A 112,586-nucleotide genomic window follows, 5' to 3' on the forward strand; every position below is an offset into this window, starting at 1 on the left:
GCGCACATCACGGTGAACAAGAACGCGATCCCGAACGATCCGGAAAAGCCGTTCGTGACGAGCGGCATCCGCCTGGGTTCGCCGGCGATGACGACGCGCGGTTTTGGCGCGGCGGAAGCCGAACAGGTCGGCAACCTGATTGCCGACGTGCTGGAAGCGCCGGAAGATGCGGCGACGATCGAGCGCGTGCGCGCGCAAGTGGCCGAGCTGACCAAGCGTTTCCCGGTCTATCGCTGATCCAGCATGCGCTGCCCGTTCTGCCGGCATGAAGACACGCAGGTCGTCGACTCGCGCGTGTCCGAAGATGGCGCCGCGATTCGTCGGCGCCGTCGCTGCTCGGCTTGCGACAAGCGCTTCACGACGTACGAGCGGGTCGAGCTGAATCTGCCGGCCGTCGTGAAGAAGGACGGCAGCCGCACGGAATTCGACCGCCGCAAGATCGTCGCCAGCATGCAACTCGCGCTGCGCAAGCGCCCGGTTGCGGCTGACGCGATCGACGCGGCGGTCGCCCGCATCGAATATCAACTGCTCGCGACCGGCGAGCGTGAAGTGCGTAGCGAGAAGCTCGGCGAACTCGTGATGAACGAGTTGCGCGGTCTCGATACGATTGCCTATGTCCGTTTCGCATCGGTTTACCGCCGGTTCGAGGACGTTTCCGAATTTGCCGACGTGATCGAAGAGTTCCGTCGCGCGTCCCCCTCCAAGCCTCCGCGTAAGCGCTGACGCGCTGCGTTCGTTCATCGTCTTCTCCGTGGGTTCGGTTCGTGCCGATTGTGTCGGCCGCGATCGCATGTCGCCAGTCGGCCGTCCGGCCAATGGCGCGTGTTCGCTCGCGTCGCTACAGTCGTCGCATCACGTTGACGGAGGGCGATGGCGATGGGACTGCACCGGCAGGCCGTTGAAAAAAGCATGCGATGCTGCGGCGGCTTCACGCTCGTCGAGTTGATGGTGGCGATCGCGCTGGCGGCCGCGATCGGACTTTACGCAGCCCCTGCATTCGATCAGTGGCGCATGCGCGAACGCGTGGATGCCCGCTCTCGCGCGCTGCTCGGTGCGCTGTCGTTCGCGCGCACCGAGGCGGCGCGTCTCGGCGTGCGCGTCACGCTGTGCAGGGCCGGGCGCGACGGCGACTGCGTGCGTTCCGGCGAGCGGTGCGACCCGGCGGAATGGTCGTGCGGCTGGATCGTCAGCGGGCAGTTCGACGGGCGGTCGCGCGTGCTGCGGCGCTATCCGAGCGATGTCGACATCGCTGTCGCGGGCGCCGCGCACGATCTGGCGTTCGCGCCGCCGGCGGGCCAGGTGATCGGCGGGATCAGGCGTTTCGAATTGCGTCCGCAGCGCGCGTTGTCCGGCGACGACGCACGCGTGTCGCGTTGCGTCCGGATCGCGGCGGGCGGCCGGGCGCGCGTCGTCGCCGGTCGTTGCGACGCGGCATGAAGCGCGCGCGCAGGTTGATGCACGGCACGTCGCTGCTCGAAGCGGTGCTGGCCCTCGCGCTGCTCGCGGCCGTGATGCTGGCCGTGGCCGGCAGCCAACTCGCGATGACGCGCGCGCAGCGGGCGACGATCTGGCGTGAACGTGCGCTGTGGCTGGCCGACGCACGCATCGAGCGCCGGCACGCCGGCGCAGACGCTGGCGATGGCATCGCGGCGCTCGCGGCCGCGTCGTTGCCCGGCGGCACGATGACGCTCGACGGCGGGCCGGGCGGTATCCGCTACGTGATGGTCGGCTGGCGCGACGCCGACGCGGCGGCGTCGACGCGATGCGAAGGCGCCGCGGTAACGTTGAAGCCGCCGTCGTGCGTGCGGATTCCGTTTCAGGAGGCCGAGGCCAATGCCAATACCGATGACCGCTGATCGCCGCATCCGCGCGCATACGCTGCTCGAAGTGCTGATCGCGATGACCGTCGGTCTGCTCGTGCTTGCCGCCGCCGGTGCGCTGTATCACGCCCAGCGCGTCGCGCAGCGGCGCGCGGAAGACGGGTTCCGGATGCGCGACGCGGCCGCGACCGCATTGATGCTGATCGGCCAGCAGATCCAGATGGCCGGGTTTCGCCCGCTCGATGTCGAAGGTGCGTCGTCGTTGCCGCCGGTGTTCGGCTGTTCCGCGGGGCGCGTGCGAGGCGATGGCACACAGGTGCGCTGCGAAGCCGTGCGCGCAGCATCGGATGCGGTGCTGGTCCGGTATGTCGGCGACGCCGTGTCGACGTGGCCGACGATCAGCGCCCAGGTGTCGGATTGTCTCGGGCAGGGTGTCGGCCCCCCCGGTGAGCGGCCGCTCGTGGAAAACCGGTTCGACGCGCATGTCAGTCCGTCGACGGGCGAGCCCGAGCTGTACTGCGAGGGAAGCGGGCGCCCCGGTACGCCGCAACCCGTCGTGTCCGGGATCGACCAGTTGCGCGTGCGTTATCTGCGTCGTGCAGGCACGCAGTTCGTCGACGCGCACGCGATGGAGGCCGACGACTGGCGCGATGTCGTCGCCGTACATGTGTGCGTGCGAGCCCGCGGCGAACCGATGCATGAGCCAGCGCGTCATGTCGATTGTGATGGTCGCACCGCCGTTGCGCGGGACGGTCGCGCGCATCTGGTGCTGCATCGAATCGTCGCGTTGCGAAACGCCGAGCCTGCAACTGTCGATCCCGTTCGCGATGCGGCGAACGTCCGTGAGGCGTTCCGATGATCCACGCAAACCGGCGCTTCGTTGCGCCCACGATGCGAATCGCGGCAGGACGTGCGCGGCGGCGTGCCGTGGCGTCTCGCGGCACGCAGCGCTCGGCGGGGGCATCATGCCGAGCCGCGGAGTAACGTGTTTTCCATCGGCCAGCCGCGGCTGGCGTCGCGACGCCGGCCTTGCACTGCCTGCGGTGATCGCCGTCGGTGCGGCGGTCGCGGCGCTGACCGGCACATGGTTCGAATCCGCCCTGACGGAATCGCGCCGCACGCGTGCGTTGTCGGACCGGCTGATTGCATTCCACGCGGCCGATGCGGCACTGGCGGCCTGCACCGGACGACTGCTTCGCGGCGGGGCGCCGTACGTGGACGAATCCGCATCGCCCGCCGAACCGGATGCATGGCGACGTACGCCTGCGCTGGGCGCCGCCGAGGCATTCGCGCCGTTCGCCTCGTGGCCGATGGCGGCGCAGCCGCCCCGTTGCCTGATCGAGGCGTGGCGAGGCGTCGGTCCGCAAGGTAGTCGTGCTTACCTCGTCACCGCGCGTGGCGTCGGCGGCCATGCGTCGAGCGTGGTCTGGCTGCAGAGCCAGGTCGCGCTGCGCGACGGACGCATCGTTGCGCAGCGCTGGCGTCGCGTCGCGGCGGTGCATCGATGAACGGGCCTGTACTGATGCATCGATCGGCGGCGTTCACGTTGCTCGAGCTGATGATCGTACTCGCGATCGTCGCCGTACTGGCCGGGTGGGGCATCCCGTCGTATCGCGAGCATGTCGCCCGCATGCATCGCACGTCCGCGGTTGCCGCGCTGTATCGCGCTGCCCAGTATCTCGAAATGCTCGACGGCCCGCTGCCGCGGACGTTGCCGGACGCCTATGCGCGGGCGCCGCCGGACGGGCCGGCCGTCTATCGCGTGGCGCTGCAGCGATCGGTTGGCGACGATGCGCCGGTCGTCTATGAACTCGTTGCGAGCCCGCTCGATGCAGGGCCGATGCGCGACGACGCATGCGGCGCATTCACGCTGCGTTCGGACGGGACGAAGGGCAATGCGGGATCGCGTGACGGAGAGACCGATGCACGGGAGCGGACATGCTGGGCCGCGCGTTGATCACGCCGGCAACGCACGGAAAGCCCACGAAAAACGCGCAACGGCCCGGGGCCGTGCGCGTCTGTCATCACGTGTCAGTCGTCGTTCGCGGCAGTTTCGCGCTCGTCGCGCGACTGTTTCCAGATCCGGTAGACCTCCCATGCGGCGAAGCCGACGGTGCCCCACTTCAGCGCGGGGCCCGCGCTCGCGCGCAGCAGCGAGCGAACGGGTTTCGCCAGCACGAGCGACGCGAGCGAACTCAACATCGGATACTGGTTGACGAGTTGGCCGAGGCTCGCGTTCAGGTTCCTGGCGGACTGGCTGAACTTGCTGCCCGACAGGCCGGGGATGAACACCTTGAGCCAACTGAAGCGCGTGACCGCGTGGCGCATTTCGGCGGCGGCTTCGGCAAGCTCGAGCCGCTCGACCTCGGATCGCAGGATCAGCAATTCCTTGCGGAGCGCGCGATGCTGCGATGCGCTCCAGTTCGATCGCGACGGATGGGGGCGGGGTGAATTGCCCGTGACGTTCTGGCTCATGGCGCGTCGGCGAAGTAGGTGAGAGGGGCGAACGCGACTGCGTTCACGACTTGCCGCGGAAAATTTCGCGGTCTTTCTCGAGCTCGGCGAGCGTGGTCTCGAACACGGTCGGCGCTTCGCGCAGGCCCGAGCGCGCCTTCAGCGCGCATACGATGCCGGCGATCGCGTACAGCGCGGTGATGGCCGCGAGCGACTGCCAGCGATAGGTGTCCCAGAACGCGATCGCGACGAGCACGGTCAGGCTGATCAGCGCCATCGTCGCGAGCATCATGGCCGCGAGCCCGAGGAACAGCACGCCCATCAGGCGTTCCTTCTCCTCGGCGAGTTCGATGCCGACGAGTTCGAGGCGCGTCTGCAGGAGGCCGATCGCGGAGCCGACGAGGCGGCGCAGCGGTCCCTGGCCGGACGGCTGCGGGTGGGTGTCTGTCGTCATGGATGAGGCGCTTGCGCGCGCAGTGAGCGGCTAGGTCGAAGCCGGCCGGCGGCGAACCGCCGGCCGGCTTCGGCACCCATGCGCCGCACCGGGCGGCACATGGGGAGGAACGGCGCCGAGCGCGTTACTTGCGGTTGACCAGCAGGCCGATCAGCACGCCGACGCCGGCGGCGACGCCGATCGACGTCCACGGATGCTCGTGCACGTAGTCGTCGGTCGCGCGCGCGGCCTTCTTGCCTTTCTCGACCACCACGACCTGGACGTCGGTTGCCTTTTCCTTGGCCTGCTTCAGGCGCGACATGGCTTTCTCGCGCAACTCGGCCGCACGGTCGCCCGTGCTGCTCGCCGCTTGCTTGAGCAGATCCTCGGCGTCCGCGAGAACGGTTTTGATATCCGACATCAGTTTCTCCTTGTTGATTTCCGACATTGCAACTCCCTTCATGCTGTCATGCTGCAGGTTCACATCGTAGCGAAACCCCTGCCTGCTGGCGAGCCGGGACGACACACGGCGGCGGCGCAAGATCGCATGGTAAACGACTCGTAATCGACTCGTAATCATCAACAGAGCCGCAAACCGTGCGAAAAGTTTCCACCGTGGCCGTCCGTCCTGCCCCGACACCGGGTAAAAATGACAAAAAAGTATGAATATCAAACGGAATAATCGTTCGCACGGCCCATTGCTTCCCGTAAGCTGATGGACTTTCCCGCGCCACCCAGCGCGCGGTTTCAACCAGCATCGTTCGAGGAGGGAACATCATGAGTCTGCGTCTTGGCGACATCGCACCGGATTTCGAGCAGGAATCGAGCCTGGGCCCCATCAAGTTTCACGAGTGGCTGGGCGACAGCTGGGGTGTCCTGTTTTCGCACCCGGCCGACTACACGCCGGTGTGCACGACCGAGCTCGGGCTGACCTCGAAGCTGAAGGGCGAGTTCGAGAAACGCAACGTGAAGGTGATCGCGCTGTCGGTCGACGGCGTCGAATCGCACCAGGGCTGGATCAACGACATCAACGAAACGCAGTCGACGGTCGTCGGTTTCCCGATCATCGCCGACGCGGACCGCAAGGTTTCGCAACTGTATGACATGATCCACCCGAACGCGAACGAAACGCTGACGGTCCGCTCGCTGTTCGTGATCGACCCGAACAAGAAGGTGCGGCTCACCATCACCTATCCGGCCAGCACCGGGCGCAACTTCGACGAAGTGCTGCGCGTGATCGACTCGCTGCAACTGACCGACAACTACAAGGTCGCGACGCCCGGCAACTGGAAGGACGGCGACGACGTCGTGATCGTGCCGTCGCTGCAGGATCCGGAAGAACTGAAGAAGCGCTTCCCGAAGGGCTTCAACGCGGTGCGTCCGTACCTGCGCCTCACGCCGCAGCCGAACAAGTAAGCAGCGGCTGACGCATCGGCGGCGCGTGACGAACGCGCGCGCCGATGAAAAACGGCCCGCCCGGCAGCGATGCCGGGCGGGCCGTGTCGTTTCGGCGGCGACGATGCGACGCGAAGCGCGCCACGTATCGCACGCGAATGATCAGAAGAATGCCTGGATGCCCGTCTGTGCGCGGCCGAGGATCAGCGCGTGGATGTCGTGCGTGCCTTCGTAGGTGTTGACCACTTCGAGGTTCACGAGGTGGCGCGCGACGCCGAATTCGTCCGAGATGCCGTTGCCGCCGAGCATGTCGCGCGCGAGCCGCGCGATATCGAGCGCCTTGCCGCACGAGTTGCGTTTCATGATCGACGTGATCTCGACGGCCGCCGTGCCTTCGTCCTTCATCCGGCCGAGACGCAGCACGCCCTGCAGGCCGAGCGTGATCTCGGTCTGCATGTCGGCGAGCTTCTTCTGGATCAGCTGGTTCGCGGCGAGCGGGCGGCCGAACTGCTTGCGATCGAGCACGTACTGGCGCGCGGTGTGCCAGCAGGACTCGGCCGCGCCCAGCGCGCCCCAGGCGATCCCGTAGCGCGCCGAGTTCAGGCACGTGAACGGGCCGCGCAGGCCGCTCACGTTCGGCATCAGGTTCTCTTCGGGCACGAACACCTCGTCGAGGACGATCTCGCCGGTGATCGACGCGCGCAGCCCGACCTTGCCGTGGATCGCGGGCGCCGACAGGCCCTTCCAGCCTTTCTCGAGGATGAAGCCGCGGATCGCGTCCTGGCCGTTTTCTTCCAGCTTCGCCCACACGACGAACACGTCGGCGATCGGCGAGTTCGTGATCCACATCTTCGCGCCGGACAGCGAATAGCCGCCGGGTACCTTCTTCGCGCGCGTGACCATGCTGCCCGGGTCGGAGCCGTGGTTCGGCTCGGTCAGCCCGAAGCAGCCGATCCATTCGCCGGTTGCGAGCTTCGGCAGGTATTTCTGCTTCTGCGCATCGGAGCCGAATTCGAAGATCGGCACCATCACGAGCGACGACTGCACGGACATCATCGAGCGGTAGCCGGAGTCGACGCGCTCGACCTCGCGCGCAATCAGGCCGTAGTTCACGTAACTGAGGCCGGGGCCGCCGTATTCTTCCGGAATCGTCGGGCCGAGCAGTCCGACTTCACCCATCTCGCGGAAGATCTCGGCGTCGGTGCGTTCATGGCGGAACGCCTCGGTGACGCGCGGCGCGAGCTTGTCCTGCGCGTATGCGTGCGCGGCATCGCGCACCATCCGCTCTTCTTCGGTCAGTTGCTGGTCGAGCAGCAGCGGATCGTCCCAATGAAAAGTTGCGGCGCCCATCGTGTCATCTCCTGTCTGTCGAGTCCCGTGCCGGCGGCTTCGTCGCCTGGGCCGATGTCTAAAGTTCGCTTGACTGAAGTTCCGCTGTGCGGAACAATGTTTTGCAAATCGAACCCAGTGTAGCATCAGATGACGCTTTCAACCATCGACGAAACCACGATCGACGAACGCAAGTTCGTCGTTGCGCTCGCGCGCGGGCTCGACCTGCTGCGCGCATTCCGGCCCGGCGAGACGATGCTCGGCAATCGCGACTTCGCGGAGCGCACCGGGCTGCCGAAGGCGACGGTGAACCGGCTCGCCTATACGCTGACCGTGCTCGGCTACCTGCGCTACGACGAGACGCTCGGAAAGTATGCGCTCGACGCCGGCGTGCTGTCGCTCGGCTACGCGCTGCTGTCCGGCTCGGGGACGCTCGACCTCGCGCGGCCGCACATGCAGGCGCTCGCGCGCGAGATCGGCGCGGCTGTGTCGCTCGGCTGCCGCGACGGGCTCGACATGATCTACCTGGAGACGATCCGCAGCGAAACCGCGCTGACGCTCGGGCTCGCGCCCGGCTCGCGGCTGTCGATGCTGACGAGCTCGATGGGGCGCGCGTACCTGGCCGTGCAGCCGGAGGACGTGCGCCGCGCGCTCTATGCGGATCTGCACCGGGCGGCGGGCGGCGCGGCCGATGCGGATGCGCTCGTCGCGGCCGCGCAGGATGCGGTGGCCGAATTCTCCGCGGGCGGATGCTGCTATTCGTTCCGCGCATGGCACATGGACGTGAACGCGGCGGCCGTGCCGTTTCGCGAGCCGCGCGAGGGGCGCTGGCTGATCCTGAGCTGCAGCGGGCCTGCGTCGTCGATGGACGAGCAGGTGTTCCGCACGCAGGTCGGGCCGAAGCTGAAGGCGCTCGCGCAGCGGCTCGGGCAGACGGTCTGAGACGGACGCCGCGAGCACGCGCGTCGCCGGTTCTCCGGAACGGGGAAAGCGCGCGGCCGCCGGTTGCACCGCGCGCGAACCGCGCTCATCATCGTTGCCCGGCTTCCCGACATGACGAGGTTCGCGATGCCACACCCGGAAACGATGGAAGGCGGTTGCGCATGCGGTTCGATCCGCTACCGGATCGCCGGCATTCCGGCTGACGCAGGCTTTTGCCATTGCCGGCTCTGCCAGCGCACGACGGGCGCGGCGGTGGTCGCGTCGGCATCGGTGCCGATCGACGCATTCGAGTACCTGCAGGGCGAGCCGACGGTCTATGCGTCGAGCGCATGGGGCGAGCGGCGCTTCTGCGGCCGCTGCGGCGCGCAGCTCGAGTACCGGCTGGCCGATGCGCCGACGACCGTGGAAATCAACTATGCGACGCTTGACGAGCCGTCGCGGCTGCGTGCCGCGTGGCACGTCTGGTACGGGGCCCGTTTCCCGGGCATCGAGATCGACGACGATCTGCCGAAATACGACGACGGTGGACGAGCGTAGGCGGCCGTCGGCGTCGATGCGCCGCCAGCGAATCCGCGAGCAGGCGCGTTCGATCTTGCCGCGCGAGCGGACCAGGAACCGGCCGGCATCGGGTGACGAGGCACGCTGACACCCGATTCCTGCAGCAATACGACATCGCAATCCGCCGTCCGGCGCGCCTGTCAGTCACGCGCCCGGCTCAGGCCGTGACGACCTTCGCGAACACCGGCCCCTGCATGAACCGCACGTCGTGCTGGCGCAGCAGCTCGCACTGCGTCTCGTCGACGACGCCGTCGAAAATCAGCGGAATCCTCACGCGCTGCGCATACGCGACCAGCGCCTTCACCATCCCGTCGCGCAGCGCGATGCCCGCATCGATCTTGATGTAGTCGGGCCGCGCCATCTCCGATTCGACCGCGAGGATCCGGCCCGGGTCGGGCAGCTTGTCCGCGACCTTGAAGCCGTGATGCTGGTAGCTGCGCGTCAGGTAGCCGAGGAAGGTCTTGTGCGCGACCGCGACCGCCGGCAGCTCGATCACGATCCGCTCGGTCGGCAGCCCGAAACGCTGCAGCACCGACGAGAAATGCTTCCCGTGGTCGTACTTCACGCTCTTGAGCAGCCGCTCGTGCACGCGCAGGAACAGCAGCCCGTGGCGTTGCGCGCCGAAGAAGTTGATCGCGTGCAGCGCGCGCGACAGCCGGTCGATCGCGACGAGCGCCTGGTCGTCGACGGCCGAGTCGACCGGGTCGTGCGGGGCGCCCGTGACCAGCGTGACGGCCTGGAAGCCGAGCTCGTCGCCGTAGCGCTCGATCGCATCCGCGAACGACGTCGACTGCGGTGCGCCGGGCATCGTCACGTCGTAGATGGGTTCGTAGGCGCTCGCGAGCGTGCGCTCCGGCAGATGTGCGCACGCGGTGCCGCCCTCGGCGAGCGCAAGGTGTTCCCGCAGATACGGCAGTTGCCCGGCACGGACGACCAGCTCGGGAATGTTGGGCGGAATCATCGGCGTGGGAAGGAAAAATGGCGGCCGAAAGGGCCGCCTCATGTCTCGATATTAGCAGCGCGCGCCCGGCTCGGCTTGGCGTTTCGCTCATATGGTTATCCCATCCCCGAGACGATGGCTAGGGTTTACGTTGATTTCACTATTCGTAATTGGTTTTACTATTCGTAAATCTAAGGATGTGTCGCCGATCAAGAAAAGCGGCGTTCGGGCGCCCGGAGCGGCGTCGTGTCCCGAATCGAATCAACAGGAAGCAAGGAGCGAGACGTGGCGGGTGACAGGAAGTGGGCTGAGCAGGGCGGGCCGCGACAGCGGCGGGCAACGGGCGTGGGCGGAACGACGGGTCGCGCGCCGGCGTGCGCGCGGCAGGGCTGAGGAGCGGATGGCGACCATGAGCATCGATTACCAGACGCTGAAGTTCGACTACCGGCCGCGCGCGGCGCGCGCCGCCGAAGACGACACGGCCATCCGCCCGGTGATCGTCGTCGGCGCGGGCCCGGTGGGCCTGTCGGCCGCGATCGACCTGGCGCAGCAAGGCGTGCCGGTCATGCTGCTCGACGACGACGACACGCTGTCGACGGGCTCGCGTGCGATCTGCTTCGCGAAGCGCACGCTCGAGATCTTCGACCGGCTCGGCTGCGGCGAGCGCTTCGTCGACAAGGGGGTGAGCTGGCACGTCGGCAAGGTGTTCCTGCAGGACGAACAGCTGTACGCGTTCGACCTGCTGCCGGAGGAAGGGCATGCGCGCCCCGCGTTCATCAACCTGCAGCAGTACTACGTCGAAGGCTATCTGGCCGAGCGCGCGTTCGAGCTGCCGAATCTGGAGATTCGCTGGAAGCACAAGGTGACGGGCGTCGCGCAGTCGGCGGACCACGCGGCGCTGACCGTCGAGACGCCGGAAGGCATCGAGACGCTGCGCGCGCAGTACGTGATCGCGGCCGACGGCTCGCGCAGCCCGATGCGCGCGGCGATGGGCCTCGAGAGCCGCGGCCGCACGTTCAAGGACCGCTTCCTGATCGCCGACGTGAAGATGAAGGCGGAATTCCCGACCGAGCGCTGGTTCTGGTTCGATCCGCCGTTTCACCGCAACCAGTCGGTGCTGCTGCACCGCCAGCCCGACAACGTGTGGCGGATCGACTTCCAGCTTGGCTGGGACGCCGATCCGGTCGCCGAGAAGCAGCCGGAGCGCGTGATCCCGCGCGTACGCGCGCTGCTCGGGGCGGACGTCGAGTTCGAACTGGAATGGGTGAGCGTCTATACGTTCCGCTGCCAGCGGATGGATACGTTCCGGCACGGCCGCGTGCTGTTCGCCGGCGATTCCGCGCACGGCGTGTCGCCGTTCGGCGCGCGCGGCGCGAACAGCGGCGTGCAGGACGCGGACAACCTCGCGTGGAAGCTGAAGCTCGTGCTCGACGGCCGCGCGGACGACCGCCTGCTCGACACCTATGCGAGCGAGCGCGAGTTCGCGGCCGACGAGAACATCCGCAATTCGACGCGCTCGACCGACTTCATCACGCCGAAGAGCGCGGTGTCGCGCGTGTTCCGCGACGCGACGCTGAAGCTCGCGCGCGACTGCGAGTTCGCGCGCAAGCTCGTGAACAGCGGCCGCCTGTCGGTGCCGGCCGTGCTGGCCGATTCGCCGCTGAACACGCCGGACCGCAACGGCGACGCGTTCGCGTGCGCGATGCGCGCGGGTGCCGCGGCAGCCGATGCGCCGGTGCGCGCGCAGGGCGCGTCGGGCTGGCTGCTGCGGCATCTGGGCGACGGCTTCGCGGGCGTGCTGTTCGGGCTGCCGGGAGACGCGGCCGCGCTCGTGCAGGCGCTCGACGGCCTCGCGCTGCCGGTGCGGCCCGTGCTGGTCGTGCCGGCCGGGCAGGCGCAACCGGTGGCCGGTGTCGACGTCGTGGAGGACGTCGACGGTTTCGCCGCGCAGCGCTACGACGCGAAGCCCGGCACGTTCTACCTGCTGCGCCCCGACCAGCACGTGTGCGCACGGATGCGCACGCTCGATCGCCAGGCGATCGCCGACGCACTGGCGCGCGCGACCTGCGCACGCTGACCATCGCATTGGACACGACAACGACACCGGAGACACCCGTCATGCCCCGACTCGACACCCGCCCGCGCCTGGCCGACCCGGACGCGTTCTACGAAGCGCTGATCGACATGCATCGCGACCTGTCGGACGCCGACAGCCAGCTCGTCAACGCGAAGCTGATCCTGCTGCTCGCGAACCAGATCGGCGACGCCGACGTGCTGCGCGAAGCGATGGCGCTCGCGCGCCAGGGCGTGAGCCCGCCCGTGCATCCGGCCGCCGAGGTTGCGCAATGAGCGCGGCGCCGGCCGACGCGCGCGTGCTCGAAGTCGAGCGCGTGATCGACGAGACCCATCGCCCGGCCTTTCACTGGATGCTGCTCGTGCTGTGCGGGCTGTGCCTCGTGATCGACGGCTTCGACGCGCAGGCGATGGGTTATGTCGCGCCCAGCGTGATCGCCGAATGGGGCGTGCCGAAGCAGGCGCTTGGGCCCGTGTTCAGCGCGAGCCTGTTCGGGATGCTGCTTGGCGCGCTCGGGCTGTCGGTGCTGGCCGACCGGATCGGGCGGCGCCCGGTGCTGATCGGCGCGACGCTGTTTTTCGCGGTGACGATGCTCGCGACCCCGTTCGCGGGCTCGATCCCGGTGCTGATGGCGCTGCGCTTCGTCACGGGCCTGGGCCTCGGCTGCATCATGCCGAACGCGATGGCGCTGGTCGGCGAGTTCAGCCCGGCCGTGCATCGCGTGAAGCGGATGATGATCGTGTCGTGCGGCTTCACGCTCGGCGCCGCGATCGGCGGCTTCATCAGCGCCGCGCTGATTCCGGCGCTCGGCTGGCGCTCGGTGTTCTTCGTCGGCGGCGCGGTGCCGCTGGTGCTGACGCTCGCGATGTTCGCGCGCCTGCCCGAGTCGCTGCAGTTCCTGGTGCTGAAAGGGCGCGACGCGCAGGCACGCGCGTGGCTCGCGCGCTTCGCGCCGCAGGCCGGCATCGATGCGAGCACGCGCGTCGTCGTGCGCGAGCGCGCGGCGAGCGGCGCGCCGGTCGCCGAGCTGTTCCGCGATGGCCGCCGGCCGGTCACGCTGCTGCTGTGGGCCATCAGCTTCATGAACCTGATCGATCTGTACTTCCTGTCGAACTGGCTGCCGACCGTGATGCGCGATGCGGGTTATGCGCCGGGCACGGCAGTGATCGTCGGCACGGTGCTGCAGACGGGCGGCGTGGTCGGCACGCTGTCGCTCGGCTGGTTCATCGAACGCCACGGCTTCGTGCGTGTGCTGTTCGCGTGCTTCGCCTGCGCGGCCGTCTCGGTCGGACTGATCGGCTCGGTCGCGCATGCGCTGCCGTGGCTGCTGCTCGTCGTGTTCGCGGGCGGCTTCTGCGTGGTCGGCGGGCAGCCGGCCGTGAACGCGCTCGCGGGCCAGTATTACCCGACGTCGCTGCGCTCGACCGGCATCGGCTGGAGCCTCGGCATCGGCCGGATCGGCTCGGTGCTCGGGCCGCTCGTCGGCGGACAACTGATTGCGCTCAACTGGACCAACGGCGCGCTGTTCCATGCGGCCGCGGTGCCGGTGCTGTGCTCGGCGCTGTTCGTGCTGGGACTGGCCGGCGTCACGCGGCGCAACGGCGCGCAGGCGCCGAACGCCGCCATGAATTGATGGAGAAAGGAAACGATGACGCTTGACCTGTCGAAACCGGCGAGAGCCGGCTACCTGAGCGGTTTCGCGAACGAATTCGCGACCGAGGCGCTGCCCGGCGCGCTGCCGCACGGCCGCAACTCGCCGCAGCGCGCACCCTACGGGCTGTATGCGGAGCAGCTGTCGGGCACCGCGTTTACCGCGCCGCGCAGCCACAACCGCCGCTCGTGGCTGTACCGGATCCGGCCGGCGGCCGTGCACCGGCCGTTCGAGCCGTTCACGGGCCCGCAGCGGCTCGTGTCGGAATTCGGCGACTCGGCCGACGTGCCGCCGACGCCGCCGAACCAGCTGCGCTGGGATCCGCTGCCGATGCCGGTCGAGCCGACCGATTTCGTCGAAGGGCTCGTGACGATGGCCGGCAACGGCTCGGCGGCCGCGATGAACGGCTGCGCGATCCACCTGTATGCGGCGAACCGCTCGATGCAGGACCGCTTCTTCTACAGCGCCGACGGCGAACTGCTGATCGTGCCGCAGCAGGGACGGCTCTTCATCGCGACTGAATTCGGCCGGCTCGACGTCGAGCCGTTCGAGATCGCGGTGATCCCGCGCGGCGTGCGTTTCTCCGTCGCGCTGCCGGACGGCGACGCGCGCGGCTACATCTGCGAGAACTTCGGCGCGCTGCTGCGCCTGCCGGACCTCGGCCCGATCGGCTCGAACGGGCTCGCGAACCCGCGCGACTTCCTCACGCCGCAGGCCGCGTACGAGGATCGCGAAGGCGCGTTCGAGCTGGTCGCGAAGCTGAACGGGCGCCTCTGGCGCGCGGACATCGGCCATTCGCCGTTCGACGTCGTCGCGTGGCACGGCAACTACGCGCCGGTCAAATACGACCTGCGCCTGTTCAACACCATCGGCTCGATCAGCTATGACCATCCCGATCCGTCGATCTTCCTCGTGCTGCAGTCGCCCAGCGACACGCCGGGCGTCGACTCGATCGACTTCGTGATCTTCCCGCCGCGCTGGCTCGCGGCCGAGGATACGTTCCGCCCGCCCTGGTTCCACCGCAACGTCGCGAGCGAATTCATGGGGCTGGTGCACGGCGCGTACGACGCAAAGGCCGAGGGCTTCGTGCCGGGCGGCGCGAGCCTGCACAACTGCATGTCGGGCCACGGGCCCGACGCGGACACCTTCGAGAAGGCGTCCGCGAGCGACACGACGAAGCCGCACAAGGTCGACGCGACGATGGCGTTCATGTTCGAAACCCGCACGCTGATCCGGCCGACGCGCTACGCGCTCGACACCGCGCAGCTGCAGGCCGACTACTTCGAATGCTGGCAAGGCATCAAGAAACACTTCAATCCGGAGCAGCGATGAGCGACACCCAAGACTGGCGCGCGACGCTCGACCCGGCTCGCAAGAGCTGGGTCGAGACGGCGAACGATCCCGCCTGCGATTTCCCGATCCAGAACCTGCCGTTCGGGATCTTCAGCGACGCGAAGCAGGCGGCGCGCCGTGCGGGCGTCGCGCTCGGCGACCAGGTCGTCGACCTCGCCGCGCTTGCGCGCGCGGGCCTCGTGACGCTGCCGGCCGGCGCCGACGTGTTCGCCGTGCCGACGCTCAACGCGTTCATCGCGCTCGGCCGCGACGCATGGCGCAGCGTGCGCGTGCAGCTGTCCGACCTGTTCTCGCGCGACCACGCGCGGCTGCGCGATGATGCCGCGCTGCGCGCGCAGGTGCTCGTCGCGCAGCGCGACGCGACGCTGCATCTGCCGGTCGACATTCCCGGCTACACCGATTTTTATTCGTCGAAGGAACACGCGACCAACGTCGGCTCGATGTTCCGCGATCCGAAGAATGCGCTCCTGCCGAACTGGTCGGAGATGCCGATCGGCTACAACGGCCGCGCGTCGTCGGTGGTCGTGAGCGGCACGCCGGTGCGGCGCCCGAACGGGCAACTGAAGCTGCCCGACCAGGAGCGTCCGGTGTTCGGTGCGTGCCGCAAGCTCGACATCGAGCTGGAGACGGGTTTCATCGTCGGCCGCGGCAACGCGCTTGGCGAACCGATCGCGTGCGAGGACGCCGAAGCGCACATCTTCGGGATGGTGCTGCTGAACGACTGGAGCGCGCGCGACATCCAGCAGTGGGAATACGTGCCGCTCGGCCCGTTCAACGCGAAGACCTTCGCGACGACGATCTCGCCGTGGATCGTCACGCTCGACGCGCTCGAACCGTTCCGCGTCGCGCAGCCCGAGCAGTCGCCGCAGCCGCTCGCATATCTGCGGCACGCGGGCAGGCACGCGTTCGACATCGCGCTCGAAGTGACGCTGCGCGTGGAGGGGGCCGCCGAAGCGACGTCGATCTGCCGGACCAACTTCAGGCACATGTACTGGACGATGGCGCAGCAGCTTGCGCATCACACGGTCGCGGGCTGCAACACGCGCGTCGGCGACCTGATGGGTTCGGGGACGATCAGCGGGCCGACCCGGGATGCGTTCGGCAGCCTGCTCGAGCTGACGTGGAACGGCAAGGAGCCGCTCGCGCTGAACGGTGGCGGCAGCCGCGCGTTCATCGAGGACGGCGACGAACTCACGCTCGCGGGCTGGTGCCAGGGCGATGGCTATCGCGTCGGCTTCGGCGCGTGTGCAGGCAAGATCCTGCCGGCGCGCAGCGCGTAATACGTAACACGCAACGTGTGATCCGTAAGGACAGGGCGGCCCGCATTGCGCGGGCCGCTTTCGTTTTGCCGGCGAGCGGCGGTGCGTGTGCGCTTGTGCGTACCGATGCGTGGCGCCGCGCGCCGGCATCGGCGTCAGACCGCGCGCTGCAACGCGGCGCGTCGTTCCCATAGTGCGGCCGCAACGAACGCGGTGACGCAGACGACCAGCACGCCGATCAGTGCATTGCTGCCCAGCTGCTCCATCAATGCGCCCGCAACCAGCGGGCCGCCGAAGCTCGCGGCGCTCCACGATGCCGACACGAGCGAGCTCGCGGTGACGAGCGCCGCGCCGCGGAAGCGTTCGCCGCACGCGACGAGCGACAGCGTGTAGATGCTGCCGGCCGCCGCGCCGAGCGCGAACAGCAGCGGCCAGCACAGCCACGGATTCGCGATGACGAACGGCAGCAGCGGCAGGCCCGCGAGCACGATCCAGCCCGCGCCGAGGTGCACGCGTTCGCGACCGAGCTTGTCCGCGAGCCAGCCGATCGGGAACTGCATCGCGGTGTCGCCGAGCAGCATGATCGATGCGAGCAGCACGGCGGTCGCGCTCGCGACGCCATGATCCATCGCATAGAGCGGCAGCAGCGACAGCGCGAGCGTGTCGAACAGCGCAAAGAAGCCGGTGCCGATGATCAGCGCGGGCATGCGCGGCAGCACCGCGAGCCAGTGGTCGTGTTGTTCGTGATGCGCGTCGTCGCCGGCGAGCGGCGCGCGCCGGATCGTCGCGAGCGTCGGCAGCGCGAGCAGGAACAGCGCGCCGCACAGCGCGAAGCGGATGCTCGTCGCGCCGGCGATCTGGCTGACGAGCACGGGGCCCGCCATCTGGAACAGCGTGAAATTGGTCGCGTAGATCGCGACCACGCGGCCGCGTGTCGAATCGTCGGCGAGCTGGTTGACCCACGCTTCGCCGATCGTGAACAGCAGCATCAGCGCCGCGCCGCACAGCACGCGCAGCACGCCCCACAGGACCAGGTCCGACGTGAACTGCATCAGCGCGGTGGCCGCGGCGAGCAGCACGACCGACACGACGATCGCGCGGCGCGAGCCGATGTGTCGCGCGAGCGCGGTGACGAACGGGACGACCGCGAGGCCGCCCAGGGCCTGCGCGGCTGTCAGCATGCCGACGACGTTGGTGCCGTGTCCGGCTTCGGTCAGTGCGAGCGCGGTGAGCGGCAGCGTGGCGCCGGTGCCGAGGCCGACGACCGCGACGCTCAGGATCAGCGCGAGGAAATCGCGATTGAGAATGGCTTTCATCGGCGGGGATGCTACACCGGGGGCCTTGAAAGGTCCATGAAGGCCGTCAGGTTCGAATGGCGTTGCGTGCGCAACGAATGAATGGCCGTTGCGTTACACGTAGCCGGCCGGCCCGCTCACCGGGCGGCGTTCGAGCGATGCCGACCAGAGCGTGAGCGCGAGCGCCGCGACGGCCATCGCGGCACCGACCCACGGCAGGTTCACGAGCGACACGCCGGAGCCGATCGCCATCCCGCCGAGCCACGCGCCCGTCGCGTTGCCGAGGTTGAATGCGCCCTGGTTCAGCGTCGACGCGAGGTTCGGCGCATCGCTCGCGCGATCGACGATCAGGATCTGCAGCGGCGGCACGATCGCGAACGCGAGGATGCCCCACACGAAGATCGTCGCGAGCGCGGCGAACGGCAGGTGCATCGTGCCGGCGAACAGCGCGAGGACGATGCCGATCAGCGCGAGCGTCGCGATCAGCGACGGCATCCGGCGCCAGTCGGCGAGCTTGCCGCCGAGCGTGCCGCCGACGGTCAGGCCGAGGCCGAACAGCAGCAGCACGTAGGTGACCTGGCGCGGCGAGAAGCCCGTCACGTCCTCGAGGATCGGCGTGATGTACGTGAACACGCTGAACAGGCTCGCGGACGCGAGCACGCTGATGCCGAGCACCATCAGCACCTGCGGGTGCTTCAGCACGCTGAATTCGCGCGTGATGCTGGTGTCGGGCATCGCGAGATGCTTCGGCAGGCATACCGCGAGCGCGGCGGCCGCGGCGATGCCGATGCCGGTGACGGCCCAGAACGTCGCGCGCCAGCCGTAGGCCTGGCCGAGCGCGGTGCCGAGCGGCACGCCGAGCACGTTCGCGAGCGTGAGGCCGGTGAACATCAGCGCGATCGCCTGCGCGCGGCGGTTCGGCGCGACGAGGTTGCTCGCGACCACCGAGCCGATTCCGAAGAAGGCGCCGTGGCAGAACGCGGTGACGACGCGCGCGGCCATCAGCACCGCATAGCCGGGCGCGATCGCGCAGAACAGGTTGCCGGCGATGAACAGTCCGATCAGGCCCATCAGCGCGCGCTTGCGCGGCATCTTCGAGGTGACGATCGCGAGGATCGGCGCGCCGATCGTCACGCCGAGCGCGTAGCCGGACACGAGCATCCCGGCGGCCGGGATCGACACGCCGAGGTCGCGGGCGACGTTGGGCAGCAGCCCCATGATCACGAACTCGGTGGTACCGATTCCAAATGCGGCGACGGCAAGGGCGAAAAGAGGCAAGGGCATCGCGGTGGGCTACGGAAAAGACCGCGGCCCGAAGCCGGCGCGGGATGCGCGGGACGGGCGGGGCGGGGAGGCGTCAGCCGCGATTCTACTTCAGTGAAAACCCCTATGCTCGGGGTCAAAACGGATGTTGCCGGCGTGCGACGCGGTACGGGTGCGGTCGCGCCACAGTGTGGGATCTGGCGGTGTGTTCGACGGCGGCGGCGTGGCGAAATATCGGGTCGGAGCGAGGCTGGCGGCGCGTCCATGCCACGCGCCGTGCGCACGGTTACCGGTCGGGAAGCGTCCCGGCTGGTGCCGGGCCGGAGCCGCCGTCCGCTGCGCAAACCTCGGGCGACGGCGCCGACCCGGCGGTCGCCGCGCGATCGGCGGCCTGCGTCGCCGGCGCGTCCCAGCCGTTTTCGAACAGGCAGGCTTCGATCGGCATCCGTGCGGCCCAGCGCTCCTCCTCGAGCATCGGTTTCGCATAGAACGCGTCGACATGTCCGACGCACAGCACCGCGATCGGCTTCGCGCCGGCCGGCATGCCGAGCAGCGTGCGCAGCGCGTCGACGTCGAACAGCGACACCCAGCCCATCCCGAGCCCTTCGGCGCGCGCGGCGAGCCACATGTTCTGGATCGCGCAGGCGGCGGACGCGAGGTCCATCTCCGGCAGCGTGCGGCGGCCGAACACGTGGCGCTCGCGATCGTCGGTCAGCGCGACGACCAGCAACTCGCCGCATTCGCGCACGCCTTCGACCTTCAGCCGCATGAATTCGTCCTGCCGCTCGCCGAGCGCGTCGGCGGTCGCGCGGCGCTCGGCCTCGACCAGTGCATGGATCGCGGTGCGCAACGCGGCGTCGGTGATGCGGATGAAGCGCCACGGCTGCATGAAGCCGACGCTCGGCGCGTGGTGCGCGGCGCGCAGCAACCGCGCGAGCGTGGCCGGATCGACGGGCGCCGGCGTGAAGTGGCGCATGTCGCGCCGTTCGAAGATGGCGCGGTAGACCGCGGCAAGGGCGGAGTCGTCGAAACGCATGAGTGGCCGAAGCAGGGGGAGGTCGGCGCAACGATAGCAGACGCCGCGCGTGCGGCGTTACATCAGTCGAAACAAAATGGCGCATCGTTGACGGATCGCGTGCGCCGAACGCGGAATGCCGTGGATCAGCGTCCGGTCGTGACGACGTTGGTCGGCGTGCCGGCGTGCCACGCCTCGATGTTCAGCAGCGTCGTGTGCGCGATCTCGGCGAGCGCCTCGCGCGTGAAGAACGCCTGGTGCGACGTGACGATCACGTTCGGGAACGTCAGCAGGCGCGCGAGCACGTCGTCCTGCAGCGGCAGGTCGGAATGATCCTCGAAGAAGAGGCCGCTTTCCTCCTCGTACACGTCGAGCCCGAGATGGCCGAGCTGGCCGCTCTTGAGCGCGTCGACCAGCGCCTGCGCGTCGACGAGGCCGCCGCGGCCGGTATTGATCAGCATCGCGCCGTGCTTCATCCGCGCGAGCGTCTGCGCATTGATCAGATGATGCGTCGACGGCAGCAGCGGGCAGTGCAGGCTGACGATGTCGGCATGGTGCAGCAGTTCGTCGAGCTCGACGTAGCGCGCGCCGAACGCGATCAGTTCGTCGTCGTGCGGCGGCATCGAGTGCGCGAGCACGTGCATGCCGAAGCCCATCATGATCTTCGCGAACACGCGGCCGATCAGGCCGGTGCCGATCACGCCGACGGTCTTGCCGTGCAGGTCGAAGCCGAGCAGCCCGTTCAGCGAGAAGTCGCCTTCGCGCGTGCGCGCGACCGCGCGCGGCAGCCGGCGGTTGAGCGCGAGGATCAGCGCGACCGCGTGCTCGGCGACCGCATGCGGCGAATACGCGGGCACGCGCACGACCGCGATGCCGAGCCGCTCGGCGGCCGCCAGGTCGACATGGTTGAAGCCGGCCGAGCGCAGTGCGATGAGGCGCGTGCCGCCGTCGGCGAGCCGTTCGAGCACGGCCGCGTCGACGGTGTCGTTGACGAACGGACAGACGACCTCATAACCGTGCGCGAGGATCGCGGTTTCCGCGTCGAGATGCGACGGCTGGAAGTGCAGCCGATAGCCGAACTGCCGGTTGGCGGCAGTAAACGATTCGTCGTCGTACTGCCGGCTGCTGAACAGGATCACGCGCACGCTGCACCTCCGATGGCTGTCGCGTGCAGTTTACTGCAGGCCCGTCTGCCGGCCCGTGACGACATCGACGCGATCGGTCGTGCGCAGGAAGCCATAGCCGGTCCGCTCGCGGGCCGCCTGCACGCCGAAATGCTCGAGCGCGTGCTCGACGAAGCTGCGGGTGCGGGCCGGCACGTACTGGCGGTTCGGGTAGACGAGCGACAGCTGCGCGTCCGGGTCGTCGATCCGGTAGGCGGACAGCAGCCGCACCAGCGTGCCGGCGGCGAGCGCGTCGGCGACGCTCGGCTCGGGCAGCACTGCGATGCCGGACCCGGCGACGGCCGCCGCCTGCACGAGCGCCAGCTGGTTGACCGTGCAGGTCGGGCGCACGGTGATCGAATGCGTGACGCCGTCGTGGCCGACCAGCCGCCACGCGGGCGCATGCTGGTGCGGTGCGAGTGCGACCCAGTCGTGGCCAGGCAGGTCGTCGGGCGCGCGCGGCTCGCCGCGACGTTCGAGATAGGCGGGCGCCGCGCAGGCGACGAACGGGTTCGGCGCGAGTGCGTGGCCGATCAGTGTCGGGTTGCCGTCGAGCCGGTTGCCGGTCACGATGCCGACGTCGTAGCCCGAATCCAGCACGTCGAGCGGCCCTTCGGCGACGGTGAGCTGCACGCGCAGCTCGGGATAGCGGTGCCGGAAACTGCTGACGAGCGGCGTCAGCGCGAGCGGCGACAGCAGGCCCGACGCGACGACCCGCAGCGTGCCGGCCGGCTCGCGCACTGCATGCGCGACGGATGCCTCGAGATGATCGAATTCCTCGAGCAGCGCGCGACAGCCGTCGAGGTAGCGCAGGCCTGCCTCGGTCAGCGACAGGTTGCGCGTGGTGCGGTGGATCAACCGCGTGTTCAGGTGAGACTCGAGCATCGCGATCGAACGCGTGACGAGCGCATTGGATACGCCTAGATGGTGCGCCGCGCGCCGGAAGCTCTGCTGCTCGGCGACGCAGACGAACACACGCATGGTCTGAATCTGGTTCATGGCTCGCGGATTTCTGGCCCGGTTGATTGATTCTGGTGGTGATTTTTCGTGGCACGACCTGGAAACCGTCGCGCAACCCGCGGTTCTGGTCCGTATCGAAAAATCGGTTTTCGATTCTGCAGACGATTGTTGATTACAGAAGCGATATCCGTCAACCTGAGAAAAGGGGCGGGTTGCGGAAAATCGAAATCACGGGTATCGCTTTAACGAGGTGGGGTCGCAAGCGTGCGCCGGGGATAGTCGGTGGCGCATTGAAGTCGGCTGCCGGGTATTTGAATATTTCGTATGTTAATCAATGCCTTGTGTTTGATTCGGTGCGGCTGGATGCGGTAATGGGTGAAGTCGCTCACCAATTGATGTCGAGATTGTGGAGTTTTGAATAGGTTCGGTTTTCGCCGCCCGATTTCGCCTTCGCGATTTTTGCCGTGATGGCCAGTATTCCAGTCGATGCGTGGACCGTACTGAACGTCCGCATCGGGAAATCGTCGCAATATTGCCGGAGAAAATCGCGGGGGATCGAACCGCGAATGGAACCGTTTCGCATGCGGCCGGCAATGCCGCGACAATACGAAACCCGATCGTGCGACGTGTGCGCGGCCGGCTGGCCCGGTCCGTCGACCGGGCCAGCATCACGCTGTCCGGCCGCGCGTGCCTCTTGCGCGCGGCCGCGGAACGCGGAATCATCGATCAGTTCGCCATGCCGTGCGGCGGATGACGTCCGTGCGTTTTCTTCCTTCCTCTTTTGCCAGCCATGTCCATCGATTACTCGCCGATTCCCTGTCCCGTCGTCGTGCCGCTCGACGCGATCCTGCCCGAAGAACCGCTGCTGATGATGGGGGCCGGCCCGGTCCCGATCCCGGCCGCCGTCGCGAAGGCGAACACGATCGTGATCAACCACCTCGGCGCGACGATGGCGAAGATCATCGAGCAGGTGAAGGAGATGGCGCGCTACGTGTTCCAGACCCGCACGAAATGGGTGCTCGGCGTCGCCGGCCCCGGCTCCGCCGCGATGGAAATGGCGATCTCGAACCTCGCGTGGCGCGGCACGCGCGTGCTGTCGATCCGCAATGGCTTCTTCAGCGCGCGGATGGCCGAGATGGCGACGCGCGTCGGCGCCGACGTCGCGACGCTCGAAGTGGCCGACCGCTCGGTCGCGAGCCTCGACGAGATCGCGGACGCGATCGCGCGCGAGCGGCCCGAGATCGTGACGATCGTGCAGGGCGAGACGTCGAACACCGTGTGGAACCGCGACCTGCGCGACATCGCGGCACTCGCGAAGGCGGCCGGCGCGCTGGTTGTCGTCGACGCGGTGTGCACGCTGTCGACGATGCCGCTCGAGATGGACGCGTGGGGCATCGACGCGGTGATCACCGGCGGCCAGAAGGGGCTGTCGTCGATCCCCGGCGTGTCGCTGATCGCATTCTCCGACGCCGCGTGGGAGCGGATGAAGCAGCGTCCGGAACCGAACGCGCACTGGTGCCTCGACATGGCGCTCGCGGAGAACTTCTGGCACAACGCGGGCTATCACTACACGGCGCCGGTGTCGGGCGTGCTCGCGCTGCACGAGGCGCTGCGCCTCGTCTGTGCGGAGACGCTCGAAAGCCGCTTCGCGCGCCACCTGCGCTGCTCGCTCGCGCTGCAGGCGGGCGTCGAGGCGATGGGGCTCACGCTTTATGCGCCGAAGGACTGCCGGCTCAATTCGGTGGTCGGGATCGAGACGCCCGAAGGGCTCACGCCCGGCATGGTGTGCGGCCATATCTCGAAGCAGTACCAGGTCGAGATATCGGGCTCGTTCGGGCTGCCGATCGTGCGGATCGGACAGATGGGCGAGCAGTGCCGCGAACACAACCTGTTCCGCACGCTGCATGCGTTCGGCCGCACGATGGTCGATCTGAAGGTACCGGTCGACCTGCCGGCCGGCGTGGCCGCGCTCGAGCAGGAACTGTCGCAGCGAGGCGTGTAAGCCACGGGGAACCCGCGCGGGGGGCGCGCTTGCGGCGCTTCCGGCCCGGCGGTCGGCAACTGCCCCCGGTATGGCGAACGACGGTCGGCCGGCCTGGCCGCCTTTCGTCAACCGTGCTCAGCCGCCCTGCATCGCGCGCCGGTATGCATTCGGCGTCGTGCCGTGTGCGTCGCGAAAGCGGTGGCTGAAGTGGCCGGCGTTCGCGTAGCCGCATTCGGCGGCGACCTGCGCGAGCGGCAGCGCCGTCGTGCGCAGCAGCAGGCGCGCCCGCGCGAGTCGCTGCTCGGCGACCCACGCATGTGGCGCGCGGCCGAACGACAGCCGGAACATCCGCGAGAAGTGGTATTCGGACAGCGCGGCGACGTCCGCCAGTTCGCCGAGCGTCAGCGGCTGCGACAGGTAGCTGTCGATATAGTCGCGCACGCGGCGCCGCACGGCCGGCGCGAGCCCGCCGCGGAACGGCACGTCGGTGCGCGTCGTGCTCTGGCCGCGCAGCAGCAGGCTCAGCACGTCGTGCGCGGCCTCATTCACGCGTAGCCGCCCGTCGGCATCGTCCCAGCGCTCCAGCGCGAGCGACCGGAACTGCGCGGCGACGCGCGCATCCTCGAAATAGGTGCGGTCGGCGAGCTTCAGTTCGCGCGGCTCGCGATCGAGCTCGCGGATCGCGCGCTGCGTGAAGTGCTCGGGCAGGAAGTACAGGTGGATGAAGTGCATCTCGCCGCGCACCCACCAGCGTGATTCATGGTCGCCCGGCAACGCGCACAGCAGGCTCGGCGCGCCGTAGCGCGGCACGCGTTCGCGCTCCGTCCGGTAGCCGCCGTCGAGATAGCACGACAGCGTGTGGTGGCCGGGCTGTTCGTAGATCGTCTCGCTTTCGTCGGTGATGCGCGTCCATTCGGCGATCGCGAGATGGTCGCCGAGCCACGTGAAACGCTCGAGCGTCGCGTTCGCGTCGGCGAGCGTGCGGCACACCGACTGCAGGCCGAACGGCAGCGCACCGCCGGCAAGGGCGGCCGCATGATCGACGGGCGGGGCGTACAGGGGCGAACTCATGGTGCGACGAGTATAAGCGCGCGTGATGCGCGCCGTGCGGCGGCGAGAAAAAGAGCGCAATTCCGGACAATCCGCGCGGGCGGGGCGCCGGCATAGTCGGAGTCCGTTTCACTCGTTCCGCATCGTTGCCGCCATGAACCTGTCGCTTTATTTCGTCACCGTGCTGATCTGGGGCACCACCTGGATCGCGATCAAGTGGCAGCTGGGCGCCGTGCCGCCGCCCGTGTCGATCGCGTGGCGCTTCTGGCTCGCCGCCGCCGTGCTGTTCGCGCTGCTGCGCGTGATGCGCCGGCCGGTCCGCCCGCCGCGCGAGGCGTGGCGCTACCTGGTCGCGCAGGGCGTCGCGCTGTTCTGCCTGAATTTCCTGTGCTTCTACTATTCGGAGCAGGTCGTGCCGAGCGGCCTCGTCGCGGTGATCTTCTCGACCGCGCCGCTGCTGAATTCGATCAACGGCCGGCTGTTCATGGGCCGCCCGCTGCGGCCGTCCGCGATCGCCGGCGCGCTGCTCGGGCTGACCGGCATCGCGTGCCTGTTCTGGCAGCAGATGGCCGGACACCTCGACGATCATGCGACGTGGACGGGCCTCGCGATCGCGTTCGCGGGCACGATGTGCTTCTCGGCCGGCAACCTGCTGTCGAGCCGGATGCAGTCGATGGGGCTGCACCCGCTCGTGACCAACGGCTGGGCGATGCTGATCGGCGCTGCGATTCTGACGGTCGGCAGCGCGCTGGCAGGATTGCCGTTCATGATCGATACGAGCCCGCGCTATCTCGGCGCGCTCGTCTATCTCGCGGTGCCGGGCTCTGTGATCGGGTTCACCGCGTACCTGACCCTCGTCGGCCGGATCGGGCCGGAGCGCGCCGCGTACTGCACGGTGCTGTTCCCGATCGTTGCCCTGGCCGTGTCGACGGTCTTCGAAGGTTACCAGTGGTCGCCGCTCGCGGTGATCGGGCTGCTGCTCGTGCTGGCCGGCAATCTTGTCGCGTTCGATCTGACGCGCAGGTTGTTTCTGCGCACGGCGTGACTGGCGTGCCATATGGCACGGCTTGGCCCGGTCCGGGTATCGCGCGAATTGGTTGACTTGGTTGACTTGGTTTTGATTTAGGGCTAGGCTTGATCCTCCGGTTGCATCAGGAGGTGATGATGGTCACGCACGCTCATGCGCTTGAAGGTGCCGCTACGATTCTCGATGTCGAGACCGAGGAGGCACTGCGCAGTGCCGTCGGCGCGGCGACCATGCTCGGGCCGGATCGCGCCCGTGCGCTGCTCAGGCTGTCGGATGAGCAACTAGGGCACCTGTTCAAGGTGGGCATCGCGCAGGTCATCGATCTGGCCGGCACGATCACGTTCGGTATCGCGGCCGCCGCGACGCGCGACAGGAAGCCATCGGGCCGGAAGAAGGGGGCGGCGGATACGCGCACCGGTGTCGCCGTCGCTGATCTGGAGCGGCGTGCGCAGGCTCAGCGACACGCGCTGGTTGCCGACGGCAAGCTGTTGCCGGCCGCGCAGCTCTGGACCGGGCTCGGCATGACGCGGCAGGCGCTTAGCAAGGCGGTGGCGTCGGGGCGAATCTTCACGGTCGATGTCGGAGCCGCGCAGTACTACCCGGCGTTCTATCTGGCAGGCGACGTCGATCGCAAGACACTGGGGAGGGTGACCCAACGTCTCGGCGGCTTGCCGGGATGGAGCAAATGGCAGTTCTTCACGACACCCAAGGCATCCCTGGGCAACGTCACGCCGCTAGTTGCGCTGTCGCGCGGGAAGCTTGACGAGGTCGAGCGTGCCGCCACAGCGTTTGCGGAACGCTAGGAGGCGCATGTGTTGACGGCGCCGGGGAAACATTTCGGGAGCGCGACGCTCACGACCCGCGAGGTGGCGCCCGCGGCGCTGGTTCGCATCTCGCGATACGCGACCGGCGAGCCGCACTTCGGCAAGTCGGGCGGCAATCGCTTCGACGATCCGCGCCCGAGGCGGCGGTACGGCACCAGCTATTTCGGTTTCGATTTGCATTGCGCATTCGCCGAGACGGTGCTGCACGACGAAGTCGCCGATCTGGTGCTGGGCGGCTCTTTCCGCTCGTGACGACCGAACTCGATCGCTACGTGCTTGCATTTGACGGCACGCCGTTGACCGTGGCCGTCCTGCACGGCTTGCCGCTGAAGAACCTGGGCGGTGATGGCGCGTTGTCGACCATCGTGCCGTATGACGTTCCGCAGCAGTGGTCGCTTGCCGTCCACCGGCATCATCGGCGGGTCGACGGCTTTCTATACATGTCCCGCCATCTCAACACGTCGGAAGCGCTCGTGCTCTTCGATCGTGCCGAACCCAAGCTCTCGCTCACGAACGCCGTTCCGTTCCGGCGCCACCCTCAAGCCGTCCGCGTATTGCGGGACTTCAACGTGTTGCCGCGTTGAACGGCGCTGCACGTGCCGCAACACGGCTCAAGCCGCCGCGCCACTCCCCGCGACCCGCGCCTGCCGCTGGTACAGCACCATCGACAGCGCGACGCCCGCCGCGGCGGCCACCGCCGCGAACAGGAACACCTGCGGATAGCCGAATGCACCGGCCACATAGCCGGCGAGCGGGCCGGTGATGCCGAGCGACAGGTCGAGGAACACCGAATACGCGGACAATGCCGCGCCGCGGCTCGCCGGCGGCACGAGCGCGACGGCCTCGACGCCGAGCGCCGGGAAGATCAGCGCGAAGCCGAAGCCGGTCAGCGCGGCGCCGACGAGCGCGACGTGCGGCACGGGCGCGAGCCACAGCAGCACGAGGCCCGAGCATTCGAACGCGAACGACACGATCGCGACGCGGAAGCCGCCGTAGGTCTTGATCGTATTCGCGAACAGCAGGCGCGCGCCGATGAACAGCGTGCCGAACACGGTCAGCGACAGCGCGGCATTCGGCCAGTGGCGCGCCGCGTAGTACAGCGTGACGAAGGTCGCGATCGAGCCGAAGCCGGCCGAGCCGAGCGCGAGGCCGAGGCCGTGCGGCAGCACGCGGGTGAACACGCTCGCATACGACATCCGCTCGCCGTGCACGAGCGGCACGGAATCGATCAGGCGCGCGAGGTAGAAGCCGAGCGCCGCAAGCGCGATCACGATCACGCCGATCAGCGCCGGATTCAGCGTATGCGCGATGGCGACGCCGACCGGTGCGCCGAGCGCAAGCGCGCCGTAGGTCGCGATGCCGTTCCACGAGATTACCTTCGCGTTGTGCGCGACGCCGACCCGGCCGATGCCCCACAGGATCGCGCCGGTGCCGCACAGGCTTTCGCCGACGCCGAGCACGAGCCGGCTCGCGACCAGCAGCACGAGGCTCGCGACCGGCCAGTGAGCCAGCAGCAGCGCGACGAGCAGCAGCACGCCCGACACGCCGCAGCCGATCAGCCCGCGCAGCACCGTCTGCTTCGGCCCGAGCGTATCGGCGAAACGCCCGGCGAGCGGGCGTGACGCGAGCGTCGCGAAATACTGGACGCTGATCGCGCCGCCCGCGACGATCGCGGAAAAGCCGAGATCGTCGTGGACGAAGCCCGGCAGCACGGCGAGCGGCAGGCCGATGGTCAGGTAGCAGATGAACGTGAAGCAGACGACGGACACGATTTGCAGCGTGACGGCGAACCCGCTGCGCGGCGGTATGGCGGAATCGGTTGACATGGGGTCGGATCGAATGAGCGAAACGAAACGGAAGGCGGCAAAAAACGGAATCGGGATTTTCCCATGGAACCGGTTTTCACGCAGGTACCATTTAGTTAATCGCGACCCGTTTCCGGTGCGGAAGGATCGATGACGGACCGGTGCTGGCAGGCGCGGAACCCAGGCGGGACAACGCGCACGACGCGCGTCGCGCGGCCCCGGCGCTCATATCGCGGCAGTTATATGGGCCCCATGCGTGATGGGCTATGGGTTGCGGAATTTGATGGTGATAGCGTGCAAACTGTCAGAGAAACGTCGGTCGAGCGCCCCGCGCAGGCCGCCTTGCCCCCACTTGAAGAACGACAGAGACATGAGTGAGCCGATTCGCTTCTACCATCGTCACGCGGTCCGCGAAGTCAGCGGCGCGGACGTCACCCGCACCGTGCTGCAATACCTGCGCGAGGATGCGCACTGCACCGGCACCAAGGAAGGCTGCGCGGAAGGCGACTGCGGCGCGTGCACGGTCGTCGTCGGCGAGCTGACCGACGCGGGCACGGTTGCGTTCAAGGCCGTCAACGCCTGCATCCAGTTCCTGCCGACCCTCGACGGCCGTGCGCTGCTGACGGTGGAAGACCTGCGCCAGCCGGACGGTTCGCTGCACCCGGTGCAGCAGGCGATGGTCGATTGCCACGGCTCGCAATGCGGGTTCTGCACGCCCGGCTTCGTGATGTCGATGTGGGCGCTGTACGAGAAGCACGGCCACGAAGGCTGCGGCAGCGCGTGCGCGAAAGAGAAGGACGTGCCGACGCGCACCGAGATCGCCGATGCGCTGACCGGCAACCTGTGCCGCTGCACCGGTTACCGGCCGATCGTCGACGCGGCGGTCCGGATGTTTGATGCACCCGCGCCGGCGGCCCCGGTCGACACGGCCGCGCTGGCCCGCACGCTCGCATCGCTCAAGCGTGACGACACGTTCGACTACACGACGCTCGACGGCGCGCGCTTCGCGGCGCCGCGCACGCTCGACGCGCTGGCTGCGCTGAAGATCGAGCGTCCCGCCGCGCGGATCCTCGCCGGCAGCACCGACATGGGCCTGTGGGTCACCAAGCAGATGCGCCGGCTCGACGACCTGATCTACATCGGCCAGATCGCCGAACTGCAGAACGTCGTGCACGGCGACGACTGGATCGAGATCGGTGCGGGCGTGACCGTCGAAAACGCGTATGCGGCGCTCGCCGGCACATATCCGGAACTGACCGAAATGTGGAAGCGCTTCGCGTCGGTGCCGATCCGCAACGCGGGGACGATGGGCGGCAACGTCGCGAACGGCTCGCCGATCGGCGACTCGATGCCGGGCCTGATCGCGCTCGGCGCGCGGGTCGTGCTGCGCGGCGGCGACACGGTGCGCGAACTGCCGCTCGAGGCGCTCTACACCGGTTATCAGCAAAAGGACATGGCGCTGCACGAATTCGTCGTCGGCCTGAAGGTGCCGACCCGCACCGGCGCGCGCGCGAAGCTGCAGTTCCGTACCTACAAGCTGTCGAAGCGGTTCGACTCCGACATTTCTGCGGTGTGCGCGGCGTTCGCGTTCATCGCGGACGGCGAGCTGATCCGCGAGCCGCGCATCGCGTTCGGCGGGATGGCCGCGACGCCGAAGCGCGCGACGCACACGGAAGCCGTGCTCGACGGCGCGCAGTGGCACGAAGCCACCGCGCAGGCCGCGATGCAGGCGCTCGAGCGTGACTACCAGCCCCTGTCGGACATGCGTGCGACGAGCACGTATCGCCTCGATACCGCGAAGAACCTGATGTATCGATTCTGGCTGGAGACGCGTCCGCACGATCCGCTGCCGCCGCAAGCCCTGAATGTGCGTGAAGTGGCCGCCGAAGCCGGCGCCGAAGCTGCCGATGTCCAGGCGCGCGTCTGAAGACGGAGAACACCGAACATGAACCAGCAAGCAGAACCGTTCCTGAGCACCCTCGACCCGCAAGCCGACGCCGCGCAGGTCCACGTCTCGCGCCCGCACGAATCCGCCCACCTGCACGTGAGCGGGCGCGCGACCTACACCGACGACATTCCAATCGTCGCCGGCACGCTGCACGCGGCGCTCGGGTTGTCCGCGAAGCCGCACGCGAAGATCGTGTCGATGAACTTCGACGCGGTGCGCGCGACGCCCGGCGTGGTCGCCGTGTTCACGGCCGACGATATCCCCGGCGTCAACGATTGCGGCCCGATCATCCACGACGACCCGGTGCTCGCGAAAGGCATCGTGCAGTTCGTCGGCCAGCCGATGTTCATCGTCGTCGCGACGTCGCATGAAATCGCGCGGCTCGCGGCGCGCCGCGCGCAGGTCGACTACGAGGAACTGCCCGCGATCCTGACCGCGCAGGACGCGCGCAAGGCCGAAACCTACGTGATCCCGCCGTTGAAGCTCGCGCGCGGCGACGCGGCCGCGCGGCTCGCCGCCGCGCCGCATCGCGAGTCGGGCGAGATGCTGCTCGGCGGCCAGGAGCAATTCTACCTGGAAGGGCAGATCGCGTACGCGGTGCCGAAGGACGACGACGGGATGCACGTGTACTGCTCGACGCAGCACCCGAGCGAGATGCAGCACCTCGTCGCGCACGTGCTCGGTGTCGCGTCGCACAACGTGCTGGTCGAATGCCGCCGGATGGGCGGCGGGTTCGGCGGCAAGGAGTCGCAGTCGGGCCTGTTCGCGTGCTGCGCGGCGCTCGCCGCGTGGAAGCTGCTGTGTCCGGTGAAGCTGCGTCCGGACCGCGACGACGACATGATGATCACCGGCAAGCGGCACGACTTCCATTACCGCTTCGACGTCGGCTACGACGACGACGGCCGCCTCGACGGCGTCGCGCTCGACATGACGTCGCGCTGCGGCTTCTCGGCCGACCTGTCGGGCCCGGTGATGACGCGCGCGGTGTGCCACTTCGACAACGCGTACTGGCTCGGCGACGTCGACATCGCCGGCTACTGCGGCAAGACCAACACGCAGTCGAACACCGCGTTCCGCGGCTTCGGCGGCCCGCAGGGCGCGTTCGCGATCGAGTACATCCTCGACGACGTCGCGCGTGCGCTCGGCCGCGATCCGCTCGACGTGCGCTACGCGAACCTGTACGGCAAGACCGAGCGCAACGTGACGCCTTACGGGCAGACGGTCGAGGACAACGTGCTGCACGAGTTGCTCGGCGAACTCGAGACGACGAGCGACTACCGCGCGCGCCGCGCGGGCGTGCGCGAATTCAACGCACGCAACCCGGTGCTGAAGAAGGGCATCGCGCTCACGCCGGTGAAGTTCGGCATCGCGTTCAACGTCACGCACTTCAACCAGGCCGGCGCGCTGGTGCACATCTACACCGACGGCTCGGTGCTGGTGAACCACGGCGGCACGGAGATGGGGCAGGGGCTCAACACGAAGGTCGCGCAGGTCGTCGCGCACGAGCTCGGCATCCGCTTCGGCCGGATCCGCGTGACGGCGACCGACACGAGCAAGGTCGCGAACACGTCCGCGACGGCCGCGTCGACGGGCTCCGACCTGAACGGCAAGGCCGCGCAGGATGCGGCGCGCCAGCTGCGCGAGCGGCTCGCGGCGTTCGCGGCGAAGCAGTTCGGCGACGGCAAGGTCGATGCGGCCGACGTGAAGTTCGGCAACGACTTCGTGTGGGTCGGCGGCGCGAGCGTGCCGTTCGGCGAGGTGATCGCGAAGGCGTATCTCGCGCGCGTGCAGCTGTGGTCCGACGGCTTCTACGCGACGCCGAAGCTGTACTGGGATCAGTCGAAGCTGCAGGGCCGGCCGTTCTACTACTACTCGTACGGCGCGGCCGTATCGGAGGTCGTGATCGATACGCTGACGGGCGAGATGCGCACGCTGCGCGTCGATGCGCTGCACGACGTCGGCGCATCGCTGAACCCGGCGCTCGACATCGGCCAGGTCGAAGGCGCGTTCATCCAGGGGATGGGCTGGCTCACGACCGAGGAGCTGTGGTGGAACGCGGGCGGCAAGCTGATGACGCATGCGCCGTCCACGTACAAGATCCCGACCGTCAACGACACGCCGCCGGAGTTCAACGTGCGGCTGTTCCAGAACCGCAACGTGGAGGACAGCATCCATCGTTCGAAGGCCGTCGGCGAGCCGCCGCTGCTGCTGCCGTTCTCGGTGTTCTTCGCGGTGCGCGACGCCATTGCCGCGGTCGGCGACTACCGGGTGAATCCGCCGCTCGACGCGCCGGCCACCGGCGAGTCGATCCTGCGTGCCGTGCATGCGGTGCGTGCGGCGAGCGCCGCGCGGGCAGGCTGAGATGAGAATGACCCCCACGCTCACTTCGTTCGCTGCCCCCCGCGGGGGTGGTCAGCCTCCTTGGGGCGGCCCGGCGGAGGCTGACATGAAACGACCCCCACGCTCACTTCGTTCGCTGCCCCCCGAGGGGGCGGTCAGCCTCCTTGGGGCGGCCCGGCGGAGACTGACATGAACGGGCCCGCTCGTTCGCTGCGTGCCGCTTCGCACGGGCCCGCCGCCGGGTGTGACGGCGCATGCGGCACCGCACCGGCGCAGACGTTCGCGCCCGGCACCGGCCGGCGCAACCGCGCGACCGCCGCGCCGCCGCCGATGCACATCGTGCTGTTCGGCGCAGGGCACGTCGGTCACGCGCTCGTCACGCTGCTCGGCGCGTTGCCGTGCGTCGTGCAGTGGGTCGACACGCGCGACGAACTGTTCCCGGACGAATGTCCGCCGAACGTGCAGCCGGAGCCGACCGACACGCCGGAGGCCGTCGTCGACGCGGCGCCGCCCGGCGCGTATTTCCTCGTGATGACGCACAACCACGCGCTGGACTTCTCGCTCGCCGCGCAGATCATGCGGCGGCGCGACTTCGCGTATTTCGGGATGATCGGCTCGCGCACCAAGCGCGTGAAGTTCGAGCGCCGGCTCGCCGCGCGCGGCGTCGATCCGTCGCGGCTCGCGGAGATGGTGTGCCCGATCGGCATCGCGGGCATCGTCGACAAGGCGCCCGGCGCGATCGCGGTGGCGGTGTGCGCGGAACTGCTGCAGGCCCGCTCGGGCATGCCGGTGGCCGATGCGAAGGCGGCCGCGGCCGGGCGCGTGCGCGACGACGTGAGCTGCGCGCGGTAACGACGAGGGCCGAGACGCCCGACGCACGTCCGCGCGTTTTTGCCTACACTGCACGGATCGCGCGGCATCGGGCCGCGCGTCATGCGTGCAGGTGCCATGTCCGATCATCAGGTCTATCTCGACGCGCTCGATGCGAGCCTCGTCGCCATCGAGCGCTGGCTGTCCGGCGCCGATACCGCACCCGCGGCGCTCGCTGCGCTGCTCGTGCCTTTCTCCACCGATTTCACGATGATCATGACCGACGGCCGCGTGTTCGACCATGACGGCACGCGCGCGCTGTTCGCGAAGCTCGGCGGCGCGAAGCCGGGGCTGCGCATCGCGCTGTCGGACATCCGCGTGCTGGCGGCCGACGCGTCGCATGCGGTGCTCACCTATCTCGAAGCGCAGCACGCAGCGTCGGGCGAATTGCCCGCGCGTCGCGCGACTGCCGTGTTCGCGCGCGATGCGGCAGGCGTCGTGCGCTGGACCCATCTGCAGGAAACCTTCTGCACGGCCTGAGCGGCCGCGCCGCGTGATCCCGCGCGGGCCATCCCGTGCGGGGTCAGCGCCGGTTCAGCGCTTGCGGCTGCGCGCGGCCGTCAACTCGTCGGACACGCTCTGCATCAGCGCGCACAGCCACGCGATGTCGGTCGGGCGATCCGGTTGCGGGTGCGTGAGCAAGTAGCTCTTGATGCGCGGGAACGGCACGGGCGGCGTGACGACGACGAGCGGCAGCAACTGCGCATAGTGCGTCGCGAAGCGGCGCGTCGTCGTGAAGATCAGGTCCGACTGCAGCAGCACCTGCGGCACGATCCCGAAGTACGGCAGCGTTGTCACGATCCGCCGCGTGAGGCCCGCGCGTGCAAGGCCGATCTCGATCGCGTTGCGCTTGTCGCCGGTGTACGGCGTCGGCGCGACGTGCGCGGCCGACGCATACGCCTCTCGCGTGAGCGGTTCGCGCGCGAGCGGATGCGCGTCGCGCATCAGGCATACGATCGTGTCGGAGAACAGGTCCTGGCGCGCGAAGTGCGGGTCGGGCTTCGGCCAGTTGCCGATCACGAGATCGAGCGCACCCGATTCGAGTGCCTCCGCGTGATCGAGCGCGGGATTCAGCGAGTCGATTTCCAGATGCGCATGCGGCGCCGCGTCGCGAAAGCGCTCGATCAGCGTCGGCATGAAGAAATCGTTCAGGTAGTCGGGCGCGGCGACGCGGAACGTGCGCCGCGCGGACGACGGGTCGAAGTCGCCGTGCGGCGTCGCGATGAAGTCGACCTCGCGCAGCGCGCGCGATGCCGCACCGAGCAGCGACGCGCCATATTCGGTCGGCACCATCCCCGACTTGCCGCGCACGAGAATCGGGTCGTTCAGCGTCTCGCGCAGCTTGCGCAGCGCGGTGCTGATCGCGGGCTGGGTCTGGTTCAGCCGCAGCGCGGCCTGCGTGACGCTGCGCTCGAGCAGCAGCGTGCGCAATACGCGCACGAGCCAGATATCGAGCGAGGCGGTACGGTCGTCGTCTTCCATCGGGGCGGGGTGATTCAGGCGAAGCGTAACCTTACCGCAGGCACGCGTTGCCGTGCATGATACCGGCCATCACGCGCGCCCCTTGGGCAGCGTGCTGATCCGCTTGACCTCGCGCGATTCGAGCCAGTTCGGCGTGCGCGCGCAGTACAGCACCATCGGCAGCGCATCCTCGCCCCAGAACAGCTGCTGGTTCATCCAGAAGGTCGGGACGCCGAACACGCCGAGCGCGATGGCGTCGTCGGTGTTGCGGCGCAACTGCGCGCTCGTTTCCTCGAATTCGATCAGTTCGTCGCCGTGCCCGACGCCGACGCGTTCGCACAGCGCGGCGAACCCGTCCGGCGTAGACGGATCGTTGCCGTCGTGCCAGATGAAGCGGAACATTTCCAGCACGGTCGCGATGTCGGCGCGCAGCGCGATCGCGAGGCGCAGCACCTTGTCCGAATCGAACGGATGTGCGGGCGGCATCTTGAAGCGGATGCCGAGCTGTTCTGCGCGAAACAGCGCGTGGCGGTACGTGAACACGCGCTTGGCCGGCACGTCGGCGCTCGGGCGTTGCCCCCAGTGGCGCTGCAGGTCGAGCAGCGACACGGCGACGGGTTCGAACGGCACGTCCGGCCATTTGTCGACCTGTTCGAGCAACAGGTAGGAAAACGGCGACACGAAGTCGTAGAACCAGGCGGGTTGGGCGGTGTCGAGGCCGGTTGTCATGACGATCTCCAGAGGGTGGGGCGTGCGCGCCCGGCGGCGGCCTTCATGTTACGCGGCGGCGCGCGCATGCAGCAATGATCGCGGATCGGCCGCTCACGCGGAACCGGGAGTCGCCCGGGGGGGCTCGCCGGCCGGCGGCGATGCATCGCCGGCGCGTGCCGTCGCGGGGGCGCCGGCGCCTGGCGTGCCCGAAGTGCCCGAAGTGCCCGAGGCGGCGTCGTGGTCGAGCGCGGTGAGCCGCTCGCGCACGAAGCTGATGTGCTCGCGCAGCACGTAGAACTGCCCCGCGTACGCGAGCGGCATCTTCATACGGTTCACGGCTTCCTCGATGTCGTCGAGCTCGTTGAGCAACTGGACGCGCTCATCGGCCGTATGCTCGCCGAGCGCGCGGCGCTCGAGCGCGATCAGCGCGCCGTACCAGCGGTAGATGCGCGAGCGCACCCGCCAGCCGTACAGCGACGGCACGAGCCGCAGCCCCGGGATCAGCACGACGATCAGCGGCACCACCACGACGAGCAGCCGGTCGACGAGACTCGCGACCCAGAACGGCAGCCGCCGGTACAGGAAGGTCTTGCCCGATTTGTAATAGCGCGCCGCGTCGTCGGACAGCGGGAAGCCGCGCGTGACGGCGGACGGGAATTCGCCCGCGTGCTGCAGGATCGTCGCGTGGCCGTGCACCTCGCGCGCGGCCTCGATCAGCAGGTCGGACAGCGCGGGGTGCAGCGTATCGCGCGCGACCAGCTCGATCGTCGGCGCGACCGTATGGATGTCGGCGGGCGGCAGGTTGCGGCCGAGATCGTAGACGCCCATCGGCAGCGTGATCGCGGTCAGGTACGGAAAGCGCCGCGCGTACGCCTCGGCCTGCGTGAACGAGTACACGTGCACGCCGGGCGCGCGGAACAGCTTCGCCATCACCGGTATCTGGGTCGAGTCGCCGGACAGGAACGCGGCGTCGATCTTGCCGTCGAGCAGCGCGGTCGCGGCGTCCTCGCCGGCGGTCGGCAGCAGCTCGGTCGAGCCGCCCGGCACGATGCCGTTCATCTTCAGCAGCGCCAGGCTCAATTCGCGGGCGCCGCTGCCTTCCGCGCCGAGCGCGAGCCGCTTGCCCTTGAAGTCGGACAGGCGCGCGACGACCGGGCCGCGGTACATGATCGCGAGCGGCACGTAGCCGATGCTGCCGAGCGACGTCAGGTGCTCGTCGCGCTCCTTCGGACCGATGCCGCTCTGCACGAAGCCGACGTCGACCGGCGCGTTCGGGTTCGACAGCCGCTCGAGGTTCTGCGCGGACCCTTCCGACGACTGGACGTCGAGCGTGACGCCGTTCTTCGCGAGGATCGCCTTGTATTTCTGCGCGGCGTTCCAGTACGTGCTGCCGGGCGGGCCGGACGAAATCACGAGCGTGGACGGCGGCGCCGGCTGGATCAGCTTGACCGCGAGCCAGACGGCCGCGGCCGCGAGCAGCACGGTGGGGCCGATCGACAGCGCGAGGTCGCGCCACGACACCGCGACGAAGCGGGCGAGGATGCGGCGGGGCGGGCGAGGGCTGGCTGGCTTCATGGCGTCGGCGGATGATACGGGCGTGACGCATCGATGACGACCGTCACGGACGATGCACGCGATGCGCGTTCTGGCGGCGATGGTACCCGGTTTCCTCTGGCGTGCGCGAGTCGGACGCCGTGGCGGGGCCGCGGATCCGGGCGGGCGCGCCCGCGGACGGCGGGCGGCCGTGCGTCAAAAGCTTTGCGCTTCGGCGGGCGCTGGATTACATTGTGCGACGCAGCCGCGCCCGATTCGCGCGCGACCCGGCACGCAATGAGACCGGGCGCGTCCGGCCGGCGGCTGTCCGGCCCGGCCGGCCCGCATTCGCGCGCGCCGGCTGCCGGCCCGTGTCGCCTCTCTCGCATCGCCGTGGAAATCATCGGCCGTCCCGCCCGTTCGCGCGCGGGCCGGCTGCCTTTGGGGGTATCCGGCCGTACTGTGCACGGCCGTTCCGGAGTCACAAGGAGATAGCATGAAGTCGATCGTGTTGAGAGCGTTGGGTGTTGCGGCCGTGGCGGCCTGTTTGTCGGGCAGCGTATACGCGCAGTCGAGCGATGCGGCGGCAACCGAGGCGCCGGCCGCGGCGGCGAGCTCGCCGAAGGCCGCGGCCAAGGCCGCGAAGAAGGAGAGCCGCAAGCTCGGCTACGCGGTGCGCAAGGCGATTACGAAGGCTGGCGGCATCGACGTGGCGAACCTCGTCGTGCGCTCGAAGGGCGGGGTGATCACGCTGGAGGGCACGGTGCCCGACCAGGCACAGATCGACAAGGCGGAAGAGGCGGCGAAGGGCGTGAAGGGCGTGATGTCGGTCACGAACAAGCTGACGGTCCAGCAGCAATGACGCCGGGCGGGCGGCGCATGCGCGCCGCTCGCGCCCGATTTCAGGCGGGCCCCGGCGTGCCGGGGCCTGTCTGCGCTTCAACGGCCGCGAGCCGCGCACGACGAGGCGGCGGACCGATAACGATATCGAGAGGGCGGCAATGACGACGCACGGGTGGGGCAGTCGGATTCTTGTCGGCGTGGCGCTGGCCGCGCTCACGTTGCTCGGTGCCTGCAACGGCAACGATTCGGGCGAGCGCAACCGGCTGCCCGGTTTCGTGTCCGGCAGCGTGCGCACGACCGCCTATGACGGCTCGAGCGACGACCTGCTGACGGCCGGCCTCGGCAAGACGGGCCTCGCCGTCGCCACCGCGCCCGCGTTCGCGAATCCGTCCCGTCCGACGAGCGCCGAGCTGCGCCGCCTCGCGATCTGGTCGAACTACCGCGCGCTCGTCGACATGAGCGCGAACGGCGGCTACGGCCGCTTCTGGGGGCCGAACGTCGACCTCGACGGCAACGACACGCTCGGCGAAGGCAAGATTCCCGGCACCGAATATCTCGCGTATTCCGACGACGGCAGCGGCCGCAAGAACGTGACGCTGCTCGTGCAGGTGCCGGCCAGCTTCGATCCCGCGCAGCCGTGCATCGTCACCGCGACGTCGTCGGGTTCGCGCGGCGTGTACGGCGCGATCTCGGCGGCCGGCGAGTGGGGCCTCAAGCGCGGCTGCGCGGTCGCGTACAACGACAAGGGCGGCGGCAACGGCGCGCACGAGCTCGGTTCCGACACGATCACGCTGATCGACGGCACGCTCGCCAACGCGGTGCTCGCCGGCAATGCCAGTCTCTTCACCGCGAACGTGACGAGCGGCGACCTGGCCGCGTTCAACGGCCGCTTCCCGAACCGCTACGCATTCAAGCACGCGCATTCGCAGCAGAATCCCGAACAGGACTGGGGGCACGCGACGCTGCAGTCGGTCGAATTCGCGTACTGGGCGCTCAACGAACAGTTCGGGCCGCTGCTCGACAGCTCGCATCACGGCGTGCGCTACCACCCGGGCGACATCACGACGATCGCCGCGTCCGTCAGCAACGGCGGCGGCGCGGCGCTCGCGGCGGCCGAGCAGGACACGCGCCGCTGGATCACCGCGGTCGTGGTCGGCGAGCCGCAGGTCAACGTGCGGATGGCGCCGAACGCGGTCGTGCGCGAGGGCGGCCGGCCGGTGCCGTCGTTCGGCCGGCCGCTGGCCGACTACGCGACGCTCGCGAACCTGCTGGAGCCGTGCGCGGCCGCGTCGGCGTCGCTCGCGGACGCGCCGTACCTGAGCGCGCTGCCGGCCGCCACCACGCAGTCGATCCGCACGCAGCGCTGCGCGACGCTCGCGGCGGCCGGGCTCGTGGCGGGTGCCGATACGCAGAGCCAGGCCGCCGACGCGCTCGCCCAGCTGCACGCGGCCGGCTATCTCGCCGATTCCGACCTGCTGCAGGCGTCGATGTGGGATTCGCAGGCGATTCCGGCGATCGCGGTCACCTATGCGAACGCGTACACGCGCTCGCGCGTGACCGACAATCTGTGCAATTTCAGCTTCGCGACCACCAGCGCGGCGACGGGCGCGGTCGCGCCGCCCGCCGCGTCGCCGATGCCGGCCGTGTTCGGCCTCGGCAACGGCGTGCCGCCGACGGCCGGCGTCAATCTGGTGTTCAACACCGGCGCGGGTGTCGACCACCGGCTCGCGACGCCCGACGCGAGCTTCGCGGGCGCGCTGTGCCTGCGCCAGCTGTGGACCAACGGAATGCTCGACATGCCGGCGAACGTCGATGCGGTGCGCGTGAACGCGAACCTGCAGGGCAAGCCCGCGATCATCGTGCAGGGCCGCAGCGACGCGCTCGTGCCGGTGAATCACGCATCGCGTGCGTACGTCGCGCAGAACAGCCTCAGCGAAGGCGGCCGCGGCCAGCTCGTGTTCTACGAGGTGACGAACGGGCAGCACTTCGACGCGTTCCTGCCCGTCGCGGGTTTCGACTCGCGCTTCGTGCCGGTCCACTATTACGACCTGCAGGCGCTGAACCTGATGTGGCGGCACCTGAAGAACGGCGCTGCGTTGCCGCCGTCACAGGTGATCCGCACGGTGCCGCGCGGCGGCACGCCGGGCGCCGCGCCCGCGCTGACGAGCACGAACCTGCCGCCGATCTCGGCGTCGCCCGGCGCGAACGCGATCACGGCCGGCGCCGGCGCAGTCGACGTGCCGCTCTGACGGCGCCTGCCGCGCCGCGTTTCCGAAGCCGGACCACCGTCCGGCTTTTTGCTTTTCGGCGACTGGAATCGGTCCCGTACTGGTCTTTATCGGAATGGCACGTGCTGTAACAAATTATTACTTTACGGCGGAAAACCCGGAATCTAATATGCGCCGGTATTTTCACTTAATTTAATAAATTACCGTAGAGAAAACATTCCTTTCCATATAGTTAATCGATCCTTTCGATTTTATTAAATCGGCTCGAGCTGGGATTGGTCGCCGTTTTGCGATTAATCGACATCTCGCCGAGAGGGATCGTTCGTCTGTTCGAAGCGGCGGCGCCTTGCCTGGCCGGCTTTGCAGGGAATACTTTTGCCTGCGATTTCTCGTGCATGCGGATCACGGGCCTGAATTCGCATTGCCGCGCAGTATTGAATTGCCGGTCGCAATGGAATTGATTCCATTGCGCGGTGGCGGAATATGGGTGGGGTAAATCATGCCGGCCGGTATTCGTCGATCCGGTAAAAACTCGGGGTGCATCGCAAAACGAATGCGCTCCCGGTGCGGAGCGCCGGCGCGAATGATCCTTTGCGCCGGCGGTATTTATCGTTCTGTTCGAGAGGCAATAATGACGACACTGAAGTCCTTGAAAGACGGTTTCGCGCTATTTGGAACGACACTGAGCATGCCGCTCGCCGCAGCCGCGGCCGCGGCGCTGCTCGTCACGGGATGCGGCGGCGACGACGGGTCCGGCCCGGCCGCCGCCACCGCGGCGGCGGCGACGACGTCGAACGGCAGCACGTCGGCCAGCACCGACGCAACGGCTGCCGTGGCCGACCAGCCGTATGTCGACAACGACGTGTACGGCACCGGACCGGACGACGCGGTCACGGATTCGACCGAAGGGGCCGCGGTCGTGCACCGTCAGGTCACGATCGGCGGCAAGACCATCAAGTACACGGCCACCACCGGCCACCTGACCACGATCGATCCGATCACGTCGGCGCCGAACGCGAAGATGTTCTACGTCGCGTACACGCAGGACAACCCGGACCCGTCGAAGCCGCGCCCGGTCACGTTCTTCTACAACGGCGGCCCCGGCTCGTCGTCGGTGTACCTGCTGCTCGGCTCGTACGGGCCGAAGCGCCTGCAGTCGTCGTTCCCGAGCTTCACGCCGCCGGCCCCGTACAAGCTGCTCGACAACCCGGACAGCCTGCTCGACCGCTCCGACCTCGTGTTCATCAACCCGGTCGGCACCGGCTACTCGGCGGCGATCGCCCCGGCGAAGAACAAGGACTTCTGGGGCACCGACCAGGACGCGCATTCGATCGACCGCTTCATCCAGCGCTACCTGACCAAGTACGCGCGCTGGAACTCGCCGAAGTTCCTGTACGGCGAGTCGTACGGCACGGCGCGCAGCGCGGTCGTGTCGTGGGTGCTGCATGAAGACGGCATCGACCTGAACGGGATCACGCTGCAGTCGTCGATCCTCGACTATGCGAATGCGCTGTCCGCGCCGGGCACGTTCCCGACACTCGCGGCCGACGCGTTCTACTGGAAGAAGACGACGCTTAACCCCACGCCGACCGATCTCGACGCGTACATGGTGCAGGCCCGCAATTACGCGGACAACACGCTCGCGCCGCTCGCGCAGAAGCCGAACCCGCAGGACGGCGGCTTCGTGAACGTGCGGCTGAACCTGAACCTGCAGACCGCGCAGCAGATGGGGGCGTACATCGGCACGGATCCGACGTCGCTGATCCAGACCTTCGGCAACCCGGCCGCGCTCGGCAACGTGCCGTCGTCGGACGACAACCCGCCGTACACGTTCTTCCTGACGCTCGTGCCGGGCACGCAGATCGGCCAGTACGACGGCCGCGCGAACTTCACGGGCAAGGGCATCGCGCCGTACATCCTGCCGAACTCGGGCAGCAACGATCCGTCGATCACGAACGTCGGCGGCGCGTACACGGTGCTGTGGAACAGCTACATCAACACCGATCTCAAGTACACGTCGACGTCGTCGTTCGTGGACCTGAACGACCAGGTCTTCAACAACTGGGACTTCAGCCACACGGACCCGACCGGCGCGAACCGGGGCGGCGGCAATACGCTGTATACGGCCGGTGACCTGGCGGCGACGATGAGCGTGAACCCGGACCTGAAGGTGCTGTCGGCGAACGGCTACTTCGATGCGGTCACGCCGTTCCACCAGACCGAGCTGACGCTCGCGCAGATGCCGCTCGATCCGACGCTCAAGGCGCGGAACCTAACGATCAGGAACTACCCGTCGGGCCACATGATCTACCTGAACGACGCATCGCGGACCGCGCTGAAGGGCGACCTCGGCAACTTCTACGACGGCATCCTCGCGAACCGTACCGCGCTGCAGCGCGTCTTGAAGCTGCAGGCGCGCACGCAGCAGCTCAGGCAGCAGCAATTGCAGCAGCAGGGGCAGTAAGCGCAGCGGGCGGCGTGCGCGCCGCCCGCGCGATGCGATGCGCGTCGCCCCGGTTCGCCGCCGGGCCGTGCGCGGATCTCACCGCCCCGGATGGACGACAGCCCGATCGGCGCAGGCCGGTCGGGCTGTTTTCTTGTGCGGCGGGAGACGGGCCGGCGCGTCATGCGCCGGCGGGCACAAGGAGATAACCGCGGCGGAAGGGCGCCCGCGCCGCTTACGCGAGCACGAGCCGCACGCCGACCGCGACGAGCGTCGCGGCAAGCAGGTTGCGCAGCAGCCGCTCGGGCGCGCGCGCGGACAGCAGGCTGCCGAGCACGATGCCGGGCAGCGAGCCGAGCAGCAGCGACAGCAGCATCGACCAGTCGACCGAGCCGAGCAGCCAGTGACCCATGCCCGCGATGAGCGTGAGCGGCACCGCGTGCGCGATGTCGGACCCGACGATGCGGGTGGTCGCGAGCATCGGATACAGCAGCAGCAGCACGGTCACGCCGATCGCGCCGGCGCCGACCGACGTCATCGACACGAGCACGCCGAGCACGGCGCCCGTCAGCACGGTCGACCACAGCGTGCGCGCGGGGCTCGGCGCGAGCGGGTTGCGCGCGGCGAGCGCGGTCAGTTGCGGACGGAAGATCAGTGCGAGCGACGTGAGCAGCAGCGCGATGCCGAGCACCAGCTGGATCATCCGCGCGGTGCCGGGCGAATTCATCCCGTGCGTGTGCAGCACCCACAGCGTGACGGCCGCGGCCGGGACGCTGCCGGCCGCGAGCCGGCCGGTGATGCGCCAGTCGATGGACCCCTTCAGCCCGTGGACGAGCGTGCCGGTGGCCTTGGTCGCGGCGGCGTACAGCAGGTCGGTGCCGACCGCCGTCGCGGGGTGGACGCCGAACAGCAGCACGAGGATCGGCGTCATCAGCGAGCCGCCGCCGACGCCCGTCAGGCCGACGAGAATGCCGACGAACAGGCCGGACAGGGAGTACAGCAGATCGATATGGGGAAGCGACATCGGAAGCAGGCGGTTATGCGGCGTTCGGCGGCGGCGCGCGGGTCAAAGTCTGCCATTGTCGCAAAAGTGGCGCGTCGATGTACGACTACGTTAAAAATTGACCGGGAAAGTCCACCGGACGGGCCGTTCGCGGCGGGTGAAACGGTCGTTTGAACGGGCGCCGGGCCCGGCGGGGCGGCGCGCCGGCGTCGGCAGGCGGTGCGGCCGATGCCTGGCTGTCGGACGGGGCGCGCCGGATCGGGGAGGAAGGCGGGAGCGGGGCGCGACGGCGCGCCCCCCGGTCGAGGCGGGGCGGCCGTCAGTGCATCGCCGGGCCGGCGCCCGGCACGGCGTCCTGGCGGCGGATGCGCAGCGCGAGGCCGAGCAGCCCGGCCGCGGCCGCGCATGCCGCGCCGACCGCAAACGCGGCGTGGTAGCCGCCGTTCAGCGCGTCGAGCGGCGTCGCGCGAGCGGCCGCGAGCACATCGGTGCGCGCGGCCGCGAGGCTCGCGAGCACGGCGAGGCCGAGCGCGCCGCCCATCATGAACGCGGTGTTGACGATGCCCGACGCGAGCCCCGAGTCGGCCGGATCGACGTCACTCATCGCGGCAAGCAGCACCGGATTGAACGCGACGCCCGCGCCGATGCCGAGCAGCGTCATGCCGGGCAGTACGTGCCAGACGAAGCCGCCGTCCGCCGGCGCGCGCGCGAACAGCGCGAGGCCGCAGGCGGCGATCAGCAGGCCGGCCGCGATCGGGCCGCGGATCCCGAAGCGCATCACGATCCGCGCCGACAGCCCGAGCGAGAACGCGGCCATGATCAGGTTCGCCGGCAGGAACGCGAGCCCGACCTGCAGCGGCCCGTAGCCGAGCACGCGCTGCATGTAGAGCGCGGACAGGAAGAACCACGCGAACATCGCGGCGGCCCACAGCACGCCGATCACGTTCGCGAGCGCGACGTTGCGCGCGGCGAACAGCGTGAGCGGCATCAGCGGATGCGCGACGCGCGCCTCGATCGCAACGAACAGCGCGAGCAGCACGACGGCCGCGCCGATCAGCACGACGGTCTGCGTCGACAGCCAGCCGGCCTCGTTGCCGCCGACGATCCCGTAGACCGCGAGCATCAGCGACGCGGTCACGGTGACCGCGCCCGCGACGTCGAGGCGCGCCGCGCCGGCCGGCGCGCGCATGCGCGGCAGCAGCGCGATGCACATCGCATGGACCGCGATGCCGATCGGCAGGTTGACGAGGAAGATCCAGTGCCACGACAGCGTGCTCGTCAAGAGCCCGCCGAGCAGCACGCCGATGCTGCCGCCGCCCGCGCAGACGAAGCCGTAGACGCCCATCGCGCGTGCCCGTTCGCCCGGTTCGGTAAAGAGATTCATGATCAGCGACAACGACACGGCCGAAACGATCGCGCCGCCGAAGCCCTGCACGGCGCGCGCGGCGATCAGCATCGTCTGCGATTGCGCGAGGCCGCAGGCGAGCGACGCAAGTGTGAACACGACGAGGCCCGCGAGGAACATGCGCCGCTGGCCGTACAGGTCGCCGAGCCGGCCGCCGAGCAGCAGGCAGCCGCCGAACGTCAGCAGGTATGCGTTGACGACCCACACGAGGGCCGTCCCGGTGAAGTGGAGGTCGGTGCTGATCGACGGCAACGCAACGTTCACGATCGTGCTGTCGAGCACGATCATCAGCACGCCGAGGCAGAGGACGAGCAGCGCGTACCAGCGCTTTTCGCCGTGGATCCCGTGGGTCATGGGCCTGCCGCCTTCTGACAGTTGTTTGAAAGGCTGCATTGTAGACGTCGGCGGCACCCGCTTCCTGCCGGTTTGTGGCAGGAGCGACGCGTAGCGGCGGCGGGTGTCGCGCGGCGCCGGACGTTATCCGCGTGGCGGCAGTTCGCAGCCGTCGGGGCCGCAGGCGGCCGCGTCGTCGCCGGCGAGTTCGACGATCGCACCGTCGCGCCACGCCTGCTCGAGCGCCTGCGCGAACACGTCGGCCGGCTGCGCGCCCGACACCGCGTAGCGGCCGCCGAACACGAACAGCGGCACGCCGCGTCCGCCGATCTGCGCGGCGCGCGCGATGTCGGCCTCGACTTCGTCACGGTATGCGTCGCTGCGCAGCACGGCGTCGACGGCCGAGCGCTCGAGCCCCGCTTCGACCGCGAAGTCGCTCAGCGCCGCGTGGTCGAACAGCGAGCCGTGCTCGCAGAAATAGGCGCGGTACAGGCGTTCGGTCAGCGCATGGGCGCGGCCGGTCGCTTCCGCGAGCTTCACGAGCCGGTGACCGTCGAGCGTGTCGCCGACGACCGTGCCGGGCAGGTCGTAGCGGAGCCCGACGCTCGCGGCGGCATCGGTCACCTGGCGCAGCATCTGCTCGACCTGCGCGGGCGACATCCGGTACTTGCCGGCGAGCATCGCCTCGACCGGCTCGACCGGCTGGCCCGGCATCAGCCGGTACGCGCGCAGCGCGACGTCGACGTACTCGGCGTGCGCGAACGCGGCGAGCGCCTCGTCGAAGCGGCGCTTGCCGATCCAGCACCACGGGCAGATCAGGTCGGACCAGATTTCGACGGTCAGGGTCGGGCGGGCAGTCGGGGCAGGGGTGGTCGTCATGGGCGGTCCGGGGCGGCAAATAAATGTAACCGGGACTATATCACTTTATGCTTCGACGCTTCGCCGTGGCCTGCCCCGGGCGGAACGGGCCGGCCTTCGACGCATCACGAAGCATGGAAACGGACGGCACGTAACGGTAGCGATTGCCCATGCTGGCGACGGCGGCATGTCCGGCGACCCGGCCCGCGGAGCACGCCGCTTACGCGTCGCCCTGCGTTTCCTTCAGATGCTTCAGGTGCTTGTAGACGGTCGCGCGCCCCATCCCGAGCACGTTCGCGACGTAGTTCGCGGCGCTCTTGCCGCGGAACGCGCCTTCCGCATGCAGCGCCTCGACGAGTTCGCGCCGGTGTTCGCGCGTGAGGCCGTTCAGGCCGACCTGCCGTTCGCGCAGCCAGCCGTGCAGGAACGTGTTGATGCGCTCCTGCCAGTCGTCGCGGAACAGCTCGTCGGGTTGCGCGACGATGCCGGCGCCCTTGATGAACACGTCGAGCGTCGCGCGGACGTCGTCGAACACCGCGATGTTGAAGTTGATGCACATCATCCCGGCCGGGCGGCCTTCGTCGTCGAACAGCACGTTGCTCACGCAGCGCATCCGCCGGCCGTCCCAGTTCAGCTTCTCGTACGGGCCGATCACGCGTTCGCGGGCCGAATGATCGATTTCCTCGAGCGCCGAGTCGTCCCCGACCTCGCGCTTCGACAGGTTGTTCGCGAGGTACAGCACGGTCTGGTCGTGCAGGTCGTGGATCACGACTTCCGCGTACGGGAAGAACAGCGCCGCGATGCCGTCGGCGATCGGTGCATAGCGGGTGAGCAGCAGGTCTTTGACGGGGGATTGCTTCTTGCGCATCGGAATCGCCATCTCGGGTGAGCGGGGGCCGGGCGGTGCGTCGACGCGGCGCGCCGGCGTGCCGTCGACCGGCATGTCCGTGCGCCCGCGCGCTGCCGCCGCGGCGGTTGCGCCATTGTATCGGCCCCGCGTGCGCGTGCCGCTCATGCGCGCATCAGGTGCGTGTACAGCGCGTGGGCGATCGCGATGTCCTCGAGACCGAGGCCGATCGAGCGGAAGAACGCGTGACGCGTGCGCGACGGCGCCGCGCAGGTGCCAGCGACGAGCGCGGGCAGGTCGCCGACGATCCGCTCGGGCGTCCAGCCGTGCCGGGCCGCCGCGATCTGCATCTCGCCCGCGCTCGCGGGCGTCGTGTGCCGGTAGTCGCAGTACACGTCCATGTCCGGCAGCCACGCGGGCGGGATCTCGTGTGCGCGCGCGACGTTGGTGCTGATCGACGTGACGAGCGCGGGGCGCGTGAGCATGCCGTCGGCGAGCACCGGCGTGCCCGACGACGTGCACAGCATCACGACGTCCGCATCGCGCACGCACGCCTCGACGCTGGCGGCCGGGCGGGCGCGCGGATCGATCTGTGCGAGCGTCGCCTGCAGCGCCGGGTCGCCGGCGAGTGCGGGCGAATGAACACTGATCGAAGCCCAGTCGCGCAGTGCAGCCGTGTGGCGCAGATGCGCGAGGCCGACCGCGCCCGTGCCGATCACGGCGAGCCGGCGCGCGTCGCGCGGCGCGAGGCAGTCGACCGCGAGCGCCGTCGTGCCGGCCGTGCGCTCGACCGTCAGCAGCCCCGCATCGCACCACATCAGCGGCTGGCCGGTGCGCATCGACATCAGCGCGGTCCATGCGGTGACGATCGGTCTCCCGTCGGGCTTGCCGCCCGTCACGACGTACGGCGACAGCTTCGCGCCGAACACCTGCTCGTCGGCGAGCACGCCGAGGTACGTGATGAAATCGCCGGCCTGTTCGGGGAACGGCGTGAGGGTTTGCGGCGGCTGCACCGCGCGGGCCGACGCAAGCGACGCGAACATGCGGCGCAGCGTGCCGAGCACGTCGAGCGACGGCAGCGCCGCGCGCACCGCGGCTTCGTCGACGGTCAGCGGCAGGGTCGGGGCGGGTTGCGTCATGGGACTTCTCCGGTCGGGGGCCGGACAGGACTGTCTCGAAAGAGGGCGTCCGGCCGTGTTCGTAATGGATTAAAAGTCTAATATAGACAAAAGAACTCGGGTAGATTTTTCTTTTCGAGACTCGATCGCGCCGCCTGTCGAAGGAAAAATCTCGATAAATCAACGGGGTTTGGCGTGATCGACAACATTGCCGCCGACCACGGCCGCGCTGCGATTATCGTATCCCCTATAGTCTATAGTAGACTAAGAGTCTATATTTGGCGTGTGGATACAGCGTGTCTGCCGTACGGCGGCCGGCTGCATCGCATGCCGATCCGGCGGCCGGCAACGGCGTCGCGCGATCGGTCTTCATCGCCTCAATCCGGAATCGAAGGAAATCCGTCATGAACTGGAAGCTTTCCCTCTGCGCCGTCGCGGCGCTTGCATGCGCGACCGTCACGGCCCACGCGGAACAGACCACGCTGCGCTTCGGGATCGAAGCCGCCTACCCGCCGTTCGAGAGCAAGACGCCGGCCGGCCAGCTGCAGGGCTTCGACGTCGACGTCGGCAACGCGGTCTGCGCGAAGCTGAACATGAAGTGCGTGTGGGTCGAGAACGCGTTCGACGGGCTGATCCCGGCGCTGCAGGCGCGCAAGTTCGACGCGATCAATTCGGCGATGAACATCACCGCGAAGCGCAAGCAGAGCATCGACTTCACGCCGCCGATCTACGTGGTGCCGATCGTGATGGTCGCGCACCGCGGCTCGCCGCTGCGGCCGGATGCCGCGAGCCTGCGCGGCAAGCGCGTCGGCGTGCTGCAGGGTTCGTCGCAGGAGGATTTCCTGAAGGCGCACTGGGCGAATGCGGGCGTGGCCGTCGTGTCGTATCAGGACCAGGACCAGATCTATGCGGATCTCGTCGCCGGTCGTCTCGACGCGGCCGTGCAGGAAGCGCAGACCGCGCAGGACGGTTTCCTCGACAAGCCGGCCGGCCGCGACTACCAGATCGTCGGCGAGCCGCTGAAGGATCCCGCGACGCTCGGAGAAGGCACCGGCTTCGGGATGCGCAAGGGCGACACGGCGCTGCAGGCGAAGATCGTCGGCGCGCTCGATGCGTTGAAGAAGGACGGCACGCTGAGCGCGCTGTCGCAGAAGTACTTCAAGCGCGACATCGTCGCGAAGTAAGCCTGGCCGCGCGCCGGCCGCGGTGCCGGCGCGCGTCGCACCGAATCTCGACGCAGTACGGAAAAGCATGGATTTCGACGTCATCGTTCTGGGGGCCGGCATCGTCGGCGTATCGTCGGCGCTGCATCTGCAGGATCGCGGGCTGCGCGTCGCGCTCGTCGACCGGCGTGCGCCCGGCGAGGAAACGAGCCACGGCAATGCCGGGCTGATCGAACGCTCGTCGGTCGTGCCGTACGCGTTCCCGCGCCGGCTCGGCACGCTGCTGCGCTACGCACGCAACCGCTCGGTCGATCTCTATTGGGACTACAAGGCGCTGCCCGCATACGCGGGCTGGCTCGCGCGCTTCTGGCGCGAATCGTCGCCGCAGCGGCTCGCGGCCGCCGCGCGTGACATGCTGCCGCTCGTCGCGGCGAGCGTCGTCGAGCACGACGCGCTGCTCGCGCGCACCGATGCGCAGCCGCTCGTGCATGACGGCGGGTGGATCGAGGCGTTTCGCTCGCCCGCGCTGTTCGATGCAGAAACGCGCGCGCAGCAGCGGGTGGCCGACGCGCACGGGTTGCGGATGAGCGTGCTCGACGCGCACGCGTTGCGCGAACGCGAGCCCGGCATCGGCGCCGCATTCTGCGGCGCATTCCACTGGCAGGACCCGAAGACCGTGTCGAGCCCCGGCGGTCTCACGAAGGCATACGCGCGGCTGTTCGAGCGCGAGGGCGGCACGTTCGCGCTCGGCGACGCGACGACGCTCGCGCAGGTGCGCGACGGCTGGCAGGTCGATACCGAACACGGGCCGATCTCGGCCCGATCGGCCGTGGTCGCGCTCGGGCCGTGGTCCGATCACGTGTTCGCGCCGCTCGGCTACCGGATTCCGCTGCGCGTGAAGCGCGGCTATCACATGCATTACCGGCCGACCCGCCCGCAGCTGAGCGTGCCCGTGTGCGATACCGAGGAGGGCTTCGTCGTCGCGCCGATGGAGGGCGGCCGCCTGCGGCTCACGACCGGCGTCGAGATCGCACTGCGCGGCGCGCCGCCGACCGGCGTGCAGCTCGCGCGTGCCGAGCCGCTGGCGCGCGACGCATTCGGCATCGGCGAACGGCTCGACCCGGCACCGTGGCTCGGGATGCGGCCGTGCACGCCCGACATGCGGCCGGTGATCGGGCCTGCGCCGCGCCATCGGCATTTGTGGTTCGCGTTCGGCCATTGCCACCACGGACTCACGCTCGGCCCCGCGACAGGACGGTTGCTCGCCGAAATTATGACGGGTGCGCCGACCTACCTCGATCCCCACCCGTACCGGCCCGCGCGCTTCGGCTGAACCCGTCGCGGCGGGTTGCGGCCGTCACGGTTTTTCATTCGGATTTCCGCATTATCGAAATCCGCGCAACCGGATATGGTCTGCGTAATTGATCGGAAAGAAATCGCGATATAAGAAAATCAGAAAACAAGCGATTTATCAACGCATTTTCATGGAAATGCAATGTGAAACAGGTGGGCTGTCCGGGCCGCCCGGGCAATCCGGCGACGCTTCGTAACGGCCCGTTCCGATGTGACCCGGAATGTACCGGAACACGTTACCTCGGGACTCGCAAACGTTACGTTACATCCGCGCCCCGCACGCCTTTTTCGTCGGATGATTGACTCGTCACGGTCCGTCTGTTTCCCCGGGAAATCCATATAAAAACGTTATTGGCTTGCAATGAGCCAACGAATGAATCCGTTTTATCGAGGTGGCACACTTCGTGCGATCCGTCCCCATGCTTTATCAACGTAGTGCCAACCGAGATGGGGTAAGGATGGGAAAAAATATTAAGTTGACGGGTGTGGCGCTGTCGGTCGCGACGGCGTTCGGGGTACTGGCTTCCGGTTCGGCCATCGCGGGGCCGCTCGATGGGCTGCCGATTCCGCAAGTGATCGTGAACCCGCCGACGAACAGCGCATCGATCGGGCTGGCGGCGACCGGCACGTCGCCGCTGGGTTCGGTCACCGTGGCGGCGGGCGGGGCGGGCGAGATTCAGACGTCGCTGGGCAATCCGGCGCTGGCTTTGCCGGGCGCGGTGAATGCGCTGACGGGCGCGCTCGGTGGCGGCAACCCGGCTGGTGCGCTGAATACGGCGACGGGGACGTTGAGCAATGCGGTTGGCACGGTAACGGGCGCACTGGGGAATGTTGGTGGCGGTACGAACCCGCTGGCGCCGGTTCAGGGCGCGGTCAATCAGGTGACGGGTGCGCTTGGTGGCGGCAACCCGGCTGGTGCGTTGACCGGTGCGATCGGCACGGTCACGGGTGCGCTGGGCAACATCGGTGGCGGTGCGAACCCGCTGGCGCCGGTTCAAGGCGCGGTGAATCAAGTGACGGGCGCGCTCGGCGGCAACCCGGCTGGCGCATTGACCGGCGCACTCGGCACGGTGACGGGCGCACTGGGCAACGTCGGCGGCACGAACCCGCTGGCGCCGATCCAGGACGTCGTCGACCAGGTCACGGGCACGCTGGGCAGCGGCAACCCGGCCGGCGCACTGAGCAACGCGGTTAATACGATCACGGGCACGCTCGGCGACGTCGGTGGCGTGTCGAGCCCGCTGGCACCGGTGCAAGGCGTCGTTACGCAACTCGCCGGCACGCTCGGCAACGGCAACCCGGCCAGTGCACTGACGAACGCGGTGAACTCGGTGACGGGTGCGCTCGGCAATCTTGGCGGCACGAACCCGCTCGCCCCGGTACAGGGCGTCGTGAACCAGGTCGTCGGCACGCTGTCGGGCGCCGGCGGCGGCAGCCCGATCACGCCGATCACGAACCTCGTCAGCGGCCTGCAGAACGCGCTGCCGACGGGCGGCAACGCGGCCGGCGCGCTCGGTTCGGTCACGGGCGCACTCGGCAACCTCGGCGGCTCGAACCCGCTGGCCCCGCTACAGGGCGTCGTGAACCAGGTCGTCAGCACGCTCGGCAGCGGCAATCCGGCCGGCGCGCTGAGCAACGCGGTCAACTCGGTGACGGGCGCACTCGGCAACCTCGGCGGCACGAATCCGCTGGCGCCGGTGCAGGGTGTCGTGAACCAGGTCGTCAGCACGCTCGGCGGAGGCAGTCCGGCCGGCGCGCTGAGCAACGCGGTCAACTCGGTGACGGGCCCACTCGGCAACCTCGGTGGCACGAATCCGCTGGCGCCGGTGCAGGGCGTCGTGAACCAGGTCGTCGGCACGCTGTCGGGCGCAGGCGGCAGCAGCCCGATCGCGCCGATCACGAACCTCGTCAGCGGTCTGACCGGCGGCAGCAACCCGGCCGGCGCACTGACCGGTGCGCTCGGTTCGGTGACGGGCGCCCTCGCGAACGGTCCGGCAGCCCTCGGGCAGGCGGCCGGCACGCTGTCGGGCGCGGCCGGTTCGACGGCGGCAGCGGGCGGCAGCCTGCTCGGCTCGGGCGCGAGCGCGGCGGGCAGCACGGCGGGCGCAGCCGGTTCGCTGCTGTCGACGGGCGGCAACGCGACGGCGACGGTCGTCAATGCGGTCGGCACGACGCTGGGGACGGCGCTGGGTTCCACGCCGGGCCTGTCGGTCACGCCGCATTCGGGCAACAGCTCGGCGAACAACCCGCTCGCGCCGGTGTCGACGCTGCTCCAGGCGGTGACGGGCGCACTGCCGAAGTAACCGGCCGGAACGCGCGGCGGCGCGACATCGCCTGCCGCGCGCAACGGGTCGCGCAACGCGGCATGACAGCAATGTCATGCCGCGTTTTCTTTTGGGTTCTCGATGATATTCGTCGGATGAATGGCGCTGCGCGGCCTCCGGCCGGTCACCGCGGCCGCGGCATGGAATAACCGGCCGCGGCCGTCCGTTTACATTCCGAGTCGCGGCGCAACCGGACAGCGGGATAATGGTCATGACGAAGTCGACGTCCCGTCCGGCAGTGTCGTGCCGCGATGCCATGTCAAGGAGAACGGGAATGAAGACCATGCTGTTCGCCATCGCGCTGACGGCCGCGTTCGCGCGGCCCGCAGCCGCCGAGCCGCCGCAGGCCAGCAACGGGAAACTGGTCGACGAAGATCACATGACGCTGTACGTGTTCGATCACGACACGCCGGGCAAGAGCACGTGCAGCGGCACTTGCGCGGCCAACTGGCCGCCGGCGCTCGCCGACGGATACGACAAGGCGTCCGGTGCACTCAGCCTCGTCGCGCGCGACGACGGCGCGAAGCAATGGGCGTACCACGGTCGCCCGCTGTATCGCTGGAAAATGGACCGCAAGGCCGGCGACGCGGGCGGTGACGGGATTGGCGGTATGTGGCACGTCGCGCGTCCCTGAGAACTGATCGACGGACTGACGGACTGACTGACGGCGCGGCGACGCGCGAGGCATCCGCATGAGCTACGAATCGGACCTGCTGGTGTGGCTGCCGCATCTCACGCGGTACGCGCGTGCGCTGACGGGCGACCGGGCCTGGGCGGACGATCTCGTGCAGGACACGCTCGAGCGTGCGCTGAACCGGCCGCCGCGCGACGGCGGCAACCTGCGCGCGTGGCTGCTGACGCTGCTGCGCCACCGCTTCATCGACCAGTTGCGCGCACGGCACGAGATCGCGGTCGACGACGCGACCGCGCCATGGCAGACGATGGCCGCGCCGGCCGACGAGATCGGCGGCCTGATGCTGCGCGACGTGCAGCGCGCGCTGTACCGGCTGCCCGTCGAGCAGCGTGAGGTGCTGCTGCTGGTCGCGCTCGAGGAGTTGAGCTACCGCGACGCCGCACAGATACTTGGCGTGCCGGTGGGGACGGTGATGTCGCGGCTGTCGCGGGCGCGTGAACGGATGCGTGCGTTGCTGTCCGGCGAGCCGGCGGCGCACGGCACGGCCGCGTTACGGGTGATCGGGAAGACATGATGGACGACGATCCGCGCAAACCTTCGAACGATCGGGACGACGCTGCATCGGCCCAGCTGCTGTCGGCGCTGCTCGACGGCGAGCTGTCCGGGCAGGAGCGTCGCGAGGTGCTCGAACGGCTGCAGTCCGATCCGCGGGAAGCCGACCGGTTCGCGCATTACGGCGCGCAGCGCGACGCGTTGCGCGCGCTGTTCCCGCTGCCGGCCGCCGCACCGGCTTTGTTCGTGCAGCGGCGCGCGTCGCGCTGGCGCGTGGTCGCGTATGCGTGCGCGGGGCTGGCGGCCGGGCTGGTGCTCGGCATCGCGCTGCACGCGGGCTGGACGGCGTTCGGCGTCGAACCGGCGTTCGCCGCGCGCGCGGATGTCGCGTATGCCGTGTACACGGCCGATCGTGAACACCCGGTCGAAATCGACGCCCGCGACCCGGCGCGCCTGGCCGGATGGCTGTCCGCGCGTCTCGGCCGGCCCGTGCGCGCACCGTCGCTCGACGAATACGGCTACGCGCTGCTGGGCGGCCGGCTGTTGCCGGGCGACGCGGGGCCGGCCGCGCAACTGATGTACCAGCGTGCGGACGGCGCGCGCGTGACGCTGTACATGACGGCCTACGACGCGCGGCGCCTCGCGCCGCGGGCGATGTCGGCCGACGGCCGCTACACGTACTTCTGGTCGGATCGCGGCATGGGTTTTGCGCTGTCCGGCCGAGGCGACGAACGGCGCCTGCGCCAGCTCGCGATCGACGCGTGCGGCGCGCTCGGCGGGCCGACCGACGCATGGAAGGGGTGACGCGCGCGGCATCGGCAGGGAGCGGAGAATGAACACGAAGACGGCGAGGCTGGCGATGGCGATGGTGGTGGCGGTGCTCGCGGCAAGCGCCGGGCACGCGCGGGCGGACGGCGACGCCCCGGCGCGCGTGCCGGTCGACGCCGACGGCGTGCAGCGGGTGACGATCGTCGGCGGCAGCTATTTCTTTCGTCCGAAGCACGTGATCGTCCGCGCGCACGTCCCGGTCGAACTGACCGTGTCGGCCGAGCCGGGCGTCGTGCCGCACAGTTTCGAGATCGACGCGCCGCAGGCCGGCATCGCGGTTCACACCGAACTCGGCACGACGCCGCGCACCCTGCGCTTCACGCCGACGGCGCCCGGCCGCTTCGCCTACTATTGCACGCATCGGCTGCTGTTCCTGCGCAGCCATCGCGAGCGTGGAATGGAAGGCGTGCTCGACGTCGAGGCGGCGCAGTGATCGCCGCATTGCTGGCCGCGAGCCTGATAGGAGCGAGCATGACAGCCGACCCCGTGACCGTTGCGCAGGCACATTTCGACCAGGTCCGCTCGTACCGCGCGACGATCCGCTCGTCGGCGCGAAGCGGCGAGCACGCCGAATTCCGCTATGCATACCTGAAGCCCGGTTTCGTCCGGATGGACTTCGTGTCGCCCCATCACGGCGCGGTACTCGCGTACGATCCCGGCGAAGGCAAGGTTCGGCTGCGCCCGTTCGGCGAGCATGCACTGCCCGCGCTGACCTTGTCGCCGTCCAATCCGCTCGTGCGCGACCGCAGCGGCCATCGCGTCGACCGGTCGGACGTCGGCGAGCTGCTGCGCAACGTGCATGTGCTGCAGCAGGGCGGCGCGACGGTGACGGAAGGCGAGGAGCCCATCGGCGGCCGGACCGCGCTGCGCGTGTCGGTGACGGGCGCGCCCGCGCACGTGGTCGACGGCGTGCATCGCTACCGGCTGTGGCTGGACACCAAGGACGGCTTTCCGCTGAAGGTCGTCAGCTTCGCGGACGGCGACGGCGACCCGCTCGAAACGGTGACGTTCGACCACGTCGAGATCGACGTCGCGTTTCCCGCCCGCTTTTTCGCACCCTGATCGCGATTCGTGCCGGAGGCTGCATGGCGGAATACCGGTTTTCGACGACGTGGCGCGTGGACGCGCCGCTCGCGGCGGTCTGGGATGCGATCTACGAGGTCGACCGCTGGCCCGACTGGTGGAAGGGCGCCGTTCGGACCGTCGAGATCGAGCGCGGCGACGTGCGCGGCGTTGGCGCGCTGCAGCGATACACGTGGAAGGGCGCGTTGCCGTACCGGCTGACCTTCGACATGCGCGTGCTGCGCGTCGAGCGGCCGCATGTGCTCGAAGGCCGCGCCAGCGGCGCGATCGAAGGGGACGGCTGCTGGTCGTTCGCGGGCGACGGCACGCGTACCGTCGTGCGCTACGAGTGGCACATCCGCACGCGCGAGCGCTGGATGAACTGGCTGGAGCCGGTTGCGCGGCCGCTATTCATCTGGAATCACGACGTCGTGATGCGCGAAGGCGCGAAAGGGCTCGCGCGTCTGCTCGGCGCGACGGTCGAAACCGACGGCCGGACGTTCCAGCCGGTCGCGGGCTGTCCGGACATGTGACGATCCGGCACCGGGCGGTGCGCCCCGTCGGCGCCCGGGCAGGTTTTTTCATGCGATGCCGGAGACCGACGGAACTCGGTGCTTACCCCGTGTCAAATCGGTGCGAGGGTCGGGATATCCCGCATCGTGCCGGATCCCGGCGCGCGTGGAAGATGCCTACTTGGTTGTTTCAAAAGGATTTTTCTAATTCATCCCCGTTTTTCCGCCGTTTCTGGCCGGGTGAAAAAACCTCCGGCTCCCCTTCTTGAATTTGTCAAAACCCGTCCATATAATTAGCACTCGCTGCACGAGAGTGCTAACAATTCTCTGCCGGGCAACCCGCCGGGCAGATTCCCTAAGCGTTCTTCAATCTCAGTCAAGAGAGGAGTGAATATGAACCTTCGTCCTTTGCACGATCGCGTGATCGTCAAGCGCCTGGATCAGGAAACCAAGACCGCCTCGGGCATCGTGATCCCCGAAGCTGCTGCTGAGAAGCCGGATCAAGGCGAGATCCTTGCGGTCGGCCCGGGCAAGCGCGACGACAAGGGCGCGCCGATCGCGCTCGACGTGAAGGTCGGCGATCGCGTGCTGTTCGGCAAGTACGCTGGCCAGACCGTCAAGGTCGACGGCCAGGAGCTGCTGGTCATGCGCGAAGAAGACATCATGGCCGTGGTCAACGCGCAGTAAGCGTCCACTGACGGTACATATTCCCAAGAATTCAAGGAGTTAGAAGATGGCAGCTAAAGACGTCGTATTCGGCGATTCCGCCCGTTCGAAGATGGTCGAAGGCGTGAACATTCTCGCCAACGCAGTCAAGGTCACGCTGGGTCCGAAGGGCCGCAACGTCGTGCTCGAGCGCAGCTTCGGCGGCCCGACGGTCACCAAGGACGGTGTGTCGGTCGCGAAGGAAATCGAGCTGAAGGACAAGCTCCAGAACATGGGCGCGCAAATGGTCAAGGAAGTGGCTTCCAAGACCAGCGACAACGCAGGCGACGGCACGACGACGGCAACCGTCCTCGCGCAATCGATCGTTCGCGAAGGCATGAAGTACGTCGCATCGGGCATGAACCCGATGGACCTGAAGCGCGGCATCGACAAGGCAGTCGCAGCGGCTGTCGAAGAGCTGAAGAAGATCAGCAAGCCGTGCACGACGAACAAGGAAATCGCACAGGTCGGCTCGATCTCGGCGAACAGCGACACGTCGATCGGCGATCGCATCGCTGAAGCGATGGACAAGGTCGGCAAGGAAGGCGTGATCACCGTCGAAGACGGCAAGTCGCTCGCCGACGAACTCGACGTCGTCGAAGGCATGCAGTTCGACCGCGGCTACCTGTCGCCGTACTTCATCAACAACCCGGACAAGCAAGTCGCCGTCCTCGACAACCCGTTCGTGCTGCTGCACGACAAGAAGGTGTCGAACATCCGTGATCTGCTGCCGGTGCTCGAGCAAGTCGCGAAGGCTGGCCGTCCGCTGCTGATCATCGCTGAAGACGTCGAAGGCGAAGCGCTCGCGACGCTGGTCGTCAACAACATCCGCGGCATCCTGAAGACCGTTGCGGTCAAGGCGCCGGGCTTCGGCGACCGCCGCAAGGCCATGCTGGAAGACATCGCGATCCTGACCGGCGGTCAGGTCGTCGCGGAAGAAACCGGCCTGACGCTCGAGAAGGCAACGCTGGCAGAACTGGGCCAGGCGAAGCGCATCGAAGTGGGCAAGGAAAACACGACGATCATCGACGGCGCAGGCGAAGCCGTGAACATCGAAGCGCGCGTCAAGCAAGTTCGCACGCAAATCGAAGAAGCGACGTCGGACTACGACCGTGAAAAGCTGCAAGAGCGCGTGGCCAAGCTGGCCGGCGGCGTGGCAGTGATCAAGGTCGGTGCTGCGACCGAAGTCGAAATGAAGGAAAAGAAGGCACGTGTCGAAGACGCACTGCACGCAACGCGCGCAGCTGTGGAAGAAGGCATCGTGGCAGGCGGCGGCGTTGCGCTGATCCGCGCTCGCACCGCGATCGCAGCCCTGACCGGCGCGAACGCCGACCAGAACGCCGGCATCAAGATCGTGCTGCGCGCAATGGAAGAGCCGCTGCGCCAGATCGTCACGAACGGTGGCGAAGAAGCCAGCGTCGTGGTGGCGGCAGTGGCTGCAGGCACGGGCAACTACGGCTACAACGCAGCAACGGGCGAGTACGTCGACATGGTTGAAGCCGGCGTCGTCGACCCGACCAAGGTCACGCGCACCGCACTGCAGAACGCAGCGTCGGTTGCAGGCCTGCTGCTGACGACGGACGCAGCGGTCGCGGAACTGCCGAAGGAAGATGCACCGATGCCGGGCGGCATGCCGGGCGGCATGGGCGGCATGGGCATGGACATGTAATCGACTTCGGTCGATGGTGTCCGGAACGCGCAGCGATGCGCGTTCCAGCCAAAAGAAAAGACCCGCAGCGATGCGGGTCTTTTTTTTATGTGTGTGCACGAAAGGAGCGGACATGCGGGGCGGACATGCCGCCCCGCGGCGATGATCAACCGCGCACGACGGCGGCGCGGGGCCGCCATGCATGCGTCAATGCCGGTGCGACGTCCGCGGCACCGGATCGGCCTTCACGGCCCGAGGCGTGTCCGTTTCATCGTTGCTGCGCGCCCAGAAGAACCGGTCGGGCAGGTATGCGCCCATGCCGGGCCGGAACGCATCGCGTACGGCCTGGTACAGGTATTCCTGCGCTTCGCGCACCGCTTCGGGCGGCTCCTGGCCGTTCGCGAGCAGTGCCGCGATCGCCGCGCCGAGCGTGTCGGTGATGCCCATCAGCCGATGCGGCGAGCGATCCCACATGTCTTCGCGGAGCTGGCCTTCCTCGCCGTACAGCGTGTTGACGAGCCGGTGTGAGCCCGTCTCCGACGACAGGATGTACTCGCAGCCCTGCGACAGCAGGTGCGACACGGCCGCGTCGAGATTCGGCGCCTCGGCGTCGCCGTCCGGCTGCGCGAGCGCGATCAGCGTCGCGTGGTCGGCGACCAGCAGCGTCGTCTGCGGCGCGAGCAGGTCGGCGATCGATTCGCGCAGGTCGTCGGCGGCGAGCACGTGCTCGTCGTCGAGCGTGAAATCCGGTGCGAGCACGAGCGGCACGCCGTCGTAGTCGGCGACCACTTCGGCGATCGCGCTCACGACTTCCGCGCGCGTCGCCGCGCCGATCTTGAACGCGGCGACCGGCATGTCCTCGAGCAGCATGCGCGCCTGGGCGGCGACGACATCGGGGTCGAGGCCGGTCACTTCGTCGCAGGCGGCCGAGTCGCGCACGGTGTAGCCCGTCAGGACGGACACGCCGTGACAGCCCATGCTCGCCAGGGTCATCAGATCGGCTTGGAGGCCGGAGCCGCCGGTGGGATCGGACAGGCCGAAGGTGAGGACGATCGGAGGGGCGTTGCTGGACATGTAAAAATGGGGCAAGAAAAAAACGGGGAAGCGACGGAACTGCGGACGGCGAGGCGAAATGGGCGGTTTGGCCCTGTGTTGCCCGGCAGGCCGCACTTTCCAGCCATTATGCGGCGGAATCCGGCCCGCACGATGGATTTTTTAGCGCAGCGCAACGTAGTCGCCGCACTCCAGTGCGATTGCTAGGCAGTCCGGCCCCGACACGGTACCATCATGGCTCCCGAATTTACCGACTTTCCCAACGCGGCTTAAGATGGAATACAAGAGCTGGATGTGCCTGATTTGTGGCTGGATTTATGACGAAGAAGCCGGGCTGCCCGAAGAGGGCATCGCCCCGGGCACGCGCTGGGAAGACGTCCCGATCAACTGGACGTGCCCCGAATGCGGCGCTCGCAAGGAAGACTTCGAGATGGTCCAGATCTGACCGGACCCTTGGCCCACGGACACCCCGCTCCGGCCTCGCGGTTGCCCGGCGCTTGCGCGTCGCGGCCGGCGCGAGCGACTTGACGATGACAGGCGCGCGTGTCCATGACGTCCGATCCGGCGAACGTTCCCTACCCTGACGCACTGCCCAACCCGCGCGGCGGGGCCGTGCACGCGGCCGACGCGTGGCTCGCGGCGGCCGCCGACGCATTCGAGCGTCGCGACGACGCGGCCGCGCCGCTGTCGGCCGCCGCCGCCGTGCTGGCGGAGGCCGGCTGGCTGCCGGCCGCCCGTTTCGCCGGGCAGCTGGCCGCCACGGCGCCGCTCGTCGCCGCCGAACCGACGTCCGCCGCGTGGCGCATCGCGTTGCGCGATTTCCGCGCGGCGGTCGGGCGCCACAATCTGCGCGAGCTGGCCTGCTCGCCGCTTCTGTTGGACCATTTCCGTGCACTGCGTGCCCAAAGCGCGGCCGACCTGCATGCGAGCGTGCCGCTCGACGTGCTGGCGCTCGTCGGGCGCGCGATGCCGCCGGCGACGCTGCGTGCGTTGCCCGACGCGTTCGCGAGCCGGGCGCGAGCCCGCTACGAGCAGGCCCTGCTCGGCGTGCTGCGTGCGCCGAACGGCACGCCGGATGCGGCGCTCGACGAACTCGATGCGACCCTGACCGCGCTGGCCGACGAGGCCCCGTACGACTTCTGGCGGCTCGCCGCCGCATGCCTGCGCGCGCTGCGCGCCAGCGCCGCGCCCGAACTGAAACGTTTCCTTGCGCGGACCAACCTGCTGCTCGGCGAGCACGCTCAGGGCCGGCGCCATGCGCCGCCGGCGCTCGTGCGCGAGACGGTTGCGCTGCTGTGGCGCGATTTCGCGCTGTTCGGCGCGGCCGCGGAAGATGTCGCGCTCGTCGATGTGCTGCACGACTATGGACTGACCGTGGACTGGCACGTCGCCGGCACGCCCGCATCGGAGGCGCTGTGGGAGGCCGATGCCGCGCGGGCCGAGCAGGACGCGGTCGCGGCGGCGCCCACCCGCATGCTCGGTGTCGTGACCGTCAACGCGCATGCGTATGAGGATTTCCTGCAGACGGCCGATGCGTCGATGGCCGATCTGGCCGTCGATCCGGCCGCGGCCGATGCGGGGGCCGCATGGCGCGCATCCGCGGCCGCCTATCGGGTCGGTACGGCCGCGTGCGCACTCGGGCTCGGTCACGCGGCGCTGCTGGCCGATACGCTTGGGCTGGCGTGGCGCCGCGCCGCGCACGGCCTGCCGCTCGCTGGCAGCGGGCTCGACGCGCACGGCCGCGCGTCCGACATGCTGCGCGCCGCGCTGCTGAAGATCGCCGCGGGGGTGGCGCCGCCGGACCTGACCGCGGCGTCCGGGGCGCTCGGCGGGGCGCTTGGCCGGACCTGACGCGCAACGGGGCGCGTACACGGCGGCAGCCCTTGCGGCGCGGGCCGGCAACACGCTGCCGACAGCGCCCGCGCGCGTGTTAGAGTGCCGTGTGATCCGCGTGCGTCGTTGCCAACGTCGCGCGGCGTTGCTTGTTGATCGCGGCCCGGTCAGGTCGCGGCGTCTTTGCTAAAATTCAAACCATGTCAAAGCCTTCCGATCGCATCAATCTCACCAACCAGTTCCTGATCGCCATGCCGAACATGGCCGATCCGACGTTTTCGGGAACGGTGGTCTATCTTTGCGATCACAGCGAGCGCGGGGCGCTCGGCCTCGTCATCAATCGTCCCACCGACATCGACCTCGAATCCCTGTTCAGCCGCATCGACCTGAAGCTCGACATCGAGCCGCTGCTGCACATTCCCGTGTACTTCGGCGGCCCGGTGCAGACCGAGCGGGGCTTCGTGCTTCACGAGCCGGTCGAGGGCGCGAACTACAACTCGTCCATGTCGGTCGAGGGCGGGCTCGAGATGACGACGTCGAAGGACGTGCTCGAGGCGGTCGCGACGGGCACCGGCCCGAAGCGCTTCCTGCTGACGCTCGGCCATGCAGGCTGGGGCGCAGGGCAGCTCGAGGAAGAAATTTCCCGCAACGGCTGGCTGACCGTGGCCGCCGATCCACGCATCGTGTTCGACACACCGGCCGAGGAGCGCTTCGAAGCCGCGCTCGGCCTGCTCGGTGTCAGCTCGTCGATGCTGTCCGGCGAAGCAGGGCACGCATGAGCGGCGCGAGCGCGCGCGATGCGACGCTCCTGGCGTTCGACTACGGCGAGAAGCGGATCGGGGTCGCAATCGGCAATGCGCTGACGTGCTCGGCCCGCGCCCTCGTCGTGATTCCCAACCTGAACCGCGAGCACCGCTTCAAGGCGGTCGGCGACCTGCTGGCCGAATGGCGGCCGGACGCGCTCGTCGTCGGCCTGCCGATGCATCCTGACGGCACGCCGCACGAGATGACGCAGCAGGCGAAGCGCTTCGGCAACCAGCTGAACGGCCGGTTCGGGCTGCCCGTCACATGGGTCGACGAACGCTATTCGTCGGTCGAGGCCGAGGCCGGGCTGCGCGAGCGCAACGTGCGCGGCCGCGCACGCGCCGAGATGCTCGATGCCGAGGCCGCGCGCGTGATCCTTCAACAGTATCTCGATCAATTGTCCGACCATGAGCACCATTGACGCCGACGCGCTCTACCGCGTCCTGCTCGACCAGATCCGCGACGCCTACGGCACGGCCTTCGCCGAGCCGGGCGGCCCGCGGCTCGCCGGCATTCACAGCGGCGGCGCCTGGCTCGCCGAGCGCCTCGCGCGCGATCTCGGCGCGCCGGGGTTCGGCGTCGTGAACGTCGCGCTGCATCGCGACGACTACGCGAAGAAGGGGCTGCACAGCCAGGCCAGCCCGACGTCGCTGCCGTTCGAGGTGGACGGCGCGCGCATCGTGCTCGTCGACGACGTGCTGTACACCGGCCGCACCGTGCGCGCCGCGCTCAACGAACTGTTCGACTACGGCCGTCCGGCCGCGGTCGAGCTCGCGGTGCTCGCCGATCGCGGCGGCCGCGAGCTGCCGGTCGCCGCGCGCTTCGCGGGCGGCACGCTCGACGTGCCGGCCGATGCGACGCTCGTGCTCGCGCGCGACGAAGCCGCGCAGTTCACGCTGCGCATCGAGGCGCACGGCGCCTGACCGGACCGCGAAACCGTATCCCGGGCCGCCGGTTCGCGCCGCGGCCCGTTTGCATAGTTGGAATCACGCACACCATGACCACCGACACCACTGGCCGCACCGGCAATCCCGCTGCGACCGCGAGCCCCGAGCGGTTCCGCTACGGTTTCCTGAAGGGCAATCCGCAGCTCACGAAAAACGGCGAGCTGAAACACCTGCTGTCGATCGAGGGCCTGCCGCGCTCGATCGTCAACCACATCCTCGATACGGCCGAGCAGTTCGTCAGCGTGACGGACCGCGAAGTGAAGAAGGTGCCGCTGTTGCGCGGCAAGTCGGTGTTCAACCTGTTCTTCGAGAACTCGACGCGCACGCGCACGACCTTCGAGATCGCCGCGACGCGCCTGTCGGCCGACGTGCTGAACCTGAACATCAACGCGTCGTCGACGAGCAAGGGCGAGTCGCTGCTCGACACGATCAACAACCTGTCGGCGATGCATGCCGACCTGTTCGTCGTGCGTCACGCGTCGAGCGGCGCGCCGTACCTGATCGCTGAGCACTGCGCGCCGCACGTGCACGTGATCAACGCCGGCGACGGCCGTCACGCGCACCCGACGCAGGGCCTGCTCGACATGTACACGATCCGCCACTACAAGCGCGACTTCACGAAGCTGCGCGTGGCGATCGTCGGCGACATCCTGCATTCGCGCGTCGCGCGCTCCGACATCCACGCGCTCACCACGCTCGGCGTGCCGGAAGTGCGCGCGATCGGCCCGCGCACGCTGCTGCCGGGCGGTCTCGAGCAGATGGGCGTGAAGGTGTTCCACAACCTCGACGAAGGGCTCAAGGGCGTCGACGTGATCATCATGCTGCGCCTGCAGAACGAGCGGATGAGCGGCGCGCTGCTGCCGTCCGCGCAGGAGTACTTCAAGACCTGGGGCCTGACGCCCGAGCGCCTCGCGCTCGCCGCGCCCGACGCGATCGTGATGCACCCGGGCCCGATGAACCGCGGCGTCGAGATCGACTCGCAGGTCGCCGACGGTCCGCAGTCGGTGATCCTCAACCAGGTCACGTTCGGCATCGCCGTGCGGATGGCGGTGATGGGCATCGTCGCCGGCAACAGCGACTGAGCCCGTTCGCGCATCCTTATTCAGGCATTCAACGCATTCAACGCATTCACAGACAGCGCATGAAGATTCATATCCAAGGCGGCACGCTGATCGACCCGGTCGCCGGCACCGAACGGCAGGCCGACGTATTCGTCGCGGACGGCAAGATCGCCGCGCTCGCGGAGGCCGGTAAAGCGCCGGCCGGTTTCAACGCGGAGAAGACGATCGACGCGTCGGGCCTGATCGTCGCGCCCGGCCTCGTCGACCTGTGCGCGCGGCTGCGCGAGCCCGGCTACGAGCACAAGGCGACGCTCGCGTCCGAGATGGCCGCGGCCGTCGCGGGTGGCGTCACGACCCTCGTGTGCCCGCCGGACACCGACCCGGTGCTCGACGAGGCGGGCCTCGTGGAGATGCTCAAGTTCCGCGCACGTAACCTGCACCAGGCGAACGTTCATCCGCTCGGTGCGCTCACTGTCGGCCTGAAGGGCGAAGTGATCACCGAGATGGTCGCGCTGACCGAGTCGGGCTGCGTCGGCTTCACGCATGCGAACGTGCCGGTGCGCGACACGCAGGTCCTGCTGCGCGCGCTGCAGTACGCGAGCACCTACGGCTACACGACGTGGCTGCGTCCGCTCGACGCGTTCATCGGCCGTGGCGGCGTCGCCGCGAGCGGCGCGCTCGCATCGCGGCTCGGACTGTCCGGCGTGCCGGTCGCAGCCGAGACGATCGCGCTGCATACGATCTTCGAGCTGATGCGCGTGACCGGCGCGCGCGTGCACCTCGCACGCCTGTCGTCGGCGGCCGGCCTCGCGCTCGTGCGCGCGGCGAAGGCCGAGGGGCTGCCCGTGACGTGCGACGTCGGCGTGAATCACCTGCACCTGATCGACGTCGACATCGGCTACTTCGATTCACAGTTCCGCCTCGACCCGCCGCTGCGTGGCGAGCGCGACCGCGAAGCGATCCGCGCGGCGCTCGCCGACGGCACGATCGACGCGATCTGCTCCGATCACACGCCGGTCGACGACGACGAGAAGCTGCTGCCGTTCGCCGAAGCGACGCCCGGCGCGACGGGGCTCGAACTGCTGCTGTCGCTCACGGTGAAGTGGGCCGATGAAACGAACACGCCGCTCGCGCGGGCGCTGCGCCGCATCACGGCCGCGCCGGCCGACGTGCTGCAGCTGCCGGCGGGCCGCCTGGCCGAAGGCGGCGTGGCCGACCTGTGCGTGTTCGACCCGCGCGCGCACTGGCGCGTCGAGCCGCGTGCGCTGAAGAGCCAGGGCCACAATTCGCCGTTCCTCGGCTACGAACTCCCGGCCTGCGTGCGTGCGACGCTCGTGGCGGGGCAGGTCGCGTTCGAGCGCCACTGAACCACGCCGGATCCTCGCCATGACCGCTCTTCGCAAGCTGCGTCTCGTCTTTCACCTGCTGCGCGGCATGGCGATCGTCGCGCTGCGCTTTTCGCACGTGAGCCCCGCGCGGCGCCTCGCGCTCACGCGCCGCTGGTCGCTCAAGCTGCTGCGGATCTGTGGAATGCGCCTCGTCGTCCACAACGACGGGGCGCGCCTCGACGCGGGCGCGCTCGTCGTCGGCAACCACGTGTCGTGGCTCGACATCTACACGGTCAACGCGTGGCGGCCGACGCCGTTCGTGTCGAAGGCCGAGGTGCGGCAGTGGCCGGTGGTCGGCTGGCTGGCCGAGAAGCTCGATACCGTGTTCCTGCAGCGCGAGAAGCGCACCGAGGCGATGCGGGTCATGCACGAGATGGCCGACCGGCTGCGCAACGGCGGCGTGATGTGCGTGTTTCCGGAAGGGACGACGTCGGACGGGCAGGCGCTGCTGCCGTTCCATGCGAACCTGTTCCAGGCCGCGGTGTCGGCCGGCTGCGCGGTGCAGCCGATCTGCCTGATGTACGAGGACGCGCAGCAGCGGCAGTCGGTCGCGCCGGCCTACACCGGCGAGTTGTCGCTCGGGATGTCGCTCGACATGGTGTTGCGCGGCGGCCCGCTCGTCGTGCATTTGTACGTGTGCGAGCCGATCGCGCCGGGCGGTGATCGTCGCACGACGTCAGCGGCCGCGCGCGATGCGATCGCGGCCGCGCTCGAGACGCTGCAGGCGAAGGTCGGCAAGCCGTCGCCCGAGTCGCTGGCGGAGCTCGAGAAGCATGCCTATCCGGCAACCGAAGTCGGCGCCGGGGCGGCGGGCGATGCCGCGGCGGAGGAGGCGGTGCCGGGGCGCGAGGGCTGACGCGCCGTGTCGTTCGCGCGCGTCGCCGCGCGTGTCAATCGCCGCCGGGCGTGCGGCACGCTTCGCACTGCACCTGCGTGACCGTGCGCAGTGCCGGGTCGGCCGTCAGTCGCACGGCCGACAGCTGATTTCCCCATACGCATCCCGAATCCAGCGCGACGACATTGTCGCGCAGCATCAGGCCAAGCGCGGCCCAGTGGCCGAACACGACCGTCACGTCGTCGGTGCGGCGGCCCGGCACGTCGAACCACGGCAGGTAGCCTGGCGGCGCGCTGTCGGGGCCGCCGTTGGTCTTGAACTCCATCGCGCCGTCGGGCGTGCAGAAGCGCAGGCGTGTGAACGCGTTGAACGCGACGCGCATCCGGTCGCGTTTCTTCAGGTTCGGATTCCATTGGTTCGGCTCGTTGCCGTACAGGTTTTGTAACGTTTCGCGCCAATCCGGCGCGCGCAGCGCGCGCTGCAATTCGTCAGCGAGTTCGAGCGCGAGCGACGTGTCCCATTGCGGCAGTACGCCCGCGTGCACGAGCAGCATGTCGTTCTCGAAATGGGCGAACGGACGGTGACGCACCCAGTCGAGCAGGGCGTCGGCGTCGGGCGCGTCGAGGATTTCGCCGATGGTGTCGCCCGGGCGTTCGGTGCGAATGCCCGCCGAGACCGCGAGCAGGTGAAGGTCGTGATTGCCGAGCACGGCGGTCGCGCGCGGGCCGAGCTCGGCGAGCGCACGCAGCGCGGCGAGGGAGTCGGACCCGCGGTTGACGATGTCGCCGGCGATCCATAGCGGGGTGTCGGCGGGGGCTGACAGCTTTTCCAGCAGAAAGCGGAAAGCGGAATGACAGCCCTGGATGTCGCCGATGGCGATGGGAGTGCGCGGCATGGGAGGCGATAGTTGCAAATTTTGACGTTGATCGGGAAGCGGCGCAGGGGGCGGCATCGTGTGGTCAGGCACAATAATCTTGTTATTTTAACATATTGATTTAAAAGATAATTTTATTCGCGTTGCCGAGCGTGGGGCACTGTTTCAAGTTGTTAGCAGCATGGCTTTTGCAGCGGCTTGCTTCCTATAATTGCCGCTTCCTCGACAAAATTAGCATTTCATGACTTTGGCGGTCACGGTGAGAAGTTAGAATGCCCGGCTTGAGCGACGCGCACCTTGACGTTGTCGCTGTTCGAAATGATGGCGGCTCGTGCTCGAGGCCTGCCGCGTACGACTGAAGGGAGTCTCATGATCCTGGTGACGGGGGGCGCGGGTTTCATCGGCGCCAATTTTGTACTCGACTGGCTGCGTCAGTCCGACGAGGCCGTGCTCAATGTCGATAAATTGACCTACGCCGGCAACCGTCACACGCTGCAGTCGCTGGACGGAAGCCCGAAGCACGTGTTCGTACGCGCCGACATTTGCGACCGCGCCGCACTCGACGCGCTGTTCGCCGAGTACAAGCCTCGCGCTGTCCTGCATTTCGCCGCTGAAAGCCATGTCGATCGCTCGATTCACGGGCCGGCGGATTTTGTTCAGACCAATGTGGTGGGCACGTTCACGCTGCTCGAGGCCGCACGGACATACTGGAACGGCCTGAACGAAGCCGACGCGTCGGCCTTTCGTTTCCTGCACGTATCGACGGATGAAGTGTTCGGCTCGTTGTCGGCCACCGATCCGCAGTTCTCGGAAACCACGCCGTACGCCCCGAACAGCCCGTATTCGGCGACCAAGGCGGGCTCCGATCATCTCGTGCGCGCCTATCATCATACGTACGGCCTGCCCACGCTCACCACGAACTGCTCGAACAACTACGGTCCGTACCAGTTCCCCGAGAAGCTCATTCCGCTGATGATTGCCAATGCGCTTGCCGGCAAGGCGCTGCCCGTCTACGGTGACGGGCAGAACGTGCGCGACTGGCTGTACGTCGGCGACCACTGCAGCGCGATTCGTGAAGTGCTCGCGCGCGGCGTGCCCGGCGAGACGTACAACATCGGCGGGTGGAACGAGAAGAAGAACCTCGAGGTCGTGCATACGCTGTGCGATTTGCTCGACCAGGCGCGCCCGAAGGCAACGGGTTCGTACCGAGACCAGATTACCTATGTGACGGATCGTCCCGGCCATGATCGTCGCTATGCGATCGATGCGCGCAAGCTCGAGCGCGAACTCGGGTGGAAGCCCGCCGAGACGTTCGAGACCGGTCTGGCGAAGACGGTCGCGTGGTATCTCGACAACCAGGCGTGGGTCGATGAGGTAGCCTCGGGTGAATACCGCAAGTGGGTTGAAACCAACTACGCAGAACGCGCTTGAGGAGTCGATCGATGGCACGTAAGGGCATCATTCTCGCCGGCGGTTCAGGCACGCGTCTGTATCCGATCACGCACGTCGTATCGAAGCAGCTCCTGCCGGTGTACGACAAGCCGATGATTTACTATCCGCTGTCGACGCTGATGGTCGCTGGAATCCGCGACGTGCTGATCATTTCGACCCCGCAGGATACGCCGCGCTTCGAAGCCATGCTCGGCGACGGCAGCCAGTGGGGGATGAATATCCAGTATGCGGTGCAGCCGTCACCGGACGGCCTTGCGCAGGCGTTCGTCATCGGGCGGGATTTCGTCGGCAACGATCCGTCGGCGCTCATCCTCGGCGACAACATCTTCTACGGGCACGATCTCGCGAAGCAACTCGAGCACGCCTATGCTCAGGAAAGCGGCGCGACCGTGTTCGCGTATCACGTGCAGGATCCGGAGCGCTATGGCGTCGTCGAATTCGACGCGTCGTTCCGCGCGCTGTCGATCGAGGAAAAGCCCGCGAAGCCGCGTTCGAACTATGCGGTCACGGGCCTGTACTTCTACGACAACCGCGTATGCGACATCGCGGCCGACATCAAGCCGTCGTCGCGCGGCGAGCTGGAAATCACCGACGTCAACTCGCGGTACCTCGCGGATGGCGCGCTGAACGTCGAGATCATGGGGCGTGGTTATGCCTGGCTCGACACGGGCACCCACGATTCGCTGATCGAGGCGGCGAGCTTCATCGCGACGCTGCAGAAGCGTCAGGGGCTCGTGGTCGCCTGCCCCGAAGAGATTGCGTACCGTCGGCAATGGATCGACGCAGAACAGGTGCTGAAACTGGCGCAGCCGCTGTCGAAGAACGCCTACGGGCAGTATCTCAGGAACCTTCTCACGCACCAGGTCGCATGGCTATCCAAGTAACGGCAACGGCGCTGCCCGAAGTCAAGCTCATCGAACCGAAGGTGTTCGGCGATGCGCGCGGGTATTTCTACGAGAGTTTCAAGGCAAGTGATTTTGCGGAGCAGGTGGAGCCGGGCATCGTGTTCGTGCAGGACAACCACTCCCGCTCGGCGAAGGGCGTGCTGCGCGGGCTGCATTACCAGATTCAGCATGCGCAGGGCAAGCTCGTGCGCGTGGTCGAAGGCGCGGTATTCGACGTCGCCGTCGATATCCGCCGCGGGTCGCCGAATTTCGGCAAGTGGGTCGGCGTGACGCTGTCGGCTGACAACCATCGGCAGCTGTGGGTTCCGCCCGGCTTCGCGCACGGCTTCGTCGTGCTGTCGGAGGCCGCGCAGTTCCTGTACAAGACGACCGACTACTGGTTTCCCGAGCACGAACGCAGCATCGCGTGGAACGATCCCGAGATCGGGATCGCGTGGCCGATCGATGGCGAGCCGGTTCTGGCGCCGAAGGATGCGGCAGGCAAGCGCCTGAGCGAGGCGGAAGTCTATGCGTGAGGGCGCCATGAATCCCGAGCCGACGATCCTCGTGACGGGGGTGAACGGCCAGGTCGGGTTCGAACTGCTGCGCACGCTGCAGGGGCTCGGCCGGGTGGTGGCGTGTGACCGGACGATGCTCGACCTGTCCGATCTCGATCGCGTGCGCGCCGTCGTGCGGGACGTGAAGCCGTCGCTGATCGTGAACCCGGCCGCCTATACGGCGGTGGACAAGGCCGAGACCGAGGTCGAGGCCGCGCGGCGCGTGAATGCCGACGTGCCGCGCATCTTCGCCGAGGAGATGGCGCGCACCGGCGGTGCGCTGATTCACTATTCGACCGACTACGTGTTTGACGGCGCGAAGGCGGGTGCGTATACGGAAACCGACGCGACGAATCCCGTCAACGCCTACGGCGCGACGAAGCTTGAAGGCGAGCAGGCGATCGCGGCCACGGGTTGTGCGCATTTGATTCTCCGGACGAGTTGGGTGTACGGGCGGCGCGGAAGGAACTTCCTGCTCACGATGCTGAAGCTCGGCAGGGAGCGGCCGGAGTTGCGCGTCGTGGCGGATCAGGTCGGTGCGCCGACCTGGGCACGGACGATCGCCGTCGTCACCTCGCACATCGTCGCGCAGCAAGCGGTCGCGGATGATGTCGCCGATTGGTGGGCGAAGCGTTCCGGCGTCTATCACTTCACGTCGTCCGGCGCGACGTCGTGGCACGGCTTCGCGGAAGCGATCCTTGATAACGCGATGGGCGAGCTTGCGCCGAAGGTGTTGCCGATTCCGGCGAGCGAGTATCCGGTTCCGGCGAAGCGCCCGGCAAATTCACGGATGGCGCTGGAAAAGCTGGCGCAGACGTTCGGCGTGAGGATGCCGGCGTGGGACGACGCACTGCGGCTCTGCCTGGGCGAGTAGGGTGCGTCGGCTATAATTCCGTCCCAACTAAGTTGGCCTAAGTGGCTGATATTTTTTGCTGACGGTCTGTTGAATCAAAGGCGAAAGGGGGTGAAAGCCTTCCTTTCGCGGTTGGAAAACCAAATCTGGAGTGAAAGTGATGTTGATCCCCGTCATCCTGTCTGGTGGCGCAGGCACGCGACTTTGGCCGGTCTCTCGTGAAGGGCACCCTAAACCGTTCATGAAGCTTGCGGACGGCGAGAGCCTGCTCTCGAAAACCTATCGCCGTGCGGCAGCCGTGGTTGGCAGCGACGCGGGGCCGGAGCAGCGGGAGATTCTCACGGTCACCAATCGCGACTACTACTTCATGAGCAAGGACGAGTTCGCAGGCGTGAAGCTTGGCGAATCGGTGTCCGGCGCATTCATGCTCGAACCTGCTGGTCGCAACACGGCACCGGCAGTCGCAATGGCGGCCCATCACGTCGCGGAAAAGTACGGGCGTGATGCGCTGATGCTGATTCTCGCGGCCGATCATCTGGTTCAGGATCAGCAAGGATTTTCCGCCGCGGTCGCGAGTGCCGTCGAACTGGCGAATCAGGACAAGCTGGTGACGTTCGGCATCGTGCCGACCCGCCCGGATACAGGCTTCGGTTACATCGAGGCCGGGGATACGATGGGCGCGGGCCGGGCCGCACTGCGCTTCGTCGAAAAGCCGGATGCCGACAAGGCGGCCGAGTATCTTGCCGCGGGCAACTATCTCTGGAATTCCGGGATGTTCTGCTTCAAGGCAGGGGTCATTCTGGCCGAAATGGCACGTCATGCGCCGGACGTTGCGACAGCCGCCGAGGCGTGCTGGTCGTCGCTGAAGGCGAACAACGCGTCGGCGCAGATGCTCGAGATTCCTGCGGAGTCTTTCGCAAAAATGCCCGACATCTCGATCGACTACGCGGTAATGGAGCGATCGGCGAACGTGGCGGTCGTGCCATCCAGTTTCGGGTGGAGCGATATCGGTTCGTGGGGTGCGGTTCGCGACCTGGTGTCGCCTGACGCGGATAGTAACCGCGCGATCGGCGAAGCAATCTTCGTCGACAGCCGGAATACCTATGTGCAGAGCCAGGACCGCGTGGTCGCGGCCGTGGGCGTGGCTGATCTGATGATCATCGATACGCCGGATGCGCTCCTGGTCGCGCATCCCGATTGCGCGCAGGACGTGAAGCGGGTCGTGGCTCGCCTCAAGAAACAGAATCACGAAGCGTACAAGCTGCATCGCACCGTGAGCCGTCCGTGGGGGACTTACACCGTGCTGGAAGAGGGGCCCCGCTTCAAGATCAAGCGCATCGAGGTCAAGCCGGGCGCCAGCCTGAGTCTGCAAATGCACCATCACCGGAGCGAGCACTGGATTGTCGTGTCCGGCATGGCCAAGGTCGTGAACGGAGATCAGGAAATCTTCGTGCGTACCAATGAGTCCACCTACATTCCCGCAGGCCACAAGCATCGACTCGAGAACCCGGGCGTGCTGGATCTCGTGATGATCGAGGTACAAAGCGGCGAATATCTCGGGGAAGACGACATCGTTCGCTTCCAGGACGTTTACGGGCGGGCGTGATGCTAGGGATGTTGAAAGTCCTTTGGGCCTATCGCGGTTTCATTCTGGGTAGCGTCAAACGGGAATTCCAGTCCAAGTACCGCAATTCCCTGCTGGGCGCGGCGTGGACGGTGCTCAATCCGCTGGCGATGATCGTCGTGTACACGGTGATCTTTTCGCGCGTCATGCATGCCCGCTTGCCCGGGGTGGACAGCACGTTTGCGTACAGCATCCACTTGTGCGCCGGCGTGTTGCCGTGGGCCATGTTTGTCGAAATCGTCAGCAATGGCCAGAACACATTCGTCAACAACGCGAACCTGCTCAAAAAGCTGAGCTTCCCGCGGTTGTGCCTGCCGATCATCGTGGTGATCAATGCGCTGGTCAATTTCGCGATCGTGTTCGGGCTGTTTACGGTGTTCCTGCTGATGACGGGCAACTTCCCGGGTTTGGCCTATTTCGCCGTCATTCCCGTGTTGACCCTGATGACGTTGTTTGCCATCGGACTGGGCATCACGCTCGGGGTGTTGAACGTGTTCTTTCGCGACGTGGGGCAGTTCTTCGGGATCGTGCTGAATTTCTGGTTCTGGCTGACGCCGGTCGTCTATGCGGCCAACATTTTGTCCAAGTCGGCACAGGAGGCGTTGCGCTTCAACCCGATGGCACCCGTGATCGAAGCCTTCCAGGTCACGATGGTGCAACACGTCTGGCCGGACTGGTCGGCGCTGCTGTATCCGTTCGTATTGAGCATCGCGCTGTGTCTCGCCGGCTTCAGTCTGTTCCGCAAGCATGCGGGTGAAATGGTGGATGAACTCTGATGGGCACCATTACCGTTACCAATCTTGGCAAGGCATACAAACAGTATCCGACGCGGTGGTCACGTCTTCTCGAGTGGCTGGATCCGCGCGGCAAGCCTCATCACACGCTGCACTGGGTGCAGCGTGACGTCAGTTTCTCGGTTCGTTCCGGCGAGGCGCTGGGTATTGTCGGCATCAACGGTGCCGGCAAGAGCACGCTGCTGAAAATGATTGTTGGAACCACGCAGCCGACCGTCGGCAGCGTGACGCGAACCGGCCAGATCGCAGCATTGCTCGAGCTGGGAATGGGGTTCCATGCGGACTTCACCGGGCGCCAGAACGTGATGATGGCAGGGCAACTGCTCGGTTTCAGCGTCGAAGAGATTGTCGCGTTGATGCCGGAAATCGAGGCGTTCGCCGAAATCGGCGAATACATCGACCAGCCGGTGCGCGTTTATTCGAGCGGGATGCAGGTGCGTCTCGCGTTCAGTGTCGCGACGGCTCGTCGTCCGGATATCCTGATCGTCGACGAGGCGCTCTCGGTCGGCGACGCCTATTTCCAGCACAAGAGTTTCGATCGCATCCGGGAGTTTCGCAAGCAGGGCACGACGTTGTTGATCGTCGCGCACGACAAGGCCGCGATTCAGGCCATCTGTGATCGCGCGATCCTGCTGAATGCCGGGCGGCTGGAGATGGAAGGGACGCCCGAAGCGGTCATGGATTACTACAACGCGATGCTGGCGGACCATCAGGATCAGGAAGTACGTCAGGAAGTGCTCGAGAGTGGCAAGGTCCAGACGATTTCCGGTACGGGTGAGGTCACGATCGATCAGGTTGCATTGCTGAATCGGGACGGCAGGCCGATCGAGGTCGCTCAAGTCGGGCAGCCGGTGACGCTGCGGATTTCCGCCGAATGTCGTGAGTCCGTGCAGGATCTGGTCATGGGCTTCATGATCAAGGACCGACTGGGGCAGACCGTCTTTGGCACCAACACGCACAATCTCAAGTCCGACATCGGCGATGTGGCTGCCGGGGCGAATGCGACGGTCGATTTCGAATTCCCGGCGAATATCGGCCCGGGCAGCTATTCGGTTGCCGTTGCGTTGCATACGGGCAGTACGCACATGCAGAACAATTTCGAGTGGAGGGACCACGCCCTTACATTCAATATGGTGAACGGCAACGTGAGCGAGTTCGTCGGAATGACGTGGATGCCGACACAGGCGAAGGTGGTGTCGTGAGTGACAATTTCTACCGGGCGTTCGAAGAGCGGTATTACGCGCCCCGGGACCTCATCAAAAGCATCCGCAAGCAGTATTTGCCGTTCGTCGAACCGCTGGCATCGATCTATCCGGGTGGCCGCACGTTCGACCTCGGCTGTGGCCGCGGCGAGTGGCTGGAACTGATGTCCGAACGAGGCTTGACGCCTTTCGGCGTTGACCTGGACGCCGGCATGCTGCAGGCCTGCGAGGAGCGTGGCCTGCCCGCGACGCAGGGCGATGCGGTGGCCTATCTGAAGACGCTGGAATCCGACAGTCAGGTCGTCGTGTCGGCTTTCCATGTCGTCGAACACATTACCTTCGAGCAGTTGCAGACTGTCGTATCGGAGGCGTTGCGGGTATTGCGGCCTGGCGGTTTGCTGATTCTCGAAACGCCCAATCCGGAAAATATCGCCGTCGCGACCAACAACTTTTACCTGGATCCCACGCATCAGAAGCCGATTCCGTCGCTGCTGTTGTCTTTCGTGGCCGAGCATGGTGGATTCGAGACGGTGAAGACGCTACGGTTGCAGGAATCGCCGGCGTTGCGTAATCCTGATCATCCGGTGTCTCTGCTGGACGTGATCCGGGGTGCGAGTCCCGACTATGCGGTCATCGCGCAGAAGGCTGCCGGTCCGGAAATCAAGGAGAAGTTTGCCCAGGTGTTCGCGGCTGAGTACGGTTTGTCGCTGGAGCAGCTTGCCGACCGTTACGAAGCGCGAACGGATGCCGTACGGCTTCGGATGGACAAGGTCGAGGCGGGAGTCGAGCGGGTCGACGAACTGGTGCGCGTGATCAACGGGCAGCTCCATCTGGCCCAGGAGCGGCTTCAATCCGTCGAAGCTGATCTGAACGCCGGGCAAAGGCAGGTCGTCGAGGACCGGCTCAAGCTTGCGGAGGAACGGTGCCGGCATGCAGAGGAACTGCGCCAGCACGCGGAGAACCAGCTTGGCGCCGTTGAGGCGCGGGCTCAACATGCCGAAGCGCAGGCGCGGCAGGCGAATGAACTGTTGCACGCCGTGCTGCACAGCACGTCCTGGCGTGTGTCGAAGCCGGTGCGTATCGTAGGCATGCCGCTTCGCAGATTGACGTCTGCAATTCGCGAGCGCAGGTTGCTGACAGGGATCAAGACGCGAATCAAGGGCGTGCTCAGAGTCGGGGCGGCTGAACTGGCGAAGCGGCCGGCACTGAAGCGTGCCGCCCTCAGGTTGGTGAGGATGAGTCCGGCACTGGATCGTCGACTGCGCGCCGTCGTGACACAGTCGGCGAGCGCTGCCGTCGGTTCTCCTGCGTCTCAACGCGCGTTGCCGGAGTCGGCCCGTGAGGTGCTCGACGAGCTCCGGGCTGCCGCACGTGCGTCTGAATCCCGGTGACGAGGCGCGTAACCGGATAGATGGAACTGCCGTGCACGCGAACAGTGTGCCGGCAACAATGGTAAGTGCTGCTTTGGAAACAACATCCCCCATGCATAAACCCCAGCCTGCTAACGCAATCAGACCTCGAATCCTGGTGGTTGGCGACATCATGCTTGACCGCTACGTCATGGGTGGCGTCTCTCGCATTTCTCCTGAGGCACCGGTTCCCGTTCTGGCGGTCGGTCGCGAAGAGAATCGGCCCGGCGGTGCTGCGAATGTGGCCGCCAACGTCAGTGCCATGGGAGGGGACGCGACGCTGCTGGCGGTGGTCGGTCACGACAGCGCGTCCATCGAGCTTCAGAAGTGCCTGCAGGAGTACGGCGTCCGGACGCTGTTCGTGTCCGACCCCGAGGGAGGCACGACGCAAAAGACCCGCTTGATGGCGGGTGCGCAACAGATCGCCCGCGTTGATCGCGACGTGCGTCCGACGGCGCGTACCCAGGCGTTGCTGCTCGAAGAATTCAGGCGGGTCGCATCCGACCATGACCTGATCGTGTTTTCGGACTATGCGAAGGGTACGCTGGACCACCTGCCGGAATTTCTGGCGGCGGCCGCGGCTTTGAATGTTCCCACGCTCGTTGATCCGAAGCGGACCGACCCCGCGTTCTATCGCGGCGCAACATTGCTCAAGCCGAACAATTCCGAGTTCATCGGACTGTTCGGCGACTACACCTCCGAAGAGGAACTGCTGGAACGGGCACATCATGCGTTGAGCGAGCTGAACTTGCGGCATCTCGTCGTGACCCGTGGCGCGAAGGGCATGGTCTATGTGAGTACTGACGGCCATCTGGGCAGCATTCCCACGCACGCGCGTGATGTGTTCGATGTATCGGGCGCCGGCGATACCGTGCTCTCGGCGCTCGCACTGGCGCTGGCCCGCGGTACGCCGGTATCCGAGGCGGTGCATATCGCCAATGTGGCGGCGGGCATCGCGGTCTCCCATTCCGGTACCTATGTGGTCACGGCGGATGAAGTTCGCGATCAACTGTATCCGTCACGCCAGCGCGCCCCCAAGCGGGTGGATGAGGAAACACTCGGGAAGCTGCTGCTGACGCATCGGCAGCGAGGGGAAGTCATCGTGTTCACCAACGGCTGTTTCGACACGCTGAACCCTGGCCATACCCGCTTCCTCAACGAAGCGCGTGCGCAGGGCGACATTCTGGTCGTGGGGCTCAATTCCGATGCTTCGGTGCACGAACTCGACGGGTCCGCGCGCCCGGGAAATTCCCTGGCCCATCGCGCCGAAGTGCTGGCTGGCCTGGCAGCAGTGGATTACGTGGTGGAGTTCGATGCGCCGACGCCGTTGAAACTGATCGAGTCGCTCGAACCCGATGTTCTCGTGAAGGGCGGCGATTACGAAGTGCATGACATCGTTGGACATGACGCGGTAAATGCCCGCGGAGGCCGCGTGGCCGCGCTCGCGTTCCACGATGGCTACCCGACCGCGCGCGTCGTTCGGAAGATCAGCGCGGTGCGTGATCAATGACCTTGCTTGCCGTAAAAGAGGCGTGGAGCGTGCGCGGGTTGCGCGAAGCGGGCGTGCAGCGATGGGCAGTCCGGGGCGGCGATGCCGGTTTGGGCCTGTTTCACGAGCGGCTCGGCTTTTCAGGTCGTCCGCGGAGCGCGCTGCTTCGTCGCTCGATGGTGCAATGCCGTCAGCTCGACGTTGTGAGCCATACGAGTTTTCAAGGCTTGTTTGACGGCAGTGCTCTGATTGAACGAACCTGGAGCGAGGTTCAGCGCCGCTTTGGCCACTCGAGGCTGCCCTTTGGACGGGCATTTTCCGTCAGCGCGCCCCGATGCGCTGCTGCGCCGGATTGTTCCGGGATCAAGACGGCCTCATGGGCGTCGCTAGCCAAGTAAAGTAGGACAACCATGCGAATCGTTATTGACATGCAGGGAGCGCAAACCGAGAGCCGCTTCCGGGGCATCGGGCGCTATTCCCTTTCCTTGGCGCTTGCCATTGCCCGCAATGCGGGAGACCACGAAGTCTATCTGGCGCTCAGCGGACTTTTCCCTGAGACCATCGGACCGATACGTCAGGCATTTCGGGGACTGGTGCCGCAGGAGCGGATTCGGGTCTGGCAGGCGCCGGGGCCGATGCGCTGGATCGACGCACACAATGCGTCGCGTCGCGCCATTGCCGAACGGGTGCGCGAGGCGTTTCTGGAAACGCTCGATCCCGATATCGTGCTGGTCACCAGCCTGTTCGAGGGGTTGGGGGACGACGCGGTCATCAGCATCGGGGCATTGGGTGAGCCGCTGCCGACCGCGGTCATCCTTTACGACCTGATTCCGCTGATCAACCCGGACGAGCATTTCCGCACGAATCCTGTTCATCGTGGCTACTATGCAGACCGCATCGAAAACCTGAAGCGTGCGCGGCATCTTCTTGCGATCTCGGAGAGTGCCCGGCAGGAGGCGTTGGGTGCATTGCCTTTTTCGCCCGAGAAGGTGACCAATGTGTCGGGCGCTTGCGATGAGACGTTTACCCGCGTCGTGCCCGATGCAGACCAGATGGCGACCCTGAAGAAACGCCTGGGGGTAACCCGGCCTTTCATCATGTACACGGGTGGCGCCGATGCACGCAAGAACCTCCCGCGGCTGATCGAGGCGTTCGCCGACCTGCCCGATACGTCGCGCCGTCACCACCAGCTGCTGTTTGTCGGTCGAATGCCGCAGTCGGAAGTGAGCGCGCTTCGTGCCCATGCACAACGCGTCGGTCTCCGTGGCGACGAGCTGTTGTTCAGCGATTACATCTCCGATGACGAGTTACTGGCGTTGTTCAGTACGTGCCGCCTGTTTGTCTTCCCGTCCCTGCACGAAGGATTTGGCTTGCCGCCGCTTGAAGCGATGGCATGCGGCGCAGTGGTGATCGCGGCCGACAGCACCAGCCTTCCGGAAGTCATGGGCAGCCCCGAGGCGCTGTTCGATCCGCAGTCGGTCCCGGCCATCAGCGCCAAGATGCATGCGGCGCTGACTGACGAGGGCCTGCGTGCGCGGTTGCTGGAGAACGCCAGGATTCAGGCGCAGGCATTCTCGTGGGATCGCAGCGCCAAGCTCGTGTTGCAGGCCATCACGCCCTTCGAGCGCCCCCGTGAGTCGCGGACGGTGCGCGCAGTGACCTTCGAGCGCACCACGCTGTTCGAGCCGAAAATCAAAAGAATCCTGCTGCTCAAGCTGGATCACATGGGGGATCTGCTGCTGGCGGTGCCGGCTATCTCCCGTCTGCGCGCACGATACCCGAAGGCCAGTATCGATGTCGTGGTGGGTAGCTGGAATCAGGCGTTGGCTCAAACCCTGCCGTTCTTCGACCGGGTGTTGACGCTCGACTACTTCAAGCGCAAATCGTCGTTGCAGGCGGATCTGTCCGATGGTTCATTAGCCGAGTTCGTGAAGCAGCTGGGTTCCTACGACCTGGCTATCGATTTGAGGCGACAGCCTGATACACGGTTCGTCCTGGCACAAGTCGAGGCGGGGCTCAAGGTCGGCTACGGCAGCCTCAATCCAGCCATCGATGCCAAGCTCGACATCGCGCTGCCCACGTATCAGGATCGGCCGTTCGTGGAAACGCCGCTGAATCGCATTTCGATCAGCGAGCAGATGCTGGCTCTGGTCGACGCGCTCCCGGCTCATCCGTCCGACTATGTGGTTTTGCCGCCGCTCGCGGCCCCGGTGCAACAGCATACTCGTGCGGTTGCGCTGTTTCCTTACGCCGGCGGCGATGCGAAGGAATGGCCTGTCGCGCGGTTCCACGAACTGGCACGCCGGCTGGCCGCGGACGCCTCGGTGGAACGCGTCAGCGTCTTTTTTGCCAGCGAAAAGGAAGCTCAGCGTTTCAGCTTTGACGGCATCGAAAAAGTAGTGATTCAGGCGGGGCTCAGCATTCCCGAACTGATGCAGCATCTCGCCGGCCACCAGCTATGCGTCGCCAACAATTCCGGCGGCGCGCACATGGCGGCCTATCTGGGCGTGACAGCGTTAGGCGTCTACGGCGGTTTGGAAACCGCGCACGAATGGGCGCCTGTGTTCGGCAACAGCTATGTCTTGCATAATGAGGCGGCTTGCTCCCCTTGCCACATTGCCGCGCGACGCGATTGTCCGCACGAGTTTTTCTGTCTCGATGACATCGCTGTGGATGACGTGTATGCCCACTGTCGGGAACTGCTTGATCAGAATGGTGCGGTGGTGCCGGCGGCACAGTCGCGTCCGAGCATCCAGTCGACACGCAAAAAACTGATTCAAGCCCTCGCGCCTTTGGTACGTCAATGCAACGAAGACGAGTTGAGTCAAGTGGCGCAGGGCATTGCACTCAGTTTGCCCAAGCGGACGCATCGCGCGCTGTTTGTCGATGTATCGCAGCTGGTCAACCACGATGCCCGGACCGGAATTCAACGGGTCGTACGGAGTATCCTGAGCGAGCTGCTCAACGACCCACCGAAGGACTTCGAGGTATGGCCGGTCTACGCGAAGCATGACCGAACGGGGTACTTTTATGCGAAACGTCTGCGGTCGGAATTCATGGGGCAGGGTGACCCCGGATCGGAGCAGGAAGATCCCATCGATTTTCAGGCGGGCGATGTTTTTTTGGGGCTGGACCTAAACCCGGATGGCGTGCCTGCTCAGGAAGCGTTCTTTGATGAAATGCATCGCCATGGTGTTCGGATCCTGTTTGTGGTGTACGACCTCTTATGCGTGCTGATGCCGAATTATTTCAGGCCCGGGAGCATGGAGCTGTTCGAGCAATGGCTGAACACGATCTCTCGATATGATGGCGTTGTTTGCGGCTCGCAGACCGTGTCGAATGACTTCACCCAATGGTTGCACGAGCATCATCCTCAGCGTGAGGGAGCGCTTGAGGTGGGCTGGTTCCATTACGGGGCAGACGTACAGAATTCGCGACCGAGCACTGGCATGCCGAGCGACGCGCCTCGTATACTCGAGGCGCTGCGCGCGGCTCCCAGCTTTTTGATGGTGGGGACGGTCGAGCCGCGTAAAGGGCATGCGCAGGCGTTGGCGGCTTTCGAGCAGCTCTGGCAGGAAGGTACGGCGGTCAATCTGGTGATCGTCGGCAAATCCGGATGGCTGATCGAGAAGCTGGTTGCACGTCTGCGAGCGCATCCCGAGCTTGGAAAACGACTATTCTGGCTGGAGAGCATCAGCGATGAATACCTGGAGCAAGTCTATGGCGCTTGCTGCTGTTTGCTTGCGGCGTCTGAAGGAGAGGGCTTCGGGTTGCCGCTGATCGAGGCGGGGCACAAGCATCTGCCCATATTGGCTCGAGATTTGCCGGTGTTCCGCGAGGTCGCGCTGGACCACGCGCATTACTTCCACGGCACGAGCGGTGAAGCGTTGGCGGAGGCCGTGACACACTGGCTCACGCTGTATCGGCAAGGCGCACACCCGAAGTCCGAGGGAATGCCCACGCTGACGTGGCAAGCCTCGGTTCAGCAGTTGCTGGACAGCGTATTGCCGACGCGCCAGGTCATCAAGGTCGTCCCCCGCATGGAAGTATCCGCGGAGACAGAGTGACATTGCCGTCAATCATCCGATAAAGATTTTGCAAGAGAACTTAAGATGAATTCTCAAACTATGAAAGTTTCCATCATTACCGGCATCACTGGCCAAGACGGTGCCTATCTCGCCCAGCTCCTGCTCGAGAAGGGCTATCAGGTCTATGGCACTTATCGCCGCACCAGCTCGGTGAACTTCTGGCGTATCGAAGAGCTTGGCATCGCCAAGCACCCGAACCTGCACCTGATCGAATACGATCTGACGGACCTGTCGGCGAGCATCCGCCTGCTGCAGACGACGGGCGCCACGGAGGTCTACAACCTCGCCGCGCAAAGCTTTGTCGGCGTGTCCTTCGACCAGCCGGTCACCACGGCGGAAATTACCGGGATCGGTCCGCTGAACCTGCTTGAGGCGATCCGCATCGTCAATCCGAAGATCCGCTTCTACCAGGCGAGCACGTCCGAAATGTTCGGCAAGGTGCAGGCGATCCCCCAGATTGAATCGACGCCGTTCTATCCGCGCAGCCCGTATGGCGTGGCCAAGCTGTATGCGCACTGGATCACGGTGAACTACCGCGAAAGCTACGATATCTTCGGCTGTAGCGGCATCCTGTTCAATCACGAATCGCCGTTGCGCGGCCGCGAGTTCGTCACGCGAAAGATCACCGACTCCGTCGCGAAGATCAAGCTTGGTCAGCTCGACGTGCTCGAACTGGGCAATATGGACGCGAAGCGCGACTGGGGTTTCGCGAAGGAATACGTGGAAGGTATGTGGCGCATGCTGCAGGTCGACGAACCGGACACGTACGTGCTCGCCACGAATCGAACGGAAACCGTCCGCGATTTCGTCCGCATGGCGTTCAAGGCCACCGGTGTCGATCTCGAGTTCAAGGGCAGCGACGTGAATGAAATCGGCGTCGATGTCGCGACCGGCAAGACGGTTGTGCGCGTCAATCCGAAGTTCCATCGCCCGGCCGAAGTCGACCTGCTGATCGGCAACCCGGAGAAGGCGAAGCAGAAGCTGGGCTGGGAGCCGACGACGACGCTCGAGCAGCTGTGCGCCATGATGGTTGAAGCGGATTTGCGTCGCAATGAACTCGGCTTCTCGTTCTGACGCGCCGCGGGCTCTGGTGACAGGGCTCGGCGGCTTTACCGGCGACTTCCTGGCGCAGTCGTTGCGAGCGGCCGGCTATCGCGTGTTCGGCACGACGCACGGTTCCGAAGTGACGGGGCCCGATATGTATCGGGTCGACTTGTGCGACCGCGCGGCGCTCGCACAGGTCGTCACCGACGTGCAGCCGGATGTGGTCGCGCATCTTGCCGCGATCGCGTTCGTTGCGCACGGTGACGCCGATGCGATCTATCGCACCAACGTGGTCGGCACCCGCAACCTGCTCGACGCGCTCGCGAATCTGGACCGCCGTCCGAAGGCGGTGCTGCTCGCGAGCAGTGCCAACATCTACGGCAACGCGGCGGTTGAAGTCATCGACGAATCGGTTGAGCCCAACCCGGCGAACGACTACGCGGTGAGCAAGCTGGCGATGGAGTACATGGCGCGCCTGTGGTGCGACAAATTGCCGATCGTTGTCGCGCGTCCGTTCAACTACACGGGCGTCGGGCAGTCGCCGCAGTTCCTGCTGCCGAAGATTGTCAGCCACTTCCAGCGCGGCGAACGCGTGATCGAACTCGGCAATATCGATGTCGAGCGTGATTTCTCCGACGTGCGCCGCGTGGTGGATGCCTATCGACGCTTGCTGCAGCTCGCACCGGCCGGCGGCGTGTTCAACGTATGCTCCGGTCGTGCGGTGTCGCTGAAGGCGGTGATCGCGATGATGGAGAAGATTGCCGGTTACACGATCGAAGTGCGCGTCAACCCGGCTTTCGTGCGCGCGAACGAAGTGCGGCGGTTGCAGGGTGACGGTACGCGGCTGCAGGCCGCCATCGGCCCGCTCGACGATATTCCGCTGGAAAGCACGCTGCGCTGGATGTTTGGCGGAGGGCGTGGGTGAAGGTCGGTTTTGGCACGACGGCCCTCGCACGGAGCCGTGCGCACGGCGGCGTCGACGGTATTGGTTCGTACACGCGCGAATTGGGACAGGCGCTGATCGCGCGGGGCGGGGTCGACCTGGTTCCCGCCGGTTTTGGCGCGACCGTCGGGGACGACGTATTTCCGGGCGCCCGTCCGGCGGTGGATCTCGGTCGACATGAAATCGCGACGGTGCTGGGTGCCGTGACGCCGTGGTCGTCCATCGACGAGAAGGTACTGCGCGCGGAACGCGTGGACGTGTTTCATGCGACCGATCACCTGATTCCGAAGCTGCCCTCGACACCGGTCATCGCGACGCTGATGGACGCGATTCCGCTGTCGCATCCGGAGTGGACGACGATCCGGTTGGCGGCGCTGCGCCGTTGGCTGCTGCGTCGTTCGGGCGCCTGGGCCGACCATGTGATCACGATCTCCGACTACTCGAAGCAGGAGATCGTCGAACATTTCGGCATTGCGCCGGAGCGGATTTCGGTTGTTCCGCTGGGTGTCCATCCCCGGTTCTTCGAGCGGATCGATCGGGCCGATCGCGAGGCGGTGCTGAAGCGTCTCGGCTTGCCGGCGCAATTCTTCCTGTGCGTCGGGACCCTGCAACCGCGGAAGAATCTCGAGCGAGTGCTCGACGCCCATGCGAGTTTGCCTGCCGGTCTGCGTCGCGATATCCCGCTCGTGATCGTCGGCCGGGCCGGGTGGGGCTGCGAGCAACTCGTGGCGCGCCTGCGCGCGGACGAGAGTGATAACGTACGTTGGCTCGAATATCTGCCTGATCACGACGTGCGCGCGCTGCTTCAGTCGGCAAGCGCGCTGGTGTTCGCGTCGCTGTGCGAGGGTTTCGGGTTGCCCGTCGTGGAAGCGTTTGCTTCGGGGCTGCCGGTCGTCGCGTCGAGCACGACGTCCGTTCCGGAAGTCGCGGGCGACGCGGCGATCCTGGTCGATCCCACCCGGACCGGCGACATCGCCGACGGCATGAGAATGGTGGTCGAGCAGCCCGGCCGGGCCGACGTGCTTCGCGAGGCCGGGCTGGCGCGAGCGCGAGCGCTGACCTGGCCGGCTTGCGCGGAGAAGACGCTGGCCGTCTACGAAACCGTCCTGGGCGGAACACGTCGTCAATGAATCAATTCGCTTCAAGGAGCACCGCGTGAAGTTGGGGGTGGACATCACCTGGATGGTCGGCAACTACCGCGGCATGGGGCGCTTCGCCCGTCAACTGGTGGCGCCGATCGGCGAGTCGGTGCTGGGCTTCGCGCCAAGCGGGGTGAGCACCGACGAATGGCCGTGCGTCAGCAAGGGGCACGGTTTCTTTCCGTGGTGGGAGCAGGTCGAGTTGCCGCGCTTGTGCCGCGAGCAGAAGCCGGACTATCTGCTGTGCCCGTACAACACCGGGCCGCTGCGCTCCACCGGCAACACGCCACTGATCGCGGTCATTTACGATCTGATCTACATGCAGCCGTGGAGCGTGCTGCCGCCGGCGAGGTCGCTGTATCAGACCGCCGGGCGCCTGTATCGCCGCCATGTGGTCCCGCGGCTGGCACGCCGGGCCGAAGTCGTGCTGACCATCTCGCGGTTTACGCAGCGGGAGTTGGTCGAGACGTTCGGGCTGAGCGAGTCCGACGTGCAGGTCATCCCGTGCATGATTTCGGACGACTGGTTCGACGCGCCGGTGAGCCCGGCGGCGCGTCGGCCGTACCTGTTCACGGTCGCGGGCGAGGTGCCGAGCAAGAACGTCGATCGCCTCTTGCAGGCGTTCGCGATCGCGCGGCCGGCGCTTGGTGATGACGCTACGCTCAGGATCGCCGGGATCAAGTCCGAACATCACGCGCACTTTCTCGGGCGGGCGGCAGCGCTCGGGCTCGCGGGTGCCGTCGAGTTGCTCGGCTATGTTTCGCGGGACGAACTGCGCGAACAGTATCGTCACGCACGCGCATTCATCTTTGCTTCGTTGTTCGAAGGGTTCGGCATTCCACTGCTGGAGGCGATGGCGTCGGGTACGCCGGTTGCGTGCAGCAATACGACGTCGATGCCCGAGGTGGTCGGCGATTGTGGCCTGCAGTTCGATCCCTTTGTGGTGGAAGACATGGCGGAGCAGATTCGCAAGGTATGGAACGACGGCGCGCGATTCGACGTCGCGATCGGCGACGGTGTCGCCCGCGCGCGTACCTTCTCGGAGTCGGCCGTGCGTCCGTTGATTCAGGATTTCTGGGCACGTCTGCCATGAACCAGGGCAAGAAGAAGTTGCTGGTGCTGACGCCGCGGTTTCCGTACCCGGTGATCGGCGGCGACAAGTTGCGGATCTACCATCTTTGCCGTGTGCTGTCCCGTCGATACTCGCTGACGCTGCTGAGCATGTGCGAGACGGACGAGGAGATGCATGCCGCGTTGCCGGACGATGGCGTATTCGACCGGGTCGAACGGGTCTTTCTGTCCCGCCGGCGATCGTACTTGAATACGTTGCTCGCGTTGCCCACGCGCACGCCGCTGCAGGTGGCGTACTACCGGAGCCGTGCGTTTGCGGCGGCGGTGGCGCGATTGCTGCCGTCGCACGACGGCGTCTTCGTGCATCTCGTGCGTTGCGCCGAGTATGTCCGCAAGTCGGACAAGCCGCGCGTCCTGGAAATGACCGATGCGATTTCGCTCAACTACAGCCGGGTGAAGCAGTTGAAGCGCGCACGGGGGCTGAAGTCGCGCGTGTTCGGCATCGAGGCGAAGCGCCTGCTCGACTACGAGCGCACGATCGTCGACGATTTCGACCTGTCGGTGCTGGTTTCCCGGACTGATCGCGACTACCTGTTTCCCGGCGAGTCGGGCAAGAAGGTGATGGTGTGCTCGAACGGCGTGGATTTGTCGGGCCTCCCGTACATGGCGCGCAGCATGGCGAGCCGGATCCTGATTTTCATCGGCGACATGCGCACGGTCCAGAACCAGGACATGTGCCACTATTTCGCGGAGGCCGTGCTGCCGTTGCTGCGCAAGCGTGCCGATTACCGCTTCCGGATCGTCGGGTCCATCGCGCCCGCACTCGCGGAACGATTTCGCGCGTATGACGGCGTCGACGTGACCGGCCGCGTGGAGTCGGTCGCGCAAGCCGCATCCGACGGCGCAATCGGCGTGTGCCCGATGCGCATCGGTGCCGGTGTGCAGAACAAGATTCTCGAGTACATGGCGCTCGGGCTGCCCGTGGTCACCACGTCGCTGGGCCACGAGGGCCTGGGTGCGGAAAGCGGTCGTGATCTGCTGATCGCGGATACGCCGGAGGAATTCGTCGATCGGATCGAGCAGCTCGTCGTCGACGAGGCCGGGGCGGTCGAGATGACGACGCGAGCGCGAGCCTTCGTCGAGCACGAGCACGGTTGGGAACGGATGCTCGCGCCGCTCGTCGACGAGGTGGGGGCGTTGCTGGCCTGAGCGGCGGCAGGTCCGGCTCTCGTGGTGCCGGTGGCCGCGGGGCCGGAGCCTGTGGCTTGGTTGCGGCGGATCGGCAAGGTTACAATGTTCGCGCATCGATTCGGCACCATCGACACGCCGCCGCCAATGGCCATCGGTCGGGACCGCGTCGTGGCGATGCCGCCGTCCCCGCAAGCGGGGCGAGTCGCGCCGCGCGACGCCTTCATCCGATACGGAGCCCGACCATCGCCGCGTCTTTCCCTAGGGTTGCATCCGGCAGCCCATGCTTTGATGCACTGCCGGATGCCGGTCGCGCGGCGCCGATCAATCACGGTGCCGGCGAGCGGCATGCCTTACGTCTTCGAGATCCCGACGTGTTTGTCTCAACATCCCTTTCCGTTTCCCCGTGCCGTTCCAGCATGCATCGGCCCACGCCGCCTGCCCGCGCGACAGGCGGGTTCACGCCGCTTCGTCGAGTCGTCAGCCGACACGGCCGGAGGGGGCGATGACCCATCTCGTCGTCACCGGCGCGAACGGTTTTGTCGGCCGTGCCCTGTGCCGCCGTGCGCTGCAGGCCGGGTACACGGTTACCGCGCTGGTACGGCGACCGGGCGGCTGCATCGACGGCGTGCGCGAATGGGTACACGGCGCCGCCGATTTCGATGCGCTGGATGAAGGGTGGCCGGCCGATCTGGCCGCCGACTGCGTGATCCATCTCGCCGCCCGTGTGCACGTGATGCGCGACGAGTCGCCCGATCCCGACGCCGCGTTCGACGCCACCAACGTCGTCGGCACCCTGCGTCTCGCCCGGGCGGCGCGCAATCACGGCGTACGCCGCATCGTGTTCGCGAGCAGCATCAAGGCGGTCGGCGAGGGCGACGACGGTGTGCCGCTGTCGGAAGCCGTCGAACCCGATCCGCAGGATGCATACGGCCGTTCGAAACTGCGTGCGGAGCGACAACTCGCGCAGTTCGGCGCGTCGGCCGGGCTCGACGTCGTCGTCGTTCGTCCTCCGCTCGTTTATGGCCCGGCCGTACGCGCCAACTTCCTGCGGATGATGGATGCGGTCGCACGCGGGATACCGTTGCCGCTCGGCGCCGTTTCGGCGCGCCGCAGCATCGTCTACGTCGACAATCTCGCGGATGCGCTGCTGCGTTGCGCGATCGACCCGCGTGCGGCCGGCGAATGCTTTCATGTTGCCGACGGCGATGCGCCGTCGGTCGCGAACCTGCTGCGTCTCGTCGGCGACGCGCTTGGCAGGCCGGCACGGCTGATCGCGGTGCCGCCGGCGCTGCTGCGTGTGCTCGGGAAGCTGACGGGCCGCAGCGCGGCCATCGACCGCCTGACCGGCAGCCTGCAGCTCGATACCGGCCGGATCGGGCGCGTGCTTGGCTGGCAGCCGCCCTATACGACCCGCCAGGGCCTCGAAGCGACCGCCGCATGGTATCGTTCGCGCGATACACAACAATAGTCGACATGCCTCTCCCGATCTCCACATGGCCTGGTGCGGTCATGGTGGCGCTGGTCGCCGCCATCGCGTCGACGGCCATCCTGCGCATGCTGCTTGCGACCGGCCTCGCATGGCGCCTCGCCACCGATATTCCGAACGATCGTTCGCTTCATACGCTGCCGACGCCGCGGGTCGGCGGATGGGGAATCGTGCCGGTCTGCGTTGTCATGCTGCTGGCGCTTGCGCCGGCGTTGTGGCTGATTGCCGCCGCGGCCGCGGGGCTGGCGGCGATGTCGCAAATCGACGACCGGCGCGGGCTGCCGGCCCGCGTGCGATTCTCGGCTCACCTCGCGGCGGTGGTTGCGCTGATCGCCGTCTATCCGGCCGATGCGCCATGGTGGCTGCTCGTCGGCGTCGGCTTCGTGATGGTCTGGCTGACGAACCTGTACAACTTCATGGACGGCGCCGACGGCCTCGCGGGCGGTATGGCGCTGTTTGGCTTCGGTGCATACGCAGTCGCGGCGCTGAACGGCGCGGGCCCGTCACCGGAGCTCATCGTGGCGGGTGCGGCCGTGGCTGGCGCGGCGCTCGGCTTCCTGTTGCTCAACTTCCATCCGGCCCGCCTGTTTCTCGGCGACGCCGGCTCGATTCCACTGGGATTCCTGGCCGGCGCGCTCGGCTACTGGGGATGGCGTGCCGATGCCTGGCCGATCTGGTTTCCCGCGCTCGTCTTCGCGCCCTTTATTGCCGATGCGTCTGTAACACTTTTGAGACGTCTGTTACGCGGAGAAAAGTTCTGGCAGGCGCACCGGGAGCATTATTATCAAAGGATGGTCCGTTCGGGCGTAGGTCACCGCCGGACTGCTCTTTATTGGTACCTCATCATGCTCGCAGGCATAATCGTTGCCGTGTGGGCAAAGGGCCGCCCTGAACAGCAGCAATGGCTGTTGTTTTTCGCATGGTATGGCGTCCTTGCATGTATCGGGTTGGTGATCGACATGCGTTGGCGCCGGTTTCAGTCGGCCGCCGAAAACAACTCTTGAGGTTTCCTGCCAATGTTGCGATCCAAAGCATCGTGGCTGTCGCTGAGTGCTTTCCTGTTCGACCTGACGGCGGTTGTTGCCTCGTGGTTGTTCGCTTATCTCGTTCGTTTCAACGGTAGCGTTCCGCCTGATTTCCTGGGCGGCGCGGTGACCGCGCTCGTCTGGACGCTGCCGGTCTACGCGCTGATGTTCCACGTGTTCGGCCTGTATCGCGGCCTGTGGGTGTTCGCCAGCCTTCCCGACCTGATGCGAATCTCGAAGGCGGTCGTCGGCGGCGGCGTGATCGTGATGATCGGGGCCGTGATGTTCCAGCCGTCGCCGATCATCCCGCGCTCGGTGCTGCTCGTATCGCCGCTGATGCTGTTCCTGGTGATGGGCGGCGCCCGTGCGCTGTACCGGGCGACGAAGGAGTTCTACCTGTACGGCGGCCTCGTCGGGCAGGGCAAGCCCGTGCTGGTTCTCGGCGCCGGCACGGCGGGTGCGAGCCTCGCGCGCGAATTGTCGCGTTCGGGTGAATGGCGCCTCGTCGGCTTGCTCGATGACGACGTCACCAAGCATGGGCGCGAGATCTACGGCTACAAGGTGCTCGGCTCGTTCAACGACCTGAAGCACTGGACCGACGCGATGAAGGTCGAATACGCGATCATCGCGATTCCGTCGGCGTCCGTCGAAACCCAGCGCCGCGTCGCGACGCTGTGCGTGCGCGCCGGCGTGAAGGCGATGGTGCTGCCGTCCCTGACCGCGCTGATGCCGGGGCAGGGGTTCCTGTCGCAGGTGCGCAATATCGACCTCGAGGATTTGCTCGGCCGAGATGCGGTGACGATCGACACGCCGCACGTCGAGGCGCTGCTGCGCGGCCGTGTCGTGATGGTGACGGGCGCAGGCGGTTCGATCGGCTCCGAGCTGTGCCGACAGATCCTTCGTTTTGCACCCGCGCAGATCGTCGCGTTCGATCTGTCCGAATACGCGATGTATCGGCTCACCGAGGAGTTGCGGGAACGCTTCCCCGACCAGCCCGTCGTGCCGATCATCGGCGACGCGAAGGATTCGCTGCTGCTCGATCAGGTGATGTCGCGCTATGCGCCGCACATCGTGTTCCATGCAGCCGCGTACAAACATGTGCCGTTGATGGAGGAGCACAACGCGTGGCAGGCGCTGCGCAACAACGTGCTCGGCACGTATCGCGTCGCGCGCGCGGCGATCCGGCACGGCGTTCGCCATTTCGTGCTGATTTCGACCGACAAGGCCGTCAACCCGACCAACGTCATGGGCGCGAGCAAGCGTCTCGCCGAGATGGCGTGCCAGGCGTTGCAGCAGACGAGCGGCGGCACCCAGTTCGAGACCGTGCGGTTCGGCAACGTCCTCGGCAGCGCAGGCAGCGTGATTCCGAAGTTCCAGCAGCAGGTCGCGAAGGGGGGGCCGGTGACCGTCACGCATCCCGAGATCACGCGGTTCTTCATGACGATCCCGGAAGCGTCGCAACTCGTGCTGCAAGCGTCGAGCATGGGTCATGGGGGCGAGATATTCATCCTCGACATGGGCGAGCCCGTCAAGATCGTCGATCTCGCGCGCGACCTGATTCGGCTGTACGGCTTTTCGGAGGGACAGATCCGGATCGAGTTCACGGGGCTGCGACCTGGCGAAAAGCTCTATGAGGAACTGCTCGCGGACGACGAGACGACGACGCGCACGCCCCATCCGAAACTGCGGATCGCGCGTGCGCGGGAAGTGCCGGATCACCTGCTCGACGAATTGCTGCCGTGGCTGATGCAGAACCGTGTGCTGAGCGATGACGAAGTCCGGCGCGATCTGCGGCGCTGGGTGCCGGAATACCAGTCGACGGTTGCACCCGTGCTGCAGAGTGTGCCGGACGTGCGGGCCGCATCGAACGAGTGAGCATCGGCTGCGCGCGTGTATCGGTCACGCACGGTAAGAAAAGCGCCCTTGAGGCGCTTTTTTTATTCCGGTCACGGACCAGCCCGTTCTCGTCCACCCGCACCCACCGGCCGCATTCATTTGACTACCGGCCGATTCCTTCCTATGTTTCCCTCAAGGTAACCGTGCGATTGCCGTAAAAGAAGAACGAGGTGAAAAGCCAGATACGAGATCTACGGTCCATACAAATCCAATGAAAGCGCAGCATATTGCAAGGGGAATGAGCGCGGCACTCATGGTGTTCGCGCTCGCCGGGTGCGGCGGCGACGAGAGTCCGACGGCGGCCGCGACCAGTGCCACAGTGCAGACCGGCAAACTGTCGGCACTGCGTGCCACGGGCAACGTGGTAAGCGCGACGCCGATGAGCGCGACGGCGCCGGTCCATGTCGCGCTGGTACTCAAGCTGAATGACGAAACCGCGTTGCATCGCTTCGTGCAGGACGCGCGAACGCCTGGCAGCGCCAGTTTCGGCACCGTGCTGAGTTCCGAGCAGATCGCCGCGCGATACGCGCCTGGCGCCGGCCAGGTCGCCACCGTGAAGGCCTATCTGCAAAGTAAGGGCTTCACGAACATCAACGTCGCCGGCAACAACATGATCGTCGAAGCCGATGCGCCGGCCGGCGTGATATCCGGCGTGTTCCAGACGACGCTGGTGCCGGTCGCGATGGCGGACGGCAGCCGCGCACACATCAACACCGCGCCGGAGACGATGCCCGATGCGATCGGCGGGGTCGTTCAATCGGTGCTGGGGCTGGATACGGCGACCCGCCTCCGTCCGCATTTCGTTCGCGCCACCCTTTCGGCAGCGGCGCCGCAAGCGAATGCGTCGCCGACAACCGCGGCCGTGACGGTGGGGCATAGTCCGACGGACTTTCCCGGCATCTATTCCGTGGGCAGTGCTCCGACGGCCAGCAACATCACCGTGGGCATCATTGCGGAAGGCGACCTGACGCAGCCGGTCATCGACCTGGCCACCTTCGAAAGCAACCACCAGCTGCCTGCCGTGCCCGTTTCGGTGATCAACGCCGGATTGCCAAGCACCGACACCAGCGCGAACCTCGAATGGTCGCTCGATAGCCAGACCATCGTCGGGATGTCCGGCGGCATCAAGCAACTCAACTTCTATGTCGCGCGGTCCTTCACGTGGAGCGATATGGCGCTCGCGATCAATCGGGCCGTGACGGACAACACCGCCCGCGTCGTGAACATGTCGATCGGCGGTTGCGAGAGCTGGGCGCCGACGGCCGCCATCGACACGCTGTTCGAGCTCGCCGTCGCGCAGGGACAGACTTTCGCGGTCAGTTCCGGGGATTCAGGCAGTGTTGCATACGGCTGCACCGGCACGTCGGTGCAGTATCCTGCGACGTCGCCGTATGTCGTGGCCGTGGGCGGCACGACGCTCTATACGAACGGGAACGGCAGCTACGGCGGCGAGACGGCCTGGGACGGCAGTGGCGGCGGCATCAGCGGCATCGAGCCGATTCCATCGTGGCAGTCGAACGTTCCGGCGCTCAAGGGCCGCGCTTTTCGGGGCATGCCGGACATCGCGTTCGACGCCGATCCGAACAGCGGCGCACTGATCGTCGTGGGCGGTCAACTCGAGCTGGTGGGCGGGACGAGCCTGTCCGCGCCGCTGTTTTCCGCGACCTGGGCGCGCATGCTGTCCGGTGCCTGCGCGACCAATCTCGGGTTCGCGGCGCCCACGCTGTACAGTGCGGAAGCCACGACGCCATCGATCTTCCGCGATATCACCAACGGGTCGAACGGCGCCTACAGTGCGGGTTCGGGATGGGACTTCGTGACCGGCTGGGGCACGCCGAGCGTCAGCGTGCTGCATTCGTCGATATGCGTGCCGACGGCGCCGATCTACGGCGGGGTGATCAACGAAGGCACGACGCTCAAGTCGGGGCAAATCGTGTACTCGGCTTCCCAAAGCCATCGACTGGTCATGCAGGGTGACGGCAACCTCGTGCTGTACAACACGACCAGCGGTGCCGCAGTCTGGAACTCGGGGACCAACGGAAACGCCGGCGCCTATGCCGTGTTCCAGACCGACGGCAACTTCGTGGTCTACAGCGCGGGAAGCACGCCGTTGTGGTACTCGTCGACCAGCAGCGCGTCGTATGGCCAGAGTCTTACCGTGCAGGACGACGGCAACATGGTGATCTACCGGTTGTCGGTACCGGTATTTGCCACGGCGACTTCCGCGGCCGGCATGGCGAATTCCTCGAGCGGCCCCGCCGTCTGGAAGGGCGGCGTCACCCTGACCAGTGGCCAGAGTCTGACTTCGGGCAACGGCGCGAACGTGCTCGTCATGCAGGGTGACGGGAATCTGGTGCTGCTTCGCCAGGGCGTTCCGAAGTGGAGTTCGCGTACTTACAATCATTCGGGTGCGTATGCGACGATGCAAACGGACGGCAACCTGGTCGTCTACAGTTCGGCGGGGGCACCGCTCTGGTATTCCGGCACCAGTGGGAATCCGGGGGCAGTCACGGACGTCCAGGACGACGGTAACGTCGTGATCTATTCGCAAGTACCCGGCTGGAGCACGAACACCTCGGGAAGCTAGCGGTCCATTCGTCGAGCCGCCGCGGCGCCGTCATGATCCTGTCGGCAACGGCGGCTCGTCCTTCAACGGGGCACCCGCGTCGTCGCGCGAACCGGCCGCCCGCCGACGGTACGCCGGCCGCCCGCCGCGCTCAATGCCCGCGCCTTTCCTTCCTCACGACCATCCACCGCGGCACCCTGAACCGCACGATGCTGAGGTACAGCCACACATAGGTCAGCGCGAACAGCACGACGAACACGAACAGGTGCACGGTGTGCCGCCAGAACAGCGTCGCGGGAATCACCGCGACGAGGCACAGCAGCCACAGATAAGGCGAAGTCAGCGAATTCCGCCGCGTGAGGTCATGCGCATGCTTGGTGCCGACGGCCCAGCGCATCAGCCGCTTGTACACGAGCATGTGCAGGTGCACGCCATCCGGAATCCCGGGCGACATCCCGCGAATGAACTTCTTCCGGTAGATCGAGAAGCAGGTCTCGAAGATCGGATACATGAACAGCAGCACCGGGTACCACGCGGACACTTCCCGGTTGCGCATCACCAGCATGATCGCGAGCTCGGCGAGCATGAAGCCGATGAAATACGCGCCGCCGTCGCCGAGGAAGATCAGGCCGGCCGGGAAATTCCACAGGAAGAAGCCGAGCACGGCGCCCATCATGATGATCGACGCGGACATCACCACCGGGTCGCCCACATGGAATGCCACATACGCGAGCGACGCGAACATCATGAAGCTGACCATCGACGCGAGGCCGTTGAAGCCGTCGATGATGTTGATCGCGTTCGCCAGCGCCGCGACCGCGAGCACGGTGATGAACGCCGAAATGGCCACGTAGTGGAGCAGGAAGTCGAGCGGCGGCACGCTGATGCGCGTGACCGCGATCCCCAGCAGCCAGAACGCCAGCGCGGCGGCGGCCATCGTGCACAGCAGCCGCGCGCGCGGCGACACGCGCTTGGTCAGGTCCTCGACGAGGCCCGACAGGAACGCCGGCATCCCGCAGGCGGCGATCCCGAGAATGCTGCCGGCGATCGTCGGATAGCGCCGGGACAGGATCAGCGCGGCAACGACGACCCCAGCGAGGATCCCGATGCCCCCGACGCGCGGCACCGGCCGCACGTGGAATTTCTGCACGCCGGCCAGGTCGCTGTCGATCGAGAATTTCTCGTGCAGATGCGCATAGCGCACGATGAACAGCGTGACGAGCAGGGAGACGATGAAGCCGGACGCGAAGCTGAGCATGGGATCGCTCGAAAAATGGACAGCGGATTATACAAAACCGCGGGGGTTCCCCTCCTGCCATTTCCAGTGGTCGGCGCACATCTCGTCGATCCCGAGCGTCGCGCGCCAGCCGATCAGGTCGGCCGCGGCCTGCGGGTTCGCGTAGCACTCGGCGATGTCGCCCGGGCGGCGCGCGACGAGTTCGTACGGCACCGGGCGGCCCGATGCCTTCTCGAACGCGCGCACGACTTCCAGCACGCTGTAGCCCTGGCCCGTGCCGAGGTTCACGACGAAGCTCGCATCGCGCTTCGCGAGCGCGTCGAGCGCGGCGATGTGCCCCTTCGCGAGATCGACGACGTGGATGTAGTCGCGCACGCCAGTGCCGTCCGGCGTCGGGTAGTCGGAGCCGAACACGCGCAGTTTCTCGAGCTTGCCGACCGCGACCTGCGCGACATATGGCATCAGGTTGTTCGGGATGCCGGCCGGATCCTCGCCGATCAGCCCGCTCGCATGCGCGCCGACCGGGTTGAAGTAGCGCAGCGTCGCGATCCGCCACGATGGGTCCGATACCTCGAGATCGCGCAGGATCTGCTCGGCAATCAGCTTCGACTGGCCGTACGGGTTGGTCGCGGACAGCGGGAACGATTCGTCGATCGGCGAGCGCTCCGGCACGCCGTACACGGTCGCCGACGAGCTGAACACGAACTGCCGGACGTTGCGCTCGCGCATGATCTTGAGCACCGAGAGCAGCCCGCCGATGTTGTTCTGGTAGTACTCGAGCGGCTTCGCGACCGATTCGCCGACCGCCTTGAGCGCCGCGAAATGGATCGTGCCGGTGATCGGGTGCGCGTCGAACACCTTCGCGAGCGCGGCTTCGTCGCACACGTCGACCTGGTGGAACGCGGGCGTCCTGCCCGTGATCTGCTCGATGCGCCGGACGGACTCGGCCTTGCTGTTGACGAGGTTGTCGACGATCACGACATCGTAGCCGTTGTCGAGCAGCTCGACGGCCGTGTGCGAGCCGATGTAGCCCGCACCGCCGGTAACGAGGATGGTGCCTTTAGCGGTCATGCTGATGCGCTCCTTCAGAGTGTGATGCCGGTCAATGTATGAATGGTCTGCCGGTAGCGTTCGACGACCTGCTGCTCGTCGAATTCCGCGGCCACCTTGCTGCGGCCGCGCGCGCCCATCGTGTCGCGGCCGGCAGGCCCGAGTTCGATCATGCGGATCAACTGCCCGGCGAGGCTCGCGCTGTCGCGCACGCGGCACAGGAAGCCGGTTTCGCCGTCGGCCACGACGTCGCGGCAGCCCGGCACGTCGGTCGCGACGATCGGGCGGCCCATCGCGGACGCTTCCATCAGCGTGCGCGGCACGCCCTCGCGGTACGACGGCAGCACGACGCAGTCGGCCGCCGCGATGTGCGGGCGCACGTCGTGCGCCTCGCCGAGATACTCGACGACGCCTTCGCCGACCCACGCGTCGACGTCCGCGCGGCCGATCGCGCTCGGGTTGTCGACACCGAGCGGCCCGAGCAGCTGGAAGCGCGCGTCCGGGTAGCGGGCGCGCACGATGCGCGCGGCCTCGATGTACTCGCGCACGCCCTTGTCCCATAGCAGCCGGCCGATCAGGATGAACATGGGGCCCCGGCCGGCGGGCAGCGGCACCGGCGCGAACTGTTCGAGATCGACGCCTTCGCCGTGCAGCAGCCGTGCGCGGTCCGGATGCGCGAGCAGCTGCTCGCCGGTGAAGGTCGCGAGATCGTCGCGGTTCAGGAACCAGACTTCACGCGGGAAGCGGAACGCGAACCGGTACAGGCGTTTCGCGACGCTCGCCGCACGGCTTTTCTGGATGAACACGTAGCCGAGGCCCGTGGTGACCGCGATCGACGGCACGCGCGCGAGCCACGCGGCGATCGATCCGTAGATGTTCGGCTTGATCGTGTAGTGGAACACGAGATCGGGCTCGAGCGCGCGGTAATGGCGCGTCAGCGCCGCGAGCGTGCCGAGATCCTCGCGCGGGCTCGTGCCTTTCGACGCGACGGCGAGCGCGACGTAGCGGCAGCCCATCTGCTCGAGCAGCGGCACCGTGCGGTCGTGCGGCGCGATCACGACGACCTCGGCGCCGCGCGCGACGAGCGCACGGATCAGCCCGTGGCGGTACGTGTAGATCGCCCAGGCCGTGTTGCAGACGAGCGCGATGCGCAGCGAGGAGGTAGCGGACATGAAAAAAAGAAAAAATAAAGCGTCGAAAATGCCGGATGCGGGGCTACGCGGACGGCCGCGCCGCGAACAGCGTCTGCTTGATCCGCTGCAGCGTACGGTACGGCGTCACGAAATGCAGCAGGTTCTTGGCGAGGCCGGCCCAGTCGTACGGGTTCAGCGCGTTGAAGTAACGCAGCAGCAGCGACAGGGTCGACGTCAGCTGGCGGCGGCGCTTGGTCGCGCTGATCCCGCCCTCGTTGAGCTCGTAGTAGAGGCCGAGCTCGGGCAGGTTCGCGCAATCGTAGCGCTGCATTAACCGTAAAAAAAGATCGAGATCCTCGGCCGCACGGTACTTCGCGCGGTAGTTGCCGACTTCGCGCACGGCGTCGACGCGCAGCATGACCGACGGATGCACGAGCGGCGAGCGCAGGAAGCGCGTGCGGCGCAGCGCGCGCGGATCGGCGGGCGGGGTCAGCATGAAGCGCGGCTCGCCGGCGCGCGACACGACCTGGGTCCACATGCCGACGCAGGCCACGCGCGGGTGCGCATCGAGATACGCGCGCTGCTTCGCGAGCCGCTGCGGCGCGGCGAGGTCGCCGGCGTCGATACGGGCCGCATAGCGGAAGCCGCGCGCCGCGAGCGCGTCGATGCCGGCCTCGAGCGCGCGCTCGATGCCGCCGTTCTGCGGCATGCGCAGCACTTCGACCGCGAGGCCGGGCAGGTCGGGCGCGACGATCGGCGGTGTGCTGCCGTCGTCGACGATCAGCACGTGCACCGGCGCGTCCTCGCGAAACGACGCGAGGGTGCGGGCGACGTCGTCGTGGCCGTTGTAGGCCGGCATCAGCACGGCCACGTCGTCGAGCAGGGGCGGGCAATCGGGAGACGTCATGGGCGCAGCTTGAAACGGATGTAATAAAAATTAACGGCGGTGGCGGCGACATAGCCGGCCGCGAGCCCGACGAGCGCGCCGTACAGGCCGAGCCGGGGGATGGCGAACACGTTGACGAGCGCGGCGATCGCGAGCGCGAGCACCCATTTCGCCAGCAACACGAATTTTGCTTGATATTTGAGAACGATAAGATTGCCTATCGCCTCGATGCCGGCCGGCACGGACAGCCAGACGGCCCAGCGGAAGATGTCGACCGACGCCTCGTAGCCGTGGCCGAACACCTTGCCGACGATGAGCGGCGCGGCCGCGTCCAGCACCAGCGCGCCGGCCGTCATCAGGCCGGCGGTCATCGCGATCAGCCGGACGATGTTGCGGCGCAGCCGCGCGACGTCCTGCACGCGGTACACGAACGCGGGCGCGATGGTCTGCGCGAGCATCAGCGCGAGCGTGATCCAGTTCTCGTTGAGCTGCTGGGCCGCCGCGTAGCGGCCGAGGTCGGCGAACGACACGTGACGCTCGAGCATCAGGCGGTCGAGCTTCAGGAACAGGTACATGCAGATCAGGCCGAGCCAGAACACGGTGCCGGCGGTCGCAAAGTGCCTGAACAGCGGTTTGTCGAACGTCCAGCCGAGCGTGCCGCCGTTACGATGGCGGTAGTACAGCACGAGCGCGAAGCCGATCGCGGCGGCCTCCAGCGCCCACAGCCATGCGAAGCGGGCAGGGCCGGCGGCCGCGCGGACCAGCAGCCAGACGAGCAGCGCCTTCGCCAGCGCGGTGACCATGCTGGTCACGAGCTGCGGCTTGCTGTAGGTCAGGCTCTGCAGCCACGCGTTGATCACGCCGACGAACGGCTCGCGGAACACCATCGTGACGGCGAGGCCCGCGAGCATCGCGCCGACGAGCGGGTCGAACGCGCCGGCGCCGATCGCGATCCAGGTCGCGACGAGCGCGGCGGCGGACACGCCGATGCGCAGCGCGAATGCGCTGCCGAGCACCGCGCCGAGTTGCGCGGGCGGGCGCTGGACGATGGTCGGAACCAGGATTTCGGCACCGCACACCCAGGTGAGCGGCGCCAGTACGAGGAGAAGCGTATTCGCATACTGCCATTTGCCGAACACGTCCGGCCCGAAATAACGGGCCAGAAGACCGCTGATCGCGATCGCGACGCCGATCTGCGTGAGCCGTTCGAGCCCCAGCCAGACGAGATTCGCGACGGCTTTCGCGACGTCCGGGTTGCCGAATCGTTTCAGCATGCGGGGCAGCCGCACGCGCGCAAGGCGACCGGCAGGGCGCCCGGAGGCGGCAGGTTGGCGGCGGCGGAACGGCTAGGCATTAAAATGGACAGAATGCGCGTCATCAAAACCCGCGATTATAAGTGGGATCGGGGCCGCTCCAGCCGTCCCGTTCCTTGTTGTGCAAGGCCCGCATGTATGATGCCGGGCATGCGCGAAAGGCGGCCAGATTATTTTCCATGCACGCAACCGAGAGAGAATCGATGATCTCCCAATCCATCTTCAAGGCATATGACATTCGCGGTGTGGTCGGCAAGACGCTCGACGCCGACACGGCGCGCGCGATCGGCCGGGCATTCGGCAGCGAAGTGCGCGCACAGGGCGGCGACGCGGTTGTCGTCGCGCGCGACGGCCGCCTGTCGGGGCCCGAGCTCGTCGGCGCACTCGCCGATGGCCTGCGTGCGGCGGGCGTCGACGTCGTCGACGTCGGCATGGTGCCCACGCCGGTCGGCTATTTCGCGGCGAGCGTGCCGCTTGCGCTGAAGGGCGGCGAGCGCCGCGTCGATTCGTGCATCGTCGTCACGGGCAGCCACAACCCGCCCGACTACAACGGCTTCAAGATGGTGCTGCGCGGCGCCGCGATCTACGGCGAGCAGATCCAGGCGCTGTACCGCCGCATCGTCGACGAGCGCTATGACACGGGCAGCGGCTCGTACGAGGCGTTCGACGTCGCCGATCAATACATCGCGCGGATCGTCGGCGACGTGAAGCTCGCGCGCCCGCTGAAGCTCGTCGTGGATGCCGGCAACGGCGTCGCGGGCCCGCTCGCGACGCGCCTGTTCAAGGCGCTCGGCTGCGAACTCGTCGAGCGTTTCACCGACATCGACGGCACGTTCCCGAACCACCACCCCGATCCCGCGCACCCGGAAAACCTGCAGGACGTGATCCAGGCGCTGAAGGACACCGACGCCGAGCTCGGCTTCGCGTTCGACGGCGACGGCGACCGCCTGGGCGTCGTCACGAAGGACAGCCAGATCATTTTCCCGGACCGCCAGCTGATGCTGTTCGCCGAGGAAGTGCTGTCGCGCAACCCGGGCGCGCAGATCATCTACGACGTGAAGTGCACGCGCCATCTCGCGCAGTGGGTCAAGGCGAAGGGCGGCGAGCCGCTGATGTGGAAGACGGGCCATTCGCTCGTGAAGGCGAAGCTGCGCGAGACGGGCGCACCGCTCGCCGGCGAGATGAGCGGCCACGTGTTCTTCAAGGACCGCTGGTACGGCTTCGACGACGGTCTCTACACGGGCGCGCGCCTGCTCGAGATCCTCGCGAAGACGGCCGATCCGAGCGCGCTGCTGAACGCGCTGCCGGACGCGATGAGCACGCCCGAACTGCAGCTCTGGCTCGACGAAGGCGAGAACTTCCGTCTGATCGAGAAGCTGCAGAAAGAGGCGAAGTTCGACGGCGCCGAGGAAGTCGTGACGATCGACGGCCTGCGCGTCGAGTACCCGGACGGCTTCGGCCTCGCGCGTTCGTCGAACACGACGCCGGTCGTCGTGATGCGGTTCGAATCGGAGACCAAGGAAGGGCTCAAGCGCATCCAGGACGACTTCCGCCGCGTGCTGACGGCCGCGAAGCCGGACGTCAAGCTGCCGTTCTGAGTTCGGGCGGCCTGCGGGCCGCCGCCGGTGCGACGGTCGAGCGATTCGTCGCGTCACCCCCGAAAAGCGGCGCATGCCACCGGCATGCGGCCGCTTTTTGTCTGTCTGACGTCCCGGGCGCGATAAAATCGCGTCTTTATGCCTGTCGCCGGCTGTCCGCCGGCGTTTTTCCAGCGTGCAAAAGATCCTGATCGTGCGCGTATCGTCGCTGGGCGACGTCGTGCACAACATGCCGGTGATCGCCGATATCCGGCGCCGCCACCCCGATGCGCAGATCGACTGGCTCGTCGAGGAGAGCTTCGTCGACCTCGTGCGGCTCGTCGACGGCGTGCGCGACGTGCTGCCGTTCTCGCTGCGCCGCTGGCGCAAGAAGCCGTTCTCGGGCGCCACGTGGCGCGAGATCCGCGCGTTCCGCAAGCGCCTCGCGGCCGAGCAGTACGACCTCGTGATCGACTGCCAGGGGCTCATCAAGACCGCCTGGGTCGCGGGCTGGGCGCGCGGCCCGCTCGCCGGCCTCGGCAACCGCACCGACGGCGCCGGCTACGAATGGCCGGTGCGTTTCTTCTATCGCAAGCGCGTGCCGATCGCGCCACGCACGCACGTGGTCGAGCGTTCGCGCCAGCTGGTCGCGGCCGCGCTGGGCGACCCGGCGCCGACGCCGGCCGATCCGGTCGATTTCGGCCTCGACACGCGCGCGGCGGCGCTCGCGGTCGCGGCGCTCGGCCTGAACCTGCCGGTGCCGTACGTGGTGTTCGTGCATGCGACGTCGCGTGCCGACAAGCAGTGGCCGGACGCCGCGTGGATCGAGCTCGGCCAGGCGCTCGTGCGGCGCGGCGCGTCGCTCGTGCTGCCGTGGGGCAACGACGCGGAGCGCGCGACCAGCGAGCGGCTCGCGAAGGAGTTCGGCGCGGCGGCGATCGTGCCGCCGAAGCTGTCGCTGCCGGCCGTCGTCGGCCTGATCGACGGCGCGGCCGCGACGGTCGGGGTTGATACAGGTCTGGTTCATATCGCGGCCGCGCTGAAGCGTCCGACGGTCGAACTGTACAATTTTGCGACGGCCTGGCGGACCGGCGGCTACTGGTCGCCGAACGTCGTCAATCTCGGCACGGTGGGGCAGCCGCCGTCGATCGCACAGGTGAAGGCGGCGCTCGCGGGCTTCGGTCTGCTGTGATGCCCGTCATGCCTGCCCTGCCTGTTCCGCCCGTTACGCACGCGAACCGATCATGAGCGAATCCCAGATCATCGAAGTCCCGTCCGCCGACTGGAGCGGACACAACCTGTCGACGCCGCGCGAGCAGTTGCTGGCCGCGGTCGAGGAAGGCAAGGTGCTGTATTTCCCGCACCTGCGCTTCGCGATCGAAGGCGGCGAGGAAGCGCTGCTCGATCCGGCGCTCGCCGATCCGAACCGCAAGAACATCAGCCTCGCGCCGAACGGCGGCGCGCTCGCCGGCGTGCTCGGCGACAGCGTCACCCAGTCGGCCGTGCGCGCGCTCGTCGCGCGCTTCCAGCAGCAGGCCGGCACGCTCGTCGACGGCCTCTTTCCCGAATATCGCGGCAAGCTGCGCGTCGCGCCGACGAGCCTGCGGCTGATGCGGGTCGAGACGCGTCAGACGTCCTGGCGCAAGGACGACAGCCGGCTGCACGTCGACGCGTTCCCGTCGCGGCCGAACTACGGCGAGCGGATCCTGCGCGTGTTCACGAACGTGAACCCCGCCGGCCAGCCGCGCGTGTGGCGCGTCGGCGAGCCGTTCGAGGACGTCGCGAAGCACTTCCTGCCGAAGATCCGGCCGCAGTTCCCGGGCTCGGCGTGGCTGCTGAACCTGCTGCACGTGACGAAGTCGCCGCGCAGCGCGTACGACCACCTGATGCTGAACCTGCACGACGGGATGAAGGCCGATCTCGACTACCAGAAGACCTGTCCGCAGCAGACGATGCCGTTTCCGCCGGGCAGCGTGTGGATATGTTTCTCCGATCAGACTTCGCACGCTGTGATGTCCGGCCAGTTCATGCTCGAGCAGACCTTCTTCCTGCCGGTCGACGCGATGGTGCGCCGCGAATGCGCGCCGCTCGGGATTCTCGAGCGCCTGACCGGCAGGGCGCTGGTTTGAGCGCGCACCGTCTCCTCCGCGGTAACGGAGCACGCTCATGCTGAGGGCGATCTATCGCGCATTGTGGTGGCTCGTCGCGCCGATCGCCGTGATCCGGCTCTACGTGCGCTCGCGCAAGGAGCGCGGCTATCGCGAGCACATCGGCGAGCGCTTCGGCCACGTCGCGGGCCGTTCGCCCGACGATCGCGCGCCGCTGATCTGGGTGCATGCGGTGTCGGTCGGCGAGACGCGTGCCGCGCAGCCGCTGATCGATGCGCTGATGCGTGCGCGTCCCGACGCGCGCATCCTGCTCACGCACATGACGCCGAGCGGCCGCGCGACCGGCGAGCAGATCTTCGGCGATCGCGTGCTGCGCTGCTACCTGCCGTACGACATGCCGGGCGCGGTGCGGCGCTTCCTGCACGCATGGCGGCCGACGCTCGGCCTCGTGATGGAAACCGAGGTGTGGCCGACGCTGATCGACGAGTGCCGTCGCGCGGACGTGCCGCTCGTGCTGACGAATGCGCGAATGTCCGCGCGCTCGCATCGCCGTGCGGCGAAGTTCGGCGCGGCGACGCGCGATGTGTTCGGCGGTTTCTCGCGCGTGCTCGCGCAGAGCCCGGCCGACGCGGAGCGGCTGACGTCGCTCGGTGCGCGCAACGTGGCGGTGTTGGGCAATCTGAAATTCGACATGACGACGCCGCCGGAGCTGGCGGCGCGCGGCCATGCATGGCGCGACGCGATCGGCACGCGGCCGGTGTGGGTTGCGGCCAGCACGCGCGAGAACGAAGAAGCGCTGGTGCTGCAGGCGTTCGCCGCGATGCACACGCCCGGCGCGCTGCTGATCCTCGTGCCGCGCCATCCGCAGCGTTTCGCCGAAGTCGAGGCGCTGGTCGCGCGCAACGGATTCAAGTGCGTGCGGCGTTCGGCGTGGGGTGCGGACGCGGCGGCGCTCGCGGCCGGCAGGCCCGCCGCGGCGGAACCGCTGCCGGCGGACGTGACGGTGTTGCTTGGCGATTCAATGGGTGAGCTCGGCGCGTACTACGCGGCCGCCGACGTCGCGTTCATCGGCGGCAGCCTGCTGCCGCTCGGCGGGCAGAACCTGATCGAGGCGTGCGCGGTCGGCGTGCCGGTGCTGATCGGGCCGCACGTGTTCAACTTCACGCAGGCGACTGCCGATGCGGTCGCGGCCGGCGCGGCGATGCAGGTTGCGGATCCGCTCGACCTCGCACACGTGCTCGACGCGCTGTTTGCCGACAACGCGCGGCGCATCGCGATGGGTGCGGCGGGTGCCGCGTTCGCGTCGCGCCATCGCGGCGCGACCGCGCGCTCGGTCGACGTGCTCGCGGCGCTGCTGCCGCCGGTCGAACGCGGCGCGAATTCGATGCAGGACGACGGGCAGGACGCTCAGGGCAAGTAGGTGTAGAGACATGCATTCGAGCGCGCCGCGCTCGAATGATCTTCAATCAAGTTGCAGGGGTAAGGTCGTGTCCAGTGAACCTTGAGTCGGGAAAGTGCGTGCTTGGCCTTCTGTCCACTTATAGAGGCATGGGTGGGCATAACGACATACGATGCGATAGAGCGAGCAGACCGATAAACAGCGCGATTTTTGAAAACCTGCGGGTACGGCTATTCTTAGGCGTTATTTCTCAATATGGTTTTTGAGATGGTGTCGCCACAGCCGCGTAATCGCTACGTAGGCGAGCACTGCCGTGATCACCTCGATAGTTACCCACACCATGAAATACAAATCATCGGGATCGCGAACGCCGAGCCATTCCGAAGCACGCCACCTGCACGCGCCTCGGCTGGCGTCCACTCATAGTGGTATGGACGGACATAACGAAGCGATAGAGCGAGCAGGCCGATAAACAGCACGATCTTGAAGAGCCTACGGGTAAAAGTGATCATTCTCGGGCGCTATTTCTCAACATGGATTTTTTTGCCGCGATAGTGCCTCCACAGCCTCATGATCACCATATACGCAAACGTTGCCACGAGCAGATTGGCCAGCAGGACGAGCGGAATGTATAGATCATCGGGGTCGCGAATACCAAGCCGATTTGCAACGCGTAGCCAAGCGAGCACTTGGCTTTCTGGCATTGGTATAGGATATGTGTGGACGTACGGTACGGAGAGGCAGAACAGGCCGACGAACAGCGTGACCTTGAACAGCCGGTGGGTAAGAGAGGTCATTCTCAGTTACTATTTCTCGACATGCCTTTTCACGCGATAGTGTTGCCACATCCACATGATCGCTATGTAGACGAGCACTACCACGATCAGTTCGATAATTACCCACCCCCCGATATACAAATCCTCGGGATCGCGGACGCCGAGCCAATCCGAAGCGCGCCACCATGTACGGGCTTCGGCTGGCGTCCATTTATGGTATGGTCGGACATAACGAAATGAGAGAAGAAAAAATCCGACAAACAGCACGACCTTGAATAGCCTACGGACAAGATAGGTCATTCTCGGGCGCTATTTCTCAACATGGCTTTTTCCACGATAGTGCTTCCATAGCTTTGTGATCATCATATACGCAAGCGTTGCCACAAGCAGATCAAGAGCCAGCATCACCGGGATATAGACATCATCCGCCTCGTGCAGACCAAGGCTTTGCGCGATGCTCAACCATCTAAGTGCCTCACTTTCCGGCATCGCCCCATTCCGACCAATGCAGCGCACGGATAGAAGAAACAAGCCGATAAACAGCGCCATCTTGAAAAGTCTACGGGCAAGTGTTGCCATGCGCGATGACCTCAATTGTTCCGTATGCATTAAGTCATGAATTGCCGGCCGCGATTTTCTTGGTGGTTAAAAGTGCTGTTCGGATTCTCAGGAAATCCGTACGGCTCGGCAGAGTAATGCAACGTCGCGATTTTGAAAGGTCCACGGATTCGGTCATTCTCAGTCACTATTTCTCGACATGCTCTTTCCCGCGATAGTGTCGCCACATCCACATGATCGCTATGTAGGCGAGCACTGCCACGATCAGTTCGATAGTCACCCACACCACGAAATACACATCATCGGGATCGCTAACGCCGAGCCATTCTGAAGCGCGCCACCATGCGCGCGCTTCGGCTGGTGTCCACTCATTAGATAGCGGAATATAACGAGCTGAAATAAGAAATAGCCCGATAAATAGCAAAACCTTCAGTAACCTACGGGCAAGTGTTGCCATGCGTGATGACCTCGATTGTTCCGTATGCATTAAGTCCTGAACTCCCAGCAGGGACTGTAGTGGTGTGCAGTAGGGCTGAACGGATTCTCAGGAAATCGACCCGGCTTGGCAGGGTAATGCAGCCAAGTGATACACCTTCACCACCTGCCGGATGCAACCGGAACTGACCGCGCTGAACGCCATTAACCCACGTTTGATCGTCAATCACCCCATCATTTCTATAGAGTGCGAACCATTCACTGTGGTCGGTCGCATTTCCCTTGAAGGCGTTCCACTGATCTTTTATCCAAGCGTAGGCTTGGGAGCGTGCGCCACCAGTAGGACGCGCAACGATCCAGTATTTTCCGCCAGGAATCGGACCGTTATCGGGCACCGCCGTACAGCCCCCTCGATTCCGATAGATGCCGTTGCCAGAGAACGCATCGAACGTACCCACACCATCAATGGTAAGGGGCGACAAAAAGTCGTTATTCACCAGAAATTTACCGGTATAAGCCATTGACCGCCCCCGCTTATCCGATGTCATTCCATGAATCGGTGAATTTTATATTGCCGTCGAGGTAATGCCACGTGATGCGGTCATACATCATGGAGACGGCTTCCACGTGATTGAGCGCGGACGCCTGCGACAGTCTGGTATTCGCCATGCCCGGATTGATGCCGGAGACTTTTACGCCTTCGAGCAGCATCACGAAATAGACTTCCTCTCTTCCCGCATCGTTGATGCGATACCACTTGATCTCGGCCGATTGCAGCGTCTGCCCCTTCGCCACGGCCTTGTAAAGATAGGGAGTCGCCGCGTCGAATTCCTTTTCGAACGCAATCGGCGAATGTGTCCGCTTGCCGGTGATCTTGCCGTTGGCGCCGTCAACCGGCAGATTTACACCGTGGCCGAAACTGATGATTTCAATGCTTCCTTCACGGTCCTGGACGGTTGACGAGCCTTTGATGTCTGCGCCGCCATCATCCTTCAGCCACATATGTGCGGGAATCGGCATATCGAAAATCCTTACAAATAAAGAAAGCGTAATGTAAGAAATCGATGCTAGCCGAGTTCAATTGGCTGCGCAAAGTCGCTGGAGGCTTTTCGGCAGCGGACTCGCTCTTGTGTGCGCAAATGCTAGGTGGTTCTGCCTGGACACTTATTCAAACCGTCAACAACCCCTTTTTCTCGATGAACGCGACGACCTCCGCGACGCCTTCGAGCGCCTTCAGGTTCGCCATCACATAAGGCCGTTCGCCGCGCATCTTCTTCGTGTCGGACGCCATCACGTCGAGGTTCGCGCCGACGAGCGGCGCGAGATCCGTCTTGTTGATCACCAGCAGGTCGGACTTCGTGATGCCGGGGCCGCCCTTGCGCGGAATCTTCTCGCCGCCGGCGACGTCGATCACGTAGATCGTCAGGTCCGACAGCTCGGGGCTGAACGTCGCCGCGAGATTGTCGCCGCCCGATTCGATGAACACGATGTCGGCGTCCGGGAAGCGCGACAGCATCCGGTCGACGGCCTCGAGATTGATCGACGCATCCTCGCGGATCGCCGTGTGCGGGCAGCCGCCCGTCTCGACGCCCATGATGCGTTCCTCGGGCAGCGCACCCGCGACCGTCAGCAGGCGCTGGTCTTCCTTCGTATAGATGTCGTTCGTGATCGCGACGAGGTCGTAGCGCTCGCGCATCGCCTTGCACAGCATTTCGAGCAGCGTGGTCTTGCCGGAGCCGACCGGGCCGCCGATGCCGACGCGCAGCGGCGGCAGTTTCTTGGTGCGGCGGGCGGAGGAGGGGGCGGGTGCGTTCATGGCGTGGGTCGGGTTCAGGAGCGGAACAACCGCGAATACTGGGTTTCGTGCCGCGCGGACAGGATGCCGAGCTGCGGCGCGAACGTGTTGACGGCGTCGGGCGGCGTCGCGAGCGCGCGGCGCACGGCCGCGTCGATCGCGCCGCGCAGCGCGACGATGATGCGTTGCCCGGCAAGCTGGCCGAGCGGCACCGCTTTCAGCGCGGCCGACGTCTGGTTCTCGACCCAGCCGAATGCGTACGCGGCGAGCACGGCGTCGGCGCTCGCGTCGTGTGCGGCGGCGGCATAGGCGAACGCGGTCGGCAGCGCGATCGGCGACAGCGACGCGAGCGTCGTGCGGCGCGCGGCATCGCCCCATTCGAGCGACGCGCAGAGTTGCGCGAGCGACCAGCCCATCTGCTCGGTCTCGCGGCGCAGTTCCGCCGATTCGCGGCTCGCGACGAACCACGCGTTTTCGGCGGCGAGGGCGTGCGCGTCATGGGCCTGCCAACGTGCGAGCTGGTGCGCGAGGAACGGCAGCTCGCCGTGCGCGAGCACGTCGGTCAGCCCGCTCGCGATCCAGTCGCGCGCGGTGTCGGCGTCGCGGATCAGGCTCGCGTCGAGCGCGGCTTCGAGTCCCTGCGAATAGCTGAACGCGCCGATCGGCAGCGCGGGCGACGCGAGATGCAGCAGCGCGACGAGCTCAGTGATGGTCATGGCCGTGGTGGCCGTGCGTGCAGCCCGGACCATGCTGGTGATCGTGATCGTGATCGTGATCGTGATCGTGCGAGTGGCCGTGGTGTTCGCCGAACACCTGCTGCGCGAGTGCGTAATCCTCGGCGAATGTCGCATCGTGTCCGTGCTTGTGGCCGCCGCCGTATGCACCGGCTTCCGGCTGGAACGGTGCGCTCGCCTCCTCGACCTGCGTGCCGAGCCGGCGCAGCATGTCCGCGAGCACCGGATCGGCTTCGAGTTTCAGGTAGCCGTCGCCGATCTCGACCGGCGTGTGACGGTTGCCGAGGTGATAGGCGGCGCGCATCAGCGTGAGCGGGTCGGCCGCGCGCACGAGCAGCACGGTCTCGGGCGCCGCGGCGATGCGCACGAGCGCGCCGTCGTCGGCGACCAGCACGTCGCCGTCGCGCAGCACGGTGCCGCGCGGCAGCAGGACCGCGACGTCCTCGCCGGTATCGAGCGTGGCCGCGAGGCGGCTCTTGCAGCGGGCGTCGTAGGCGAGCGTGAGCGTCGGCGCGCGCGCGACGAGCGACGCAGCGAGCTTCACGTTCGGGGCAATGCGTTTGTCGAGGGTGCGCATGGAGCGAAAGCCGGAAATCAGAACAGGAAATAGCGCTGCGCCATCGGCAGCACCGACGCCGGCTCGCACGTGAGCAACTGGCCGTCGGCGATCACGTCGTAGGTTTCGGGGTCGACGCTGATCGACGGGCGCCACGCGTTGTGGATCATGTCGGCCTTCGTCACGTTGCGGCAGTTGCGCACCGGCACGATGCGCTTCGCGAGACCGTAGCGTTCGGCGATGCCCGCATCGGCGGCCATCTGCGACACGAAGGTCAGCGACGTGCGCGCGAGCGCGCCGCCGCGCGTGGCGAACATCTCGCGGTAGTGGACCGGCTGCGGCGTCGGGATCGACGCGTTCGGGTCGCCCATCTGCGCCATCGCGATCATCCCGCCCTTCAGGATCATCGACGGCTTGATCCCGAAGAACGCCGGTTCCCACAGCACGAGGTCGGCCCACTTGCCGGGTTCGATCGAGCCGACTTCGTGCGCGATCCCGTGCGTGATCGCCGGGTTGATCGTGTACTTCGCGACGTAGCGTTTCGCGCGGAAGTTGTCGTTGCGGGCGCCGTCTTCCGGCAGCGCGCCGCGCTGCACCTTCATCTTGTGCGCGGTCTGCCAGGTGCGGATGATCACTTCGCCGACGCGGCCCATCGCCTGCGAGTCGGACGACAGCATCGACAGCGCGCCGAGGTCGTGCAGGATATCCTCGGCCGCGATCGTCTCGCGGCGGATCCGCGATTCCGCGAACGCGAGATCCTCGGCGATCGACGGATCGAGGTGGTGGCACACCATCAGCATGTCGAGATGCTCGTCGAGCGTGTTGATCGTGTACGGGCGCGTCGGGTTGGTCGACGACGGCAGCACGTTCGCCTCGCCGCACACCTTCAGGATGTCGGGCGCATGGCCGCCGCCCGCGCCTTCGGTGTGGTACGTATGGATCGTGCGGCCCTTGAACGCGGCGACCGTCGATTCGACGAAGCCGCCTTCGTTCAGCGTATCGGTGTGGATCGCGACCTGGGTGTCGGTGTCGTCGGCGACCGACAGGCAGTTGTCGATCGCGGCGGGCGTCGTGCCCCAGTCTTCATGCAGCTTCAGGCCGATCGCGCCGGCCGCGATCTGCTCGACGAGCGGCTGCGGCAGGCTCGCGTTGCCCTTGCCGAGGAAGCCGAGGTTGATCGGCCAGCCGTCGGCCGCCTGCAGCATCCGCTCCATGTGCCACGGGCCCGGCGTGCAGGTGGTCGCATTGGTGCCGGTGGCCGGGCCGGTGCCGCCGCCGAGCATCGTCGTGACGCCCGACGCGAGCGCCTCGTCGATCTGCTGCGGGCTGATGAAGTGGATGTGCGTGTCGATGCCGCCGGCCGTCACGATCAACCCTTCGCCGGCGATCACTTCGGTCGCGGCGCCGATCGCGATCGTCACGCCGGGCTGGATGTCCGGGTTGCCGGCCTTGCCGATCGCGGCGATGCGGCCGTGCTTGATCGCGATGTCGGCCTTCACGATGCCCCAGTGGTCGAGGATCACCGCGTTCGTGATGACCGTGTCGGGCACGTCGGCGGCCACGCGCTGCGACTGGCCCATCCCGTCGCGGATCACCTTCCCGCCGCCGAATTTCACTTCCTCGCCGTAGGTCGTGTAGTCGCGTTCGATCTCGATCAGCAGTTCGGTATCGGCGAGCCTCACGCGGTCGCCCGTCGTCGGCCCGAACATTTCCGCGTACGCGCGGCGGCTCAAGCGTAGTGTCATGTTGCTGTTCCTGAAGAGCGGGGCGCGGCTTACAGCGGCCCCATCACCTTGCCCTGAAAACCGTAGACGGCGCGTTCGCCGGCCAGCTCGACCAACTCGACGGTGCGCGTCTGGCCCGGCTCGAAGCGCACGGCCGTGCCGGCCGCGATGTTGAGCCGGAAGCCGCGCGCGGCCGCACGGTCGAACGACAGCGCGTCGTTGACTTCGAAGAAGTGGTAGTGCGAGCCGACCTGCACCGGGCGGTCGCCGGTGTTCGCGACGACGAGCGAGATCGTCGCGCGGCCCGCGTTCAGTTCGTGCTCGCCGTCGTCGGTGAGGATTTCGCCGGGAATCATGCGGGTGGCCTCGGTCACGGAATCGGGTGGTGGACGGTGACGAGCTTGGTGCCGTCGGGGAAGGTCGCCTCGACCTGGATGTCGGGGATCATCTCCGGCACGCCGTCCATCACGTCGTCGCGCGT

General features: G+C 67.0%; 109 protein-coding genes and 2 pseudogenes (1 of these 111 running past the window's edge). 72 read left to right on the forward strand and 39 right to left on the reverse strand.

The window, feature by feature from the left end:
* From glyA to DIE22_RS12195, 7 genes and pseudogenes are all read left to right on the forward strand, one after another.
* Positions 1-237 (forward strand): annotated as a pseudogene (gene glyA, locus DIE22_RS12165) (serine hydroxymethyltransferase); the annotation flags it as partial.
* A 6-nt stretch (positions 238-243) separates the two neighbouring features.
* Positions 244-723 (forward strand): transcriptional regulator NrdR, encoded by a 480-nt coding sequence (nrdR, locus tag DIE22_RS12170; protein WP_006760615.1) that lies wholly within the window; start codon positions 244-246, stop codon positions 721-723.
* 153 nt (positions 724-876) lie between these two features.
* Complete coding sequence (locus tag DIE22_RS12175; RefSeq protein ID WP_124496972.1) at positions 877-1,437, forward strand: GspH/FimT family pseudopilin; 561 nt, start codon at positions 877-879, stop codon at positions 1,435-1,437.
* The gene (locus tag DIE22_RS12180; RefSeq protein ID WP_124605190.1) at positions 1,434-1,856 is read left to right on the forward strand and encodes a hypothetical protein; all 423 of its coding nucleotides are present in this window, start codon (positions 1,434-1,436) and stop codon (positions 1,854-1,856) included. Before DIE22_RS12175 ends, DIE22_RS12180 begins: the two co-directional genes overlap by 4 nt.
* Positions 1,846-2,679: a PilW family protein gene (locus DIE22_RS12185; RefSeq protein WP_124605191.1), complete on the forward strand. Its 834-nt coding sequence runs from the start codon at positions 1,846-1,848 to the stop codon at positions 2,677-2,679. The genes DIE22_RS12180 and DIE22_RS12185 overlap by 11 nt, the downstream gene beginning before the upstream one ends.
* Before the next feature lie 187 nt (positions 2,680-2,866).
* Positions 2,867-3,328: a pilus assembly protein gene (locus DIE22_RS12190; RefSeq protein ID WP_124496971.1), complete on the forward strand. Its 462-nt coding sequence runs from the start codon at positions 2,867-2,869 to the stop codon at positions 3,326-3,328.
* Positions 3,325-3,777 carry a type IV pilin protein gene (locus DIE22_RS12195; RefSeq protein ID WP_124605192.1) on the forward strand — a complete coding sequence of 151 codons (453 nt, stop codon included), beginning with the start codon at positions 3,325-3,327 and terminating at the stop codon, positions 3,775-3,777. The genes DIE22_RS12190 and DIE22_RS12195 overlap by 4 nt, the downstream gene beginning before the upstream one ends.
* A gap of 74 nt (positions 3,778-3,851) precedes the next feature.
* On the opposite strand, the gene DIE22_RS12200 is transcribed toward DIE22_RS12195, so the two are convergent.
* From DIE22_RS12200 to DIE22_RS12210, 3 genes are all read right to left on the reverse strand, one after another.
* Complete coding sequence (locus tag DIE22_RS12200) at positions 3,852-4,295, reverse strand: DUF3318 domain-containing protein (protein ID WP_124496963.1); 444 nt, start codon at positions 4,293-4,295, stop codon at positions 3,852-3,854.
* A 43-nt stretch (positions 4,296-4,338) separates the two neighbouring features.
* Complete coding sequence (locus tag DIE22_RS12205) at positions 4,339-4,728, reverse strand: phage holin family protein (protein WP_124496962.1); 390 nt, start codon at positions 4,726-4,728, stop codon at positions 4,339-4,341.
* A gap of 124 nt (positions 4,729-4,852) precedes the next feature.
* Positions 4,853-5,155: a YqjD family protein gene (locus DIE22_RS12210; RefSeq protein ID WP_124496970.1), complete on the reverse strand. Its 303-nt coding sequence runs from the start codon at positions 5,153-5,155 to the stop codon at positions 4,853-4,855.
* A gap of 329 nt (positions 5,156-5,484) precedes the next feature.
* On the opposite strand from DIE22_RS12210, the gene DIE22_RS12215 reads away from it, so the two are divergent.
* A complete protein-coding gene (locus tag DIE22_RS12215) occupies positions 5,485-6,123 on the forward strand; it encodes a peroxiredoxin (protein WP_124496961.1) in 639 nt (212 codons plus the stop codon).
* A 141-nt stretch (positions 6,124-6,264) separates the two neighbouring features.
* Here the strand turns inward: DIE22_RS12215 and DIE22_RS12220 are convergent, their stop codons facing one another.
* Positions 6,265-7,452, reverse strand: coding sequence for an acyl-CoA dehydrogenase (locus tag DIE22_RS12220; protein WP_124496960.1), 1,188 nt, complete (start codon positions 7,450-7,452; stop codon positions 6,265-6,267).
* A 129-nt stretch (positions 7,453-7,581) separates the two neighbouring features.
* Between DIE22_RS12220 and DIE22_RS12225 the strand changes: the two genes are divergently transcribed.
* Together DIE22_RS12225 and DIE22_RS12230 are read left to right on the forward strand one after the other, a co-directional pair.
* Complete coding sequence (locus DIE22_RS12225) at positions 7,582-8,373, forward strand: IclR family transcriptional regulator (protein ID WP_124605193.1); 792 nt, start codon at positions 7,582-7,584, stop codon at positions 8,371-8,373.
* A 126-nt stretch (positions 8,374-8,499) separates the two neighbouring features.
* Positions 8,500-8,910 carry a GFA family protein gene (locus DIE22_RS12230; RefSeq protein WP_124496958.1) on the forward strand — a complete coding sequence of 137 codons (411 nt, stop codon included), beginning with the start codon at positions 8,500-8,502 and terminating at the stop codon, positions 8,908-8,910.
* Positions 8,911-9,088: 178 nt separating this feature from the next.
* Here the strand turns inward: DIE22_RS12230 and DIE22_RS12235 are convergent, their stop codons facing one another.
* On the reverse strand, positions 9,089-9,892 hold the full coding sequence (locus DIE22_RS12235; protein ID WP_124496957.1) for an EAL domain-containing protein: 804 nt from the start codon (positions 9,890-9,892) through the stop codon (positions 9,089-9,091).
* Between the two features lie 379 nt (positions 9,893-10,271).
* On the opposite strand from DIE22_RS12235, the gene DIE22_RS12245 reads away from it, so the two are divergent.
* Genes DIE22_RS12245 through fahA form a run of 5 tightly spaced genes read left to right on the forward strand, consistent with a single transcriptional unit; the run spans position 10,272 to position 16,229 of the window.
* Positions 10,272-11,948 (forward strand): FAD-dependent oxidoreductase, encoded by a 1,677-nt coding sequence (locus DIE22_RS12245; protein WP_124605194.1) that lies wholly within the window; start codon positions 10,272-10,274, stop codon positions 11,946-11,948.
* Between the two features lie 41 nt (positions 11,949-11,989).
* Complete coding sequence (locus DIE22_RS12250) at positions 11,990-12,220, forward strand: DUF2783 domain-containing protein (protein WP_124496955.1); 231 nt, start codon at positions 11,990-11,992, stop codon at positions 12,218-12,220.
* Entirely contained in the window at positions 12,217-13,578 is a 1,362-nt protein-coding gene (locus DIE22_RS12255; RefSeq protein WP_124605195.1) for an MFS transporter, read from the forward strand. Before DIE22_RS12250 ends, DIE22_RS12255 begins: the two co-directional genes overlap by 4 nt.
* A gap of 15 nt (positions 13,579-13,593) precedes the next feature.
* Complete coding sequence (gene hmgA / locus DIE22_RS12260) at positions 13,594-14,928, forward strand: homogentisate 1,2-dioxygenase (protein WP_124496953.1); 1,335 nt, start codon at positions 13,594-13,596, stop codon at positions 14,926-14,928.
* Complete coding sequence (gene fahA, locus DIE22_RS12265; RefSeq protein ID WP_124496952.1) at positions 14,925-16,229, forward strand: fumarylacetoacetase; 1,305 nt, start codon at positions 14,925-14,927, stop codon at positions 16,227-16,229. The genes hmgA and fahA overlap by 4 nt, the downstream gene beginning before the upstream one ends.
* 134 nt (positions 16,230-16,363) lie before the next feature.
* Here fahA and DIE22_RS12270 read toward each other — a convergent pair whose 3' ends face one another.
* The 5 genes from DIE22_RS12270 to DIE22_RS12290 all read right to left on the reverse strand — a co-directional run bounded on the left by DIE22_RS12270 (position 16,364) and on the right by DIE22_RS12290 (position 21,943).
* Positions 16,364-17,524, reverse strand: a complete 1,161-nt coding sequence (locus tag DIE22_RS12270) for an MFS transporter (RefSeq protein ID WP_124496951.1) — start codon at positions 17,522-17,524, stop codon at positions 16,364-16,366.
* Between the two features lie 93 nt (positions 17,525-17,617).
* Entirely contained in the window at positions 17,618-18,787 is a 1,170-nt protein-coding gene (locus DIE22_RS12275; RefSeq protein ID WP_124496950.1) for an MFS transporter, read from the reverse strand.
* Positions 18,788-19,052: 265 nt separating this feature from the next.
* Complete coding sequence (gene bluB, locus DIE22_RS12280; protein WP_124496949.1) at positions 19,053-19,802, reverse strand: 5,6-dimethylbenzimidazole synthase; 750 nt, start codon at positions 19,800-19,802, stop codon at positions 19,053-19,055.
* Between the two features lie 125 nt (positions 19,803-19,927).
* Complete coding sequence (locus DIE22_RS12285; RefSeq protein WP_124496948.1) at positions 19,928-20,926, reverse strand: 2-hydroxyacid dehydrogenase; 999 nt, start codon at positions 20,924-20,926, stop codon at positions 19,928-19,930.
* Between the two features lie 30 nt (positions 20,927-20,956).
* On the reverse strand, positions 20,957-21,943 hold the full coding sequence (locus DIE22_RS12290; RefSeq protein WP_124496947.1) for a LysR family transcriptional regulator: 987 nt from the start codon (positions 21,941-21,943) through the stop codon (positions 20,957-20,959).
* 26 nt (positions 21,944-21,969) lie between these two features.
* Between DIE22_RS12290 and DIE22_RS38180 the strand changes: the two genes are divergently transcribed.
* The 3 genes from DIE22_RS38180 to DIE22_RS12300 all read left to right on the forward strand — a co-directional run bounded on the left by DIE22_RS38180 (position 21,970) and on the right by DIE22_RS12300 (position 23,906).
* Entirely contained in the window at positions 21,970-22,326 is a 357-nt protein-coding gene (locus DIE22_RS38180; RefSeq protein ID WP_185640606.1) for a hypothetical protein, read from the forward strand.
* 68 nt (positions 22,327-22,394) lie between these two features.
* Entirely contained in the window at positions 22,395-22,658 is a 264-nt protein-coding gene (locus tag DIE22_RS38185) for a hypothetical protein (protein WP_185640607.1), read from the forward strand.
* A gap of 36 nt (positions 22,659-22,694) precedes the next feature.
* Entirely contained in the window at positions 22,695-23,906 is a 1,212-nt protein-coding gene (locus tag DIE22_RS12300) for an alanine--glyoxylate aminotransferase family protein (RefSeq protein WP_124496946.1), read from the forward strand.
* A 117-nt stretch (positions 23,907-24,023) separates the two neighbouring features.
* On the opposite strand, the gene DIE22_RS12305 is transcribed toward DIE22_RS12300, so the two are convergent.
* Positions 24,024-24,959, reverse strand: coding sequence for an AraC family transcriptional regulator (locus DIE22_RS12305; RefSeq protein ID WP_124496945.1), 936 nt, complete (start codon positions 24,957-24,959; stop codon positions 24,024-24,026).
* Positions 24,960-25,092: 133 nt separating this feature from the next.
* Here DIE22_RS12305 and DIE22_RS12310 point away from each other — a divergent pair, with 133 nt between their 5' ends.
* The 4 genes from DIE22_RS12310 (at position 25,093) to DIE22_RS39315 (ending at position 27,373) form a co-directional block, all read left to right on the forward strand.
* Positions 25,093-25,983, forward strand: a complete 891-nt coding sequence (locus DIE22_RS12310) for a DMT family transporter (protein ID WP_124496944.1) — start codon at positions 25,093-25,095, stop codon at positions 25,981-25,983.
* A 119-nt stretch (positions 25,984-26,102) separates the two neighbouring features.
* Entirely contained in the window at positions 26,103-26,768 is a 666-nt protein-coding gene (locus tag DIE22_RS12315) for a hypothetical protein (RefSeq protein ID WP_124605196.1), read from the forward strand.
* 9 nt (positions 26,769-26,777) lie between these two features.
* Positions 26,778-27,041, forward strand: coding sequence for an RES domain-containing protein (locus tag DIE22_RS39310; protein WP_409410188.1), 264 nt, complete (start codon positions 26,778-26,780; stop codon positions 27,039-27,041).
* On the forward strand, positions 27,038-27,373 hold the full coding sequence (locus DIE22_RS39315) for an RES domain-containing protein (RefSeq protein ID WP_409410189.1): 336 nt from the start codon (positions 27,038-27,040) through the stop codon (positions 27,371-27,373). Before DIE22_RS39310 ends, DIE22_RS39315 begins: the two co-directional genes overlap by 4 nt.
* Positions 27,374-27,400: 27 nt before the next feature.
* Here the strand turns inward: DIE22_RS39315 and DIE22_RS12325 are convergent, their stop codons facing one another.
* Positions 27,401-28,615: an MFS transporter gene (locus DIE22_RS12325; RefSeq protein WP_124605197.1), complete on the reverse strand. Its 1,215-nt coding sequence runs from the start codon at positions 28,613-28,615 to the stop codon at positions 27,401-27,403.
* Between the two features lie 349 nt (positions 28,616-28,964).
* Here DIE22_RS12325 and xdhA point away from each other — a divergent pair, with 349 nt between their 5' ends.
* The 4 genes from xdhA (at position 28,965) to DIE22_RS12345 (ending at position 34,232) form a co-directional block, all read left to right on the forward strand.
* On the forward strand, positions 28,965-30,521 hold the full coding sequence (xdhA, locus tag DIE22_RS12330; protein WP_124605198.1) for a xanthine dehydrogenase small subunit: 1,557 nt from the start codon (positions 28,965-28,967) through the stop codon (positions 30,519-30,521).
* Positions 30,522-30,539: 18 nt separating this feature from the next.
* On the forward strand, positions 30,540-32,903 hold the full coding sequence (gene xdhB, locus DIE22_RS12335) for a xanthine dehydrogenase molybdopterin binding subunit (RefSeq protein WP_124496939.1): 2,364 nt from the start codon (positions 30,540-30,542) through the stop codon (positions 32,901-32,903).
* 168 nt (positions 32,904-33,071) lie between these two features.
* A complete protein-coding gene (gene xdhC / locus DIE22_RS12340) occupies positions 33,072-33,734 on the forward strand; it encodes a xanthine dehydrogenase accessory protein XdhC (protein WP_124605199.1) in 663 nt (220 codons plus the stop codon).
* Between the two features lie 96 nt (positions 33,735-33,830).
* Positions 33,831-34,232, forward strand: coding sequence for a polyketide cyclase (locus DIE22_RS12345; RefSeq protein WP_124605200.1), 402 nt, complete (start codon positions 33,831-33,833; stop codon positions 34,230-34,232).
* 54 nt (positions 34,233-34,286) lie between these two features.
* On the opposite strand, the gene DIE22_RS12350 is transcribed toward DIE22_RS12345, so the two are convergent.
* The 3 genes from DIE22_RS12350 to DIE22_RS12360 all read right to left on the reverse strand — a co-directional run bounded on the left by DIE22_RS12350 (position 34,287) and on the right by DIE22_RS12360 (position 37,499).
* Positions 34,287-35,234 (reverse strand): LysR family transcriptional regulator, encoded by a 948-nt coding sequence (locus DIE22_RS12350; RefSeq protein WP_124605201.1) that lies wholly within the window; start codon positions 35,232-35,234, stop codon positions 34,287-34,289.
* Between the two features lie 69 nt (positions 35,235-35,303).
* A complete protein-coding gene (locus tag DIE22_RS12355) occupies positions 35,304-35,942 on the reverse strand; it encodes a 2-hydroxychromene-2-carboxylate isomerase (RefSeq protein ID WP_124496935.1) in 639 nt (212 codons plus the stop codon).
* 93 nt (positions 35,943-36,035) lie between these two features.
* Positions 36,036-37,499, reverse strand: coding sequence for a TAXI family TRAP transporter solute-binding subunit (locus DIE22_RS12360; RefSeq protein WP_124605202.1), 1,464 nt, complete (start codon positions 37,497-37,499; stop codon positions 36,036-36,038).
* 454 nt (positions 37,500-37,953) lie between these two features.
* Here DIE22_RS12360 and DIE22_RS12365 point away from each other — a divergent pair, with 454 nt between their 5' ends.
* The 3 genes from DIE22_RS12365 (at position 37,954) to DIE22_RS12380 (ending at position 42,992) form a co-directional block, all read left to right on the forward strand.
* Positions 37,954-38,319: a BON domain-containing protein gene (locus tag DIE22_RS12365; protein WP_124605203.1), complete on the forward strand. Its 366-nt coding sequence runs from the start codon at positions 37,954-37,956 to the stop codon at positions 38,317-38,319.
* Between the two features lie 139 nt (positions 38,320-38,458).
* Entirely contained in the window at positions 38,459-40,549 is a 2,091-nt protein-coding gene (locus DIE22_RS12370) for a D-(-)-3-hydroxybutyrate oligomer hydrolase (protein ID WP_124605204.1), read from the forward strand.
* Between the two features lie 610 nt (positions 40,550-41,159).
* Positions 41,160-42,992, forward strand: coding sequence for a S10 family peptidase (locus tag DIE22_RS12380; protein WP_124605205.1), 1,833 nt, complete (start codon positions 41,160-41,162; stop codon positions 42,990-42,992).
* A gap of 214 nt (positions 42,993-43,206) precedes the next feature.
* Here the strand turns inward: DIE22_RS12380 and DIE22_RS12385 are convergent, their stop codons facing one another.
* From DIE22_RS12385 to DIE22_RS12405, 5 genes are all read right to left on the reverse strand, one after another.
* Positions 43,207-43,995 carry a sulfite exporter TauE/SafE family protein gene (locus DIE22_RS12385; protein ID WP_124496930.1) on the reverse strand — a complete coding sequence of 263 codons (789 nt, stop codon included), beginning with the start codon at positions 43,993-43,995 and terminating at the stop codon, positions 43,207-43,209.
* Positions 43,996-44,293: 298 nt separating this feature from the next.
* On the reverse strand, positions 44,294-45,733 hold the full coding sequence (locus DIE22_RS12390) for a DHA2 family efflux MFS transporter permease subunit (RefSeq protein ID WP_124605206.1): 1,440 nt from the start codon (positions 45,731-45,733) through the stop codon (positions 44,294-44,296).
* 123 nt (positions 45,734-45,856) lie between these two features.
* Positions 45,857-46,591: a DsbA family oxidoreductase gene (locus DIE22_RS12395; protein ID WP_124605207.1), complete on the reverse strand. Its 735-nt coding sequence runs from the start codon at positions 46,589-46,591 to the stop codon at positions 45,857-45,859.
* Positions 46,592-46,790: 199 nt separating this feature from the next.
* Entirely contained in the window at positions 46,791-47,585 is a 795-nt protein-coding gene (locus DIE22_RS12400; RefSeq protein ID WP_124496927.1) for a transcriptional regulator, read from the reverse strand.
* Positions 47,582-48,556 (reverse strand): ornithine cyclodeaminase family protein, encoded by a 975-nt coding sequence (locus DIE22_RS12405; RefSeq protein ID WP_124605208.1) that lies wholly within the window; start codon positions 48,554-48,556, stop codon positions 47,582-47,584. The genes DIE22_RS12400 and DIE22_RS12405 overlap by 4 nt, the downstream gene beginning before the upstream one ends.
* Before the next feature lie 383 nt (positions 48,557-48,939).
* Between DIE22_RS12405 and DIE22_RS12410 the strand changes: the two genes are divergently transcribed.
* The 11 genes from DIE22_RS12410 (at position 48,940) to groL (ending at position 59,337) form a co-directional block, all read left to right on the forward strand.
* Positions 48,940-49,719 carry an ABC transporter substrate-binding protein gene (locus tag DIE22_RS12410; RefSeq protein ID WP_124605209.1) on the forward strand — a complete coding sequence of 260 codons (780 nt, stop codon included), beginning with the start codon at positions 48,940-48,942 and terminating at the stop codon, positions 49,717-49,719.
* A 67-nt stretch (positions 49,720-49,786) separates the two neighbouring features.
* Complete coding sequence (locus DIE22_RS12415; protein ID WP_124605210.1) at positions 49,787-51,031, forward strand: NAD(P)/FAD-dependent oxidoreductase; 1,245 nt, start codon at positions 49,787-49,789, stop codon at positions 51,029-51,031.
* A gap of 478 nt (positions 51,032-51,509) precedes the next feature.
* Complete coding sequence (locus DIE22_RS12425) at positions 51,510-53,354, forward strand: hypothetical protein (RefSeq protein ID WP_124605211.1); 1,845 nt, start codon at positions 51,510-51,512, stop codon at positions 53,352-53,354.
* Between the two features lie 295 nt (positions 53,355-53,649).
* A complete protein-coding gene (locus tag DIE22_RS12430) occupies positions 53,650-54,009 on the forward strand; it encodes a hypothetical protein (protein WP_124496922.1) in 360 nt (119 codons plus the stop codon).
* Positions 54,010-54,067: 58 nt separating this feature from the next.
* Positions 54,068-54,583: a sigma-70 family RNA polymerase sigma factor gene (locus DIE22_RS12435; RefSeq protein ID WP_124605212.1), complete on the forward strand. Its 516-nt coding sequence runs from the start codon at positions 54,068-54,070 to the stop codon at positions 54,581-54,583.
* On the forward strand, positions 54,583-55,365 hold the full coding sequence (locus DIE22_RS12440) for an anti-sigma factor family protein (protein ID WP_124496920.1): 783 nt from the start codon (positions 54,583-54,585) through the stop codon (positions 55,363-55,365). The genes DIE22_RS12435 and DIE22_RS12440 overlap by 1 nt, the downstream gene beginning before the upstream one ends.
* Before the next feature lie 55 nt (positions 55,366-55,420).
* Positions 55,421-55,822, forward strand: a complete 402-nt coding sequence (locus DIE22_RS12445; protein WP_124605267.1) for a quinol oxidase — start codon at positions 55,421-55,423, stop codon at positions 55,820-55,822.
* Positions 55,819-56,451 carry a DUF1571 domain-containing protein gene (locus DIE22_RS12450; RefSeq protein WP_124605213.1) on the forward strand — a complete coding sequence of 211 codons (633 nt, stop codon included), beginning with the start codon at positions 55,819-55,821 and terminating at the stop codon, positions 56,449-56,451. Before DIE22_RS12445 ends, DIE22_RS12450 begins: the two co-directional genes overlap by 4 nt.
* Before the next feature lie 23 nt (positions 56,452-56,474).
* A complete protein-coding gene (locus DIE22_RS12455; protein WP_124496918.1) occupies positions 56,475-56,984 on the forward strand; it encodes an SRPBCC family protein in 510 nt (169 codons plus the stop codon).
* Positions 56,985-57,356: 372 nt separating this feature from the next.
* Positions 57,357-57,650: a co-chaperone GroES gene (locus tag DIE22_RS12460; RefSeq protein WP_124496917.1), complete on the forward strand. Its 294-nt coding sequence runs from the start codon at positions 57,357-57,359 to the stop codon at positions 57,648-57,650.
* 46 nt (positions 57,651-57,696) lie between these two features.
* Positions 57,697-59,337 carry a chaperonin GroEL gene (gene groL / locus DIE22_RS12465; RefSeq protein ID WP_057926130.1) on the forward strand — a complete coding sequence of 547 codons (1,641 nt, stop codon included), beginning with the start codon at positions 57,697-57,699 and terminating at the stop codon, positions 59,335-59,337.
* Positions 59,338-59,523: 186 nt separating this feature from the next.
* On the opposite strand, the gene DIE22_RS12470 is transcribed toward groL, so the two are convergent.
* Positions 59,524-60,390 (reverse strand): hydroxymethylpyrimidine/phosphomethylpyrimidine kinase, encoded by an 867-nt coding sequence (locus DIE22_RS12470; protein WP_124496916.1) that lies wholly within the window; start codon positions 60,388-60,390, stop codon positions 59,524-59,526.
* Positions 60,391-60,643: 253 nt separating this feature from the next.
* Between DIE22_RS12470 and DIE22_RS12475 the strand changes: the two genes are divergently transcribed.
* From DIE22_RS12475 to DIE22_RS12510, 8 genes are all read left to right on the forward strand, one after another.
* Positions 60,644-60,814: a rubredoxin gene (locus DIE22_RS12475; RefSeq protein ID WP_004186709.1), complete on the forward strand. Its 171-nt coding sequence runs from the start codon at positions 60,644-60,646 to the stop codon at positions 60,812-60,814.
* A 104-nt stretch (positions 60,815-60,918) separates the two neighbouring features.
* On the forward strand, positions 60,919-62,220 hold the full coding sequence (locus tag DIE22_RS12480; RefSeq protein ID WP_124605214.1) for a hypothetical protein: 1,302 nt from the start codon (positions 60,919-60,921) through the stop codon (positions 62,218-62,220).
* A gap of 182 nt (positions 62,221-62,402) precedes the next feature.
* A complete protein-coding gene (locus DIE22_RS12485) occupies positions 62,403-62,981 on the forward strand; it encodes a YqgE/AlgH family protein (protein WP_044846295.1) in 579 nt (192 codons plus the stop codon).
* Positions 62,978-63,427, forward strand: coding sequence for a Holliday junction resolvase RuvX (gene ruvX / locus DIE22_RS12490; protein WP_124496914.1), 450 nt, complete (start codon positions 62,978-62,980; stop codon positions 63,425-63,427). Before DIE22_RS12485 ends, ruvX begins: the two co-directional genes overlap by 4 nt.
* Positions 63,414-63,929: a bifunctional pyr operon transcriptional regulator/uracil phosphoribosyltransferase PyrR gene (gene pyrR, locus DIE22_RS12495; protein WP_124496913.1), complete on the forward strand. Its 516-nt coding sequence runs from the start codon at positions 63,414-63,416 to the stop codon at positions 63,927-63,929. The genes ruvX and pyrR overlap by 14 nt, the downstream gene beginning before the upstream one ends.
* A gap of 74 nt (positions 63,930-64,003) precedes the next feature.
* The gene (locus tag DIE22_RS12500; protein ID WP_059608134.1) at positions 64,004-65,035 is read left to right on the forward strand and encodes an aspartate carbamoyltransferase catalytic subunit; all 1,032 of its coding nucleotides are present in this window, start codon (positions 64,004-64,006) and stop codon (positions 65,033-65,035) included.
* A 59-nt stretch (positions 65,036-65,094) separates the two neighbouring features.
* The gene (locus DIE22_RS12505; protein WP_124496912.1) at positions 65,095-66,381 is read left to right on the forward strand and encodes a dihydroorotase; all 1,287 of its coding nucleotides are present in this window, start codon (positions 65,095-65,097) and stop codon (positions 66,379-66,381) included.
* A gap of 19 nt (positions 66,382-66,400) precedes the next feature.
* Positions 66,401-67,258: a lysophospholipid acyltransferase family protein gene (locus DIE22_RS12510; RefSeq protein ID WP_124496911.1), complete on the forward strand. Its 858-nt coding sequence runs from the start codon at positions 66,401-66,403 to the stop codon at positions 67,256-67,258.
* Positions 67,259-67,292: 34 nt separating this feature from the next.
* On the opposite strand, the gene DIE22_RS12515 is transcribed toward DIE22_RS12510, so the two are convergent.
* Positions 67,293-68,132, reverse strand: coding sequence for a symmetrical bis(5'-nucleosyl)-tetraphosphatase (locus DIE22_RS12515; RefSeq protein ID WP_124496910.1), 840 nt, complete (start codon positions 68,130-68,132; stop codon positions 67,293-67,295).
* Between the two features lie 348 nt (positions 68,133-68,480).
* Between DIE22_RS12515 and rfbB the strand changes: the two genes are divergently transcribed.
* The 20 genes from rfbB (at position 68,481) to DIE22_RS12615 (ending at position 94,845) form a co-directional block, all read left to right on the forward strand.
* Positions 68,481-69,542, forward strand: a complete 1,062-nt coding sequence (rfbB, locus tag DIE22_RS12520; protein ID WP_124496909.1) for a dTDP-glucose 4,6-dehydratase — start codon at positions 68,481-68,483, stop codon at positions 69,540-69,542.
* Between the two features lie 11 nt (positions 69,543-69,553).
* Positions 69,554-70,447 carry a glucose-1-phosphate thymidylyltransferase RfbA gene (gene rfbA, locus DIE22_RS12525; RefSeq protein WP_124605215.1) on the forward strand — a complete coding sequence of 298 codons (894 nt, stop codon included), beginning with the start codon at positions 69,554-69,556 and terminating at the stop codon, positions 70,445-70,447.
* Positions 70,432-70,983: a dTDP-4-dehydrorhamnose 3,5-epimerase gene (gene rfbC, locus DIE22_RS12530; RefSeq protein ID WP_124496907.1), complete on the forward strand. Its 552-nt coding sequence runs from the start codon at positions 70,432-70,434 to the stop codon at positions 70,981-70,983. The genes rfbA and rfbC overlap by 16 nt, the downstream gene beginning before the upstream one ends.
* Complete coding sequence (gene rfbD, locus DIE22_RS12535; protein WP_124605216.1) at positions 70,976-71,878, forward strand: dTDP-4-dehydrorhamnose reductase; 903 nt, start codon at positions 70,976-70,978, stop codon at positions 71,876-71,878. Before rfbC ends, rfbD begins: the two co-directional genes overlap by 8 nt.
* A 139-nt stretch (positions 71,879-72,017) precedes the next feature.
* Positions 72,018-73,463, forward strand: a complete 1,446-nt coding sequence (locus DIE22_RS12540; protein WP_124496905.1) for a mannose-1-phosphate guanylyltransferase/mannose-6-phosphate isomerase — start codon at positions 72,018-72,020, stop codon at positions 73,461-73,463.
* Complete coding sequence (locus DIE22_RS12545) at positions 73,463-74,257, forward strand: ABC transporter permease (protein ID WP_124496904.1); 795 nt, start codon at positions 73,463-73,465, stop codon at positions 74,255-74,257. Before DIE22_RS12540 ends, DIE22_RS12545 begins: the two co-directional genes overlap by 1 nt.
* Entirely contained in the window at positions 74,257-75,477 is a 1,221-nt protein-coding gene (locus DIE22_RS12550) for an ABC transporter ATP-binding protein (RefSeq protein WP_124605217.1), read from the forward strand. Before DIE22_RS12545 ends, DIE22_RS12550 begins: the two co-directional genes overlap by 1 nt.
* Entirely contained in the window at positions 75,474-76,868 is a 1,395-nt protein-coding gene (locus DIE22_RS12555) for a class I SAM-dependent methyltransferase (protein ID WP_124496902.1), read from the forward strand. Before DIE22_RS12550 ends, DIE22_RS12555 begins: the two co-directional genes overlap by 4 nt.
* Positions 76,869-76,959: 91 nt before the next feature.
* On the forward strand, positions 76,960-78,396 hold the full coding sequence (locus DIE22_RS12560) for a PfkB family carbohydrate kinase (protein ID WP_124496901.1): 1,437 nt from the start codon (positions 76,960-76,962) through the stop codon (positions 78,394-78,396).
* Positions 78,393-78,773 carry a hypothetical protein gene (locus tag DIE22_RS12565; RefSeq protein ID WP_124496900.1) on the forward strand — a complete coding sequence of 127 codons (381 nt, stop codon included), beginning with the start codon at positions 78,393-78,395 and terminating at the stop codon, positions 78,771-78,773. Before DIE22_RS12560 ends, DIE22_RS12565 begins: the two co-directional genes overlap by 4 nt.
* A gap of 12 nt (positions 78,774-78,785) precedes the next feature.
* A complete protein-coding gene (locus DIE22_RS12570; protein WP_124496899.1) occupies positions 78,786-82,442 on the forward strand; it encodes a glycosyltransferase in 3,657 nt (1,218 codons plus the stop codon).
* 60 nt (positions 82,443-82,502) lie between these two features.
* Complete coding sequence (gene gmd / locus DIE22_RS12575; protein ID WP_105787408.1) at positions 82,503-83,537, forward strand: GDP-mannose 4,6-dehydratase; 1,035 nt, start codon at positions 82,503-82,505, stop codon at positions 83,535-83,537.
* Positions 83,515-84,432, forward strand: a complete 918-nt coding sequence (locus DIE22_RS12580; RefSeq protein WP_124496898.1) for an NAD-dependent epimerase/dehydratase family protein — start codon at positions 83,515-83,517, stop codon at positions 84,430-84,432. Before gmd ends, DIE22_RS12580 begins: the two co-directional genes overlap by 23 nt.
* Positions 84,429-85,580 (forward strand): glycosyltransferase family 1 protein, encoded by a 1,152-nt coding sequence (locus DIE22_RS12585; RefSeq protein WP_124496897.1) that lies wholly within the window; start codon positions 84,429-84,431, stop codon positions 85,578-85,580. Before DIE22_RS12580 ends, DIE22_RS12585 begins: the two co-directional genes overlap by 4 nt.
* 52 nt (positions 85,581-85,632) lie before the next feature.
* A complete protein-coding gene (locus tag DIE22_RS12590; protein WP_260426657.1) occupies positions 85,633-86,682 on the forward strand; it encodes a glycosyltransferase family 1 protein in 1,050 nt (349 codons plus the stop codon).
* Complete coding sequence (locus tag DIE22_RS12595) at positions 86,679-87,869, forward strand: glycosyltransferase (protein ID WP_124605219.1); 1,191 nt, start codon at positions 86,679-86,681, stop codon at positions 87,867-87,869. Before DIE22_RS12590 ends, DIE22_RS12595 begins: the two co-directional genes overlap by 4 nt.
* Positions 87,870-88,353: 484 nt before the next feature.
* Entirely contained in the window at positions 88,354-89,319 is a 966-nt protein-coding gene (locus DIE22_RS12600) for an SDR family oxidoreductase (protein WP_124605220.1), read from the forward strand.
* A gap of 5 nt (positions 89,320-89,324) precedes the next feature.
* Positions 89,325-90,341: an MraY family glycosyltransferase gene (locus DIE22_RS12605; protein WP_124605221.1), complete on the forward strand. Its 1,017-nt coding sequence runs from the start codon at positions 89,325-89,327 to the stop codon at positions 90,339-90,341.
* Between the two features lie 12 nt (positions 90,342-90,353).
* Positions 90,354-92,237 carry a polysaccharide biosynthesis protein gene (locus tag DIE22_RS12610; RefSeq protein WP_124605222.1) on the forward strand — a complete coding sequence of 628 codons (1,884 nt, stop codon included), beginning with the start codon at positions 90,354-90,356 and terminating at the stop codon, positions 92,235-92,237.
* A 274-nt stretch (positions 92,238-92,511) separates the two neighbouring features.
* Positions 92,512-94,845 (forward strand): protease pro-enzyme activation domain-containing protein, encoded by a 2,334-nt coding sequence (locus DIE22_RS12615; protein WP_260426658.1) that lies wholly within the window; start codon positions 92,512-92,514, stop codon positions 94,843-94,845.
* 130 nt (positions 94,846-94,975) lie between these two features.
* Here the strand turns inward: DIE22_RS12615 and DIE22_RS12620 are convergent, their stop codons facing one another.
* Genes DIE22_RS12620 through DIE22_RS12640 form a run of 5 tightly spaced genes read right to left on the reverse strand, consistent with a single transcriptional unit; the run spans position 94,976 to position 100,404 of the window.
* Entirely contained in the window at positions 94,976-96,082 is a 1,107-nt protein-coding gene (locus tag DIE22_RS12620; protein WP_124496890.1) for a glycosyltransferase, read from the reverse strand.
* Between the two features lie 27 nt (positions 96,083-96,109).
* On the reverse strand, positions 96,110-97,132 hold the full coding sequence (gene galE, locus DIE22_RS12625) for a UDP-glucose 4-epimerase GalE (RefSeq protein WP_124496889.1): 1,023 nt from the start codon (positions 97,130-97,132) through the stop codon (positions 96,110-96,112).
* 14 nt (positions 97,133-97,146) lie between these two features.
* The gene (locus tag DIE22_RS12630) at positions 97,147-98,283 is read right to left on the reverse strand and encodes a glycosyltransferase family 4 protein (protein WP_124496888.1); all 1,137 of its coding nucleotides are present in this window, start codon (positions 98,281-98,283) and stop codon (positions 97,147-97,149) included.
* A 43-nt stretch (positions 98,284-98,326) separates the two neighbouring features.
* Positions 98,327-99,151: a glycosyltransferase gene (locus tag DIE22_RS12635; RefSeq protein ID WP_124496887.1), complete on the reverse strand. Its 825-nt coding sequence runs from the start codon at positions 99,149-99,151 to the stop codon at positions 98,327-98,329.
* Complete coding sequence (locus DIE22_RS12640) at positions 99,148-100,404, reverse strand: oligosaccharide flippase family protein (RefSeq protein ID WP_124496886.1); 1,257 nt, start codon at positions 100,402-100,404, stop codon at positions 99,148-99,150. Before DIE22_RS12640 ends, DIE22_RS12635 begins: the two co-directional genes overlap by 4 nt.
* 242 nt (positions 100,405-100,646) lie before the next feature.
* Between DIE22_RS12640 and DIE22_RS12645 the strand changes: the two genes are divergently transcribed.
* The 4 genes from DIE22_RS12645 to waaA all read left to right on the forward strand — a co-directional run bounded on the left by DIE22_RS12645 (position 100,647) and on the right by waaA (position 105,548).
* A complete protein-coding gene (locus DIE22_RS12645) occupies positions 100,647-102,041 on the forward strand; it encodes a phosphomannomutase/phosphoglucomutase (RefSeq protein WP_124496885.1) in 1,395 nt (464 codons plus the stop codon).
* 175 nt (positions 102,042-102,216) lie between these two features.
* On the forward strand, positions 102,217-103,212 hold the full coding sequence (gene waaC, locus DIE22_RS12650) for a lipopolysaccharide heptosyltransferase I (protein WP_124496884.1): 996 nt from the start codon (positions 102,217-102,219) through the stop codon (positions 103,210-103,212).
* Between the two features lie 52 nt (positions 103,213-103,264).
* Positions 103,265-104,149 (forward strand): Kdo hydroxylase family protein, encoded by an 885-nt coding sequence (locus DIE22_RS12655; RefSeq protein WP_124496883.1) that lies wholly within the window; start codon positions 103,265-103,267, stop codon positions 104,147-104,149.
* A gap of 37 nt (positions 104,150-104,186) precedes the next feature.
* Positions 104,187-105,548 carry a lipid IV(A) 3-deoxy-D-manno-octulosonic acid transferase gene (waaA, locus tag DIE22_RS12660; protein ID WP_124496882.1) on the forward strand — a complete coding sequence of 454 codons (1,362 nt, stop codon included), beginning with the start codon at positions 104,187-104,189 and terminating at the stop codon, positions 105,546-105,548.
* 222 nt (positions 105,549-105,770) lie between these two features.
* On the opposite strand, the pseudogene DIE22_RS38730 reads toward waaA, so the two are convergent.
* The 12 genes and pseudogenes from DIE22_RS38730 to ureA all read right to left on the reverse strand — a co-directional run.
* A pseudogene (locus DIE22_RS38730) lies at positions 105,771-106,039 on the reverse strand (hypothetical protein).
* 9 nt (positions 106,040-106,048) lie between these two features.
* The gene (locus tag DIE22_RS12670) at positions 106,049-106,324 is read right to left on the reverse strand and encodes a hypothetical protein (protein ID WP_124605224.1); all 276 of its coding nucleotides are present in this window, start codon (positions 106,322-106,324) and stop codon (positions 106,049-106,051) included.
* A 288-nt stretch (positions 106,325-106,612) separates the two neighbouring features.
* Positions 106,613-106,882: a hypothetical protein gene (locus tag DIE22_RS12680; protein ID WP_124496881.1), complete on the reverse strand. Its 270-nt coding sequence runs from the start codon at positions 106,880-106,882 to the stop codon at positions 106,613-106,615.
* Between the two features lie 166 nt (positions 106,883-107,048).
* Positions 107,049-107,318, reverse strand: coding sequence for a hypothetical protein (locus DIE22_RS12690; protein WP_124605226.1), 270 nt, complete (start codon positions 107,316-107,318; stop codon positions 107,049-107,051).
* Entirely contained in the window at positions 107,299-107,817 is a 519-nt protein-coding gene (locus DIE22_RS12695; RefSeq protein WP_124496879.1) for a DUF2778 domain-containing protein, read from the reverse strand. Before DIE22_RS12695 ends, DIE22_RS12690 begins: the two co-directional genes overlap by 20 nt.
* A gap of 13 nt (positions 107,818-107,830) precedes the next feature.
* The gene (locus DIE22_RS12700; protein WP_124496878.1) at positions 107,831-108,316 is read right to left on the reverse strand and encodes a type VI secretion system tube protein TssD; all 486 of its coding nucleotides are present in this window, start codon (positions 108,314-108,316) and stop codon (positions 107,831-107,833) included.
* Between the two features lie 148 nt (positions 108,317-108,464).
* Complete coding sequence (gene ureG / locus DIE22_RS12705) at positions 108,465-109,112, reverse strand: urease accessory protein UreG (protein WP_124496877.1); 648 nt, start codon at positions 109,110-109,112, stop codon at positions 108,465-108,467.
* Positions 109,113-109,126: 14 nt separating this feature from the next.
* Positions 109,127-109,807 (reverse strand): urease accessory protein UreF, encoded by a 681-nt coding sequence (locus DIE22_RS12710; protein ID WP_124496876.1) that lies wholly within the window; start codon positions 109,805-109,807, stop codon positions 109,127-109,129.
* Positions 109,794-110,402, reverse strand: coding sequence for an urease accessory protein UreE (gene ureE, locus DIE22_RS12715; protein WP_124605227.1), 609 nt, complete (start codon positions 110,400-110,402; stop codon positions 109,794-109,796). Before ureE ends, DIE22_RS12710 begins: the two co-directional genes overlap by 14 nt.
* Before the next feature lie 17 nt (positions 110,403-110,419).
* Positions 110,420-112,126 carry an urease subunit alpha gene (gene ureC, locus DIE22_RS12720; RefSeq protein ID WP_124496874.1) on the reverse strand — a complete coding sequence of 569 codons (1,707 nt, stop codon included), beginning with the start codon at positions 112,124-112,126 and terminating at the stop codon, positions 110,420-110,422.
* A gap of 29 nt (positions 112,127-112,155) precedes the next feature.
* Positions 112,156-112,461, reverse strand: a complete 306-nt coding sequence (locus DIE22_RS12725) for an urease subunit beta (RefSeq protein WP_044846264.1) — start codon at positions 112,459-112,461, stop codon at positions 112,156-112,158.
* A gap of 14 nt (positions 112,462-112,475) precedes the next feature.
* Positions 112,476-112,586, reverse strand: the end of a protein-coding gene (gene ureA / locus DIE22_RS12730) for an urease subunit gamma (RefSeq protein WP_006406310.1). Its footprint extends 192 nt past the window's final position; only the last 111 of its 303 coding nucleotides appear in the window; the start codon falls outside the window, past its right edge; the stop codon is at positions 112,476-112,478.

Source organism: Burkholderia sp. Bp9142 (assembly GCF_003853415.1).
Lineage (GTDB): Bacteria > Pseudomonadota > Gammaproteobacteria > Burkholderiales > Burkholderiaceae > Burkholderia.

Coding starts and splice junctions, on each gene's coding strand:
- nrdR (WP_006760615.1), top strand. CDS start 244: ATGCGCTGCCCGTTCTGCCGGCATGAAGACACGCAGGTCGTCGACTCG.
- DIE22_RS12175 (WP_124496972.1), top strand. CDS start 877: ATGGGACTGCACCGGCAGGCCGTTGAAAAAAGCATGCGATGCTGCGGC.
- DIE22_RS12180 (WP_124605190.1), top strand. CDS start 1,434: ATGAAGCGCGCGCGCAGGTTGATGCACGGCACGTCGCTGCTCGAAGCG.
- DIE22_RS12185 (WP_124605191.1), top strand. CDS start 1,846: ATGACCGCTGATCGCCGCATCCGCGCGCATACGCTGCTCGAAGTGCTG.
- DIE22_RS12195 (WP_124605192.1), top strand. CDS start 3,325: ATGAACGGGCCTGTACTGATGCATCGATCGGCGGCGTTCACGTTGCTC.
- DIE22_RS12200 (WP_124496963.1), bottom strand. CDS start 4,295: ATGAGCCAGAACGTCACGGGCAATTCACCCCGCCCCCATCCGTCGCGA.
- DIE22_RS12205 (WP_124496962.1), bottom strand. CDS start 4,728: ATGACGACAGACACCCACCCGCAGCCGTCCGGCCAGGGACCGCTGCGC.
- DIE22_RS12210 (WP_124496970.1), bottom strand. CDS start 5,155: ATGTCGGAAATCAACAAGGAGAAACTGATGTCGGATATCAAAACCGTT.
- DIE22_RS12215 (WP_124496961.1), top strand. CDS start 5,485: ATGAGTCTGCGTCTTGGCGACATCGCACCGGATTTCGAGCAGGAATCG.
- DIE22_RS12220 (WP_124496960.1), bottom strand. CDS start 7,452: ATGGGCGCCGCAACTTTTCATTGGGACGATCCGCTGCTGCTCGACCAG.
- DIE22_RS12225 (WP_124605193.1), top strand. CDS start 7,582: ATGACGCTTTCAACCATCGACGAAACCACGATCGACGAACGCAAGTTC.
- DIE22_RS12230 (WP_124496958.1), top strand. CDS start 8,500: ATGCCACACCCGGAAACGATGGAAGGCGGTTGCGCATGCGGTTCGATC.
- DIE22_RS12235 (WP_124496957.1), bottom strand. CDS start 9,892: ATGATTCCGCCCAACATTCCCGAGCTGGTCGTCCGTGCCGGGCAACTG.
- DIE22_RS12245 (WP_124605194.1), top strand. CDS start 10,272: ATGGCGACCATGAGCATCGATTACCAGACGCTGAAGTTCGACTACCGG.
- DIE22_RS12250 (WP_124496955.1), top strand. CDS start 11,990: ATGCCCCGACTCGACACCCGCCCGCGCCTGGCCGACCCGGACGCGTTC.
- DIE22_RS12255 (WP_124605195.1), top strand. CDS start 12,217: ATGAGCGCGGCGCCGGCCGACGCGCGCGTGCTCGAAGTCGAGCGCGTG.
- hmgA (WP_124496953.1), top strand. CDS start 13,594: ATGACGCTTGACCTGTCGAAACCGGCGAGAGCCGGCTACCTGAGCGGT.
- fahA (WP_124496952.1), top strand. CDS start 14,925: ATGAGCGACACCCAAGACTGGCGCGCGACGCTCGACCCGGCTCGCAAG.
- DIE22_RS12270 (WP_124496951.1), bottom strand. CDS start 17,524: ATGAAAGCCATTCTCAATCGCGATTTCCTCGCGCTGATCCTGAGCGTC.
- DIE22_RS12275 (WP_124496950.1), bottom strand. CDS start 18,787: ATGCCCTTGCCTCTTTTCGCCCTTGCCGTCGCCGCATTTGGAATCGGT.
- bluB (WP_124496949.1), bottom strand. CDS start 19,802: ATGCGTTTCGACGACTCCGCCCTTGCCGCGGTCTACCGCGCCATCTTC.
- DIE22_RS12290 (WP_124496947.1), bottom strand. CDS start 21,943: ATGAACCAGATTCAGACCATGCGTGTGTTCGTCTGCGTCGCCGAGCAG.
- DIE22_RS12300 (WP_124496946.1), top strand. CDS start 22,695: ATGTCCATCGATTACTCGCCGATTCCCTGTCCCGTCGTCGTGCCGCTC.
- DIE22_RS12305 (WP_124496945.1), bottom strand. CDS start 24,959: ATGAGTTCGCCCCTGTACGCCCCGCCCGTCGATCATGCGGCCGCCCTT.
- DIE22_RS12310 (WP_124496944.1), top strand. CDS start 25,093: ATGAACCTGTCGCTTTATTTCGTCACCGTGCTGATCTGGGGCACCACC.
- DIE22_RS12315 (WP_124605196.1), top strand. CDS start 26,103: ATGGTCACGCACGCTCATGCGCTTGAAGGTGCCGCTACGATTCTCGAT.
- DIE22_RS12325 (WP_124605197.1), bottom strand. CDS start 28,615: ATGTCAACCGATTCCGCCATACCGCCGCGCAGCGGGTTCGCCGTCACG.
- xdhA (WP_124605198.1), top strand. CDS start 28,965: ATGAGTGAGCCGATTCGCTTCTACCATCGTCACGCGGTCCGCGAAGTC.
- xdhB (WP_124496939.1), top strand. CDS start 30,540: ATGAACCAGCAAGCAGAACCGTTCCTGAGCACCCTCGACCCGCAAGCC.
- xdhC (WP_124605199.1), top strand. CDS start 33,072: ATGAACGGGCCCGCTCGTTCGCTGCGTGCCGCTTCGCACGGGCCCGCC.
- DIE22_RS12345 (WP_124605200.1), top strand. CDS start 33,831: ATGTCCGATCATCAGGTCTATCTCGACGCGCTCGATGCGAGCCTCGTC.
- DIE22_RS12350 (WP_124605201.1), bottom strand. CDS start 35,234: ATGGAAGACGACGACCGTACCGCCTCGCTCGATATCTGGCTCGTGCGC.
- DIE22_RS12355 (WP_124496935.1), bottom strand. CDS start 35,942: ATGACAACCGGCCTCGACACCGCCCAACCCGCCTGGTTCTACGACTTC.
- DIE22_RS12360 (WP_124605202.1), bottom strand. CDS start 37,499: ATGAAGCCAGCCAGCCCTCGCCCGCCCCGCCGCATCCTCGCCCGCTTC.
- DIE22_RS12365 (WP_124605203.1), top strand. CDS start 37,954: ATGAAGTCGATCGTGTTGAGAGCGTTGGGTGTTGCGGCCGTGGCGGCC.
- DIE22_RS12370 (WP_124605204.1), top strand. CDS start 38,459: ATGACGACGCACGGGTGGGGCAGTCGGATTCTTGTCGGCGTGGCGCTG.
- DIE22_RS12380 (WP_124605205.1), top strand. CDS start 41,160: ATGACGACACTGAAGTCCTTGAAAGACGGTTTCGCGCTATTTGGAACG.
- DIE22_RS12385 (WP_124496930.1), bottom strand. CDS start 43,995: ATGTCGCTTCCCCATATCGATCTGCTGTACTCCCTGTCCGGCCTGTTC.
- DIE22_RS12390 (WP_124605206.1), bottom strand. CDS start 45,733: ATGACCCACGGGATCCACGGCGAAAAGCGCTGGTACGCGCTGCTCGTC.
- DIE22_RS12395 (WP_124605207.1), bottom strand. CDS start 46,591: ATGACGACCACCCCTGCCCCGACTGCCCGCCCGACCCTGACCGTCGAA.
- DIE22_RS12400 (WP_124496927.1), bottom strand. CDS start 47,585: ATGAGCGGCACGCGCACGCGGGGCCGATACAATGGCGCAACCGCCGCG.
- DIE22_RS12405 (WP_124605208.1), bottom strand. CDS start 48,556: ATGACGCAACCCGCCCCGACCCTGCCGCTGACCGTCGACGAAGCCGCG.
- DIE22_RS12410 (WP_124605209.1), top strand. CDS start 48,940: ATGAACTGGAAGCTTTCCCTCTGCGCCGTCGCGGCGCTTGCATGCGCG.
- DIE22_RS12415 (WP_124605210.1), top strand. CDS start 49,787: ATGGATTTCGACGTCATCGTTCTGGGGGCCGGCATCGTCGGCGTATCG.
- DIE22_RS12425 (WP_124605211.1), top strand. CDS start 51,510: ATGGGAAAAAATATTAAGTTGACGGGTGTGGCGCTGTCGGTCGCGACG.
- DIE22_RS12430 (WP_124496922.1), top strand. CDS start 53,650: ATGAAGACCATGCTGTTCGCCATCGCGCTGACGGCCGCGTTCGCGCGG.
- DIE22_RS12435 (WP_124605212.1), top strand. CDS start 54,068: ATGAGCTACGAATCGGACCTGCTGGTGTGGCTGCCGCATCTCACGCGG.
- DIE22_RS12440 (WP_124496920.1), top strand. CDS start 54,583: ATGGACGACGATCCGCGCAAACCTTCGAACGATCGGGACGACGCTGCA.
- DIE22_RS12445 (WP_124605267.1), top strand. CDS start 55,421: ATGGCGATGGTGGTGGCGGTGCTCGCGGCAAGCGCCGGGCACGCGCGG.
- DIE22_RS12455 (WP_124496918.1), top strand. CDS start 56,475: ATGGCGGAATACCGGTTTTCGACGACGTGGCGCGTGGACGCGCCGCTC.
- DIE22_RS12460 (WP_124496917.1), top strand. CDS start 57,357: ATGAACCTTCGTCCTTTGCACGATCGCGTGATCGTCAAGCGCCTGGAT.
- groL (WP_057926130.1), top strand. CDS start 57,697: ATGGCAGCTAAAGACGTCGTATTCGGCGATTCCGCCCGTTCGAAGATG.
- DIE22_RS12470 (WP_124496916.1), bottom strand. CDS start 60,390: ATGTCCAGCAACGCCCCTCCGATCGTCCTCACCTTCGGCCTGTCCGAT.
- DIE22_RS12475 (WP_004186709.1), top strand. CDS start 60,644: ATGGAATACAAGAGCTGGATGTGCCTGATTTGTGGCTGGATTTATGAC.
- DIE22_RS12480 (WP_124605214.1), top strand. CDS start 60,919: ATGACGTCCGATCCGGCGAACGTTCCCTACCCTGACGCACTGCCCAAC.
- DIE22_RS12485 (WP_044846295.1), top strand. CDS start 62,403: ATGTCAAAGCCTTCCGATCGCATCAATCTCACCAACCAGTTCCTGATC.
- ruvX (WP_124496914.1), top strand. CDS start 62,978: ATGAGCGGCGCGAGCGCGCGCGATGCGACGCTCCTGGCGTTCGACTAC.
- pyrR (WP_124496913.1), top strand. CDS start 63,414: ATGAGCACCATTGACGCCGACGCGCTCTACCGCGTCCTGCTCGACCAG.
- DIE22_RS12500 (WP_059608134.1), top strand. CDS start 64,004: ATGACCACCGACACCACTGGCCGCACCGGCAATCCCGCTGCGACCGCG.
- DIE22_RS12505 (WP_124496912.1), top strand. CDS start 65,095: ATGAAGATTCATATCCAAGGCGGCACGCTGATCGACCCGGTCGCCGGC.
- DIE22_RS12510 (WP_124496911.1), top strand. CDS start 66,401: ATGACCGCTCTTCGCAAGCTGCGTCTCGTCTTTCACCTGCTGCGCGGC.
- DIE22_RS12515 (WP_124496910.1), bottom strand. CDS start 68,132: ATGCCGCGCACTCCCATCGCCATCGGCGACATCCAGGGCTGTCATTCC.
- rfbB (WP_124496909.1), top strand. CDS start 68,481: ATGATCCTGGTGACGGGGGGCGCGGGTTTCATCGGCGCCAATTTTGTA.
- rfbA (WP_124605215.1), top strand. CDS start 69,554: ATGGCACGTAAGGGCATCATTCTCGCCGGCGGTTCAGGCACGCGTCTG.
- rfbC (WP_124496907.1), top strand. CDS start 70,432: ATGGCTATCCAAGTAACGGCAACGGCGCTGCCCGAAGTCAAGCTCATC.
- rfbD (WP_124605216.1), top strand. CDS start 70,976: ATGCGTGAGGGCGCCATGAATCCCGAGCCGACGATCCTCGTGACGGGG.
- DIE22_RS12540 (WP_124496905.1), top strand. CDS start 72,018: ATGTTGATCCCCGTCATCCTGTCTGGTGGCGCAGGCACGCGACTTTGG.
- DIE22_RS12545 (WP_124496904.1), top strand. CDS start 73,463: ATGCTAGGGATGTTGAAAGTCCTTTGGGCCTATCGCGGTTTCATTCTG.
- DIE22_RS12550 (WP_124605217.1), top strand. CDS start 74,257: ATGGGCACCATTACCGTTACCAATCTTGGCAAGGCATACAAACAGTAT.
- DIE22_RS12560 (WP_124496901.1), top strand. CDS start 76,960: ATGCATAAACCCCAGCCTGCTAACGCAATCAGACCTCGAATCCTGGTG.
- DIE22_RS12565 (WP_124496900.1), top strand. CDS start 78,393: ATGACCTTGCTTGCCGTAAAAGAGGCGTGGAGCGTGCGCGGGTTGCGC.
- DIE22_RS12570 (WP_124496899.1), top strand. CDS start 78,786: ATGCGAATCGTTATTGACATGCAGGGAGCGCAAACCGAGAGCCGCTTC.
- gmd (WP_105787408.1), top strand. CDS start 82,503: ATGAAAGTTTCCATCATTACCGGCATCACTGGCCAAGACGGTGCCTAT.
- DIE22_RS12580 (WP_124496898.1), top strand. CDS start 83,515: ATGAACTCGGCTTCTCGTTCTGACGCGCCGCGGGCTCTGGTGACAGGG.
- DIE22_RS12590 (WP_260426657.1), top strand. CDS start 85,633: ATGGTCGGCAACTACCGCGGCATGGGGCGCTTCGCCCGTCAACTGGTG.
- DIE22_RS12595 (WP_124605219.1), top strand. CDS start 86,679: ATGAACCAGGGCAAGAAGAAGTTGCTGGTGCTGACGCCGCGGTTTCCG.
- DIE22_RS12600 (WP_124605220.1), top strand. CDS start 88,354: ATGACCCATCTCGTCGTCACCGGCGCGAACGGTTTTGTCGGCCGTGCC.
- DIE22_RS12605 (WP_124605221.1), top strand. CDS start 89,325: ATGCCTCTCCCGATCTCCACATGGCCTGGTGCGGTCATGGTGGCGCTG.
- DIE22_RS12610 (WP_124605222.1), top strand. CDS start 90,354: ATGTTGCGATCCAAAGCATCGTGGCTGTCGCTGAGTGCTTTCCTGTTC.
- DIE22_RS12615 (WP_260426658.1), top strand. CDS start 92,512: ATGGTGTTCGCGCTCGCCGGGTGCGGCGGCGACGAGAGTCCGACGGCG.
- DIE22_RS12620 (WP_124496890.1), bottom strand. CDS start 96,082: ATGCTCAGCTTCGCGTCCGGCTTCATCGTCTCCCTGCTCGTCACGCTG.
- galE (WP_124496889.1), bottom strand. CDS start 97,132: ATGACCGCTAAAGGCACCATCCTCGTTACCGGCGGTGCGGGCTACATC.
- DIE22_RS12630 (WP_124496888.1), bottom strand. CDS start 98,283: ATGTCCGCTACCTCCTCGCTGCGCATCGCGCTCGTCTGCAACACGGCC.
- DIE22_RS12635 (WP_124496887.1), bottom strand. CDS start 99,151: ATGACGTCTCCCGATTGCCCGCCCCTGCTCGACGACGTGGCCGTGCTG.
- DIE22_RS12640 (WP_124496886.1), bottom strand. CDS start 100,404: ATGCTGAAACGATTCGGCAACCCGGACGTCGCGAAAGCCGTCGCGAAT.
- DIE22_RS12645 (WP_124496885.1), top strand. CDS start 100,647: ATGATCTCCCAATCCATCTTCAAGGCATATGACATTCGCGGTGTGGTC.
- DIE22_RS12655 (WP_124496883.1), top strand. CDS start 103,265: ATGAGCGAATCCCAGATCATCGAAGTCCCGTCCGCCGACTGGAGCGGA.
- waaA (WP_124496882.1), top strand. CDS start 104,187: ATGCTGAGGGCGATCTATCGCGCATTGTGGTGGCTCGTCGCGCCGATC.
- DIE22_RS12670 (WP_124605224.1), bottom strand. CDS start 106,324: ATGACCTCTCTTACCCACCGGCTGTTCAAGGTCACGCTGTTCGTCGGC.
- DIE22_RS12680 (WP_124496881.1), bottom strand. CDS start 106,882: ATGGCAACACTTGCCCGTAGACTTTTCAAGATGGCGCTGTTTATCGGC.
- DIE22_RS12690 (WP_124605226.1), bottom strand. CDS start 107,318: ATGGCAACACTTGCCCGTAGGTTACTGAAGGTTTTGCTATTTATCGGG.
- DIE22_RS12695 (WP_124496879.1), bottom strand. CDS start 107,817: ATGGCTTATACCGGTAAATTTCTGGTGAATAACGACTTTTTGTCGCCC.
- DIE22_RS12700 (WP_124496878.1), bottom strand. CDS start 108,316: ATGCCGATTCCCGCACATATGTGGCTGAAGGATGATGGCGGCGCAGAC.
- ureG (WP_124496877.1), bottom strand. CDS start 109,112: ATGAACGCACCCGCCCCCTCCTCCGCCCGCCGCACCAAGAAACTGCCG.
- DIE22_RS12710 (WP_124496876.1), bottom strand. CDS start 109,807: ATGACCATCACTGAGCTCGTCGCGCTGCTGCATCTCGCGTCGCCCGCG.
- ureE (WP_124605227.1), bottom strand. CDS start 110,402: ATGCGCACCCTCGACAAACGCATTGCCCCGAACGTGAAGCTCGCTGCG.
- ureC (WP_124496874.1), bottom strand. CDS start 112,126: ATGACACTACGCTTGAGCCGCCGCGCGTACGCGGAAATGTTCGGGCCG.
- DIE22_RS12725 (WP_044846264.1), bottom strand. CDS start 112,461: ATGATTCCCGGCGAAATCCTCACCGACGACGGCGAGCACGAACTGAAC.